Origin of the sequence: Streptomyces sp. CS113 (assembly GCF_002188365.1) — a bacterium.
GTDB classification, from domain to species: Bacteria; Actinomycetota; Actinomycetes; order Streptomycetales; family Streptomycetaceae; genus Streptomyces; species Streptomyces tendae.
The window spans coordinates 8,429,554-8,543,925 of record NZ_KZ195574.1 but is presented as its reverse complement, the minus strand read 5'-3'; the positions used below and the strand labels follow the sequence as shown (position 1 = coordinate 8,543,925).

Sequence of the window (114,372 nt, the reverse complement as noted above, 5' to 3'; positions counted from 1 at the left end):
CGGCATCGGCAGGTGCGGCGTGGGTGTTCACGCACCGGCCCAGCGTGTGCTCGACTCCGCGGCGGCGGCGACGAAGGAGGCGACCAAAGGGCGGCGGTCGTCCTGGGACCAGGCGAGGACGAGTTCGCTGTCGGGGGCGTCGGTCACGGGCCGGTAGGTGAGGTCGGGGTGCATGGGCTGGGCGAGTGAGCGGGGCAGGAGCGCGACGGTGCGGCCCAGTCTGATCATGTGCAGGACCTCGGCCGCGTCCGTGACCTCGGGCCCCTGCCCGGCCTCGGGCGCTCCGGTCCAGCGCACACCTTTCCAGCGGGGCAGCGTCTCCTGGGCGAGGTCGGCGAGAGTGACCTCCGAGCGGGAGGCGAGCCGGTGGTCCGGCGGCAGGATCGCGACCCGTCCCTCGACCATCAGGGTTTCGTGGTCCAGGCCGGTCATGTCGTCGAACGGAGCGTAGAGCAGGGCGACATCGGCCCGGCCGTCGCGCACGTGGTCGGCGCGGTCGGTGGCTCCGCCGAACAGGATGTCCACCTGGCGGGCGTCGGGCCGGCCGGCGTACGCGGCCAGGATCCCGGACAGGAGGTTCGCGTCACCTCCGGGTTTGATCACCAGACGCAGATGGGCCTGGCGATCACCGGCCCGGCGCGTCTTCTCGGCAGCCGCGCCGACGGCGTTGAGCGCGTGCCTGCCGTGGTGCAGGAGCGCGTCACCGGCGGGGGTGAGGGCGACGTGCCTGCTGGAGCGCTCCAGCAGCCGCACTCCGAGCCGGGATTCCAGGCGCCGGATCGCCTTGGACAGGGCCGGCTGCGCGACCGCCAGGCCGGCCGCGGCGCGACCGAAGTGCAATTCCTCCGCCACGGCGACGAAGTACTCCAGCTCGCGGGTCTCCAGCTCGGCCATGCACCGAGGCTACCGCCTGATCCATTCCCACGAGGCATGGAGCGAGAACGGATGGATCTTGGACGGGCGGGAAAAGTGCCTGTTCTCTGGAGGCATGATTCACCACACGATGATCGTCGCGTTCGACAGTCCGATTCCCACGAGTGAGCTGGACCGGTACCTCGAGGAGTTCGAGGAGCTCGTGATGGGTTCCGGTCTCGTCGAGTCGGTCGCGACCCGCCACCACATCCGCGTCCCGGGTGACGACCACGCCCCGGTGGCCATCGCCAGCGCCGTCGTGCAACTGCGCCTGGCCGACCTCGACGCCCTGAACGCGACGTTCACCATGCCCGGGGCCCTCGACCTCATCAAGCGCTGGCAGGCCCGCCACCCCTACCAGGCCGTCTGGGTCAACCACGAGCCGTTGACCTGACCCGCACTGCCGACCCGGCGCGGCGGGACACGGGCCGAGGCGCGGGCTAGGAGGCATCCTCGTCGCCGTCGCGCAGGGAACGGATCATGCTCCGCAGGCTGCGGAACGCGTGTGCCTGCTCCGCCTCGGTCATGCCGGCCAGCATCCTGACCTCGACGGACCGGACCGCCACGGTCGCCTGCTCCAGGCTCCGGCGGCCGCTCGGCGTGAGCCGCGCGGGAAGGACCTTCCCGACGGCCGCCTCCGCCGGCCTGGTCACGTAGCCCTCGCGTTCCAGGGTCTGGAGCAGCACGTTCATCGTCTGGCGCGTCACGAACGCGCCACGCGCCAGCTCGGAGTTCGACAGGCCCGGCCGTTGGGCCAGCAGCTCGAGGCAGGAGTAGTGCGTCACGCTCATGCCGAGGGGCCGCAACACCTCCTCCATGGCGGTGCGCAGGGCACTCGAAGCCTCTTTCAGCAGGTAGCCCAGTGATTTGTCCAGGTCGATGCCGGCACCCTTTTGACTCATGTCAGTATTCTGACATACGCTCCATGTCAGAAAGCTGACACGGAGAGAAGGAGCACCACCATGCCCGCCACCGGTCCCGACTTCATCTCGTTCCAGGCCCGCGACCTCGACGCCTCGCAGGCGTTCTACGAGCGGTACCTCGGCCTCGTCCGCTCGCCGGCCGGGCCGCCGCACGCCGTGGTGTTCGAGACGAAGCCGATCGCGTTCGCCCTCCGCGAGGTGGTGCCCGGCACCGATCTCGCGTCCGTCTCCCAGCCCGGCATCGGTGCCGCGATCTGGTTCCACGCCACCGACGTCCAGGCCGTCCACGACGCTCTCGTCGCCGACGGGCACACCATCGTCTCCGCACCGATCGACGGCCCGTTCGGCCGGACGTTCACCTTCGCCGACCCCGACGGCTACCACGTCACGCTCCACGACCGCACCTGACCGGCGGAAGGCCCACGCCTTTCCGGGCGGCAGCCCCCGCAGCCACCACCCCGAGGACCCCCGTCCCCGCTCCGCACTCGGCGATGATCAAAGATGGACGGAGCACGAAGGACGGAAGGCGTCGGCCCGGCCACCGCGCCGGGCCCGGAAGGGAGATGCCATGGCCAAGGCGGTACGGGCCTCGCTGGGCGAGATGTCGATCACGTGTCAGGTCTGCGAGAACGACCTGTTCCGCGAACGGGGAGTGAAGCTCAACAGCACGGGCGGGGAGTTGTTCAATCTCGCCTGGGCCGACGAGAGGGCCACGGGGCTGATCTGTCTGCGGTGCGGTTACGTGCACCTCTTCGTCAATCCGGAGATCAAGCTGCACCGCGCCAAGGACTGACACGCGATCGGCCGCGAGCGGCCACGAGCGGTCCGCGGCGACCGCGCGCCCGGGGCAGCGGGCCGGGGCCGCCCCGGGCCCCGCCGGTCGCGCGGCTTCAGTCCGCGGAGAACCGCAGATACGGAGCGACGCTCCGCAGCTTCTCGCAGGTCTCCTCGATCTCCCGTTCCGGGCTCGACTGGGCGGTGACCCCGGCGCCCGCCCGCAGCCACGCCCGGTTCTCCGCGCCGATCAGCGTGCGCAGGACGAGCGCGGCGTCCAGGGCGCCGCTGGTGCTCCCCCGGAACACCGCGCCGCCGTACAGCCCGCGTGGCCCGTCCTCGTGGCGGGCCAGGGTCTCCAGTGCGGCACGCTTGGAGACCCCCGTGGCGGTGATCGCCGGAAAGAGGGAGGCGAAGGCGTCCCACGGTCCGGTGTCCGGCCGGAGCCGGCCCGTCACCCGCGAGGCGAGGTGCTGCACCGATCCGCGTGGCCGGACCGCCATGTACTCCTCGACCACGACGGAGCCGGGGCTGCACACGGCCGCCATCTCGTCCCAGGCCAGACGTACCGACACGGCGTGCTCGTGTATCTCCTTGGGATCGCTGAGCAGTTCCGCGCGCCGGCGCTCGTTCTCCGCCGGGTCCGCACCGAGGGCGCGAGTGCCCGCGAGCGGCTGGGTGCTGACGCGGCCGTCGTCCCCGACCTCGAGGACGGTCTCGGGACTGAATCCGGCAGCCCGGTAACCGCCGAGGTCCAGCAAGTACGAACGTGCCGGTGTGTTGGCCCGGCGGCCCGCGAGATAGGTGGCGGGAAAGTCCGGGTGGGGCTCGGCGGGCAGCGGAACCTTCCGGGAGACCACGGCCTTCTCCAGCAGCCCGGCGCGGATGTCCCCGACCGTACGGGCGACCGCCTGGCCGTAGGCGGCACCGCCGGTGGCGATGATGCCCTCGGTCCCCTCCCGCATGTCCCGCGTGTCCCGCATGGGTTCGTCGCGGGCGGAGGGCTGCCCGGACGCGGGCTCCGCGAGCAGGTCGGCGACCTTGCGGGCCCATGCCTCGTCCACCGCGCGGATCACCGTCGAGTCGCCGCCGAGGGTCACCTCGACGGACGGGATCAGCGCGTGCAGCAGGGGCCGGTCTCCGGCCGACGCGGGGTCCGCGTGGAGGAGGTGGGCGAGTTCGAAGGCCGCCCAGCCGTAGAAGTGGCGCCCGCCGGCCATCTCCTCCCGCGCGCCGATCCCCTCGCCCTTGCCGACCTCCCCGCCCTGGCCTCCCTCGTCGTCCTCGTCGCGCAGGGCGGACAGGGCGTCGGCGAACGCCGCCAGCGGCCTCCCGTCGGTGCGCGAGGTCCAGGTGCGTCCGGCGGCGCACGCGGTGATGCCGCCGGGGTCCGCGGTGACACTCACGTCGGAGCCCGCCGCGAAGTGCCACACTCCGCCTTCCGCCTCGTACACCACGTACTGGCCCGCGAGTCCGGCCCGGGCGAGGCGGGTGGCGGTGGCCATCGGGTCGGGGCAGGGCTCCCGGGTGCTCACGCACGTGAGGGGCGGGACGGACCTCGCCCATGCCTCCCAGGTGTTCCGGGATCCGGTGCTCATCGTGTCGTGCCTTCCTTCTGCCGTACGGTCGGAGGTGGTCGCGGGTGTCCGGTGGGCGGTCATGACGGTGCCGCCTCCAGCCGCCACCCGTGGGCCCGCGCGCGCCGCTCCCAGAAGCAGGCGTACGTGCCGCCCGCCGTCACCAGGTCGTCGTGCGTGCCCCGTTCGGTGATCTCGCCGTCCTCCAGGACCAGGATCTGGTCGGCGCGTACCACGGTGCTCAGCCGGTGCGCGATGACCAGGAGGGTCTTGCGGTCCGCCAGGGCCCGGACGGCCTGTGCGAACAACGCCTCGTTCTCCTGGTCGAGGGCCGCGGTGGCCTCGTCGAGGACAAGGATCGGGGCGTCCTTGAGCAGCGCGCGGGCGATGGACACGCGCTGCCGCTGACCGCCGGAGAGACGTGCGCCGCCCTCGCCCACCTTCGTGGCCCAGCCGTCGGGCAACTCCTCGATCACGCGGTCGAGGCCGGAGAGCGCCGCGGCCTCGGCCAGTGCTGCGGCGTCCGCGTCGGGAGCGGCGATGCGGACGTTCTCCTCGATCGAGCCGTCGAAGAGGTAGACGTCCTGGAAGACGAGGGAGACGTGGGCGGTCAGATCGTCGGCGGCGATCTCGCGGACGTCGACGCCGCCGATGCGGACGGTGCCCTCGGTGGCGTCCCGGAAGCGGGCGAGCAGCCCGGCGACCGTGGTCTTGCCCGCGCCCGACGGGCCGACCAGCGCCGTCATGCTGCGCTCGGGCAGGCGGAAGGTCACGTCGCTGAGGACCGGGCGTGCGGCCGGGGCGTCCACCGGATCGCCACCGCCGTCGGCGTAGCGGAAGCCGACCCCGGTGAACTCCACGCTCGCGTCGCGCGGCGTCTTCGGCTCGGCGGGCTGGGGGAACGGCGGTTCGTCGAGGACCGCGCCGAGGCGTTCCAGGGTGTTGCGGGCGATGCGCATCCCGGCACCGGCCTCGGCGGCGGACGACACACTGTCGATCAGGCGGACCAGCAGCACGAGGAGCGCCAGCAGGGTGGGCACGGTGAGCGAGCCGTCGAGCTGCCAGGACACCCCGAGGGCGAGCAGCAGGGCGAACACGAGCCGGGTGGCGAAGGAGAACGAGACCAGCCCGGGCAGCCCCCGCGCGATGAGCCGCCGGTCCGCGCGCGCCTCGGCCACCAGGGCGTCGTCCAGCGCCCCATGGCCTTCGGCGGTCCGGCCGAAGGCCCTCAGGACCGGCTGGTTGCGCGTGTACTCGAGGACCCGGTCGGCGGACTCGCCGATCGCGGCGTCACGGCCGAGGTCGAGCCGGCGCATCACGGTGGTGCTCGCGGCCTGGACGGCGAACAGCACGGGCGCGCACACCAGCAGCACCAGGGCGGTGCGGACGTCGAAGAAGAAGGTGGCGATCACCAGGGTCGCCGGGGTGAGCAGGGAGCTGATGAAGGGGCGCAGCAGGTGGGCCGGTGTGCTCATCACCTGGATGACGTTCTGCCCGGCCAGCCTGCTGAACTCGGCCGTGCGGCCGGTGGTGAACCAGCCCAGGGGCAGGCGCAGGGCCTGGTCCGCCATACGGCGGTGCAGGACCCGGGAGAGCCGGGACCCCACCGTGAACCCGCCGGCGATGGCCGCGCCCTGGAGCAGGGCGAGTGCCAGGGCGCAGGCGGCGAACGCCGTCAGCCAGGGCCACACGTCGTCGGGTTCGGGGCCGAGCAGGGCCCGCAGGACGGGTACCAGGAGGGCGAAGGCCACGCCTTGCAGGACGGCCGCGCCGCTCTGGAGGACGAGCAGCCGGTTGAGCGGGCGGGAGCCCTCCGGCCCGAGGACACGGTAGAGCTGACGGATCATCGTGCACTTCCTTCTCGGAGGTCGTCCGCGCTCCGCTGGGCGTTCCACAGCGTGGTGTAGCGGCCGCCGGCGGCCAGCAGGTCGTCGTGGCGGCCCTGTTCGGTGACGCGCCCGTCCTCCAGCACCACGATCCGGTCGGCGGAGCGGACGGTCGACAGCCGGTGGGCGACGACGAGCAGGGTGCGACCCGCCGCGAGCGCGGACAGCGCGTCCTGGATCAGTGCCTCGGAGTGCGGATCGGCGTACGCGGTCGCCTCGTCGAGCACGAGCACCGGTGCGTCGGCCAGCAGGGCCCTGGCGATGGAGAGGCGCTGGGCCTCACCGCCGGACAGGGTGACGGCCGTGCCGAGTTCGGTCGCGTAGCCGTCGGGCAGGGTGGTGATCCGGTCGTGGACGCGGGCGGCGCGGGCGCACCGCTCGACGTCCTCGTCGGTGGCCTCGGGGCGGCCCAGGCGGATGTTGTCGCTGACGCTCGCCCGCAGCAGCCGTACGTCCTGGAGGACGAAGCCGACCCGGCGGTACAGCTCGGTCGCGGGGATGTCGCGGAGGTCGACGCCGCCGAGGGTCACCGTGCCGGCGGTGACGTCGTGGAAGCGGGGCAGCAGCGACGCCAGGGTGGACTTGCCCGAGCCGGAGGGTCCGACCAGCGCGGTGACCGTGCCGGGCGCGAGGTCGAGGTCGACGTCGTGCAGGACGTCGGTCTGCCCGTCGTAGGAGAAGGACACCCCGCGCAGTCGGACGTGGTGGCCGTCGGGCAGGGCGGGGGTGGCGGGCTCGGGGAGGGTCGGGGCGCGCAGCAGCTCCGTGATGCGGACGGCGGCGGCCTGACCGGCCCGGATCTGCTGGATGCGCGGGCCCACCACGCCCATGGGCGCGGCGACGGCGGGGCCCAGCAGGAGGAAGGGGACGAGTTCGGCGCCGGTCAGCAGGTCCTGGGTGACGAGCACGGTGCCCGGCACGGTCAGCAGCAGCAGGACCACGGCCGGGGCGACCACCAGCACGGCGGCGGTGGAACTGACCAGGGTGGTGCGGACCCAGCGGGCGAAGAAGTCGGCGAAGCCCTCGGTGGCGTCGACGAAACGCTCGTGGGCCTTGCGGCCGCGCCCGAAGCTCTTGAAGACGGCGATGCCGGAGGCGAACTCCACGGCGGCGGCGGAGATCCGCCCCACCGCGGCGCCGAACGCGGCCATCTGCGCCGCCGCGCCCGCCATCGCCCGACTGAACAGGTACACGCCGAGCAGCAACGGCACGACGCTGAGCAGGGCGAGGCGCCAGTCGACGGTGAACAGGTAGGCCAGGGCCAGGACCGGTGCGGTGACCACGGCGACGATGTCGAGCAGGGTGTGGGCGAACAGCGTGTGCAGCGCGCTCACGTCGTCCTGCACCGCCTGTTTGACCTCGCCGGTGCCCCGCTCGGTGAGCCGGCCGAGCGGCAGCCGCCCGATGTGCCGGGCGAGCCGGCGGCGCAGGGCGAGCTGGAGGTCGTTGTCGGCGAGGTGGGCCAGGGCGCCGGCCGCCGTGCCGCATGCCAGGGCGAGGAGCCCCGCCGCGCAGGCCAGCGCGACCAGCGGCCACAGGGTGTCGCCGTCGGCGGGCGCGTCCGCGGTGAGTCGGCCGGCGATCTCGGAGACGGCGATGAACGGCACCACCCCGGCGAGGGCCGCGACGGTCTGGAGGCCGACGGCGACGGCCAGCCGGCTCCGGACGGGCCCGGTCAGCTCGCGCAGGGGGCGTGGACGTGCCCCGGTGCCCGCCCCGGGGGCTGCCGGGTTCCGGGGCACCGGGTCCGGGCCGGTCCCGGACGGTTGTGACTTCACTTGACGAGTACTCCGATTTCGGGGATGGGCCGCCCGCCCGCCTCGGTGATCCGGCGGCTGGTCATGCCCGCCTCGCGGGCCAGGCGGGCGACGTCGAAGGTGTGCCAGTCGTAGCTGTCGGCGACCTCGCGCACGGTGCGGCCGTCGCGCAGCACCTTCCAGGTCGTGGTGAACCGCATGGCGTCGCCCTCGGTGGGTTCGCCGCCGATCCACCACTCGTACGTCTGGCGGCCGATGGTCTCCCTCAGGGACATCACCGGCGGGATGACGCGGGGTGAGGAGACGCCCATCAGTTCCACGACGATGGGCGCTCCCTCCGGCAGCCGGGCCGCGAGCCGCTTCCACAGCGCCACGCGCTCGGGGGCGGTCAGATGACCGGCCACGCCGAAGATGACGACGGCACTGAGCCGTTCGGGCAGCACGAGGTCCTGGGCGGCGCCGTCGGCCACCGTCACCCGGCGCCGCAGGTCCGGGTCGCGGGCGACCCGGGAGGTGAGCATGGCCCGCATGGTGGCCGACGGTTCGGCGGCGAGGATCTCCGCCTCGGGGAGCGCGGCGGCGATCACCTCGGTCACGCGTCCGGTGCCCGCACCGATCTCCAGGACCGGGCCGTGGGAGACGTCCAGACCCGTGAGGACGCGGGTGAGCGGGGGGCCGCTGCTGGCGGTGTGCCGGGTGGCGACCAGTTCGTAGAACTCGGCCGAGGTCGAGTAGTAGTCGATCACGACGGTCTCCTGGCGGGGGCTGCCGAAGGGGTGCGGGTGAGGGGGAAGGACCGCTCGGGGACGGCCGGACGGCGGGCGGTCACGGGGTGCTCGGCCAGGTGCGCCGGCCGTCCGTGGCCAGTGAGGGGTCCAGTCGGCGCAGCACGGTGGCGACCACCTCGCGGCGTCGCGGGGTGAGGTAGAAGTGGTCGCCGGGGAAGACCCGGACCTCGGTGCGAGCGGTGGTCAGGCCCGCCCAGCCGCCCGCCCGGTCGCGGCTGCGTTCCTCGCCGAGTTCCGGGTCGGTGTCGCCGGTCAGCACGTGGATCGGGCAGGACAGCGGCGGCCGCTCCGCGGGCCGGTGGGTCTCGATGATCCGGTAGTCGTGGCGGACTGCGGTGAGGACGAGGGCCCGCAGCCCCGGGTCGTCGAGGACCTCGCGGCTGGTGCCGCCGAGCCGGGCCAGCTCCGCGCACAGGACGTCGTCGTCCTGGCGGTGGAGCTGCCCGGTCACCGCCGTGCCGGGTGCGGCCCGGCCCGACGCGAAGAGCCGGCGCGGGCCGGGGACGCCCCGGCGGCCCAGTTCGTGGGCCAGTTCCCAGGCCACGGCCGAGCCCATGCTGTGCCCGAAGAGGGCGTACGGCCGGTCGAGCAGCGGCAGGACGGCGTCCGCCAGCGCGGTCGCCAGCTCGCCCATGTCGGCGCTCGCCGGGTCGTCGAAGCGGTCCTCGCGGCCCGGGTACTGGATGCCGACGAGTTCGACCTCGGGGGGCAGCAGGGCCGCCCAGGGCCGGTAGAAGCCCGCGCTGCCGCCGGCGTGCGGCAGGCAGACCAGCGTGCGCCGGGAGGCGGAACCCCCGTTCCAGCGTCTGATCCACGGGCTGTCGGCCCGTGCGGCGCGGGCCGAGGAGTTCGGCGAGAAGGCGGCGGTCACCAGGTCACCATCAGTTCTTCGAGGCCGAAGGTGGCCGAGTCGTGTTTGACGACGACCTGGTCCCGCTCCCCCGCGAGGCGCAGCGTGGGGACGCGGCGGACGAGGGTTTCCAGGGCGACCTCCAGCTCCAGCCGCGCCAGGTGCTGACCGACGCACTGGTGCACTCCGTAGCCGAAGGCCACGTGGTGGTTGTCCGTGCGGTGGAAGTCGACCCGCTCGGGATCGTCGAACTGCTCGGGGTCGTGGTTGGCACCGGCGAGGAGTGCGATGACACCGTCGTCGGCGGGGACGGTGCGGCCGGACAGCTCGATGTCCTCGGCGGCGACGCGCAGCGGAATGGAGTCGGCGACGGACAGGACGCGCAGGAGTTCGTCGACGGCCGCGGGCATCAGCGAGGGGTTCTCGCGCAGTTCCGCCAGCAGCTCCGGCCGGTCCAGGAGGAGCAGGGTGCTCAGGGCGATCATGCTGGTGGTGGTCTCGCGGCCGGCGTTGATGGTGATGCCGAGCGTGGACAGCAGCTGGTCCGTCGTCACGGTGCCGGGGACCAGGTGGTCGGTGACGAGCTTCGAGATCAGGTCGTCGCGGGGCTCCTGGCGGCGCTCGGCGACCAGCCCGGCGAGCAGGCCGAAGAGGCCGCCGAGGGCTTCGGAGACCTGCTCGGCGGTGCTGTTGCGGGAGCCGGAGATCCGGGTGACGTCCCGGAAGAACTCCAGGTCGTGCCGCGGGATGCCGAGCAGTTCGCAGATCACCGACGTGGAGACGGCGTTGGCGTAGGCGGTGACGAAGTCCACCGGACCGCCGGCGTCCAGCATGCCGTCCAGGATCTCGTCCACCCGTGCCTGTACGGCGGGCCGCATCGCGCGGACCCGGCGCACGGTGAACGCCGGCAGCAGCATGCGCCGGTAGCGGGTGTGCTCGGGGGCGTCGGTGCGGATGAAGGGGCGGAACCTGGCCCCGGCCTCCTGCTCGCCCTCCCCGAGGGCGGGGAACCCCGGGCGGCGGATGTCGGCGCTGGCGCGCGGGTCGGAGAGCAGTTCCCGTACGTCGTCGTAGCGGGTCACCACCCAGGCCTCCCGCCGGGTGGGCAGGGTGACGCGGGCGACCGGGTCGTCGGTGCGCAGTGCGGCGTACTCGGCGGGCGCGGCGAAGGGGCAGCCGCGCCGGATCGGGAAGTCGCGGGGCGGGACGGTGCCGGGGGTGTCGGACGCCGTCGGGGATTCGGGGGATGTCATCGGTGGTCCTCAGCCGTGGGTGGAGGTGGAGACGGGGACAGGGGTGTTCGCCGCGTCCGGTGCGCGGGTGAGTACGGCCAGCGGGGGTGCTCCGGGGCGGGTGGGCAGGGTGCGCGCGGTCATTCCGGACTCGGCGACCACGTCCTTCAGTCCGAACGGCTCCCACCGGTAGGAGTCGTGCACCTCGCGCTCCGCCTCGGTGGCGTCCTCGCGGTAGACGCGCCAGGTGGAGTGCAGCCGCAGCACGCCGTCCTCCGTCTCGTCGGGCGCTCCGCCGAACGACCACTCGTAGCGGTGGCGTCCGGCGGTGGCGGTGGCGAGCCTGGTCTCGGGGAGAGTCAACGGCTCCTCGAACTGCATGAGTTCGACGACCACGAGCCCGCCGGGGGCCAGCCGCCGGTTCAGCCGCCGCCACAGCAGGGCCCGCCCGGCGGCGTCGAGGTGGCCGAGGACACCGCACAGCAGGACGGCGCTGACCCGTTCCGGGAGGTCCAGGCCGGGCGCGGCGTCGGCGGTGACGGTGACGCGGGAGCGCAGGTCCGGGTCGCTGAACACCCTGCTGGTGAGTACGGCGCGCATGCCGACCGCCGGTTCGCAGGCGAGGATCTCGGCGTCCGGCCGGGCACGGGCGACGGCCTCGGTCACCAGGCCGGTACCGGCGCCGATGTCGACGACCGGTCCGGTGCTCAGGTCGGCGTCGGCGAGCAGCGCGGCGACGGCGGGCGCGCTCGCGGTCGCGGTGTGCTCGGCGGCGACGAGGTCGAAGAACTCGGCCGACGGGGTGTAGGGCGAGGCACGCGCCGCGCCGCGGGTGCGGGCCGGGTCGTCGGCGCGGTGCGCGTCGGTGCGGGCCGGGTCGGCGCGAGTGTGCTGTGGGGCGGGGAAGACGTCGCTGAGCGCGAGGGGCCGCGGGGTGGCCGGACGGACGATCTCTGGCGGTCCGAGCCGTGCGGCGAGGTCGGACCAGATGCGGCACACGGCCAGGTCGTACTGGCCGGTGCGCAGGGCGTCGCCGCCCTGCTCGACGGCTTCGCGGAGCCCGTCGAGAGCGCTGCCGACCGCTTCGGGCCACAGGTCGGTGAAGACGGTCCGGAAGGTGCCCGTGGCGCCGACCACGGCGGTGGTGCCCAGGCCCAGCCGGCCGGTGCCGGGTCCGTCGAGGACGAGGCGCCGGTCGGCGTCGCGTCCGACGTGCAGCCGGGGGCTCCACAGCACGGGGCCGTGGGTGTCGGCCAGGGTGAGCACTCCGCCCTCCGTGCCGAGGGAGATCCGGTGCCAGTGCAGGGCGTGGTTGTCCCGGTCGGACGGGTCGAGCTGGTGGTGCACGCGCAGGGTGAGGGGTACGCCCGCCAGCATGCCGTGCAGGGAGCGGAACGGCTGCGGTCCGACGGCGGCGGGCAGCGGCGCGGGGTCCGCGAAGCGCCAGGGGCGCAGGGTGCCCAGCGCGCGGCCGAGGATGTCCACCAGGGGGTGCATCAGGTGGACCGGGGTGGCGGCGTCCACGAAGAGCGGCCGCTGTTGTGCGACGAGTCTGCGGGCCGCGTCGACGAAGCCGCGGACCGGCGAGACGTGCGGGTAGTGGGTGTTGAGGCGGTACTGCACGCCCCGGCGGCGTGCGTGGGTGAGGCTGTTCGTCAACTCGGTGAGGTGGACGGGGTGTTCCTGGAGGACGTGGATGCCCCGGTCCATGAGCGCCCTGGCCAGCTCGGTGCCGGCGCCGCCCGAGATGGCGGAACCGACCGCCACGCAGGCGGCGTCGATGTCGGCCGGGAGGTCGTCGGTGTCGGTGTAGTGGGGGACGCCGAGGCGCTCCGCGTACGCCCGGGAGGCGGCCGAGCCCCGGCTCAGGATGCCGGCCAGCGCGTATCCGGGGCGGCGGTGTGCGGCCTCGGCGTAGAAGCGGCCGAAGTTGGTGCCGCAGACCAGCACCCGGAAGGGGGTGGAGGTGTCGTTCACAGCACGCCCTCTTCCACCTGGTCGGCGTCGGCCGCCGCGCCGGTGAGCCGCAGGTCCGCGACGCCGCGGCCGCGCAGGTGGCGCACCACGGTGTCCGGGTCCAGCACGTCGCGGGCGAAGTGCACTCCCGCGGGCACCCGGGCCCGCAGCACGGCGTCCACCGCGAGCGCGCCGACGGCCGCGGTGAGCCGGTAGCTGCTGGCCGCGCGCAGGGTCAGTCCGGCGGTGGCCGGGCGCCCGGACGCGGTGCCCGACAGCTCGAAGTCCATGACGTAGTAGGGCGTCCGTCCGGCCAGGTCGAGGTCGGCGGCGAGGAACAGCCGGTCCGCCAGCTCCGCCGGGTCGTCCCCGGCGGCGAGGCGGCCCGGCAGCACGTTGAGCAGGGCGCGTACCGCGGGGCCGGGGTGGACGTTGTACCAGTCGAGCCGGTCCAGGCCGAGGACGGTGGCGAGGCGTTCGCTCTCCCCGCTGAGGTAGGGCTGGAGCGCCACCCGGCCGGGGAAGGCGTGGTGTTCGGTGTCCTCAGTGATGCGCAGGGCGCGCGGGACGCGCCGGCCGTCGCGGACGGCGGCGAGGGCCTCGCCGTAAGCCGCGCCGTCCGCGCCCCCCAAGGTGAGGGAGAGCATGAGGTCGTGCGCCACCGTCGGCGAGCAGGTCTCCAGGCCGCCGCAGTGCGCGGTCAGCGCGGCGACACGGTCCAGGCCCTGCCCGGCCAGCCAGCGGGGCAGGAGGCCGGACAGGCCCGGCAGGGCCCCGGCCGACAGGACGACCGTACGGCCGTCGCGGGCCGGGTCGCCCGCGTCCAGGAGGTCCTCGGCGGCCGGGTCGTCCCCGGCCACGTCGACGCAGTCCGCCCCGGCGGCGAGTGCGGCGGAGGCGACCGTGGCGCGCAGCCGGTAGGTGGGGCCCGCGCAGTTGAGGACGATGCCGCAGCCCTCGGTGAAGGCGCGCAGGCCGTCCGGTGCGCCGGCGTCCGCCCACACGGTCTCGTCGCGGCCGGTCGGGTCCTCCTCGGCGACCGCGCTCAGGGCCGACGCGGTCCGGCCGCCCAGGCGCAGTCCGGTGTGCCCGAGTGCGCGCAGTTCCCGTACGGCGGCCCGGCCGACCGCTCCGGATGCGCCGAGGACTCCGATCAGGGGCTCGGTCATCGGGTGATCGCCCCCTGGGTGAGTTCGCCGAGGGTCTTGAGGATCTCGGGCGCGTGTTCGACGGACAGGCAGCTGTAGTGGTCGCCGCCGATGTCGACGATGTCCAGGTCGCCCAGGGTCAGTTCCTCCCAGTAGGCGGTGACGGCGTCCTTGCTGCCGGGGAAGGGGTAGGCGCCGTCGTGGCGCAGGAAGGTGATGTCGCCCGCGTAGGGCTCGGCGTCGTAGCGGGTGATGGCGAAGACGCTCTGCCGGAAGGCGAGGAAGAGCCGTGTCATGTGGTCGGGTTCGTAGCTGCCGGCCGATGCCGGTACGGCCTCGCACATGCGGGCGATACGGGTGGCGCGGGGGACGTCGGCGAGTCGCCGGAAGCGGCTCGCGACATCGTCGAACTCCCGGGGCAGGGCCGCGAGTCCGCCGTCCGGCAGGACACCCGGGCTGGCGGCCAGGACGGCGTCGGCCGCAGCGGCCACCCGGTACTGGTCGTCCGGGAAGCCGAGGTCGGCCGGGTCGATGCCCATCATGACGGCGAAGGAGTACTCGGCGAGGAGTTCGTCGTCGAGGCGGAAGCGGGGGCTGTGGCTGCTGATGACGGTGAGGCTCTCCACCTCCGCCCCGGACTCGGCGAGGTTGCGGGCCACCTCCGTGGCGATCAGGCCGCCCAGGCAGTAGCCGACGACGTGGAAGCGTTGGCGGCCGTCCGCCGTCAGGGCCCGTGCGTAGTCGGCCGCCATCTGCTCGATCAGTCCGTCGGGGGGCGCGGCGAGGAAGGCGCTCAGGTCGGGCACCTCCACGCCGACGACCTCGGCGAGGCCCGGCGAGCGGCGCCTGATCTCGGTGATCAGCGCCCGGTACGGCATGATCGTCGCGGTTCCGGCGTGCACCAGCACGGTCGTCGGCTCGTCCGGCGAGCGGGAGCCATGCAGGTGGATCACCGGGTCCGTGCGTACGGTCCCGGGCGCGGGCGCGTCCTGGGCGCCGGCGAGGCCGCGCAGGAACCCCGCGAGGCCCGCGACCGTGGGGCGGCGCAGCATGTGGCGCAGGACGACCTCCCACTCCAGGTCCGCCGCCTGCGGGACGCGTTCGCGCAGCCGGCCCACCATGCGGGCGACCAGGAGGGAGTCGCCGCCGAGGTCGAAGAAGTCGTCGTTGCGGGTGACGGGGCCGGTCGCGAGGAGCTCCGTCCACAGGTCGGCCAGGGCGCTCTCCAGCTCGTCCTTCGGCTGCTCGTCCACGACGACCGGTGCGCTCTCCCGGGGCAGCCAGGACTCCAGGCGGGCGCGGTCGGTCTTGCCGTTGGCCGTGCGGGGCAGGGCGTCGACCACCTGCCACACCGCGGGGAGCATGTACTCCGGGAGCCGGGTGGCCGCCGTTCGGGCCAGCTCACCCACCGGAACGTGGTGGCGGTCGTCCTTCATCGTGGCGAGGAACACCTCCTGTCCGGTGGCGGCCAGGGCGTCCTGGGGGCCGGGGAGCGAGACGACCTCGGACGCGGCGTGCCCGTCGAGGAGTTCGCGCCACTGGGTGTGGGTGAGGAAGGACTGTCCGGTGTGCTCGCGCACGTCGGTCCAGGCGCGTCCGGCGACCTCCAGGAACTCCATGGAGACGAGCAGCGGGAGGTTCTCGTCGCGGGTGTTCTCCACGAACACGAGCTGCCCGCCCGGTACGAGCAGTTCCCGGAGCCTGCCCACGGCGGCGTCCGCGTCGGCGGCGGCGTGCAGTGTGTTGGCGCAGACCACGACGTCGAAGGTGTTGGGCGCCAGGTGCTGGGCGCGCGGGTCCTGGTCGACGTCGAAGCGCTGGTGGCGGACCCATGTGTGGTCGGCGAAGCGCTCGCGGGCTTCGTTCAGGAAGAACGCCGAGGGGTCCGTGAACAGGTAGTCGACGCCGTATTCGGCGAGGACGGGCACCAGTTCGCCGGTGGTGCCGCCGACGCCGCCGCCGACCTCCAGCACGCGCAGCCGCTCCTCACCGGTGTGGTTCGCGGCGATCTCGCGCAGTGCGGCGACCACCGCCCGGTTGAGGTGCCGGATGGCGAGGTTGTCCCGGTAGGCGGCGTCCGCGGCGTCCGTCGCGGCGCCCGGGAAGAGCAGGTCGCGGATGCCCACCTCCCCGGAGACCAGCTCGGGCAGCCGTTCGGCGCAGGTGCGCATGACGGTGAGCAGTTCGGTGCTCCACCCGATCTCGTGCTCCAGGTCGGCGGCCAGCCGCCAGCGGCGCTCCGTCTCGGGCGCAGAGACCGGGACGAGACCGGTGTAGGCGTCGTCGGCGTCGCGGTGGGTGAGCCGGTCCCGGGCGGCGAGGGCCCGCAGCCAGCGGCGCACGATGTGCCGGTGCCGGGGCGTGGCCCGCAAGGCCGTGCCGATCTCCTCCGCCGTGCGGGCCGCTCCCCCGTCGAACACGCCGGTGGCGGTCAGGACCCGGGTCATCTCGGCGACGGCCACGTCGTCGAGGGCGGCCAGGAAGTCCGTGAGCCGGGCGGAGTCGACGGCCGCGGAGGCCTCGCGCACGGCGTCGGCCGCCGCGGCGCGTGCCCGGTCCCTGCCGGTCACCGGGGACGTGTCGTCCTGGTGCGCCGGCCCGCCGTCCTTGCGCGCCGTCTCCACGAAGGCGGCCAGGCGTCGTCCTCCTGCCGCCGAGTCGTCGACGACGACGGCGCCGGCCGCGACGGCCGGGTGGGCCTGTACGGCGGCCTCCACCTCGGCGAGTTCGACCCGGTAGCCGCGGATCTTGATCTGGGCGTCCTCCCGGCCCAGGAACTCGATGGTCCCGTCGGGGAGGTACCGGCCGAGGTCGCCCGTGCGGTAGAGCCGTTCACCGGTGGCGGGGTGGGTGAGGAACCGCTCCGCCGTGCGTTGCGCGTCGCCGAAGTAGCCGAGGGCCACGCCGGCGCCGCCGATGTACAGCTCGCCGGGCACCCATTCGGGGCGTGGCCTTAGGTGCCGGTCGAGCACGGCGAAGGTCTGGTTGGTCAGGGGGGTGCCGTAGGGGATGCTCGGGCGGGCGGTGTCCACCTCGCCGACCGGGTGGGCGATGGACCAGATGGAGCCCTCGGTGGCTCCGCCGAGCGAGATGACCTCCAGGCCGGGCAGGAGGGCACGGGCCTGGTCGGGCAGCGCGACCGGTATCCAGTCGCCGGATATCAGCGCGAGTCGCAGGGTGCCGTCGTCGGCGGGGGGCTCGGAGCGGAGCCAGTCGCACAGCATGTGGAGCTGGCCCGGCACGGAGTTCCACACGGTGACGCCGAAGTCGCGGACCAGTTCGGCCCAGTGGGAGGGGTCGCCGCGCCGGTCGGCCCGGGGCAGGACGAGGGTGGCGCCGACGGCGAGCGGTCCGAACAGGTCGTAGACGGACAGGTCGAAGCCGAGCCCGGCGATGCCGAGGACGCGGTCGTCCGCCGTCACCGAGTAGCGGCGGTTGATGTCCTCGACGGTGTTGAGGGCGGCCCGGTGGCTGATCATCACGCCCTTGGGCGTGCCGGTGGAGCCGGAGGTGTAGATGACGTAGGCGAGGTCGTCCGGATCCCGGCGGGCGGTGGCCGCCGTACCGTCCGGGGCGGATTCCGCGACGCGGTCCACGGCGACGGCGGACACCGTGGCCGGGAGGTCTTCGAGCTCGGCCAGCCAGGACTGGGTGAGGACGGTGCGGACGCCCGCGTCCGCGATGATCGTGTCCCGGCGGGCGGGCGGCTGGGCCGTGTCGACGGGCAGGTAGGCGCCGCCCGCCATGAGGGTGCCGAGGACGGCGACGACCTGCTCCCAGCCCTTGTCCGTCCAGATCGCCACCGGTTCCCCGGCGCGCAGTCCCGACGCCGTCAGCGTCTGTGCGACACCGGTCGCGCGGGCCACGAGCTGCCGGTAGGTGAGGGACAGTCCGGGGGTGCGGACCGCGATGGCGTCCGGTGTGGTCCGTGCCCGGGCGAGCAGGGGTTCGTGCAGCAGGGCGTCCGGCAGCGGGCCCTCGGTGGCGTTGACCGCGTCGCGGCGCGCCGCCTGCACCGCGGGCAGGGTGATGCGGGCCGGTGCGTCCCAGGCGTCCTCACCGGCCGGGCCCGCGGCCGACAGCGACCGTACGAGTGCGGTGTACGCCTCGAACATGGCGTCGGCCACCCCGTGGGCGAGCGCGCCGTCCCGGACGTCCCAGGACAGGCTCAGCGCGTCGCCGCGGTGCATGACCTGGCAGTCGAGCCACACTTGGGGCGTCCGGGTCACGGCGTACGTCACCTCGGGGGGCACGCCCTCGGCGGTGGCGCCGGAGCCCAGGGCGCTGGTGAAGACGACCGGCATGAGCACCGGGGCGCCGGCTCTGCGGGAGAGTTCGGCGAGCACCTCCGAGCCGGTGAACAGCGGGTGGGCCAGGTCTTCGAGGAGCTGTTCCGCCACGGCCCCGGTCCGCTCGGCGAAACCGGCCGGGGCGCCGAGGTCGACGGCGAGGAGTTCGAGCGAGGTGAAGTCGCCGACGAGGCGGTCGATGTCGTCGTGCAGGGCGGGCCGGTCGACGGTGGGCGCGTTGAGGGTGAAGCGGCTGGTCCGCGACCAGGCGCCGACCGTTTCGGCGTAGGCGGTGAGCAGCGCCGCCGACACGGTCAGGCCGCGCCGTGCGGCCCGTTCGGTGAGCCGGTCCCGGTCGGCCGCGGGCAACAGGACCTCGAGCCGTCGGAAGGTCACCGGGTCGTCGGGGGCATGGGTGCGACCGCCTTCGTCCGGGGCCGTCACGGCGGCCTCCCAGGCTTCGGCGAGCGGCAGTTCGGGGGCGGGCGGCAGGGTGTCGAGGCGTTCGGTCCAGTAGCCGCGATCGCGGGCGTGGCCGTCGGTGCCGGTCAGGGCGCGGCGGGCCAGGACGCAGTCGCGGAAGGTGACGCGCGGGGCGTCGGAGAGTGCGGTGCCGCCGTAGCCGCGCTGGAACTCGGCGAGCAGGAGGCGCAGGCTCGCGTGGTCGACGACGAGCATGTCGAAGGCGAGGTGGAGCACGGCCCGTTCGGTGGTCCGGGACACGTGTACGTCGAAGAGGGGCCACTGGTCGGTGGGTGTCTCGCGGGCCGACAGCCGGGCCCGGGTGCGCGCGACCCGGGCGTCGGCGGCGGCGGCCTCCAGCGTGGTCAGGTCGTCGGTACCGACGGTCAGCGCGGGCACCTCGGGCAGGACCCGCTGGTGGCCGTCGTGGTGGATGACGGCGCGGAGCATGTCGTGCCGCTGGACCAGCTCCCGCCATACGGCGGTGACGCGGTCCACGTCCAGATCGGGGTATTCCAGCTCCACGTAGGCGTGGCAGCCGACGCCTCCGTAGGCGTAGGCGTCGGTGCGGCCGATGAGGTAGGCGGCCTGGATGTCCGTGAGCGGGAACGGTTCGTGGCGGTTGTCGGGGTCGGCCCGCAGCGTGGGCTCCGCCGCCTCCAGGTGGCGCAGGATGGCTTCCTTGTGCGTGCGCAGTTCGGCTCGGTGGGTGTCCGTGAGCCTGCCCTGCGGGGCCCGGAAGCGCAGGTGTCCGTCCTGGGCCCAGAGCGTCACGCCGTCGTCGGCGTATCGGGCCAGCAGTTCAGCGATGTTCACAGCTCTCCGGTCTCGTAGGCGGTCCCGTGGGCCGCGAGGGTTCGGGTGATGTCCGCGGCGAGCGCGGCGATGGTCGGTGCGGCGAAGAAGCGGCGGGCGGGCACGGTGGCCGCGAAGCGGCGTTCGATCGCGGTGAGCAGGCGCAGCGCGGTGAGGCTGTCGCCGCCGGCGGTGAAGAAGTTGGCGTCGCGGTCCGGCGCGGTGGTGGGCAGGTACCCGTGCCAGAGCGCGGCCAGGGCCGTCTCGGTCTCGCCCCGCGGTGGCTCGGCCGCGGCCGGCAGCGGCTCCGGTCCCGCGAGGCCGGCCAGGGCGGCCCGGTCGACCTTGCCGTTGCCGGTCAGGGGCAGGGCGGGCAGGAGCAGGATGCGGGACGGTACGGCGTAGACCGGTACCCGCTCGGCCAGCAGGCCGAAGAGGCTCTCGGTGAGTCCGGGGTCCTCGGCCGGCCCGGTGCCCCCGGCGGGCGGCGGCTCGTGCGGTACGGCGAACGCGACCAGGCGCCGGGCGGTGCGCTCTCCCACGGCGACGACGGCGGCCCGGGCGACGGCCGGATGCGCCTCCAGGGCGGCTTCGACCTCGCCCGCCTCGATGCGGTGGCCGGCGATCTTCAGCTGGCTGTCGAGCCGGCCGAGGAACTCCAGCAGTCCGTCGCCGCGGTACCGGCCCAGGTCGCCGGTCCGGTACCAGCGCCGGCCGTCCCGCTCGACGAACTTCTCGGCGGTCCGTTCCGGGTCGGCCAGGTAGCCGCGGGCCAGTCCCGCGCCGCCGATCCACAGTTCGCCGGGTACCCAGTCGGGGCAGTCCCGGCCGTCCCGGCCGACCACGCGGTACCGCTGCCCGGTCAGGGGGCGCCCGTAGGGAATGGAGACCCACCGGGGGTCGGGCTCGTCGACGGTCAGGGTGTTGGACCAGATGGCGGCCTCGGTGGCGCCGCCCATCGCGACGAAGGCGCAGGGCCGCGCGGTCCGGGCGCGCAGCCGGGCGGGCAGATCGAGGCCGATCCAGTCGCCGGAGACCAGCGCGGTCCGCAGCCCCGCGAGCCGGCCCTGCTCTCTTCCGTCGCTGCCTTCCCGCCCGGCGCCGCCTTCGCGGGCGTCCTGTTCGTCGGCGTCGAGCAGCAGGTCGAGCAGGGCCGGGACGGTGTTCCAGAGGGTCACGCCGTACCGTTCCAGCAGGCGCGGCCAGCGGGCCGGTTCGCGGCGCTGCTCCTCGGTGGGCAGCAGGAGGGAGCCGCCCGCGGCGAGCAGGCCGAAGACGTCGTACACGGAGAGGTCGAAGTCCAGTGCCGACAGGGCGAAGACGCGGTCGTCGGCGGACACCCGGTGCCGGGCGTTGATGTCCGCGATCGTGTTCCAGGCGGCGGCGTGGGTGATCTCGACGCCCTTGGGCTCGCCCGTGGAGCCCGAGGTGAAGATCACGTAGGCGAGCGACTCGGGAGCCGTCCCGACCGGTGCGGCCGGCGGCTCGCCGCCCTGTGTGTCCGCGAAGGACAGGGTGCGGGGACCGGTGCCCTCCGGAGCGGGCCAGCCGCCCAGGACGACGTCGAAACGGGCCGTGGCGTGCACGCGCTCCAGCCGGGCCGCGGGCTGTTCGAGGCTCAGGGGGACGTAGGCGGCGCCGGCCGCGAGGACGCCGAGGACGGCCGCGATCTGCTCCGGGCCCTTGGGGAGGGTGACCGCGACCAGGTCGCCCGGCCGTGTGCCCGCGTCGGCGAGCGCGGCGGCGGTGCGCAGCGCCTGCGCGGCGAGGGTGCCGTAGGTCACCTCCTCCCCCGCCGTGGTGACGAGGGCGGTGCGGTCGGGGGTGGCCGTCGCGTGGGAGAGGAACAGCTGGTGCAGCGGTCGCGGCGCCACCGGCTCCAGGACCGCCTCGCGGGCCGCGGCGGCCCGCCGTTCGTAGTGGGAGGCGGGCACCAGGTCGGGCAGGGGTGTCTCCCAGTCACCGTCCACGAGGTGCCGCAGCAGCCGCTCGTACGCGCGGAACATGGCGTCCAGCACGCCCTCGGCGAAGAGTTCCTCGACGGCGTCCCAGGTGACGACCAGGTTCCCGGACTCCTCGGTGACCTGGTTGTCCAGGCAGACCTGCGGGGACTGGGAGATGCCGTGGACCTTCGCGGGCAACCCGGCGTCTCCTCCCGCCAGGGTCGCGTCACCGACGCCGACGGCGCTGGTGAACACCACGGGCGCGGCGGCGTCCACCGTGCCCGTGCGCCGGCCGAACTCCCGCAGCAGCCAGTCGATCGGCACGTCGGCGTGGTCGAGGTCCTCGGCCTGCCGCCGTTGCAGCGCGGCTGCCGCCGCAAGCCAGTCGGCGCCCTCGCGCAGGTAGCCGGCGAGGGACAGGGAGGTGAAGTCGCCCAGCACCCGGTGGATGTGCGGGTGAACGTCACGCCGGTTGAAGAGGGTGAGGGTGACGGTCACGGCGTCGGACCCGCTCCAGGCCGCCAGTACCTCTCCATACAGGGCGAGCAGGACGGTGGACGGGGTCAGACCGTGCCGGGCCGCGTCCCGCTTGACGGCCTGCCAGTCCTCGGCCGGCAGGCTCAGCCGGCGCCGGGTGAAGACGGGCGCGTCGAGGGTCGCCGGGTCCCGGTCGAAAGGCAGGGCAGGCGGTGGCGACAGTTCCGGCAGCCGGGACTGCCAGTGGGCGCGGCCCCTTTCGGTGGACTCCGGGTCCGCCGGGAGACGGGTCAGGTAGTCGCGGAACGACACGTCCACGGGCGGCAGCGGGTGTTCGGGGTCGGCGTAGAGCGCGTTCAGTTCGGCGTAGAGCGTGGTGATGGAGAGCGCGTCGAGGACGAGGTAGTCCAGGCCGACGCCGATCCGGGTGCGTTCCTCGGCGCCCTTCCCGTCGGTGTCCTCGTCCGCGTGGTAGCGCACCGCCTCGACGGCGAAGAGCGGCCATCGGGCGGGGTCGCGGACCTGCTGGGACAGACGGGCCCGCAGACCGGTCAGGGCCTCGGCCGCTCCACCGGCGCGGGCGTCCTCCACCGGCAGGCGTACCGGCGGCACGTCGGGCAGCACGCGCTGGTGTCCGTCCTCGACGACCGCGCGGAGCATGCCGTGCCGTCGCACGAGGGTGTTCCAGGCGCGCTCCAGCCGGTCCAGGTCGACGTCGGTGCCGTCGAACTCGGTGTAGTGCCAGGTGCCTACGCCGCCGAGGGTGAACCGGGGGTCGCGGCCGGTGTGGTAGGCGGCCTGGACGTCGGTTAGCGGGAACGGCTCGTGCGCGCGGTCCGGATCGGGCACGAGGAGGGGCGCGGTGGCCAGTGACGGCGCGTCGGCGGCGGTCGTCGCGGGCCGCAGTGTCTCGCAGAAGTGCCCAAGGACGGGGCGGGCGAAGAGGTCGGCCACGCGGGCGCCGGGGAAGCCCGCGGCGCGCAGCCGTCCGATCATGCGGGTCGCGACGAGCGAGTCGCCGCCGAGCAGGAAGAAGCTGCTCTCGCGGCCCACTTCGGCCACGCCGAGCAGGTCGGCCCACTCGGCCGCCACGGCCGTCTCCACCGGCCCGGTCGGTGCCGACGTACGCGCGCCCTCCTGGCCCGCGGCCTCGGTCAGCGCCCGGTGGACGGCCGCCCGGTCGAGCTTGCCGTTGGCGGTCAACGGCAGGTCGGGCAGGACGAGGACGCGCTCGGGGACCATGTGGGCGGGGAGGCGCTCCGCCGCCCGCAGCCGGACCCGCTCCGGGTCGGGAGCGGCGCCGGGCGCGGACACGGCCGCGGCGAGGCGGCGGACCGGTGTGTCGAGCACGCAGGCGACGGCGTGCAGGACGGCGGGGTCGTCCTCCAGCGCGGACTCGACCTCGCCCAGTTCGATGCGGTGGCCGCCGATCTTCACCTGGTGGTCGGCGCGGCCGAGGAACTCCAGCAGGCCGTCGGGCCGGTAGCGGGCCAGGTCGCCGCTGCGGTACCAGCGTTCACCGTCGTGGTCGACGAAGCGGTCCGCGGTGCGTTCGGCATCCCCGCGGTAACCGTTGGCCACGCCGGGGCCGCCGATCCACAGCTCGCCGGGCACGAGATCGGGGCAGTCGCGTCCCCGGCCGTCCACGACTCGGGCCCGCATGTTGCGCAGCGGGACACCGTACGGGACGGACCTCCAGGCGGGATCGGTCCGCTCCACCTCGAACACCGTGGAGTGGACGGCGGCCTCCGTCATGCCGCCGAGCGCCACGAAACGGCAGCCGGGGACGAGGGCCCGGAGCCGGCGGGGCTGGTCGAGCCCGACCCAGTCGCCGCCGAGCAGCACCATGCGCGGGGAGTCCCCGAGGCCCTCGTCCTCCCCGGCGGCCATCAGCAGGTCCAGCAGGGCGGGCACGCACTGCACCAGGGTCACCCCGTGCGTGCGCACCAGCCGTGCCCAGTGGTGGGCGTCGCGGCGGTGTTCCTGGCCCACGGCGACCACCTGGCCGCCGAGGGACAGCGGGGTGAAGATGTCCCAGGTGGCGAGGTCGAAGTCCAGCGCGGAGATCGCGAGCGTGCGGTCCGCCGGGCCGAGCCCCAGCTGCTCCGCCATCGCCTCGACGGTGTTGACGACCGCCCGGTGGGAGACCTCGACGCCCTTGGGCAGCCCCGTCGAGCCGGACGTGAACAGCACGTAGGCGGGCAGGGCGGGGTCCGGCCGGACGACCGGCGCGGGCCGGCTGCCCGACGCGTCCTCCAGAAGCAGCACGGGGGCCGCGGAGGCCTCCGCGCACAGGTGGGCGTGGTCGCGGTCGGTGAGTACGGCGGCCGCCCCGGCCACGGAGTGGATGCGGCGCCGGCGCACGGCGGGCTGTTCCACGCCGACCGGGGCGTAGGCCGCGCCCGCGGCGAGGATGCCGAGGACGGCGGTGATCTGGCCGGCGCCCTTGGGCAGGGTCACGGCGACGGTGTCGCCCTCCCGTACGCCGTGCTCGCCCAGCAGCGCGGCGATCTGCCGTGCCCTGCGGGCGAGTTCGCCGTAGGTGAGTGTGCCGCCCGTGGCGCCGGCGACCGCGGTGCGGTCGGGTGCGGTCTCGGCGAGCCGGAAGAAGCGGGTGTGCAGGGCGCGGTCCGGAACGGGCGTCGGGGGCAGCGCCGCCACCGCGCGCCGGGGCAGGACGTCGGGGGCGAGCAGGCCGTCCACCGGCCGGTCCCAGGCGCCGGGATCCGTGACCAGGCGGGTGACGAGGCGGCGGTAGGCGTCGAACGCCGCGTCGGGGACGCCGGCCTCGAACACGCCGTCCCGCACGTCCCAGTTGAGCAGGAGTCCGCCGTCGAGTTCGGTGACCTGCGCGTCCAGGTAGACCTGCGGGCCCTGGGAGATGATCCAGGAAGGCCGGCCGAAGGACTTCTGGACGTCCTGTTCGAAGATCTCTCCCAGCCCGATGGCGCTGGTGTACACGACCGGAGCCAGCACCGGGGCTCCCTCGGCGCGGGCGAGGTCGCGCAGTACCTCGACACCGCCGTACGCACCGTGGGAGATGCCCTCCCGCAGCCGTTCCTGGAGGCCGCGGGCCTGCCGGGAGAAGGGAAGCGGTGCGCTCATGTCCGCGTCGAGCAGGACCGAGCTGCTGAAGTCGCCCACCAGTGCGGCGGCGTCGGGCACGGACAGGTCCCGGTCGAACAGCGGCAGGTTGAGAAGGAAGCGCCGGCTGTCGCTCCAGGCGGCGATCACCTCGGCGAAGGCGGTGGCGAGAGCGGCGGCGGGAGTGAGTCCGTGCCGGCGGGCGGCGCCGACGAGCGCGGCCTTGTCGGCGGGGCCGAGCCAGTGGTGCAGACGGCGGGAGTGGGTCAGTGCCCTGTCGTCCGCGCCGACCGGGGTCAGGGGGTCGACGGTCGTCGGCAGCCGTGGGGCCCGCGGCAGTTCCGGCAGGCGCTCGCGCCACCAGGCGGCGGCCTGCTCGCGCTCCGCCCGTCGGCGGACGTCGTGCTCGGCGAGGTAGCGCCGGTAGTCCAGGGCGAGTTCGCGCGGCGGGTCGTCGGGACACTCGTAGAAGCGGCGCAGGTCGGCCAGGAGGACCCGCAGGCTCAGCGCGTCACCGGCCATCATGTCCAGGTCGATGTGCAGGCGGGTCCTGCCTTCGGGCAGCAGGCACAGCCCCGCGCGGAAGACGTCACCGGCGCTGACGTCCGGGTGGGCGTGGGTGTTGCGCTCACGCAGCCGTGTCAGCTCCGACTCGGCCTCGGCGGGGGCGAGTTCGCGCAGGTCGTGGACGGTGAGCGGCTCGCCTGCGGTACCGAAGCGCTGACCTCCGTCCTCGTCGAAGACGGCTCTGAGCATGCCGTGCCGCAGCACGAGCGACCGCAGGGCGGCGTCCAGGCGGTCCGGATCGACGTCGTGGCCGTCGAGTTCGACGTAGAAGTGCGCGGCGACGCCGCCGAGGGGCTGTCCGTCCTGGCGTCCGATCCAGTAGGCGTGCTGCATCGTGGCCAGCGGGAAGACGTCCGGCTCCGCCCCGGTCGCGGCGTGCGGCACGGACGGCGCGGGCGGCGTCCGCGGGGCGGCGGGGGCGGCCGCGCCGTCCCGCGCCTGTGTGAGCAGGGTCGTCCAGTCCACCAGGGTCGGGCTGTTCGTGAGGTCCTGGAAGGTGACCTCGATGCCCTGCCGCCGCCAGGCGCCGACCAGTGACATCAGCACCAGTGAGTCGAGGCCGAGTTCGAAGAGGTCGCGGTCGTCGGCCAACTCCTCCGGTGCGATCTCCAGCGCGCGTGCCACGGCTTCCCGCACCGCGGCGGACGCCTGGCGGTCGGGGCTGCCGGCGCCTCCCTCCGCTGTCCGCGCCTGGACGACTGCTTCATCGCTCACTGGTGCTGCCTTCCGGTCGGATGGAGTGGGGGCCGCGTCGGAGTACGCCAACGCCGGCACGTCGTCGACGCGTGGGCCGCCGGCGCCGGGAACCGCCACGGCGCAGGGCCGAACCCCCCGCTAGATAGAAATGATTATCATTTCTATACTTCACATCGTAATCACACGACGGGACTCGGCGCCAGAGCCGGAGGCCCGGCAATGAGAGGCGAAGTCCCATGACCGAGACTCAACGGACCTGGTCCGAAGCCGAAGCGGCGCGCTACCGAGCCGCCGGACACTGGCAGGGAGTGAACTTCGGCGCCCGGCTGCGCGCCTCCGCGGCCGCCCACGGAGGGCGCGTCGCCCTGGTCGACGGCGAACGGCGGTGGACCTACGCGGAGCTGGACGCCGAGGCGGACCGTGTGGCCCACGGCCTCGGCGGACTCGGGATCGGGCGGGGCGACCGCGTGGTCGTCCAACTCCCCAACCGCGCGGAGTTCCTGCTCGTGTGGTTCGGGTTGCAGCGCCTCGGTGCCGTACCGGTGCACGCGATGCCGGGCCACCGGCGCCGGGAGATCGGCCATCTGGTGCGCGTCGCGGGCGCCGTGGCCTGCGTGGTGCCCGACCGGCACGCCAGGTTCGACCACCGGGAGCTGATGCGCGAGGTACGGGCGGAGCAGGGGCCGGGCGGCTCGCTGCGGCATGTCGTGGTGGTCGGCGATCCGGGGCCCGACCAGGGCTTCGTCCCCTTCGAGGCGCTGCGCGCGCAGGCACCGGCCGAGTCCGCTCCCGCCGCCGACGGCGACGGCGACGGCGGTGCGGATGCCGCCGATGTGGCTCTCCTGCTGCTGTCCGGCGGCACCACGGGACTGCCGAAACTCATCCCGCGCACGCACGACGACTACTCCTACAACGCGCGCGCCTGCGCGGATGTTTGCGCACTCGACGCGCGGTCCGTGTACCTGGCGGTGCTTCCCCTCGGGTTCAACTTCGCCTTCGCCTGCCCCGGCGTGCTGGGCACCCTCATGGCCGGGGGAACCGTGGTCGTCGCGCCCGACCCCAGCCCGCAGACGGCGTACGCCCTCGTCGAGCGGGAGGGCGTGACCCTGACCTCGCTGACCCCGCCGCTCGTCTCCCATTGGATCGACGAGGCCGCGTCGGGTTCCTGGGACCTCGGGAGCCTCTCGGTGGTGCAGGTCGGCGGAGCGCGGCTGCCCGAGGAGCACGCACGCAAGCTGGGACCGGCGCTCGGGGTGACCGTGCAGCAGGTCTTCGGCATGGCGGAGGGCCTGATCAACCTCACCCGCCTCGACGACCCCGAGGACCTGGTCTGCGCGACCCAGGGCCGGCCCGTCTCGCCCGACGACGAGGTACTCGTGGTGGACGGCGACGGCAGGCCCGTGCCGGACGGTACGGCGGGAGAGCTGCTCACCCGGGGCCCGTACACGCTGCGCGGCTACTACCGCGCCGAGGAGCACGACCGCACGGCGTTCACCCCGGACGGCCACTACCGCTCGGGGGACGTGGTGCGGCGCCTGCCGTCCGGTCACCTCGTGGTGGTGGGACGGATCAAGGACCAGATCAACCGCGGCGGCGAAAAGGTCGCCGCGGTCGAGGTGGAGGAACAGCTGCTGACGCATCCCGCGATCACGGCGGCGGCGCTGGTCGGTGTGCCCGACGAGCGGTGGGGGGAACGGTCCGTCGCCTTCGTCGTCTGCACGGGCACCGCGCCCGGCGCACGCGAGGTGGCCGCCCATCTGAAGGAGCGCGGGCTGGCCGGTTACAAGACTCCGGACGAGGTGGTGCGGGTCCCCGCGCTGCCGCTCACCGCGGTCGGGAAGGTCGACAAGGCCGCGCTGGCACAGGGGTTGCCCCGACCGTAACGCCTCGCGCGGAGGAGCGCCCGGGGACCCGGGCGCTCCTCCCGTCGGCGGTGACGGGCCGGTCACCGCCGCTCGTCCGGTACGGCGCGGACGGCGTGGGCGGCGGATCCGGAAGGGGCGGCGTGGGCGGTGGATGCGGCGTGGGCGGCGTGCGCGAGCAGTTCCCTGGTGACCGGATGTTCCGGGGTCCTCAGCACCCGGTCCACGGCACCGGCCTCCACCACGCGTCCCGCGTCCAGGACGACGACCCGCTGCGCGTGACCGGTGGCGGCCGTCAGGTCGTGCGTCACCATCACGACCGTCATTCCCAGCGTGTGCCGCAGCGAGTCCAGCAGGTCGAGGACGCCGCCGGCCGTCTCCGGGTCCAGCGCGGAGGTGATCTCGTCGCAGACCAGGACGCGTGGCTCGGCCGCCAGCGTGCGGGCCAGCGCGACGCGTTGACGCTGCCCCCCCGACAACTCCCCCGGCCGGCGGGCCAGCACGTCCGCGTCCAGGCCGACCAGACCGAGCAGCCGTACGGCTTCGCGGGAGGCGTCACCGGCGGACCGGCGCCCCACCCCCCTGAGGGGGCGCAGGAGCGCGGCGCTCACGGACTCCCGGGGATTGAGGGCGCCGCGGGCGTCCTGCGCGACGAGTTGCGCGGGGGCCGCACGCCCTCGTTCCGCGCCGTCCTCCTGCCACTCGACGCTTCCCCGCACCGGCCGGTGCAGCCCCGCGAGACACCGGGCGAGGGTGGTCTTGCCCGAGCCCGAGGGGCCGACCACGGCGGTGCAGGAGCCTGCCGGGACGGTGAGCGAGATGCCGTGCAGCACGGGGACACGCCCATGGGCCGCGTCCAGGCCGCGTACGGACAGGGCTCCACCGGGACCGGCGCTCACGGCACTTCCCGGGACGGAACCCCTCGGGCCGAGGTCCGCCGGGCCAGAACCCGCTGGAACAGGACCCGCTGGAACAGGGCCCGCTGGAACAGGGCCCGCTGGAACAGGGCCCGCAACCGGGGCGCCCGCGAACGAGCGCGGCGCGGGTAGCGGCGACCGGGGCGGCTCCGCGCCGACGATCCGGCCCGCGTCCAGACGGATGACCTGGTCCGCCACGGACGCGATCCACGCGGGGTCGTGGCTGACCAGCAACGCGGCGCGGTCCCCGTCGGACAGGACCTCGGCCAGCAGGTCCCGCATCCCGTCGGCCAGGACCGTGTCCAGACCGCTGGTGGGCTCGTCGAGGACCAGGAGGCGGGGCCTGCCGGCCAACGCGATGGCGAGGGCCACCCGTTGGGCCTGCCCGCCCGACACCTGCCGCGGCAGCCGTCGCCGGAATCCCGGGTCGGCCGGCAGCCGCACCGACCGGAGCAGTTCGTCGACGCACCGGTGGACCTGGGACCCGCGCGTCGCGGAGGAGCGCAGGCGCACCGCCTCGGCCAGCTGCGTGCCGATCCTAAGCGCGGGGTTGAGCGAGGCGGCGGGGTCCTGCCCCAGGTACGACACCACGCGCCCCCGCAGGGTGCGGGCGTCCCGGCGGACGAACGGGTCGAGGCCCGCCACCCGGACGGTCCCGGCACGCACCTCCAGGCCCGGGCGGACATGTCCGAGCAGGCTGTACGCCAGGCTGCTCTTGCCGGACCCCGACCTGCCCACCACCCCCAGCACTCCCCCGCGCGGCACCGACAGGTGGGCGTCGTGCAGGACGGGCGGACCGCCGGCCGCAGGTCCGAGGGACAGCCCGCGGAGCTCGGCGAGCGGGTCCTCCCCCGACGGCCGGACGGTCGCGTCGCGGGTCATGCGGCACCCCTTCCCACGGTGTCCGCCAGCCGTCCGGCCAGCAGGCCGACGCAGACGGAGAGCACGACCAGCAACAGGGCCGGAGCGAGGAACGGCGCGGCGGCCAGGGTCGCTCCGGGGACGTTCTCGCTCACCATGCGTCCCCAGTCGGGCGCCGCTCCTCCCGCACCGAGGCCGAGGAAGCCCGCGGTGGCGGTGAGGTGCAGGGCGGCGACCAGGCGCAGCGCCGTGTCCGTGAGGGCCGGTCCGGCGATGTTGGGCAGCACGTCGTGGCGCAGCACGGCCCGCCGGGTGTCGCCCCGGGCCAGCGCGGCCTCGACGTACCCGCTGTCCAGGACCGTGTCGGCGGCCGCCCGCAGTACCCGGGTGGAGAAGGGGGCGGTGGCCAGGGCGACGGCTGTCACGAGGGCGGCGTGGCTGCCGGGGAAACCGGCGGCCAGGACGAGGACGACCAGGAGGGCGGGCAGCACGGCGAGGGCGTCCACGCAGCGGACCAGCAGGTCGCCCAGCCGGCGGGAGACCATGGCCGCCAGGACACCGGCGGTCAGCCCGACGGCGCCTGCCGCCGCCGTTCCCGCCAGCGCGGTGAGGACGAGGGTGCGGCCGCCGCCGAGTACCCGGCTCGCCACGTCCCTGCCCAGTACGTCGGTGCCGAGGAGGAACTGTGCGTCCGGCGGCTGGAAGGGCGCGGCGAGCTGCGCGGTGGGGCTGTGCGGCGCGACCGCCGGACCCAGCAGGGCGACGAGCAGGACGAGCAGCGTGGCCGCTCCGGTGAACAGCGGCGCCCGCCGGCGCGCGGGCGTGCCGGGACAGCTCGGACGTGTCCGTTCCGGTGGTGGTGTCAGGACCGTCGTCATCGGCCGTGCCCCTCCCGTGCGCCCAGCAGACGCGCGCAGATGTCGCCCAGCAGCAGCACCACGAGCATTACCGCGACCAGGGCGGTGGCGATGCCCTGCACCATCGGTACGTCCCGCGCCGCGACGGCCAGGTGCAGTTCCCGGCCGATACCCGGGTAGTCGAAGACGTTCTCCACCACCACGGCGGAGCCGACCAGGGCCCCCGTGGTGAGGGTGAGCGCCTGCACGGCCGGTCCTGCGGCGTTGGGGAGGATGTGGCGCACCGCGAGCCGGACGCCGCGCACGCCGTTGAGCCGCGCGGCTTCGCAGTACGGTGTGGCCGCGGTGTCCGCCACGGAGGCCCGCAGCAGCCTGGTGGCCACCGCGAGACCGACCGCGCTGAGCGTCAGTACGGGCAGCACCAGCGCGTGCGGGACGTCGAGCGGTGTGCCTCCCAGCGGGATGACGGAGACCCGCGGCAGGACCTCCAGCCACACCGCCAGTACGGCGACGAGCAGTGCGGCGACGACGAACTCCGGTACGGCGGCCAGGATCTGGGCGGTCGTCGAGACGACGCGGTCGGCGCCGCCGCCGCGCATCCCCGTCCACAGGCCGAGCAGCGCGGCGAGCGGCGCGGTGACGGCGAGTGTCAGTCCGGCGAGGAGCAGGCTGTTGGGCAGGCGGGTGGCGAGGACCTCGGTGACCGGTCGTTCGCCCACGAAGCCGTGGCCCAGATCGCCCCGGACCGCGTCCGCCGCCCAGTGGGCGTACCGCTCGGCCGCGGGCCGGTCCAGCCCCAGTCCGGCCCGTACTTCGGCGCGTTGGGCCTCCGAGGCGTCCACACCGGCGACCGCGCTGACGGCGTCTCCGGGGAGGACCGCCGTGGCCGCGAAGACCGCGGCCGACAGCAGGACGAGCAGGACGGCGGCCCCCGCCAGGCGACGGGCGGCGAAGGCGAGCAGCTTCACGCCAGCGACGCCCGGGAGAAGCCGGGGAACTGCTCGAAGAGGTCGTCGGATATCCCGTCGACGCCCTTGGCCCGGGCGTTCAGGTTCGGTTTGAAGACCGGCAGCACCTGGTTGCCCTCTTCCCAACGGGTGCGCTGGGCCTGCGTGCCCAGCTTCTTCGCGCGGTCCCGGTCGCTCTCGGCGCGTGCCCGTGCCACGAGGGCGTCGGTCTCGGACTTCTTCCAGCCGAAGGCGGACGGCGATCCGCCCGCCGTGTTCATCTGGTAGGTCGACAGCGCGGGGATGGGCATCTGGTACGAACCGGCCAGGGGCAGGGCCGAGTACGCGGGGAAGTCGGCGTAGAGCTGCCCCGCGGGCAGCTCGCGGACGGACGCCCGCACACCGATCTTCTTCAGGTCCTCGACGAAGAGTGCCGCCATCTCCACCATGCCCGGCGTCTCGGGTCCGGTGGTCAGTCGGACCTCCACTCCGTCGGCACCGGCCTCCGCGAGGAGTTCGCGGGCCCGCTCCGGGTCGTGGGCGCGCTGGGGGATGCCGTCGGCGTAGTCGGGGAAACCGATGGAGGGCAGGTCGTTGCCGATCTCGGCGTTGCCGTAGAACACGGTCTTCACCATGGCCTCGCGGTCGACGGCGAGTTTGAACGCCTCCCGCACCCGCGGGTCGTCGAAGGGCTTGGCGCTCATGTTCATCTGGAAGGAGAGGCCGACCAGGTAAGGGCTCTTCGTGGGGGCCAGTTCGACCTTCGCGTCGTCGGCGAGGGTGCGTGCGGTGACCGGCGAGAGGTCGTGGGCGAAGTCGATCTCGCCGCCGGTGAGCGCCCCCGCGCGGGCCGTCGAGTCCGCGATCGACCGCAGTTCCAGGCCGTCGAGGTGGGGCACGTGGCCGTAGTGGTCGTCGTAGCGTTCGAAGGCCGAGCCCTGGCCCGCGGTGAACTCGGTCAGTCGGAAGGGGCCGCAACTGGGCATGCCCTTGCGGAACCGTGCGGTGCCGTCCTTGACGACGAGGAAGTTGCCCTGGCAGAGGATCAGCCGGCCGTCGGCGATGGGCCGAAGGGTGGGCAGTACGACCTTCAGGTCCCCGTCGGCCCGGGCGCGCGCGAGGTCGAAGTTGGCGGCGGCGAGCCGGTACACGGGCAGTTTGCTCTTGCCCGCGAGCGCGCTGAGGGAGTGCAGGATGTCGGCGGAGGTCAGCCGGGAGCCGTCGGTGAAGCGGACGCCGGGCCGCACGTGCAGCGTGTAGGTCGACAGGTCGTCGGAGATGTCGATCGCCTTGAGCACGCCGTAGCGCACTCCGTCGGGACCGCTGGGATCGAGGTTGCCCAGGGTGCCGTGCCAGGCCCGGGCCCGCACGAGGTCCAGTGCGGAGGGGCCGTTGAAGAAGTCGAGCGTCTCCGAGGCGCCGCCTCCGACGAACGCGGCCCGCAGCGTGCCGCCCGAGCGGGCCGGGGAACCCGAGCCGGACGTCCCGGCTGAGCCGGGCTCGTCGGTGGAGCAAGCCGCCAGCAGGCCGGGTCCCACCGCCAGAGCGGCGGCCCCCGCCGCGCCGCGACGGAGGAAGGCGCGGCGGTCGATCTGTCTGGACATGCTTCTCCTTGACGTTCAACTGGGCTGATCGGGTCGCCGCGGTACGCGCCGCGGCGTGCGCTAGCGGCGCAGGGTGAGGGCGCCGGACGGGCAGGCCCACACGGCCTCGCGCACCGCGTCCGACTGGGTGGCGGGAGGCTCCTCGTCCAGGACGAGCACGAGCCCTTCCTGCTCGTCCTGGTCGAAGACGGCCGGTGCGGCGAGCACACACTGCCCGGCCCCCGCACACCGGTCCCGCGCGGCACTGACCTTCACGGCCTCGGACGCCTGACCTGCCAAGGACATGGGAACCCCCCTGCTACCGCCCACGCGGGCGCCTGTTCGGCACTCAGACAGTAGTCGGTAATGACATCCATATTCAACAAGTCGGCGCAGGCAGACACCGGACAGGCGACCGACGTCAGTCCCGGGTGCGTCGCTCGGCGGCGTCGAAGGCGGGCGCGAGCGGGGCCAGGGCGGCACGGAGCCGGCCGGACAGCGGGCCGGAGGGTACGACCAGCCCTCCGGCACCCGGACTCCCGGCACCCTCTCCGCCCCCGGCCGGCCGCAGCCAGCCCTCCAGGGCGATGCGCACCGCCGCGGCGACGCTTGCCGCGAGAACGCGGGGAGTCGTCTGCGCTCCCGCGTCGTCCAGCCGTTCGGCGATCACCGCCGACAGAGGGGCCTCGATGCCGGCGGTGCTGCCGAGGAAGGCGTCGCGCAGCGCGGCCCGGGTGGTGATCAGCAGGAGGACTCCGCGTTCGCGCTCACCCTCGTTCGCGTACTGCTCGACCACCGCCTCGGTGACGGCGTCGGCCAGGCGCACGCCGGCCGGCCGGGCCGCCACCGCCGCCGCGATCCGCGCCTCCCGGTCCGCGGTCACCGCGGAGACGATCGCCTGCTCACGGCTGGCGAAGTAGTTGTTGTAGGTGCGCGGCGAGACCCCGGCCGCCTCGGCGATGTCCTCGACCCGCACCTGGTCCGGTCCACGCTCCACGGCCAGCCGCAGGGCCGCCTCGCGCAGCGCCTCGCGCGTGGCCTGCTTCTTCCGCTCCCGCAGCCCCGGTGGTGGTGTCGTCACGGCCTGAGCCTGCCACACGGAACTGCGCGCACGCAAACTTGCGTGCACGCACTTTTCCTGTCAGCCTCGACCCGCCCGAGACCGACAGAGAGGACGTCACCGTGCGAGCAAGAGGAATGACCTACGACACCGGACTCGTCGCAGACGGCCGGCTGTCCCGCGAGCACTTCGACCCCGCCGTGGTCCGGCGCGAGCTCGCCATCATCCGCGACGACCTGCACTGCAACGCGGTCCAGATCATCGGCGGCGACCCGGACCGGCTCGCGGTGGCCGCCGGCGCCGCCGCCGAACTCGGCCTGGAGATCTGGTTCTCGCCGTATCCGCTGGAACTGCGCCCGGAGCAGATCCTCACGCTCTTCCGCGACTGCGCCGTGCGAGCGGAACGGCTCCGGCAGCAGGGCGCCTCGGTCGTGTTCGTCACCGGGGTCGAGCTGAGCGTGATGAACCACGGGTTCCTGCCCGGGGAAAGCCCCGAGGAACGGGTCGGGCACCTGATGAGCCGACCCGAGCACCGGGCCGAAGCCATGCGCGCACTCGGCGTGCGCGTCAACGCGTTCCTCCGCGACGCCGTGACCACGGTCCGCGAGCACTTCCAGGGCCGGCTCACCTACGCGGCCATCCAGTTCGAACAGGTCGACTGGACCCCCTTCGACGTGGTGACGTACGAACTGCTCCGCTCCGCCGAGGTCGCCGACCGGTTCCGGGAGGCGGTGCGCACCCTGGCGCAGGGCCCGAAGCCGCTCGCCGTCACCGGGTTCGGCACCGCGGCCTACCGCGGCGCGGGAGACCGCGGCGGGCGGGTGCTGGAAGTGGTCGAGCACGATCCGCGGACCAAGGCCCCCGTGCGGCTGAAGGGCGTGTACGAGCGCGACGAGGCGGGCCAGGCCGCGTATCTGAGCGAGCTGTTGGAGATCTTCGAGAGCGAAGGCGTGGACAGCGCGTTCGTGTTCCTGTTCGCCCTGGCCGGCTACCCGCACCGCCCCAACGGCGACCCCAGACAGGACCTGGACCGAGCCGGCCTGGGCATCGTCAAACTCCTCGAAGGACACCGGGGACGGACCTACCCGGACATGGAGTGGGAGCCCAAGGCCGCCTTCGCGGCCGTGGCGGAGCGGTACCGGCCGTAACGGTCACCACGGGGCGGCCTCCCCCTTCCGGCCGGGATGCCCTCAGACGACGTCGAACTCGTTGCCCTCGGGGTCCTGCATGGCGGCGGCGTAGAACCCCGTCTCCGGATCGTCTCTGATCCGCAGCACGGTGGCACCGGCCTCGACCAACTGGTCCACCGCGGCCCCGACCCGTCGCGCGCGGACGTCGAGCGGGACGTCACGGCCGCCGCCGACCTTCAGGTCGAAGTGCCACCGGTTCTTGGCGGACTTGGGCTCCGGAACCTGCTGGAACCACACGCGCGGTCCGTGCCCGGCCGGATCGACGATCGACTCCGGAACATCGCCGGCCCCGGCCGGAAGCTCGTCCGCGGGCACTCCCATCGCCTCCCAGTAGGCGCGCCATGTGGTGTGCCCGTCCGGCGCGGGCTCGGGCACGTAGCCCAGGGCCCGTGACCAGAAGGCCACCATTGTCTGCGGATCGGAACAGTCGATCGTCAGCTGCACTGTCATCTCCATGCCCGCAGCCTCGCAGACAGGTCTGACATCCGGTCCGCTCCACGACAGGCCCGACGACGCCCAGGATCTCGGCGCGCAGCGCCCTCAGCACCGAGACGGAGCCGACCGCGGTTCCGGCGAGGATCGCGCGGTGCCGGCGGATCACCGGACGCCGGTCATTCCGCCGCCTCCCCCGGCTGCTGCCCGGCGTTGCCGGAGCGCAGCGTCACCAGGGCGTCCGCCTGGGAGAGTCCGCTCTCCTCGACCACGCCGCGCACGCTCTGGGCCTCGCGCACCAGCGCGAAGGCCACCCGGCCGCCGGGACCCGTCCGATAGCCGTACACGGCGGGCCGCGGCAGGGAGTTGTACGAGAAGTGCGACGAGAAGTAGTACGCCCCGGTGTCGTACAGCGCCACCACGTCACCCGGCTCGACGGCCGGCAACTCCCGCCCGGTCGCCGTCAGATCGCCCGCGAAGCAGCACGGGCCCGCGATGTCGACGACCTCGGTCGGGCCCCCCTTGGGCCGGCCCGCGGCGTCGAACACCCCGACGCGCAGGGGCCAGGCGTCCGGCATGAAGACCGTGCGGGTGGCCACTTGGGCCCCCGCGTGCGTGACCGCGATCCGGCGGCCGCCGGCCGACTTGGTGTACTCGACGACCGAGCCGATGGTGCCGCTCTTGGCGAGCAGGGAACGGCCGAATTCGGTGATCAGGGCGTAGCGGCCGTCGAAGAGGCCGGGCACGGCGGCGCGCAGCGCGGCGACGTGGTCCGCGTACGTGGGGCGGTCGTCCTCGCTGTCGAAGTTGACGGGCAGGCCGCCGCCGATGTCGAGTCCGGTGATCTGGGCGCGGCCCAGTTCCCCGTTGATCCGCTCGGCCAGTTCGTACGCCGCCCGTACCCCCTCGGCGATGAGCGGCAGCGGGCAGCCCTGGGAGCCGACGTGGGCGTGCAGCCGGTTGAGCCAGGGCCGGTGGGCGAAGGCCTCGATCACCGCGTCGACGGCTCCCTCGTCGCGCAGCGCGACGCCGAACTTGGAGGTGGCGGTCGCCGTGCTCATCGCACCGATCGCGCCGGATCCGACCTGTGGGTTCACCCGCAGTCCGATGGGCCCGGCGGGCTCGCGGCCGGCCAGCAGGCCGTCGACGCGGGTCATCTCCTGGAAGTTGTCCAGGTTGATCGCGATTCCGTGGGCCAGGGCGAACTCGAGCTCCTCGACCGTCTTGGCGGGGCTGTCGAAGACCAGCCGGTCGTAGGTGAACCCGGCTGCCAGGGCCTGCTCCAGCTCCCCGGGCGAGGCCACTTCGCACCCCATGCCGGCCTCCGCGAGCAGCCGCAGGACCGGCACCAGCCCGCACGCCTTCGCCGCGAACGTGTGCTGCACGGCGGCCGGCCCCTCGAACGCCTCGTTCAGCGCCTCGACGGCGGCGAGCACGCCGTCCACGTCGAGGAGACCGACCAGGGGCGCTCGCGGGCCCAGCAGGCCGTCCTCGACGGCCCGTGCGAGCGCGGCCTCACGGGCCCTGCCGCGCTGGTGGGGGGAAGCGGAAGTCACTGTCAACACACTCCAGACGCATCGGTGGTGCGCGGCGCTCTACGGCCGGCCGGCCGTTTCGCCCGCCCAGCTTCGTTCCGCGAAGCCCGTCGTGTCTTCGTCCCGCTCGACCACGGTACGGTCGGTGTCCTGTCCGCCGCGACAGCTCGACGATCAAGGTCTCTTCGGTGTGCCCGCGACGCCCCGGGGCCGGGGCCGTCACCCCGTGCGCCGTGCCAGCCGCAGTCCGATGTCCGCCAGGAGCCGCAGGGTGGGGTCCGCCAGGTCGACGCCGAACAGTTCCCGAGCCCGCCGCAGCCGGTACCGCAGGGTGTTCGGATGCACGTTCAGGCGCCCCGCGGCCGTGGCCGTGTCACCGAAGGCGTCGATGTAGGCGGCGGCCGACGCGCCGTACTCCGAGCCGTGGGCCCGGTCGTGCTCCACCATCGCGTGCACGGGCCCCGACAGGCTCTCCCACAACGGCGCGATCCGGTCGAGCACCCGCAGCGCGGACACCTCGGGAACCAGTTCGCCGAACGTCGCCGCCGCGGACTCCAGGTCCGCGGCCGGCCGTCGCGCGGCCCGCTCCGCCAGCACCCGCACCACCAGCTCCGCGGCCTCGCGCGACGCCGGCAGCGCGGAGAGGTCCGCCGTCACCGGGCCGACGCCCGCGAACACCACGCCGCGGGGCACCGAGCGAGCGGCCGCCAGCAGGTCACGCGCCGGGTCCGTCTCGCCCTCGCCCGCCGGAAGCAGCACATACAGCCGTCGCCCCGACCGCGCCGTCACACTGCCCGGCCGGTACGCCGCGGCCTGGAGCGCGAGCACGTCCAGTACCCGCTGCTCGGCGGCGATCCCCGCTGCCGGAGCGGGTTCGCCCCGCAGGTCCCGGCTGTCGTACGCCTCCGCGACCATCACGGTGTACGGCCGCCCGGGCGCGACCCCGGCCTCGTGCGCGACGCGTGCCGCCTGCCCGCTCCCGTCGAGCAGGGCGTGCACCGAGCTCTCCCGTGCCCTGGCCGCGGCCCGGCCCCAGGTCTGGTGGTGGGACAGATGCGGCACGGCGGCCCGCGCCGCGGTGTGCAGCGCGGCCGCCGCGTCCTCGGCCAGCGGCCGGCCGTCGGCGGCCGCCCAGAGCGACCCGAGGACCTCCGGTCCATGGCGTACCGCGACGGCCAGCCGCTCCGCGTACCGGTCGTCGGCGGGCAGACGCACGACGCCGTCGGTGCTCCACAGGGTCTGGAAGAAGCCGCTCTCCCGCAGTTCGTCCACCCGCCAGCGGGGGACCTCCTGCCCGAGGATCGTCAGCCTGCGCATCGGATCGGGCTCATGGTCCATCCGCGAGTAGGCGAGCACCCGTGACTGGGGATCCTCGATCGTGATCGCGCCGCCGACCAGGGCCGCCACCGTGTTGGCGAGCCCCGGCAGGTCGCCGAGCCGCAGGCCCTCCACCCCGCTCGTGCCGGTGGGGGCGCTGTGCGCCAGCGCGGTGCGCAACTGCCCCAGCACCTCCGTCCACCCCTGCCCCGGCCGACGGGTGAGCAGCGCCGTACGCCCCGAAGCGGCCGCCTCCAGCAGCGCGGCCCCGGGCCCGCGAGCACCCCGCCGCAGCACCACGGCCGCGGCTCCGGCCCGGTCGGCACCGCGCAGCACGTCGATCGCCTCCGGCGAGGCGGCGTCCACACCGACCGCGAGCAGGATCAGTCCGGACGCCGCCCAGCTGCCGTCGTCCCGCTCCTCCCCCGGGTCGTGCAGCACCACGTCGGCCACCGGCACCCGGGAGCCGCGCGGCGCGGCGACGACGTCCAGCATCCCGGGGGCGACCAGAGCGAGAATCTGCTCCAGCGACGGCCCGCTGTCGGACCGGTTCGGTTCCTGTGTTGCCATACGTCCATCATGGTCGGCCACCGCGACGGCCTCGCGGGCGGCGCCGGAACCGGAAGTGCCTGCGCCCACGTCCCGGGCGAAGACGACCGCCGTCATTCGGCCCGGCTGTCGTCCTCCTGCACCCGGCCCGACTCCGAGGCCCCGGTGAGACGGCTGGCGAGGTGGTACTCCACGGTCACCTCGCGGTAGTCCTGCCCGGGGGCCACCCGCAGGGGGAGGTTGGTCCGCGCGGTACGGGACACCGACTCGCGCGTCCCTGTGCCGGGGAAGGAGACCCGGGTCCGTGGCGCCCGCGCGAAGTGCAGCCGGTCGCCGCTGACGACCGCGTCGAAGGAGACGGCGGGGCCGGGACCCGCCGGGTGCCCGGCGGTGGCCTCGGCGGCCGGGCCCGACGGCGTGACCGTTCACGGCGGCTCCCCGCGCTTCCTGACACCCCGGCGTCCGACGGACCGCGTGGCCGCGGACGCGTCGTCGCGGGTGCGGGGGCGCCCGGCGGACCGCTCGCTTCCGGTGTCGTGGCCGGACCGTGCGGCCGGCCGGCGTGCCGTCACGGCGTCGGCGCCGTCCGCGCCGCGCGCGACCGCTCCGGCGGCCTCACCGGCGCTGCCGCCGATGTCCTCGGCCGCGGACCCGGCGCCCTCCGCGACATCCCGGACGGCTGACCCGGCGCCCCCGCCCACGTCGTGCACGGCCGACCCGACGCCGCGGGCCAGGTCCTCGAGGATCTGCGGATTGCGGTCGAGCGTGGTGAGGACCCGGTTGATGATCAGCGCGACGTTGTCCAGGCGGACCTTGAGCTGGGCCTGTGCCTCGACTCCCGAGATGCCGAGGTGGACCTGGTCGAGCGCGACGTCGGCGCCCACGTTCAGTTTGAGCAGGTCGAGCACCTCGGCCCGGAGGGACACCCGGGCCCGCAGGTTCTCCACGTCGAGGTTGAGCTCGTCGACCTTGAGCTGCGGGACGTCCAGGAAGACGTCGGGGCCGCGCTCCTCCGAGGGCGGCCCCGCGTCGTACGCCTCGTCGTACACCTCGTCGTCGTACGGCTCCGGCTCCTCCGCGGCGTCCGTCGTGTGGTCGCCGCCGTTCTCGGCGTGCTGCTGCATCGCTGCGCCTCCGCGAACTCGCCGTTTAGAGGTTTCACCCCATTTGCACCAGTATGGCGCGTCTGAGGCCGGCGGGACCGGGATCGGGCCGAACGGGTGGCCGGACCGCGGGCGGGCGGGGGCGCGGCACCTCAGCAGTGCCGCGCCCCCGCACGGGCGTCAGGCGTCGGTGACCGTCGTGGTCACCGGTGTGCCGACCTCGACGGTCCTGCTCACGGTGCAGAGCCGGTCGTGGGAGGCCTTGACCGCGCGGGGCAGGATCGCGCGGGCCCGCTCCGCTCCCTCGTCGTCCGGGAAGGTCACCGTGAACGCGACCTCGAGGTTGGTCAAGCGGTTGCCCAGGTCGTCGCTGACCTTGTCTCCCCTGACCGCCACGGTGAACCGGGTGGGTTCCGCGTGACGGCCGGTGGCGGCATCGACGTCCACGGCGGTGCAGCCGCCGATCGCGGCCAGGAACAGCTCGACGGGGGTGAACCCGGTGTCCGGGCCGCTGTCCGGGGGCGTACCGAATGCGATCGATCCGCCGCGGGTGTTGGTCGCCACGAACTGGCCGCTGCTGGTGCGTTCGACGACGACGGAACGCTCCGATTGTTCGCTCATGCCGTTCACACTAGTCACCCCGACGCACCGTCGCGCAGCAGGGCGAGCTGGTGCGCGACGGCCGCGGTGAGCCGCTCCTCGTCGTCCGTGGCGAGCAGGTCGAGCAGCGCGCCGCGCAGCACCGCCAGGGCCAGGGTGCGGCGAACGGCACCGGCCTCGGTGTCCCGTTCGGACGGCTCCTGGAACCCGGCCAGGACGTCGAGCCAGTCGTCCACCGTCGCGCGGGCGAATCCGGCCCAGGCGCCGTCGGGGTGGGTGAGTGAGCGCGCGTAGGCCTCGGCCCACAACCGCAGCAGCGGCCGGTGCTCCTTCGCGGCGAGCCACGTCCAGACCCGCTCGACGGCCGGCGCCAGTCCCGCGGGACGATCGGGCCGCCCGACCCGGTCCAGGAGCGCCAGCTCGTCGGCGCGTGCCCGGGCGAGCAGCGCGCGCAGCAGGCCGTCCTTGCTCTCGAAGAGGAAAAGCAGGACCCGCGGGCTGGAGCCGACGGCCTCGGCGAGCGGGCGCAGCGACAGGTCGGCCAGTCCGTGGGTGAGGGCGTACCGGTAGGCGGCCTCCAGCAGTTCGTTCCGCCGGGCCGAGGGGGTTGGCGCTTCCTGGGGCATGGGGCTAGCCTAACTGAAACGACTGTTTCAGTGATGTCGGTGGGACGACCACGGGGCCGGGAGAGCGCCACATGCCGCAGCAGGATCAGGGGAAGGCCGTCGTACGCCGCGCCGACCGGCCCGGCGACCTCGGATGGGTGGTGATGGCCCACGGCGAGACCTACGACGCGCAGTTCGGCTGGAATACCGACTTCGAGGCACTGGTCGCCAAGATCGTCGCCGACTACGCCACCCGGCACGATCCGGCCCGCGAGGCGGGCTGGATCGCCGAGGTCGACGGCCGCCGCGTGGGCTGCGTCTTCCTCGTCGCGGGCGACCGGCCGGAGACGGCCAGGCTGCGGATCCTGCTCGTCACCCCGGAAGGCAGGGGCCTCGGCCTCGGAACGCGGCTGGTCGGGGAGTGCCTCTCCTTCGCCCGCGCGGCGGGCTACGAACGGGTGACGCTGTGGACCAACGACGTGCTCGTGGCGGCGCGGCGGATCTACCAGGGCTTCGGCTTCACCCTCGCCGACGAGGAGCGCCACCACAGCTACGGCCAGGACCTCGTCGGCCAGAACTGGACCCTCGACCTGCGCCCCGACGGCGTGGCTCGGATCAGTTGCCGACGTCCTCGTTGAAGTCGTCGGCGCAGGCGTCCCGCTCGCTCCGGGTGTCGGCGTGCCGCACGCAGTCGTCGAAGTCCTTGAACTCGTCCGAGTTCAGGATCGATGCGCCGATCGCGATGATCACTACGGAACCGATGACCCCGAGTGCGCCCAGTACGGCCGCGACGACGGACATCGTGCGGCGCGGCGCGCGGCCGCCGCGGGCTCGGCGCGCGCCGATGATGCCGAAGACCAGCGCGAGGATGCCGAGCACCACGCCGCCGATCACGGTCCAGAAGAGCACCACGGCCAGGATGCCGAGCACGAGCCCGGCGACGGCAAGTCCGTTGCCGCCGCGCCCGGTTCCGGCTCCGTCGGGTGTCTGCGCCGGGTCGGCGGGCGTCGCGGGATGTTCGGGGAAGGACACGTCATCACGCTCATCTCTGGGTGCGTAGCGGCGAGTTGCCGTGAACTCCGACTGCCCCGCCGAGCCTGGCGGATGCCTGCCGTGCGGCCGGGGAAGCCCGGCGCACCCGGCCGGCAATCCGGTGCCACCGCACGCCGCCGTCCGGCGGAGCAGGTGTGCGACGGCACCGCCGACCCGCGACGCCGGTGCCGTGTCGGCGCCGCGTAGGAGCGCTGTCGGCGGCTGTCGGTCGGATATCGGTGGCTCGTCGGTGGTGGCTGGCACCTTTCGAGTGGTGGCCGACCGGAACCGACCGGACGGTCCGACAGCGAAGGAGTCACCATGCACACTCCCGTCACGATCATCGGCGCCGGTCTCGGCGGACTGACGCTGGCCCGCGTCCTGCACGTCCACGCGATCGCGGTCACGGTCTACGAGGCCGACTCCTCCCCTTCGGCGCGCACACAGGGAGGGCTGCTCGACATCCACGACTACAACGGACAACTCGCGCTTGCGGAAGCCGGGTTGATGGACGAGTTCCGGGCCGTCGTGCTGGAGGGCCGCCAGGCGCTGCGGGTACTCGACAAGGACGGGACCGTCCTGCTCGACCAGCCCGACGACGGGACCGGCGGGCGTCCGGAGGTCCAGCGCGGCGACCTGCGCCAGGTCCTGCTCGACTCGCTGCCGGCGGGCACCGTGCGGTGGGGGCACAAGGTCAGCCGGGTCCGTTCCCTGGGCGACGGACGCCACGAGGTGACGTTCGCCGACGGCGGCTCCGCCGTCACCGGCCTGCTGGTCGGTGCGGACGGCGCGTGGTCGCGCGTCCGGCCACTGCTGTCCTCCGCCACACCCGAGTACATCGGCAAGTCGGTCGTCGAGACCTACCTGTTCGACTCCGGCTCACGACACCCGGCCGCGGCGAAGGCCGTGGGCAGCGGCATGCTGATCGCCCCCTCGCCGGGCAAGGAGATCTTCGCCCACCGGGAGAAGGACGACACGCTGCACGCCTACGTGGGGCTGGCGCGGCCGCGGGACTGGTTCGCCGCCGTCGACTTCTCCGATCCCGTCGCGGCCACCGCGCGGATCGCCCGCGAGTTCGAGGGCTGGGCCCCGGAACTCACCGCACTGATCACCGACACCGACGTCGCACCGGTCCTGCGCTCCCTCCACGCCCTGCCGGCCGGACACCGGTGGGACCGGGTGCCGGGGGTGACCCTGCTGGGCGACGCGGCCCACCTCTCCGCTCCCAACGGCGAGGGCGCCAACCTGGCGATGCTCGACGGAGCGGAACTGGGCAAGGCTCTCGCGGCGCACCCCGGCGACGTGGAGAGGGCGCTGACCGAGTACGAACGGGCCATGTTCCCCCGCAGCGCCGAGTGGACCACCGACGAGATGCCCGGACTCGACTCCGCCGACAACACGGCCCAGGGCCTGATCGACCTGTTCACCGAGCACGGCATGTGAGGCCGCACGGCCGCTTGATAGGCAAGTCCACACTTGCCTATAGTGGCGTGGTGGCCGACGAACTCTTCAAAGCCCTGGGCGACCGCACGCGCCGCATCATCCTCGACGAGCTCGTGCAGAAGTCCGGACAGACGCTCTTCGAGATCTGCTCGCGGCTGACCATGAAGCACCGGCTGGCCATCTCCCGCCAGGGGGTCTCGCAGCACCTCGCGGTGCTCGAGGCCGCCGGGCTCGTGGAGTCCCGGCGCGTGGGCCGCTACAAGTACCACGACCTCAACACCGCGCCACTGAGGCACATCACCGAGCGATGGCCCGCCCCCTCAGCGCCCGAACCGAAGGAGAAGTCCTCATGAGGATCCACCTGACCAGCCTCTTCGTCGACGACCAGGCCAAGGCGCTGAGGTTCTACACCGAGGTGCTGGGCTTCGTGAAGAAGCACGACGTCCCGGTGGGGGGCGAGGACCGGTGGCTGACCGTCGTCTCCGCCGAGGAGCCCGGCGGCACCGAACTCCTGCTGGAGCCGGCCGGGCACCCGGCCGTCAAGCCCTACCGCGACGCCCTCGTCGAGGACGGCATCCCCCTGGCCCAGTTCACCGTCGACGACGTCCACGCCGAGTACGAGCGCATGAGCGCCCTCGGTGTCCGCTTCACCCAGGAGCCCCTGGAGATGGGCCCCGTCACCACCGCCGTCCTCGACGACACCTGCGGCAACCTGATCCAGATCTCCACCCAGCCGCGGTGACGGCCCGCTGAACCGCGGACCGGGTCCGGTCGCCGACGCGGCCGCCCTCGCGACGGGAAGCGCGGGGCGGGTACGGACACTCAGGCCGTACGCCCCGCGCCGGCCCGGCGGGAGGAGTACGGCCGCCAGTCCGGAGCCAGCACCGCCCAGACCTGCTTGTCGTAACGCACACCCTCGTACGGCCATGCCTCGCGTCGCACGCCCTCCAGGGTCATGCCGAGCCGTTCGGCCACCGCGGCGCTGCGGTCGTTGTCCGCGCGGCAGTGCCATTCGGCCCGGTGCAGCCCCCGGGTCCGGAAGGCCCAGTCCAGCAGCAGGTCGCAGGCCCGGGTGATCAGGCCGTGGCCCTCGGCCGACGGCTCCAGCCAGCAGCCGATCTCGCAGGTGCCGAAGGCGGCGTCGAAGTCGGTGAACATCACCCCGCCGACCAGTACTTCCTCGTGCCAGATGCCGTACAGGCGGGCGCCGTCGCCGGCCTGGCGTGCGGCGTACCGCTCCAGGGTGGCCCGTGCTCCCGCCGTGCCGTCGGTGACGAAGGCGGGCCCGACCCAGGGACGAATGTGCTCACGGGCCCGGTCCAGGTGACCGGCGAACTCCTCCGCCTGCCACACCTCCAGCGGACCGAGACGAGCGGTGTCACCCAGCGACATCGAGAACATGGGGCCTCCCCGTTTACACAACGCTTGTTGTGTCAATGTACCGTGGCCGCATGCCACGCTCCAAGGGAGATCACGAGGCCCGGCGGCGGGACGTCTCCGCGGCGGTCTGGCAGGTCATGGCCACGCGCGGTTTCGCCGGCCTGACCCTGCGCGCCGTCGCCGCCGAACTCGGTGCGACCACGGGTCTGCTCACGCACTACTTCCCGACCAAGCGTGCCCTGGTCGAGTACGCCCTCGACCTGCTGGAACAGCGCACCCTCTCCCGCCCCCGCCGCGAGGCCGGCCGGGGCCTGGCCGCGCTCAGGGACGCCCTGCTGGACATCCTGCCGCTGACCTCCGAGGCCGTCGACGGCAACCGCGTCTGGGTCTCGTCCTGGGACGCCGCGCTCTCCGATCCCGGCCTGTCCGCCGACTACGCCCGCAAGTACGCCCGGGGTCGCGAGAGGCTGCGCACCCGGGTGGCGGCGGCGCAGGATCTCGGGGAACTGCCCCAGGGCGACCCCGCACAGTTCGCGGCGGGCGCGCAGTCCTTTGTCCTCGGGCTGGTGGTCCAGGCCCTCTTCGATCCGGTGACGTTCACGCCGGAGCGGCAGGTCGAGCTTCTGGACGGCTATCTGGCCGCTCTGGCGGCGGGGCACTCCGACGGGAGGTGACGCCGGCCGCGCCCGCCCCGGGGCGCCGTCACGGGGACGAACCTCCGCGGTCGTCCCCGAGTAGCCGCTCCAACCGGTCGAAACGCTCGTGCAGCGCTCGGTCCGCCTGCGTGTACACCTCCTCGGCGGCCTGCTCGGTGCGGCGCACGAAGTGCCCCCGGCGTTCTTGTTCCCGTCCGACGAACCAGGTGGCCAGCGCGGCGGTGACCAGACCGAAGGCGGTGATCCCGGCGACCATCACCACCACGGCCACGAGCCGTCCCCACAGCGTGACGGGATACAGGTCTCCGTAGCCGACGGTCGTCGCGGTCTCCACGGACCACCACAGGGCCCGCGGGTAGGTGGTCAGCTGCGCCCCGGGCGCGCCGCGCTCGGCGAGGACGGCGCAGTAGGAACCCACGAGGATCACGATCACCAGGAGGACCGTCGCGGCACACGAAGCTCTCAGGTGCAGCGAACCGCCTTGGCGTCCGAGCAGCAGTTTGACCAATCTGGTCAGGAGACCGGACAGCATGCGTGGCATGCTCCGCCACCGGCGCGGACGACGCCGCGAGTACGCGCCGGTGGGCGTCCGGCCCACCCGAACGGCCGACCCGTCCTCGACGAGTCGCCAGCGCGGCTGTGCGTCGCGCGGTGCGGACTCGGCCCGTCCGGCACCGCCTCCGGGTCACGGGGTGAAGTGGCGTCGCATGCCGCCCAGTTCCACGACGTCCAGGGCCAGCTCGGCGTACATGGCGTCGGCCCAGGAGAACCACGGGCGGGTGAACCGGTGCGGATCGTCCTTGTGGAAGGACTCGTGCATGGCTCCCGTGCCGGCGTCGGTGTCGTTCAGCGTGCGCAGCGAGCGGAGGCGCTGGGCAGGGTCGTTGCTGGTCAGGCCCGCCACAGCGAGGGCGATGGGCCAGATGTGGCCGTCCGGCGTGTGCGGACTGCCCACACCCTCGGCGGCCGTTCCGCTGTGCCAGTTCGGGTTGTCCGGGGAGAGCACGAACGCCCGGGTCGCCAGGTACAGCGGATCCGTGGGTGAGACGTCCGCGATCAGTGGCAGGGACAGCAGGCTGGGCATGTTGGCGTCGTCCGCCAGCAGTGCGTTGCCGTGTCCGTCGACTTCGTAGGCGTAGATCGGACCGTGGTCGGGGTGGTGCACCGTGCCGTGCCGGGCGACCGCCTCGCGCAGTTCGGCCGCCAGTCGCGCGGCTTCGGCGGCGAGGGCGGTCTGACGGATGTGCCGCGCCATCTCCGCCGCGCCGTCGAGGGCCGCGGCCGCGCACAGGTTCGCGGGGACGTTGTACCCGTAGACGCACGCGTCGTCGCTGGGCCTGAAGCCGCTCCAGGTCATCCCGGTGCGGGCGACGGGTGTTCCTCGCCCGCCGTGGAGCAGGGTGTCGCCCGGTGGTCCGCCCGGGCGCAGGAAGCGGTAGTCCGAGAGGCGTTCGTGGTCCTGCTCCGTACGCCACACCGAGACGACGGTGCGGGCGGTGCGGACCGCCGGGGGCAGGTGGTCGGTGCGTCCCGTCGCCTTCCAGAAGCGATGGGCCAGCAGGAGCGGGAAGGCGAGGGAGTCGACCTCGTACTTCTCCTCCCACACCCAGGGATCGTCGCAGAGGTCGTCCGGGTCGTGGGCCTTCCCGGACGGTTCGGCGTTGAAGGCGTTGGCGTACGGGTTGTGCGCGATCTGCTGGAACTGCCGCTTCAGCACGGCCAGCAGGAGGTCTTGCAGAGCAGCGTCGTCCCGCAGGAGTGCCAGGTAGGGCATCATCTGCGTGGACGAGTCGCGCAGCCACATGGCGGGGATGTCGCCGGTCACCACGAACGCGGTGCCGTCGGGCATCGGACGGATGGTGCGCGCCAAGGTGTCGTCCAGGCAGTGCACCAGCGTCTTCCCGAAGCGCGGGTCGCCGAGGGCGTCGAGGCGGCGGACCGCCTCCTGGACGACCGGATTGTTCTTGACACTCGTGGGGAACCGCATCGTCGGCCTTTCGGTCGCGGGCCGGCCGGTCGGGACGGCTCGGTTCATTCGGTGAGGCGGGGGCTGCCCGGGGCCCGGCCGGAGGAGGGGCCGGGGCGGGACACGCCGTGGCGGACGACGTGGGTCGGGATCGTGACGCGGCGCGGGGCGGGTGGTTCGGCGTCACGCTGTTCGAGCCGGTCGATCAGCAGTCGGGCGGCTTGGCGGCCGATCTCGTCCGCGTCGTAGGAGACGAGCGTCAGGGGGATGCCCAGGACGTCGGACAGGTCGAAGTCGTCGAAACCCGCGACGGGAAGGGTGGTCTCCGCCTTGTACAGGGCCCGGATCGCGCCTTGGCTGATGCGGTTGTTGGTGCAGAACAGCGCGGTGGGACGGTCGGCCCGCCCGAGCAGTTCGTTGGTCGCCCGCTCCGCCGTCGCGGAGTCGACCAGGCCCTGGCGGATGAGGTCGTTGTCGGGCTCGATGCCGGACTCCTCGTGTGCCGCCCAGAATCCGCGCAGGCGCTCGGCGCCGGTGTACAGCGCCGGTGGATTGCCGAGGAAGGCGATGCGGGTGTGCCCGTCGGCCAGGAGGCAGGCGGTGGCTTCGCGGGCCCCGTGGAAGTCCTCGACCAGCACGCAGTCGGTGTCGAGTCCGGCGGGCGGCCGTGCCGCCAGGACGACCGGGACGTGCCGCATGGCAGTGGCAAGGTGCTGCTGCCGGCTGCCCGTCGGAACGACGATCAGCCCCTCGACCTGGTGATCGATGAGGTCGTCGATGAGTTCGGGCTCGCGGGCGGCCTCCTCGGCGGAGTTGCTGAGCAGCATGCGCAATCCGTGTTCCGTGGCGACTTCCTGGACGCCGAGGGCGAGGCGTGAGTAGAACGGGTTGGCGAGATTGGTGACGACGAGACCGATCATGCCGCTGCCGCCGAGGCGCAGGCTGCGCGCGGTCTGGTTGCGCCGGTAGCCCAGCCGGTCGACCGCTGCGAAGACCCGCTCGCGGGTCGCCTCGGACACGCCGGGATCGTTCTTGAGCACTCGGGAGACGGTCATGGCGCTGACCTGCGCCAGTTTGCCGACGTCGTGCATGGTCGGCCCACCGGATCGGCGAGCGGTCATGCCCACGCCCCTTCCTCTGCTTGCCCGGACGGGCGCCCCGGTCGTCACGGGGCCCCCAGTGTGTGCCGCACCCAGTGGGCGGCTCCGATCAGGGGTGCGTCCGCGGACTGCCGAGCCGGCAGCACCGGCACGTCCGCACCACCGGCCGAAGCCAGTCCGGAGACCAGCGGGGGACGGACCACGTCCCACGACCGCGCGATGGAGCCACCGACGACCACCGCCGTGGCACCGAAACGCCGGACCCATGGGGCCAACGCCCGGCCGAGTGCGTCGAAAGCGTATCGGAGGGCTTCCGCGGCGGCGGCGTTGCCCTGCCCGGCACGCGCGGCGATCTCCCGGACGTCGGGGAGGTCGCCGCCCTCACCCGGAGCGCGGAGACGGGCGTAGTGGGCGCGGATCCCGCGGCGCGAGACCGTCTCCTCCAGGGGGCGGCCCGCCACGGTCAAGCGGTGCACGCGCCCGCCCGGCGGTACGTGGGCCCCGTCGTGGACGGGCCGTCCGGCGGACAGGAAGGCCGAGCCCACACCGGTGCCCAGGGTCAGGCAGAGCGCACGGTCGTGGCCGGCCGCCGCTCCGGCCCGGTACTCGCCGATGGCGAAGGCGTCCGCGTCGTTGAGGAAGCACAGCCGTTCGGCCCGGCCCGCCAGGCGTTGCCGCAGGCCCGCGCCGACGTCGACCCCGGTCAGCGACTCGAACTTGCCGATGCCGGTGAAACGGCCGATGCCGGTGTCGTAGTCGAAGGGGCCCGGCACGGCCACGCCCCAGTGCGGTCGGTGCCCGGCCGGCAGCTCCCGGGCGGCGTGGGCTATGGCGTCGAGGATGCCGTCGGCGGGGTCGTGGGCCCGCAGGGGTCTGCGTATCACCGAGGAGACGACGGGCCTGCCGGCCGTGGGGTCGACGAGCGCGACGGTGACGTGCGTACCGCCGATGTCGAGGACGGGGACGGGCGCGCCCCGCCGGGAGGTCGTGGTCACGGCTCGACCACCAGGGCCTTGACGATCTGTACGTCGTCCGGCCCGACGGCGCGGATGCGGTAGGAGCCGACCGCGGCCGGCACCGTGATGGTCTCCGCGAAGGCGAGGAAGTGGCTGCGTCCGCCGCGGGTCTCGATGACGGCACCCGCACCCGCGGCGACGTTGAGCAGGTGGAAACGGTCGCCCGTCTCGTTGGGAACGTCCACGTCCGGCGCCACCACCAGGCGGTGCACCGCGTAGAACATCTCAGGCAGAGCCCCGAGCACCTCTTCCCGCCACCCCTCCCCCGCGCGCAGCGTGCGCGGCTGCTGGATCAGCTCCTTGGTCACGTCGTCCCCGCGCCGACTCGTGTCCAGGTTGGCGAAGCCGTGTTCGTAGGGCAAGGGCCGCGACCGCCCGGCGGCGTCCTTGCGCAGCCAGTCGTAGAAGCGCAGGGAGTACAGGTACGGCGTCGCGCTCACCTCCAGCACCAGGTTGCCCGCGCCGGAGGCGTGCGGGGTGCCCGCGGGGATCAGGAAGAGCTGACCCACCGTGGCCGGATGGCTCTGGACGTGGTCCTCGACCGGCATCGGGGTGCCGTGGGCGATGGCGTCCTCCACCTGGCGCCGCATGGTGGCCGTGTCCGCCTCCTCGGTGAGCCCGAGCAGTACCTGCGCGCCCTCCTCGCTGGCCGTGACGTAGTACGTCTCGTGCTGGGTGTAGGGCCAGCCGAACACCTCCCGCATGTACTGCTCCCGCGGGTGCAGGTGCAGGGACAGGTTCCCGCCCTCCACGGTGTCCAGGTAGTCGAACCGGATCGGGAACGAGGTGCCGAACCTGCGGTGCACCGGCTCGCCGAGCATGTCCTCGGGGTGCCACACGCACAGCAGCTGGAAGGGGACCTCGACCTCCGCTCCCCCGCGCTCACCGACGAGGACCCCCGCCTCGGGGGCGATCAGCTCGTAGCCCAGGGCGGTGTTGCCGGCGCGCGGGGTGAAACCCAGTTCGCGCTTCGCCCATTGCCCGCCCCAGGGCGTGGAGTTGAAGTACGGGCGGGTGCGCACCGGGCCCTTGGCCAGGTGCGCGAAGGTGGCGCGCAGCACGTCGCCGGGCACGGAGGCGGGCGAGCGGGGGTCCTGCACGTCGATCCATCGCTGGACGCCGGCCGCGATCGCGTCGCGGTGCCGGTCCAGGACGGGCCAGTCGGTGTAGAACAGGCGCACCGGCTCGCCGGGCTCCCCGGGGCGCCCCAGATTCGCACCGATCGGCAGCTCCCCCGCGGCCACCGCGGCCTCGGCGTACCGCTTCGGCAGGTCCGCGTACCACAGCACGTCCGGTCCGCACAGGGAGGCGCCCGGCCCGAAGACCACCACGACCGTGTTCCCCACCGGCGGCTCGATCCGCGGTACGGCATCGAACAGGTCCGCCACCCGCGCCTCGGACAGCGGGGTGAAGAACCGGTCGTCGGCGGGAACGGGCGACGCGGCGATCCGTTCGTGGGCGGCCGGCGCGTAGTGGCGGCGGACGTCCGAGCCGGTCGCCTCGCGGCCGGCCGCACGCAGGGCCGTCACGAGGCCGTCGGCCAGCGCGGCCCAGTCCAGAGCCGCGGGCCCGTCGACCGCCAGGACGAGCGGGCCGGGCGGCAGATCGGCGACAGCGGCGGCCCAGCCGGCCACCACCTGCCCGCCGACCGGCTCGTAGCTGGGGTGAAGGTCATACGAACGAGGCGTGGGCACATCTGCTCCCTGGTCGGCTGCACAACGATGTTAACGATACCAGCCGCTGGCAGAACAGCCACAGACCCGGATCCTCAGCAGTCAGAAATCACTACACCTCTCCCACCTGGGATTTTATCGATTTCCGTCTCGAATCGACATCGCATCACGGCCGATCCCTTGCCGATCTCGGAATGGTGTCGTTAACCTTCGGGCCATATCCAGCCATCAGTTGGCCCGATTCCTTGAAGGTGATCAATGTCAGCATCGGGCAGGACCAGTCCGGCCCCGCCGCTCACCCGGCGTGGCCTGCTCGCCGGGATGGCCGTGGGCGCCGCCCTGACGGCCGGAGGCTGCGCCCGCGGGGCCAGTACGTCCGCGCAGCCGGGCACCACGAGCATCTCCAACGACAACGCCACCTGGGACGACGGCTACCGGTCCGCCGGCCGCGAGCTGAAGAAGATCACCGGTTATACGCTCAGGCCGCTGTCGAATCCGTCGGTCACGTCGTACCAGCAGGTCGTGCAGATGACCCTGCAAACCTCGAAGGCGACCGACCTCGTCAAGTGGGCCTCCGGCTACCAGCTCAAACGTCTGGCACGGGCCGGCGGGCTCACCGACCTGACCCGCGTCTGGGAGCGGTACGCGGACCGGGGGTGGCTGCGCCGGACCTCCAAGGAAGCCGTCTTCTACCGCGGCAAGGCCTACGGCATCCCGCTGTACGAGTCGTACTACGTCCTCTTCTACAGCAAGCCGGTGTTCCGGCGGCTGGGGCTGTCGGCCCCGGTCAGCTGGCCCGCGCTGCTGCACTGCGCCGAGGTCCTCAAGCGCAACGGGATCACTCCGTTCCTCGCCAGCCAGACGGGCGGCTGGCCCGCGACGGAGTGGTTCCAGGAACTCGTCAGCAAGGTCGACCCGCGCTTCTACCGTCGGCTGGTCGCCGGTGAGGCCTCGTACACCGACGACGCGGCGCGCCGGGCGATGGACATCTGGCACGACTTCATCCGCAGGGGCTGGATGACGCCGCCCGACTTCGACCAGGCCCGCGGTCCCGGCGCCCTCAAGGAAGGGACGGTGGGGATGTTCCTGCACGGCACCTGGCAGGCGGCCGGGATGTCGGCGGCGGGCCTCGAACCGGGCGCCGACTACGGTGCCTTCATCCTGCCCACGGTGCGCCCGTCCACGCCGAAGAGCGTGATCGCCGAATCGGGTGTCTTCACCGTGCCGAGCCGGGCTTCGTCGCACGAGGCGGCCATGCGGAACGTCGGCGCCTGGCTCACCCCGTCCGTGCAGCGGGTGTGGAGCGACTTCCTCCAGGACAGCTCGGCGAACCCGACCGTGCGCTCCAGCAATCCCGTGGTGGCCGCGCTGCAACGGGACATCGCTCGGGAGCGCCGGCTGGCGCTGGTCCGGTACTGGGAGTCCAGTCCGCCGAGCCTCATCCAGGGCAACACCGACGACTTGGGCGGGTTCATGGCCGGGCAGAGCTCGCCGAGCACCACGCTGCGCCGGATGCAGGAGCGTGCACAAGACGAATGGGCGGCCTGGAGGCGCGACGAAGCATGAGTACTTCCACCACGGACCGACGTGTCCCGGCCGAGGCCGCCGCGCGCGGGGAGCGCCGCGGCACCGGGCCCGCACCGCTCCCGCAGACGTGGCGCAAGCAGCGTGAGCGCCTGACGGCCGGGGGCTTCCTGGCCCCCGCCGTCCTCCTCGTCGCGCTGTTCCTGCTGGCCCCCTTCGCGTGGACGGTCTACCGGAGCTTCTTCAGCGACACCCGGACCGCACCGTTCACCTGGTTCGACAACTACACCCTCTTCGCCTCCGACCCGGCCCTGACCCGCTCCGTCCAGAACACCCTGATGTGGGTGGTGGGCACGGTCGCGCTGCCGTTCGTGCTCGGGCTCGCCATCGCCGTCATGACGAACGCCGGCCGCTTCTCCCGCCTGGCCCGGCTGAGTGTCGTCCTCCCCTACGCGCTGTCGGGCTCGGCGGTGGCGGTCGTCTGGAACTTCATGCTCACCAGCGACGGCGCCGTCAACCAGGTCCTCACCGGTCTGGGCCTCGACTCGGTCGCGCAGGGGTGGCTGCTGACCTGGCCGGGCAACACCATCGTCATGATCTTCGCCAACGCCTGGCAGGCCACCGGGGTGGCCGTGATCCTCTTCCTCGTGGGGTTGCAGTCCATACCTCCGGAGACCCTGGAGGCCGGTGCCCTGGACGGGGCGGGGAGCTGGCAGCAGTTCCGGCACATCGTCCTGCCCCAGCTCCGGCCGGTGTCGATCATCGTGATCGGCATGAGCCTGGTCAACGGCCTCAAGTCGTTCGACCTGATCTGGGTGCTCACGCAGGGCGGTCCCGGGCGCGCCACGGAGACCCTCGCGGTGTCCATGTACAACGAGACCTTCCTGGAACTGCGGCCGAGCGCGGGGGCGGCGATCGCGGTCGTCCTCACGGTGATTGTGCTGGCGGCGTCCTGGCTCTACCTGCGTCGTCAGCTCGACGTGAAAGGCGGATGACCATGTCCCTCGGTCGAGTTCTGCGCAACGGCACCATCGCGGTGCTCTCCCTGCTCTGGCTGGTCCCGACGTGGCTGCTCGTGGTCAACGCGCTGGTCCCCGCCGACAGTTACTCCGGCAGTCCGCAATGGCTGCCCCGGGACTTCGGGCTGTTCGACAACATGTCCCAGGCCTGGAGCAGGGCCAACCTCGGTCCGGCGCTCGGCAACAGCGCCCTGTACGCCGTGGTGAGTGCGGTCGCCGCCGCGGTGCTCGCCGCTCTGGCCGCCTTCGCGACGGTCGTCATGCCCGTCAGGCGGCGGGTGCTGTGGTTCTGGGTGATCTACGCCGGCACGCTGCTGCCCCTTCAGGTCTTCATCCGTCCGCTGTTCCTCTCGTACGCCCAGACGTCGCTGTACGACACCCAGATCGGCCTCGTCCTGATCTACACGGCCATCGCCGTCCCCTTCGCGTTCTTCGTGATGCGCAACTACTCGCTCACCCTGCCGCGCGAGGTGATCGAGGCCGCTCGGATGGACGGCGCGTCCTGGTGGCGGGTGTTCTGGCAGATCCACATGCCGCTGACCCGGTCGGCCATGATCGCCGTGTTCGTGTTCCAGTTCGTGGCCGTCTGGAACGACCTGATGTTCGGCATCACCCTCGTCACGAGCCGCAACATCCGGCCCGTCATGGCCGCGCTCGCCGATCTCCAGGGCAACTACTCCAACGTCGGGCCGCCCGTGGTGCTGGCCGGGGCACTTCTGGTGTCGCTGCCGACGCTGGTCCTGTTCTTCTCCGCTCAACGCTTCTTCATCAGCAGCCTCAGAATGCACCGCTGATCTCCCGCACGCTCCCTCCTCACCCCCGCGAAGGGAAACCCATGCTGCGACCGCTGCTCCGCCGTGCCACCGTGACCGCTGTCTGCGCCGGGCTGCTGTGGGCCGCCGCCCCGGCCCAGGCGCAGACCTCCCACGCCCGTCACCGCCCCGTCTCCTCCGGGGAATGGGCCGACCGCGCCGTCGACGCCTACCGAGCCTTGCAGGACCACCTGTACGAGGGGGCCGACCAGCACGGTCTGTACCTGGAGCACACGCCCCGGCAGGACGGCGACCGGGAACACTCCTACCTGTGGCCCTTCCGCGAGGCCGCCGCGGCCGCCGTCGACATGCAGCAACTCCCCGCCACCGGCGGCGCCTACCGGCGCGACGCCGCCGAGCGGTTCGCCACGGCCGAGCTGTACTTCGCCTCCGGTGAACGCCCGGGCTACGCGTCCTACCTGCCCGCCCCTCTGGGCCCCGGCGGCGACGTGTACTACGACGACAACGCCGTGGTCGCCCTGAGCCAGCTCGACCAGTACGAGGCCACCGGGGACCGGAAGCTGCTGCTGCGCGCCGAGCACGTCGTACCGGTCGTGTCCCGGGCCTGGGACGGCGACACCGCGAAGGCCTGCCCCGGCGGCATGGACTGGTACGACGCGCCCGGCAACACCATCCGGGCCACCAACGTGACCGCGCTGTCGGCGCAGCTGGCCGCGCGGCTCTACGAGCACACCGGCAACCGCGCCTACCTCGACAAGGCCGAGAAGTGGTACGGCTGGGTGTACGCGTGCATGCGCAGGTCGCCCGGTCTGTACGCCAACGACCGCGGCGACGACGGCAGCACCAACGAGACCCTGTGGACCTACAACTCGGGCTCGATGATCGGGACCGCCACCGCTCTGTACCGCTCCACCGGAGACCCCGCGTACTTGCGCAAGGCCGTCGAGGACGCCCGGGGCTCGCTGGCGTACTGGACCGAGGGCAGCCGCCTGCACGATCAGCCGGCCGTGTTCAACGCCTTCTACTTCAAGGACCTGCTCGCACTGGACGAGGTCCGCCCCGACTCCGCGTACCTGCGTGCCATGCGCGACTACGCGGACAGCACGTACGCGAGCAACCGGGACGCCGGCACCGGGCTCTTCCGCTTCGAGCCGTCCGGCGGCGGCGACTACGACCCCGCGGCGCCGGCCGCGACCCTCGGGCAGTCGGCCATGGTCCAGATCTTCGCCACACTCGCCGAGGCCACCCGGCACGGCCGGCAGCCCTCCTGACCGGGCAGACCGCGCCTTCGCCCGCCGGGCATCGCCGCACCGCCGCACCGCCGCTCCCTCCGACACTAAGGAAACGCACGCACCATGCCCAAGGCACCGCTGACCCGGCCTTCCTGGTGGGACTCCGACATCGCCCGCGACATCCTGCGGGAGCGCGTGGCCACCACCGCCGGCCTCGGCGCACTGCAAGTCCGGCTGACGGGCGAACCGCTGCTGCGCCGCAGCGGTACCGGCGGACTGCTCCAGTCCATCCGGCTGGGAGTGCGCGGACCGCGTTCCGCGCACCCGCGCATCACCCGGGCCCGGGTCACGACCGCCGGGGGCACGCCCGTCCCCTGCGAGATCCTGCCCGGGCCCGGGGGCGACGTCCGCCTGCTGGTGCCCGAGGTGGACATACCCACGCCGTTGCTGATCGAGCTGCCCGACCTCGACACGGACTCCCGACTCGCCTTCGAGGCGCGGCCCCAGCGGCACTGGACGCTGCACCTCGTGCAGCACTCCCACCTCGACATCGGCTACACCGACCCGCAGGGCCGGGTCATGGCGGAGAGCCGCGCCTACTTCGACTCGATGCTGGAGCTGTGCGAGGACACCGACGACTGGCCGGAGCCCGCGCGTTTCCGGTGGGCGGTCGAGGGCTTCCACTCGTTCGAGGACTGGCGGGCCAACCGTCCGCGCCGCCGGGTCGAGCGCCTGCTTGACCGGGTGCGCGAAGGCCGGATCGAGCTGACGGCCATGCCGTTCAACCTGCACACGGAGACGTGCTCCACCGACGAGCTGCACGAACTGCTGCGCCCCGTGACCGGTCTGCGCGACCGGCACGGCATCGACATCCGTACCGCCATGCAGACCGATGTGCCGGGTCAGGTCGTGGGCCTGCCCGACGTCCTGGCCGCCAACGGCATCCGCTACCTGTCCGTCGCGCACAACTGGGCCGGGCGTGCCGCACCGCACCACGTCGGCGGCCAGCACCTGCCGCGGTTGTTCCGCTGGCAGAGCCCCGGCGGCAGCGAGGTCCTGGTCTGGCGCACGGACACCCCGCACGGGCTGGCCTACATGGAAGGCTCCATCCTCGGCTTCGACGAGTCCTACGACCGCGTCGACGACCTGCTGCCCGCCTATCTCGGCGCCCTGGCCCGGTTCCCCTATCCCCACGAGGGCCGCGGCATCCCCGGCTTCCCCGCCCTCGACCTGCCGGGCACGGCCGACCCCTACCCGTGGGACGTGCTGCACCTGCGGGTCCTGGGCAAGTTCGCCGACAACGGGCCGCCCCGCCGCATCATCTCCGACACGGTGCGCCGCTGGAACGACGAGTGGGCCTTTCCCCACCTGCGCGCCTCGCGCAACCAGGACTTTTTCGAGGACGCCGAGAAGCGCGTCGGCGACCGTCTGGAGACGTTCCGGGGTGACTGGAGCGACTGGTGGGTCGACGGCATCGGGGCCGGCGCCGTGCCCCTGGCCGCCACCCGCCGCGGCCAGGCCGCGCTCGCCGAGGCCCAGACCGTCTCCGCCTACGCCGAACTCCTGGGCGTACCCGGCAGCTCCGGCGTCACCACGGCCGCGCCGGCCGTCTACCGTGCCGCCTCACTGTTCAACGAGCACACCTGGGGTGCGGGCGATCCCTGGACCCACGGCGACCACGGACACGGCTCGGGCGAGAAGCAGTGGCACTGGAAGTACTCCCAGGCCATGCGCGCCCACGACGAGGCGGAGACCCTGCTGGACTCCGCCACCGCCCTGCTCGGCGAGGCCCTCGCCCCGCGGGCGGGTGCGCTCGCCTCCTTCTACGTGGCGAACACGTGCAGTTGGGAGCGCACCGAGTCGGCGCGGATCTTCCTGCCGGAAGCCACCGTCGGCCTCGACCGGCCCGTCGAGGTGCTGGACGGGCGCACCGGCGCGCCCCTGCCCTGCACGGAGGAAGCACAGACCAACGACCGTCACCGGGCGGCCGGCCGGTTCCTCCTCGTGCCCCTGCGCGACGTCCCCGCCTGCGGTGCCGTACGCCTGGACGTCGTCCCCGGCACCGCGACCGGTACCGGGACCGGGTCCGCGAGCGGCGGCGCCGCGGTGACCGCGGAGCCGACGGTCCTGGAGAACGAGCACCTCCGGGTCACCGTCGACCTGCGGCACGCCTGCATCGGCTCCGTGGTCGACAAGCACACCGGGCGCGAACTGGTCCGGCAGGACGCCGCCCTCGGCTTCAACGGCTACGTGTACGACGAGTACGCCACGGCGGGCGCGTTCAACCACCAGTCCAGCAAGACCGTCGCCGACGACTCGATGCACCTGCTGGCCTCGCGCAGCACCGCGCCCCCGGCCGCGCTCGTGGACCGGACCACGAACGCCACCGGCCACACGCTGGTCTACGAATGTGCCCCGGCCGGCACCCGTCGCCTGCGCGTGACCGTGCACCTTCCGCACGACGCGGCCCGCATCGACGTGGAGAACCGCATCGACAAGCCCGCGACCCTGACCAAGGAGAGCGCCTACTTCGCGTTCCCCTTCGCCCTGGACGACCCGAGGGTGCGGATGGAGGCCACGGGAGGTGTGACCGGTACCGGACTGGAGACCGTGCCCGGCTCCGCCACCCACATGCGTGCCGTCCGGCGCTGGATCAGCCTCGGCGACGCCACCCACCACGTGGCGCTGGCCACGACCGACGCGCCGCTCGTCCAGCTCGGCGGGATCGCCATCCCCTACGTCCCCTACCCGCAGTCGCTGCCGCGGCACGAACCGGCCACCGTCTACTCCTGGGTGCACAACAACATCTGGGACACGAACTTCCCGGCACAGCAGGCGTTCGACCAGGTGTTCCGGTACACGGTCGGCTTCGACCACGTCTCCGACGCGTCCGGCGGCCCCGGACACGGGGAGCGACTGGCCGCGCGGACGGCCGCCGTCACCGGCCACCCCCTGGTGCCGGTCCGGGCGCGCGCCGCGGCGGAGCGGGAACCGGCGGCGCGGTTGCGGTTCCTGACGGTGGACGACCCGCGGGTGCGTCTGGTGGGCCTCACCGCACCGGGCGAGGGAATCCTCACGGTCCGGCTCCAGTCCTTCGCCGACACTCCGGTCACCTGCCGCCTCACCACGCCGTTCGCCCTCGATCGGGCCTGCCGCACGAACTATCTCGGGCTCGGCCCGAGCGCACTCGCGGTGGAGCCGGACGGAGGGGTCGCGGTGGACGTACCGGCGCTGGGGACGGCGGCCGTCACGCTCCGCCTTCGTGCGGGCCGCGCGGAGGAGCAGGCGGGGAGTCAGCCCGCCGTGCCGTCGAGCAGCCGGTTGTAGCGCAGCCGCAGGGCGCGTTCCGTGGCGGCCGACAAGGTGACCAGGGTCAGCACCACGTTGCCCCCGAACGACGGGTCCACCGGCAGGGCGAGCGCGAGGGTTCCGACGCGCTCGGCCACCGCGGGGATCTCGCTGACGTGTTCGACGATCTGCGCGACCAGGACGCCCAGGCCGACGACCAGCACGGTCAGCGAAAGCGCGCCGATGGCGCGGCTCAGCGCGGGGTGCGCACGGTCGAGGTGGGCCCGGCGTCCCTCGGCGGAGTCGCGGTCCGGGACCAGCAGGTGCTCGCTGCCCCTGGTGGTGACGTAGTGGCAGCGGCGCAACCCGAACTTGCTCAGCCGCACCTCGACGGTGCCACCGGGGACCGGGAAGGCGGCGGGGAGCCTCGACCGGGCGTGGTGCCTGCCGTCGAGATACAGGTCGGCCTTGGCCTGGGCGGAGGTCTGGTCCTGACCGCGTCGGACGTCCACGGCCCAGACCGCCTGCCCGCGCCCGCCGTCCGGCAGCCGGAGGTAGAACAGGGAGCGGTAGGGCAGCTGCCACCAGCGGAAGGGCCGGAGCGGCCGCCCGTCCCCCGGGGTGATCCGCCGGGCGGCACGACGGTTTCGGATCCCTTCGCAACGGTTCCGTGCCTTGGTCACTCGCTCACTCACCTGCCCGGCCGCGCCGCGCACGCGAGGTCCCGCGCGGGGCGTTCGCCCGTGGTCAGGAACCTCGTCGCCGCATCGTTGGCGCAGGTGTTGCGGCCGTACGGGTAGACACCGTGGCCGCCCTGGTCGGCCGTCACCAGGGTGGCCCGATGGCCGAAGGCCCGTCGCAGCTCCCGGGCGCCGACGAGCGGTGTGCCCGGGTCGCGCTCGTTCTGGAGCATCAGCACGTTGGACGGGCCGCGGTCGGTGATGCGTACCGGCGGTTCGGTGCGCTCCCGCGGCCAGAAGGCGCAGGGGTTGATGCCGGCCGTGGAGCCGCCCAGCATCGGGTACCTGATCCGGTCCACGGCGACGTTGCGCTGGTACTCACGGACCGTCCCCGGCCAGCGCGTGTCCTGGCAGACCACCGCGAACCGCGCGGCCATGAGGTTCTCCAGGTCCGCGGGCGGCTCGGGGAGGGGCAGTGGTCCGCCCGTGTCGACGGCCTGCCAGAACTCGGCGAGCCGGGGCATGGAGCCGTCGGTGTAGAGGCTGTCGAAGGTGTGGCCGCGGAACGCGGTCCCGTCGACGCCCTGTTGCGGCTTCGCGTCCAGTCGCCCGGCGAGCTCGAAGAACGTGGCGGTGACCTGCTTCGGCGTGGAGCCCAGGCCGTATTCGGGGTGCGCGACGGCGAACGCGGCGAAGTCGGGGAAGCGGTCTTCGAGCCCGCGGGCGAACAGCCGCATGGCGGTGATGTCGTAGCCGCGGGGCCCCAAGTTGCTGTCGAGCACGATCCGGTCGCCGCGCCGCGGGAACAGCGTCGTGTAGACCGCGCCGAGGTAGCTGCCGTAGGAGGCTCCGAGGTAGGACAGCTTCGGCTCGCCCAGCGCCGTCCGGATGCGGTCCATGTCGCGCGCCGTGTTGGCGGTGGTCGTGTGCGGCAACATCCACGCCGTCCGCGAGCTGTTGCACTGCTCGGCGATCTTCCGCGCGGGGCCGACCTCCCGCCGGACGTCGGCGGCGGTGTGCGCGTACGGCGGGAAGTTGCCGCGCCACTGCTGCTCCTGCGTCAGGTCGCAGGTCACCGGTGTGCTGCGGCCGACACCCCGCGGGTCGAAGCCGATGATGTCGTAGGAGTCGAGCACGTCCCGCGGCAGTCCCGAGGCGGCGAGGACGGCCGGGTACAGCAGACCGGAGCCGCCCGGGCCGCCCGGGTTGGTCAGCAGGACACCGCGCCGCTGTGCCGGCTTCCTGCTTTCCAGCCGGGAGACGGCTATTTCGATCCGGCGGCCGTCCGGGTCCCGGTAGTCCAGCGGAACCCGGAGCGTGGAGCACTCCAGTCCGGGAGCATCGGCGCCCTCGGGGCACGGGCCCCACCGCAGCGTGCTCGGCGGTGGGGCCGTGGCCGCCGCCGACGGCGTCGGCAACGCGGTCGCGGCCAACGCGACGGCGGCGAGGGCGAGGCAGAGACTTCTGCGCATGGGGTGTCCTCCTGTGGGGTTGTCCGGCACAGGGACGAGTCTGTTGATCGGGAGCGGTCGGCACATCGGCCCGGCGGACCGGCTCCGGGTCCGCCCGAGGGAGAGGCGCCGGTTGGACCTGGGTCGAAGGCCCATCCGTCTCCGGTCTGATCCGCCGGTCGCGCGGTGCGGCGACAATGGCCTGGTGAACAAGGACGTTGTGCCGCGGCTCGGGGCCTGGCAGCACGCATGGCGGCTACTGGTGGCCGCGGTGGTGAGTGTGCCGGTCTGGCTCTCGGCCCTCGCGCTGCTGCGGGACCGCTCCGGCGACCCGGGCTCCTGGATCCTCGTCGGCGACCCCCTGGTGGCCCTGGGCTGCCTGACGGTGCTCCTGTGGCGGCGGCGGTGGCCCCGCACGGTCGCTCTGGCCGTCACGGTCGCCTCGACCGTGTCGGCACTCGCCACCGGTGCCGCGCTGCTGGCGCTGTGCTCGGTCGCCACCCGCCGCCGCCCGGTGGAGATCGGGACGGTCGTCGTGGCCTACGTGGGCGCGTCCCGGCTGGCCGGCGTCGTCTACCCGACGCAGGACGCGGCCGCGGCGCTGTGGTGGGTCCAGGTCGTGGTGCCGGCGCTGACCGCGGGTATCGCCGTGGCGGCGGGCATGGCCGTCGGGGCACGGCGGGTGGAGGTGCGGTCCCTGCGCGAACGGGCGGAGAGCGCGGAACGCGAGCAGAGCGCACGGGCGGCGCAGGCACGGGCCCTCGAACGCAACCGGATCGCCCGGGAGATGCACGACGTCCTCGCGCACCGCATCTCCCTGGTCGCCATGCAGGCCGGGGTCCTCGACCACCGGGGCGGCGACCTCTCGGCCGACGAGAACCGCGTCCTGGTCCGCGGTATCGCGGAGGGCTCCCACCAGGCGCTGGAGGAGCTGCGGGAGGTCCTCGGCGTGCTCCGTGCCGACCCCGGGCGCCCGGAACCCCCGCAGCCCTCCCTCGACCGCGTTCCCGACCTGGTGGCCGACACCCGCGCCTCGGGTCTCGACGTCAGGCTCACCAGCGCCGTGACGGCGACCCCGCCGGACGGTGTCGGACGGACCTGCTACCGGATCGTTCAGGAAGGGCTGACCAACGCCGCCAAGCACGCCCCCGGCGCGGTCGTCTGGGTCACCCTCGACGGGGCCGAGGGCGGCACCCTCGACGTCGGCGTCCGCAACGGCCCGGCCCCGCTGCGTCCCGCACGGCCGCCGGCCTCCGGCTTCGGCCTGCTGGGCCTCGGCGAGCGGGTCGCCGTCGCCGGCGGCGAACTCGGCCACCGCCCCACGACCGACGGCGGGTACGTTCTCACCGCACGGCTTCCCTGGCCGGACGGCCCCGCCCACCGCCACGAAAGGGGCGTTTGAGTGGACACCCGACGCGATCCCGTACGGGTCGTCATCGTCGACGACGAACAACTGGTGCGCATGGCCCTCCGGCTCGTCATCGACGGGGAGCCGGACCTGACCGTCGTGGCGGAGGCCGCCGACGGCAACGCCGCTCTCGCCGCGGTGGCCGAGCAGCGGCCCGACGTGGTGCTGATGGACGTACGGATGCCGGGCCGGGACGGGCTGGACACGACCCGGGAGCTGCTCACCCGGCCGCATCCGCCGCGGGTGCTGATGCTGACCACCTTCGACTCCGACGACCTGGTGCTCGGGGCGCTGCGCGCCGGGGCGCTCGGCTTCGTCCTCAAGGACACCCCGCCCGCGGGCATCCTGGACGCGGTGCGGACCGTCGCGAACGGCGACCCCGTCCTGTCCCCGGCGGCCGCGGCACGAGTGATCGCCGCGGCCACGGGTCCGGACTCCCCGCACGTCCGCGGCCGCTCCCGCGAGGACGCGCGCGAGCGGCTGTCCGTGTTGACCGAACGGGAACGGGAGACCGCCCGGGCCATCGCGGACGGACTGGACAACGCGCGGATCGCCGAGCGGCTGCGCATCACCGTCGCCACGGTGAAGGCCCACACGGGCAGCCTGTTCGCCAAGCTGGCGGTCGAGAACCGGGTCCAGATCGCGCTCCTGGTGCGCGACGCGGGAGACTCGACGCAGGCGTGACCCGGCGGCATTCCGCTACGCGTCACCCCGGAGGTATCGGGTGATCATGGCGACCAGCTCCGCCTTCCAGCCGTTCGACCTGGATGGGACGCGGGTCCGCCATGAGCTTGTGGGTGTTCATCTCGACGGTTCCCACGACGAGTTCGGCGGCCGTGTCGAGATCGCGCACGCGCACGTCCGGGTGGCGGGCGAACACCTCGCGCACCTGACTCACCCGCGCCCTGCCGTGCCGGTCGATCGCTTCGATCAGTTCGCTGGAGGCCGGCGCCTCCTCGAACATGATCCGCAGCAGCTGCGGGTCGTCGCGGTGGTGGTCGATCGCGTCGCGGACCAGCGCCCGGACCGCCTCCGCCAGGCTGCCGGGTGACATGTCCAGCTCTTCGACGCCCGTCCACGCGCCGCGGTCGATGTGCCGGACCAGCAGCTCGGCGAGGATGGCGTCCTTGTTCGGGAAGTACTGGTACAGCGAGCCGATGGACATGCGGGCGCGTTCGGCGATCCGGTTGGTGGTGCCGGCGGCGTAGCCGTAGTCGGCGAAAACGTGAGCAGCGGCGGTGATGATGCGCTCACGAGTCAGTTCGGCGCGGACCTGTCGGGGCTTGCGACGTGGGGCGAGACGGCGGTCGGCGGACGTCATCCACGGGTCCTTCCGGGCAGCGAAAAGCGAGTAGCCAAGAGCTGAGCTATTACTCAGAATAGTGCCATGAGCTGCGGAAACAAGATGTTCCAAGGACAGTTCCAAGGGCAGTTCCAAGGGCCGGGAGCACGGGCGTGATCCCCGCGGTGAGCACTCCCCGAGAGCGCAAGATGATCACTGTGGAGGTGCTCCGGTGCGAGCCGCTGACACCGGGCTTCGCCCGCGTCACCCTGGGCGGCCCCGGCGTGCGCGACCTCGTGCCGGGCGGCGCCGACCAGGCCGTCCGGCTCTTCTTCACCAGGGACGGGCAGCGGGAGTTGCGGATGCCGACCGCCTCGACCGAGCGGTGGATGGTGCAGGTGATGCTCATGGCCAAGGCGGTCCGCCCGTGGGTGCGCAATCTGACCGTCCGGCGGCTGCGGCCCGCGGAGCGGGAGATCGACATCGAGTTCGCCCTGCACGGCGACTCGCCCCTGTCCTCGTGGGTGCGCCGCGTCCGGCCGGGCGACCCCGCCGGGATCTTCGACCTGGGGACCATGTACCGGCTGCCCGAGCACGCCCGGGGGCGGCTGCTGGTGGGCGACGAGACGGCACTGCCGGCCATCCTGTCGATCCTGGAGGACGATCCGCACCCGCCGCCCACCGAGGTCTTCGTGGAAGTGGCGACGTCGGCCGACGTCCGGGACGTCCCCGCGCCGGCCGGGGTGCGCGTCCACTGGCTCAACCGCGACGACGAGACCCTGCGGCCCGGCACCCTCGCGCTGGCGGCGGTCCGTGACGCCGAACTGCCCGACGGGCCCCTCTACGCGTGGACGGCGGTGGAGTCCCGCCTGGCCACCGGCGTCCGGCGGCACCTGGTCGACCACCGGGGCGTGGCCAGGCGCGACATCTCCTTCTACGGCTACTGGCGCCTGGGCCGGTCGACCCCCGGCTGAAAGGGACCGACATGCAGCGGCACACCTTCCGGCCGGACTCCCTGCGCCGGCTCTCCTCCGTGGACGAGATCGAGGCGGTAGTCGGCCGCCCGGCCGCGGTGATCACGCGCAAGCAGATCGGTTCCCTCGACGCGGGCTGCCGCGCCGTCCTGGCCCACAGCCCGATCGCGGCCTTCGGTCACCTCGACGCGGACGGCACCGCTCGGACCACCTTCGTCGGCGGCGCCCCCGGGTTCGCGCGCGTCCACTCGCCCCGGCGGTTCTCCTTCCCCGCTCCCGGGCCGGCCGTCGTACCCGGCCCGGTCTCGCTGTTCTTCCTGCTGCCCGACGTCGGCGAGGTACTGCGCGTCAACGGCACCGTCTCCGCCCTCAGGGGCGGCCTCCGGGGCGGGGAAACCGCCGTGGACGTGGCCGAGGCGTACGTGCACTGCGCGCAGGCCGTCATCCGCTCCGGCCTGTGGGAACCGCCCGTGCCCTCCCGGGCGGCCGGACCGGGCCCGGGCGAGGGGCCGTTGTCCGGCCCCGGGGTGAGTGGCTTCCTGGCCGCGTCGCCGACGCCGCGCTGCTGAAGACGATGGCGCTGCGCGGCGTGCCCCCGCATCGCCGGCCCGAGCGCCGCCGAGCGACGTCGAGGGACGCCGACGGCCCGAATGACACCGCGCGGCGGGCGGAAGCGGCTCGGCCGATCCCGTCGGGGGCCTCACGCGGACCGTCCTCCTCACCGGCGTCCGCTCCTCGTCCTCACCGGTCGGCCAGTCCCCGCAGCAGGGCACCGAGGACGCGGTCCAGCCGCGACTCGACGTCCACGACCGCGTGCGCGAGCCGGGGATCGCTGCGGTAGAGGGCCCGGATGTGCGGACCGGGCGTCGCCATCTGCCACAGGGCACCCGCCAGGCTGGTGGCCGTCGCGATGACGTCCACGGCCTGGATCTCCTCGAGGCCGAGCAGTCGTCCCAGCTCGGCACCGATGCGGTCGACCTCGTCGAGGGTCACGATCTTGAAAGAGCGCACCGACTCGAGGGACACGTTCCGTTCGAGGTTGAGGGGCGCCTGGGCCAGCAGGTCGCAGAACAGGGGCCGCGCCGCCAGGGTGGCCGCGATGACCTGGCCGACGGCCTCCGGTGCCGCGCTCGGCAGCGCGCGCAGCCGGGAGCACAGCTCCGCGGACCAGTCCCGCCACCCCTCGGCGGTGATCTTGAGGAAGATCTGTTCGCGCGTCTCGAAATAGCGCAGCAGCGCCGACTTGTGCATGCCCACGGCGGCGGCGATGTCGGTCAGCGTGATCTCGCGGATGCCCCGCTCGGCGCCGAGCCCGCGGGCCGCTTCGAGGATCGCCGCTTCACGCTGCTGCTTGGCCTGCGCGCTGCGGGCGCGCTGGAATCCGGACCCGGTCATCGCATCAGCATAGAGCAACCGCGTTGCATTATTAACGCAACGGTGTTTCACTATGAGCATGGAACAACGCAAGCACAAGCAGCAGGTCTGGTTCGTCACCGGCTCCTCGCGCGGCCTCGGCCGCGCCCTGGTCACCGCCGCCCTCGACGCGGGCGACCTGGTGGTCGCCACCGCCCGCCGGCCGGAACAGCTCGACGACCTCGTAGCGCGGTACGGCGACGACCGCGTCCACCCGGTCGCACTCGACGTCACGGACGCGGCCGACGCCCGGGCCGCGGTCGACGCGGCGATCAGCCGCTTCGGACGCATCGACGTCGTGGTGAACAACGCCGGATACGCGAACGTGTCACCGATCGAGACGACGGACGACGCCGACTTCCGCGCACAGTTCGAGACCAATTTCTGGGGCGTCCACAACGTCACCAGGGCCGTCCTGCCCACGCTGCGCCGGCAGGGCGCGGGCACGATCGTCCAGGTCTCGTCGGTCGGTGGACGCGTGGGCGGATCACCCGGCATCGCCTCCTACCAGGCGGCCAAGTTCGCGGTGGACGGGTTCAGCCGGGTACTGGCCGTGGAGACGGCGCCGTTCGGCGTGCGCGTCATGGTGGTCGAACCGAGCGGATTCGCCACCGACTGGGCCGGGTCCTCCATGACGGTGCAGCCGGTGCCCGCGGAGTACGAGGAGACCGTCGGCCTCATGAACCGGCGCATGCGCCAGAGCGACGCCGGGTCGGCCGGTGACCCGCGGCGCGCCGCCGCCATCATCGTCGGCGCGGCCCGACGCGACAACCCGCCCTCGCACCTCCTGCTCGGCACCAACGCCGTCGAGATGGCGATGGACTACTCCCGTCGCCAGCTGGCCCAAGCCTCCGCGTGGGAAGACGTCAGCCGCTCGGCGGACTTCGCCGAGCCCTACCCTGCCCGGATGCCGGCCGACCAGGCAGGGCACGCGCCACGCGGCTGACGGGGAAGGCTCGGGACGCCTGCTCAGTTCGGCAACTCGCACTGTGCGGCGACCGGATCGACCGGGCACTCACCGTGTCGCCTCGCCATCCGAACGACAGCGCGCGCGAAGCCTTTCGTCGTACGGCTCATTCCCCGGTTGACGGGGCCTCGCCGCTCCCCGTGCGACGGAGCCGGTCGGTGCGGCGGGTGAGGGTGTCGATGCGGTCGGCCAGCTCCGGATGGTGGGCGCCGAGGTGCTCCCGGGCACCGGACAACGGCCCGATCAGGCCGGCGGCGTCGTCGTGGCCCAGTGCCTGGACCAGCGGATTCCGGGCCTGGTCCGGGAGGCCCGCGAGTGCGGTGATCTGACCGGCGAGCTGCCGCAGATCCGCGGCGTTGCCACGCGCCCAGGTGGTGACGGCACGGTCGGCGGCGCGGCGGTCGCGGGTGGCCTGGACGCGCTGTTCGCCGGTGCTGCCGGGGGCACCGGGGCGCAGGCGCAGGTATCGGCGTTCGGCGGCCTGCCGGCTGGCGACGCCGAGGGGGCGGGCCAGGTCGGCCCAGCTCGCACCCGCCCCCCGGGCTGCCTCGATCAGGCCCGTCTCCCAACCGGCGAGCTGGTCACGCATCCGGCGCAGGAGCAGCAGTGCGGCGAGCACCTGGTCGGAGCCGACCTCACCACCGGGCTGCATGCCGTGCGGTGGTGCCTGGGCGCTGTGCACCGCCTCCTCGATCGCCGCCAGCGCTGCCTCGGCGGCGAGGAAAGACACGGGCTGCGCTACGGATTCCTGCGGGTCCACGGCCATGGTCACCTCCCGACCTCGACGTCATCCGTTTGACGACGCCTCCACTTGTCATCGTTCCGATGACATGCTACAAGAAAAGCAAGAACCAGCGCATGAGCGGATCCGCTCGAACTGGAGGTGTTTCACGATGCTGATGCGCACCGACCCCTTCCGTGAGCTCGACCGGCTCACCCAGCAGTTGCTCCCCAGTACGTCCGGCACCTGGTCGCGGCCGTCCGCGATGCCCATGGACGCCTACCGCGAGGGGGACGTCTACGTGATCGCGCTCGATCTCCCCGGTGTCGACCGGGACGCGATCGACATCGACGTCGAGCGCAACATGCTCACCGTCCGGGCCGAACGCCGTCCCGCCGCCAGGGGCGACGACGTCCAGATGGAGCTCTCCGAACGCCCCTTCGGCGTCTTCTCCCGTCAGGTGGTGCTCGCGGACACCCTCGACACCGAGCACATCAGTGCCGAGTACGACGCGGGCGTACTCACCCTGCGCGTGCCGATCGCCGAGCGGGCCAAGCCGCGCAAGATCTCGATCGGCGCCGGCGCGGACCACAAGGAGATCTCCGGCTGAGGCGGAGGCCACGCCCCCGCCGTCGAGCGCGGCTCGCACGTCGGGAGACCGACACTCCCCCACCGCACCCACTGTCGGCCAGTGCCCACGACCCACGGGTCGCCGGGCGCTGGCCATCCAGCACCGGCCGGCCAGGGCCCACCACCCCACAACTCAGAAAGGCAATCTTCACCGATGCAGTCCCAGACGGCGCCGATGACCGCGGCTCCCGAGTCGGCCGTGTCGTTCGTCCAGATGCTGGAGCAGGTCCGCTACCACGGCGCCTATCCCACCCGGGAGCGGGCCGAAGAGGTCGTGACCGCCGTCCTGGCCGCTCTCGGCCGCCGCATCACCGGCGAGGAACGCGTCGAGCTGGCGGCCCGTCTCCCCCGCGAGGCGGCGCGGATCTTCGCCGCGCAGATCCCCGCCACCGACTCGATGACCGGCTGGGCCTTCGTCAGGGACCTCGCCACCCGGACCGGCGGCACCTTGGCCACCGCGCGCTGGGACGTCGGCTCGGTCCTGGGCGTCGTCGCCCGCCTGGCCGGCCCGGCCCTGCTCGACCGCGTACTCGCCCAACTGCCCTCCGGCTACGCGATCCTCTTCGGGCGCGCGGAACTCACCCAGGCCGCCTGAGCCTCGCCGGGGCAGGCCCTCTCCCGACCGGGCCGCCCGGCAGGCCCCGGCGGCTCGGGACGCTCCCGGCACCCCTGCCGAGCGGCGTGGCCGTCGCGGGTCTCAGCCGGTGGAGTCGAGCGGGTTCGGGGCCATTCTTTCCGCCAGTCCCGACCGCACCGCCACGGCCGCCGAGCTGTCGGGTTTGCGCTTCGCCTGGTCCCGGAAACACGCCAGGAACGACGCGGCGAGGTCCAGCCTCGGATGGCGGTCCAGCACCTCGTCGCGGAAGCGGGACGGGTAGGCGTCGGCCTCCGTGCCGACGATCTCGGTCGCGGTGGCGCGGGCCAGCAGGTGGCCCTCGGGGTCCGTGGCGACGTCCACCCGCGGCCACATGTGGCGGACGATCACGTCCGACAGGCGTGCGCGGCGCTCGGCCGGCCAGCCGGCCCCGGCGGCGAAGACACGGGCGACGTGTCCGCCCGCCTCCTCGAAGGCGACGGTGTGACTGTCGAAGACCGGCACCAGCCCGATGTCGTGGAACAGCGCGGCGACGTAGAGGAGTTCCGGGTCGAAGCGGACGCCGTCCGCCGTGCCGCGGGCCGCCGCCCAAAAGTAGGCCCGCAGAGAGTGGTTGAGCAGTGCCGGGGAAAGGTGGGCGGTCGCCACGTCCAGGGCGGCGGCCGCCGCGGCCATGCCGGGCACCGGAACGGCGTCCAGCGAGACGTCGTTCACCGAGTGCCCGCAGCCGCGGAGGTGTCGGACCCGACGCGGATGATCGTCCTGCCGTGCCGGCCGCGGCCGGGCGCGAAGGCGGCGGGGGCTTCGGCCAGCGGACGCACCTCCCCGACGGCCGGCCGGAGCCGCCCGTCCCGCACCCGCCGCACGAGGTCGGTGAGCCGGCCCCGGTCGGGTTCGACGACGAAGAACACGGCCCGGCCGTTCTCCGGACCGGCCTCGGGCGGCTCTGCGACGGTGACGAGGGTGCCGCCTGCGCGTACGAGCGCGACCGAGCGGCGCAGGATCTCGCCGCCGATGACGTCGAACACGACATCGGCCTCCCCCGCGTCCTCCAGCCGCTCGGACTCGAGGTCGAGGAAGACGTCGGCGCCGAGGGCGAGAGCGGTCTCCCGGTCGGCGGAACGACCGGTGCCGATCACCCGGGCGCCCGCCTCGCGGGCGAGTTGCACCGCGACCGATCCGACGCTTCCCGCGGCGCCGTGGATCACGACGGTCTGCCCCGCGGTGAGCCGTCCGTGGTCGAACAGGCCCTGCCACGCGGTCAGACCCGAGACGGGCAGCGCGGCGGCCACGGTGTGGTCGACGTCCGCGGGAAGGGGCGCCAGGTTGCGGGCCTCGACGGCGGTGTACTCGGCCAGCGAACCGTCGCGCGTCCAGTCGGCCAGGCCGAAAACCCGCTGGCCGACGGTGAGGCCGGTGGTGCCGTATCCCAGTTCCGCCACCACCCCCGACAGTTCGTGTCCGGGAACGCTCGGCGTGCGGTCGCGGCCGGCCCGGTCGGTCCAGGTACCGGGCCAGTCGAGCTCTCCGCGCGTGAACCCGGCGGCGTGCACCCGCACGACGACGTCGTTCTCGGCGGCGTGCGGATACGGCAGTTCCGTCAGGGCGAGCCCGTCGGCACCCGCCTCGCGGTCGTGGACGGTGATGGCTTGCATGAGAGTCCTCGCAGGAGCGGCGGTCATCGGGCACACGATGCCCCTGCGCGCTCACACCGGCACACCGTGCGTCGTCTTCTCGACCGTATGCCCCTGCCGCTCCCCCGTGTGGGCCACTTCGACAGCGACTCGATGCGCCACTTCCGAACGGTGACAGGGCACAACGGGCCGCTGTCCGGGCTCATGCCGGAAGCGTGCGGCGGCGCTCACGTCACGGCGGTCCTGGCCGCCTCGACGGCCGCTCGTCCGCCCCACCCGGCCGGGACGGCCGTGCACGCCCCGGCCCGAGCCGTGCCGCGGCCAGTTCGGCCGCGATGCCGTCCAGCAGGCTGTCCAGGACCACCGGGTAGGCGCTGTGCGGCATCCGGGCCGCGAGGCGGCCGGCGGTCGCGGCGATGTTCGGGTGCGACGCGGCGGGCAGCCGGGCGTAGGTGGACGCCCACATGTCCTCGTCGGCTCTGCGGGCTTCCTCCGGAAGGGCCAGCGCACCGGCGTCGAGCGCGGCGAAGGCCAGGGTCAGGTCGATGAAGGCGTGGTAGAAGCGGACGGCGGCCGGATCGGTCAGCCCGGCGCCCCGCAGGAGACCGAGGATCGCCTCGTCCACGGCGATCTCGCGCGGCCGTCCACTCACCCGGCTGGCGGTGAGCACGGCGGCCTGGGGGTGGGCCAGGTAGGAGGAGTGCAGGGCGAGGCCGAGGGAGCGCAGGTCCGCACGCCAGCCCTGGCCGCCCGCCCAGCCGTCCAGGGCCCGCCCCATCAGCTCGTTGCCGACGGCCCGTGCCAGATCGTCCATGCCCGTGAAGTAGCGGTACAGGGTGCTCGGGTCCGCCCCCAGCGCCGCGCCCAGCCGGCGGGCGGTCAGTCCGGCGGTGCCGTGCTCGCGCAGGACCCGCAGCGCGGTCTGCACGATGAGGGTCTCCGAGAGCACCGCGCCCTGCCGGGTCGGCCTGCGTCTGCGTCGCGCCTCCTCGGGCACCACCTTCTTCGGCATCCGCCACCTCCGTCCGCGGCCGCGCCGGATCCGCCCGCGCCCCTTATGCCAACAGGGTTGACCTTATAGCAGGGGGGCCGGTTGCATCGGGTCCCTCCGGAGGCAGCGGCCTCCCGTTCGAAAGGTTCCCGTCATGCGCGTGCTCCTCGTCGGCGCGGGCGGTGTCGGCACCGCCGTCACCCGGATCGTGGCCCGCCGGAAGTTCCTGACCCACATGGTCGTGGCCGACTACGACCATGCCCGCGCGCGGGCGGCGGTCGACGCGCTGCCGGGAGCGGGTGACCGGTTCAGTGCCCTGCGCCTCGACGCCTCCGACGAGGACGCGGTACGGCGGGCGCTCTCGGAGCACCGGTGCGACCTCCTGCTGAACGCCACGGACCCGCGGTTCGTGATGCCGCTGTTCCGGGCGGCCCTCGCCGCCGGGACCCACTACATGGACATGGCCATGTCGCTGTCCGCTCCGCACGCCTCCCGGCCGTACGAGGAGTGCGGGGTCAAGCTCGGCGACGCGCAGTTCGAACTGGCCGAACGGTGGGCCGAGTCGGGACGCACGGCTCTGGTGGGTATGGGGGTGGAGCCGGGGCTGTCCGACGTGTTCGCCCGGTACGCCGCGGACGAGCTCTTCGACGAGATCGACGAGATCGGGGTCCGCGACGGCGCCGACCTGCGGGTGGAGGGCTACGAGTTCGCTCCCTCCTTCAGTATCTGGACCACCATCGAGGAGTGCCTCAACCCTCCGGTGGTCTACGAGAGGGACCGTGGCTGGTTCACCACCGCGCCCTTCAGCGAGCCGGAGGTGTTCGACTTCCCCGAGGGGATCGGGCCGGTGGAGTGCGTCAACGTGGAGCACGAGGAGGTGCTGCTGATCCCCCGCTGGGTGGACGCCCGGCGTGTCACGTTCAAGTACGGCCTCGGAGACGACTTCATCGCCCGGCTCAAGACCCTCCACGAGCTGGGCCTGGACTCCACCACCGCGGTCACCGTGCCGGGCGAGGACGGACCGGTGCGGGTGTCCCCGCGTGACGTGGTCGCCGCGTGCCTTCCGGACCCCGCGAGCCTGGGCGACAGGATGACCGGCAAGACCTGCGCCGGCACCTGGGTCACGGGCACCAGGGACGGCAGGCCGCGCGAGGTCTACCTGTACCACGTGGTCGACAACCAGTGGTCCATGCGCGAGTACGGCTCGCAGGCGGTGGTCTGGCAGACGGCGATCAACCCGGTCGTCGCCCTCGAACTGCTCGCCACCGGTGCCTGGTCCGGCGCCGGTGTCCTCGGCGCCGAGGCCCTGCCGCCCCGCCCGTTCCTCGACCTGCTCACCGAGTACGGCTCGCCCTGGGGCCTGCGCGAACAGGTGTGAGGGGGGATCGACTCGTGGACGGCGGACTCCCCCGGTCCCAGGACACACGCGCGTCCGAGCCGTGCGACGGATCGGGACCGCGGCGGCCCGCGCCGCCGCCCGCGGTCCGTGCGACACGGCAACGGTTCCTTCACCGGCTGCCGCGACCCCGGTTTCCGGCAGCCCCGGAGCCTGCCGAGGCCGGCAGGTGCAGATGATCGCCCCGGAACCGGGTCCGCAGTGCGCGGTCGTGCGTGACCAGCACGACCGCGCCGGCGAAGCCGGTCAGCGCCTCCTCCAGTTCCTCGACCAGTGCCGGTGACAGGTGGTTCGTCGGCTCGTCGAGCAGCAGGAGGTCGGCGGGCTCCGAGACCAGTCGGGCCAGATCCACCCGGCGGCGCTGGCCGTACGACAACTCGCCCGTGCGCAGGCGCAGTTCCGCCGGACGGAAGAGGCCGAGAGCGAGCAGGGCATCGGTGTGCTCGGCGGCGGCGCCCACGCGGCCCAGCCCGAACGCCTCGGCCACCCTCAGGTCCGGCGGCCACGGCGTCCCGTCCTGGCGCAGGTGGCCCACCCGGCCCGGCACCCGCACCGAGCCCTCGTCCGGCCGCAGTTCACCGGCGAGCAGCTTCAGCAGCGTCGTCTTGCCGGCACCGTTGGGACCGGTGACGAGAAGCCGGCCGCCGCGGCCGAGGGTCAGGGAGTCCAGGCGCAGGCGGTCACCCAGGCGCACGTCCGACAGGTGCACGGCGAGCGGTTCCGCTGGAGCGGACCCGGTACCTGCCGCCGCGTCCCCGGGGACGCCCATGCGTGCCGTGAAGACCAGCGGGTCGGGCGGCGGTGTCACCGGGTTCCCGGTCAGCCGCTCGACCCGCTCGCGGGCGTTGCGGATGCGGGACATCGCGCCGTGCGCCCGACCGCGGGCCCGGAAGCCGCCGTGGCCGAAGGTGGCCAGCGGCGCCTTGCGCGGAATGGCGTCGAGACGGGCGGCGTGACCGGCGGCCAGCCGGTCGTTGCGGGCCAGCTCGGACCGCCACTCCTCGTACTCCTGGAGCCGGCGTCGGCGCTCCGCCGCCTTCGCCGACCGGTAGCCGGTGTAGCCGTCGCCGTAGCGGGTGACCTTCCCGGCGTCCGCCTCCAGGACCGTTGTGGTGAGGCGTTCGAGGAAGACGCGGTCGTGGGTGACGGCGAGCACCGTGCCGCGGTGCTCCCGCAGTTGCGCCTCCAGCCATTCCACGGCCTGATCGTCCAGGTCGTTCGTCGGCTCGTCCAGCAGCAGCACTTCCGGTCGGCCGGCGAGGACACCGGCCAGGGCCAGACGGGAACGCTCGCCTCCGGACAGGGTGCCGAGCCGGCGCTCACGGCGAAGTGCCGGGAGGCCGAGGTGGTGCAGTGCGACGTCCACCCGGTGGTCGGCGCCGTAGCCGCCGCGGGCCTCGTAGCGCCCGAGGAGCCCGGCGTACGCGGCGAGCGCCGCCGGGTCCGCGCCGTCGCCGAGCGCGTGCTCGGCCCGGTGCAGCTCCGCCTCCAGGGCCCGCAGGTCCGCGAGGGCCAGGTCGACGGCGTCCTGGACGGTGGCGGTCGGGGGCAGCGGGATGCTCTGCGGCAGATGGCCGATACCGCCGGTGGCGGTCACGGTCACCTCTCCGCTGTCCGGGCGCTCCTGTCCCGCGAGGAGCCTGAGGAGGGTGGACTTGCCGGCGCCGTTGTCACCGATGAGTCCGGCCTTCTCCCCCGGCTTCAGGGTGAAGGAGACCCGGTCCAGCACGGTGCGGCCCGGGTAGCGCTTGGTGACCTGGCAAAGGGTGAGTTGTGCGGTGTGCACGATGGGGTCCCTCCTGGCCGCGCGGTTTTCGGCGCGGACCGGATCGGGGTGGACGGCGGCACGGCGAGGAACGGCGACGGCGGAGCGGTGCTCTACGCCGTCGGCGCCGGTGATCTCACAGGGAACCCATGCGCAGGACGATACGCCGTCTCCCGGCAAATGACAAGACGATACGTCTCGCCTCGCTCAACACGCTGCCGGCTCCGGCATGCTCCGGACAACACCCCCTAGGCTGCTGCCCCACACGGGTGTCAGCCGGAGGGGGACGATGTGCCACGGTCCGACGCAGCTGTCAGGACGCGTACACGCCTGCTGTTGATGTACCACCTCACGCCGCAGGTGCACGTGCCCGACGACATGCTCCGCCCGCTGTCCGAGGCGCTGGGTCTCGGCCGGTTCACCGCCCACGTCGAGGCCGCCGAACTGCTGCTGCCCCAACTGGTGCTGCACGAGCGTGTCTCGGAGGTCACGCTGCCGCCGCACGCGGCCCGGGTCGACGGTGCGGCCATCACCCTGGCCGTCACCCCGCGCCGGGACCCGCTGCTCTTCGTGGACGTCGAACTCGCGGACGACGCCGACGGCGCGGACGCCATCGCCGAAACGCTCTACGCCACCTGGCAGAACCGCTCCGCCACCCGCGTCGACGGCGTGCCGCTGACCGAGTGGCTCGACGCGCGGCTGCGGGCGTACGGCATACCGGACGGGCCCACCGGCCGGCCGCCGCTCGGGTTCGGGCGCAACGTCCACCAGAGCGTGTTCCCCGGAGCGGCCCTCGCCCGGGGGCTGTTGACCGAGCATGTGCCCGGCGACGCGGTCGGCCAGGACGTGGTGACCATCGTGCTGCGCGGCACGCTGGACAGCGACACCGGCGCCACCCTGGGCATCCGGCGGCCCGAGACGCTGAACAACGCGGGGCAGACCATGGTCGCGCACGGCAGGGGCGTGTCGCTGATCGTCGGCTACGCACCGCCGGTGGAGAACGCGTTCGCCCTGGCCGCCGCCGGCATCCTGACCGCGGTCGCGGCCGTGCACCGCATCAGGCGACAGGCGTTCGAGGCGCTGGAACTCGACCGGGCCGCGGCAGTCGAGACGACGGACGACGCCCGTGCCCTGGTCGGGCAGCTCTCGCGCCGGCTCAACGACCTCCAGCTCGACCTGAGCTTCAGCGTCGAGGCCTACGCCGACACGATCCTGATACCGGAGCTGCTGGTCGAGAGCTTCCACTCGTCACTGCGCGACGTCTCGTCGCTGGCGGACGCGCTGGCCAACACCTCCCGCATCGTCGAGCGCGTGAACGCCGTGCTCGCGACGCGCCGCGTCGACCTCGAGACGGCGTCCCAGCAGTACGCCGAGGACCGGGACCGGGTACTGGCCGCGGTGATCGCCGTGGGCTCGCTCATCGCGCTCCCGCCCGCGCTGCTGCTGGCGTACTTCGGCGTCAACAGCAGCGACGTCGACTCCAAGCGGTCGATCCTGGACATCCAGCACTACGGCGTCGCGTACGCGATCGCGTGGGTGCCGTTCCTGCTGCTGATCGCGGTCGGCCTGGTCGCACGCCGCCGCATATCGCTGCGCCTGTCCGGCCGGACGCCACCGCTCCCGACCGGCGCTCCCGCCGCCCGCGGCCGCGGCGGTCACGGCGCCGCGGCCGGTGACGCCGTCCGGTGAACCGGCGGAGATCAACTGATCGGCTCAGCAGTGAATCGATTCCCCGGGTGAACGGGGCCACCGGTTGCTCCAAACGGCTTCCGGGAGCTGCGAATGTGGGCGTCGCATCGGCAACGGATCGGCAGACACCGGCAGTTCGGCCGGCGATCCCCACTGAACGGAGCTCACCTTGTCACTTCGTCGTATCGTGACCAGCGTCCTCGCCTCCCTCGCTCTGGCGCTCGCCTCCGGCGGCGCCGTCACCCTGAGCGCCGGTCCGGCCGCGGCCAATCCCTGCGGCTTCTACGAGACCGCCTCCGACGCCTACTACAACCACTGCACCTCGGACGGCTCGCACATCGTCATCGAGATCGACGACTGGGGGCCCAACAGCGAGCGGTGCGTGGTGCCCGGCGTGACCTGGATCGGTTCCAGCTCCGACATCGACGGCGCCTGGTACACCGGCCGCACCTGCTGAGCCCCCGGCCGTTTTGGGCCACTAGGCTGTGCGGGATGACGTTGGAACTCGTACAGGTGAACCTCAAGGCCCGGAACGACTCGACGCTCGGCCGGTTCTGGGCGCAGGCGCTCGGCTGGAGCCTGTCGAGCGAGGGGCCGGGCGTCACCAACCTGGAACCCGCGGGCTTCGACTGGCCGGACCCGTCCGCCGTCTGCGTCGACCTGGTCCGCGTCCCGGACCCGGAGACGGTGAGGTACCGGGTGCACCTCGAGCTGGCCACCAACACCGACGCCCATCATGCGGAGTTGGTCGGCCGCCTGGAGGAACTCGGGGCCACGCGCGCCGACGTGGGCGGGGTCGGGGTCGGCGCGCCGTCGACGGTGATGGCCGACCCGGAGGGGAACATGTTCAGCGTCCTGGAGCCCCGCGACCTCTACCGGGACACGGGGCCGATCGCGGCGGTGGTCGTCGACTGCGCGGACCCTCGGGAGGCGGCCCGGTTCTGGGGCGGGGCGATCGGCTGGACCGTCCACGGGCTGACCGACGACCGTGCTCTGCTGCGCTCCGCCAAGGGCGTGGGGCCCTACCTCGAGTTCCGCCGCACCTCGGACGACGACGTCGTGTGGAACCGCATCCATCTCGACGTGATGCCGGACCCGGTCGAGGACCAGGCCAGGGAGGTCGCCCGGCTCGAAGGTCTCGGCGCGACACGGGCCGACGTGGGGCAGGGTGACGTCTCCTGGGTCGTCATGGCCGACCCCGCGGGCCACCAGTTCTGCGTCCTCGGTCGGGGCTGACGCCGCGCGGGCACCCGGCTCACGACTGCCGGAGAGGGGAGGGCCGGCCGCGTTGCCGGGCCCTCCCCCGTACCGGCGTCAGTGACGGCGGCCGAAGACCCGTCGGTCCGTGCCCAGGTCCAGGAAGACGGTCTCCCCGGTCGCGTCGTCCAGGCCGTCGTTGTCGGTGACGGCGTAGACATGGCCGTCACCGCCCACCGTCAGCCCTTCGAGCTTCTCCTGCGTCCAGCCGTTCGTGGCCCGCAGGTCGGGCAGCACGTCGTGCGCGAGCCTCTTCGGCAGGACCCGCAGGGTGCCCGTGGGCGCCGCCGACGTCGGCAGGTCGACGGTGTAGATCCGCTTGACCTCGGCGGCCGGGCCGTTGAGCTTGTCGCGCTCGATGACCGCGAGCCGGTCCTGGACCACGGTGATCTCGGAGAGCCCCATCCAGTCGCCGGGCGTGCCGGTGGCTTCGAGCCGGTAGCCGTACCAGCTCCAGGTGCCGGCGGTCACGTCGTAGCGTCCCAGCCGTACGACGCCCGCCGGGTCGCCCGCGACCTCGCGCTGGAGGGCGGCCCAGACGATCTCGTGGCCGCGCCGGTCCGTGGTGGCGGTGACCCCTTCGAAGCCCTGCTTGCCCAGGCCCGCGGCGACGTCCGCCGGCAGCGGCACGACCTGCCGGGTCACGCCCCGCGCGTCGAGCCGGACGAGCTTGTTCTCCGCGCCCGTCCCGCCCTCGACGGCGAGCCAGAAACCGCCCTGCGGCCGGGCATGGATGCCCTCGGCGTCATAGCCGACGGGCCGGCCGGCGGCGTCCTTGACGGTCAGCTCCCGGGTGATGACCGCGGGGCGGCGGGCCGTGTCGACGGTGAGGACGCGGGTGGTGGCGTACGCGGCGTCGGTGACCGTGTAGAGCTGGTGCGGCTTTCCCGGCACCGCGGACAGGGCGCCGAGCGCTCCCCAGCCGATGGGGGCGCCGTGCGCGTCGTCGGCCGAGACGATGCCGGGGAACGAGGGGGTGCGGTCGCTGCCGCGGCCCAGGCGGAACAGGCTCACGGACGCGCGCACGCCCGCCTCGGCGTCGTCCTCCTCGCTGGAGACGGCGAGCAGTCCGCGCGACGGGATCGGCAGCAGGCCCTCGGGGCCGTTGGTGGCGGGCAGTATCTGGCGGAAGACCGGCCGGGTGGGACGGCTGACGTCGTAGACCGCCACGAAGTTGTCGCGCTCCGAGCCGACGAAGGCGTAGGGCACGCCGTCGTACTCGGCGATCGCGATGCCCTCCGGCTCGGCGCCCTTCTTCCCGGCCCGGTCCTCGTTGTGCAGGCCGTGGCGGACGGCGAGCCGCTCGAAGCTGTTGCCCGCGTCCCAGGCGGGCCTGCCGGTGCGGCTGTCGAACACGGACCAGCCGCGGGTTCCGCCGCGCCAGTCGCCCTCGTTGGCGGTGGCGAGGTAGCGGTCGTCGATCCAGCCGACGGCGTCGGGTTCGCGCGGCACGTCCTCGAGGGAGCCGGTCTGGTCGATGGTGCCGTCGTCGACGGTGTCGATGCCGCGCACCGAGGCCGTACCGGCGCTGAACGCCTTGGTGATCCGGCCGGTCGGCAGGTCGACGAGGACGACGCCGTTGTTCTCCTGGAGGGTCACGGCGAGTTGGTTGCGGCCGTTGACGGAGACGTACTCCGGCTCCGGGTCCGTCGGTTCGGTGATGCCGGCCTCGGCCAGCACCGGCAGCGCCCGGCCGTCGGCGCGGGTCAGCGGGACCGTCCGGGTCCGCCAGTGCGCGGGCGTGGCACCCCGGCCCAGGTCGAGGATCTGCACGAAGCCGGCCGGTGCCTGCGGCAGGTCGCCCTTGTCACGGCCCGGCGGTGTCGCGTCCTCGTCCCGTTCGTTCTCGATCGCGACGGCGGCGTACCGCTTGTCCTTGCTGAGGGCGATGGAGTCGGGCTGCCCGCCGAGGTCGAAGCTCGCCACCCGCTCGCGGTCGCGCAGGGAGACGACGTCGAGCCGTCCGGAGGGCCGGGCGTGGCTCGCGCTGGTGTTGACGACCACCAGGACGTACGCGCCGACGACGGTCACCGAGGTCGGCTCGTCCTCGGCGTCGCCGAGCCGGGCCAGCGACAGGGTGCCGAGGCCGCGCGGCCGGCCGGGGTCGGTGATGTCCAGGAAGCCGAGCCGCCGGGCCACCGCGTCGGTGTGGACGAGGGTGCGGCCGTCCTCGCTGACCGAGGAGATCTCCGCGACGGTCCCGGCGGCCGCGTCGTCACCGGCCGGACGGTTCCGGAAGACCGGGTAGGTGGCGGTGCGCTCGAACAGGCCCGGCCGCCGGTGCTGTTGCTGCTGCCCGGGGTGCGTCCGCTCCGCCTGCACGGCGCCCGTGGTCGCCAGGGTGCCGGCGGCCACGGCCAGGGCGGTCAGCGCGGCGCGGGTTCTCTTGCTCTTGGGGGACATCTTTCCTCCGGTCCGGTCCACTCCGTCGCCGCACGTTTTCAGCCGGGGGCGAGTGCTCCGGGGACGGCGGGTGAACGGCGGGCGAAGTCCAGGAGGACGCGGTCCGGCGCCGCCCGCTTCGGCGGTTCGGCCGGGATGCCGCTCGTGCCGGTACGCCGTGCGCTCGCCGCACTCGATCTCGGTCCGGGGGTCCGTGCCGGGGTGGAGCAGGACGGCGGCCGGGTCGGGGGCGTCCGCCTGGTGGAGGTCACGGAGGGCAACCACGTCGGTCCCCAGGACGGTCCGCTCGGCCGCGTCGTGGCCGGCACCGCCGCCGCGCTGACCGGCAACCGGTGGCACGGTCGTCCGGATCCGGTGGCCCGCGGCATGGCACCGGCTCCGCGCGCATGACACCGCACCGCACTCCACGCACAATGAGTCCCGCCGCCGGCAGAGCCGCCGCCGGCGGAAGGGAGAAGCGTGGGCGTGGTTCCCCCGCAAGACGTCGCTTCCCGGATGCGGGAGGCGGCACGTGCCCTGCTCGCCGTCCTGGAGCCGGAGCAGGTGCGTCTGCTGCGCGCCGTGCCCGGCCCGCTGGACGCGCCCGAGCAGCGCGAGTGGACCTATCTGCCCGGGCCGCGCCCCGGGCTCTCCACCGAAGGGCTCGACGACCGGCAGCGCGAGGTGGTCGACGTGCTCCTCGCCACGGCGCACAGCGCGGCGGGAGCGGAGCTGGTGCGCGGTGCGATCGAGGTGGAACGGCACCGGCGCGGCCTGCCGGGCTCCCGGGGCGCGGACCGGTACTGGGTGCGGCTGCTCGGCGACCCGGAGGGTGCCGAACCCTGGGGCTGGCGGATGAACGGCCACCATCTCGCCGTACACGTCCTGGTCACGTCGGCCGCGATCCGGGTGACCCCGCACTTCGTCGGCTCGGAACCGGCTCGCATCGGCAGTGGCCCGCGAGCGGGCCACCGGCTCCTCGGTCCGGAGGAGGACCTGGCCAGGCGGCTCGTCACGAGCCTGCACGGCGCCGCGCGGGCGTCGGCGGTCTTCGCCGCCACGCCGCCGGACGACATCCTGACCCGGGCCGATCCGTTCGCCGATCCGGGTCTCCTGCCGGAGGGTCTGCCGTACGACCGCATGGCACCCGGGGACCGCCAGCTGCTCGAGCGTCTGGTGCGCCGCTATCTCGACCGCGCGCCCGCGGCGTACGCGCGGGAGTGCTGGTCCGACGCCGTGGCCCGCGGGCTGAGCACCGTCTCCTTCGCCTGGGCCGGCGGCCTCGCACCCGGTGACCGGCACTACTACTGCGTGCGCGCTCCGGATTTCCTGATCGAGTACGACAACACCCAGGACGACGGCAACCACGCCCACTCGGTCTGGCGGCACGTCCGCCACGACTGGGGAACGGATCTGCTCCGCGGCCACTACACGGACCGGCACGCCTGACGCGCCACGCCGCTACTGCTGCTTCGCGCGTGGGGCGTCCACGCGCTCCAGCAGGCGGACCGTCACGGTGTCCCCCTGCTCCTTGCCGATCGCCTTGCGCACCTCCGCCTTCACGGCCAGCTTGTGCGTGCCGTCGCCCAGAGCCATGAAGGAACCCCGGAAGGGATGACCGTCGATCGTGCCCCGGACCTTCACCAGGCCCCGGGTGCCGAAGTACGCGACCGACTCGGGCCACACGACGTAGGTCCAGCCGCCCGCGTTCGGACTCTTCAGCAAGGTCGCGGTGAACTGCTCGTCCATCTCGGATACCGCCTGTTCGGTAGTTCTTCCGGTGTCGTCAGGTAGGACCGGACCCGGCAGGAAAACTCATCGCTCCGGCGGCGGCCTCCGCCCCTTTTTATACGGCAGCATTGACAAAGTTTCACTGCACCTCATCAATATGTAGCCACGGTGCCCCACTGGCAAGCGGTGCGGCGCAGATACCTTCGGAGGGGAACCATGGGTGCCCACACCGCAGTTGCGCGACCGCCGGGACCCGCCCGCCCGGATCCCGGCGCGGCACCCGGTTCCGGCGGGCCGCGCAAGCGCCGCGACGACCGGCGGGTGGCCTGGCTGTTCCTGGCACCGGCGCTGGCGGGCTTCGCGCTCTTCTACGCCTATCCGACGGTGCGCGGCGTCTACTACTCGCTCACCGACTACAACCTCCTCGCCGCGCCGGACTTCACCGGCGCGGAGAACTACCGCGATCTGGTGAGCGACGAGCAGTTCTGGAACGCGCTCAAGGTCACCGGCTACTACGTCGTGGTCAACATCGGTGCGCAGACCGTGCTGGGGCTGCTGCTGGCGACGCTGATGCACCGGCTGACCCGCTCGGTGGCCCTGCGTGCGATGCTGCTGCTGCCCTGGCTCGTCCCGAACGTGACGGTCGGCCTGCTGTGGCTGTGGCTGCTGGACACCAACCTCGGCTTCGTCAACCACGTCCTGAACGCCCTCGGCATGGGCACCACCGGCTTCTTCTCCTCGCCCGACTGGGCGATGCCGTCCATCGCCGCCGTCAACACCTGGGCGTACACCGGCTACACGGCGCTGCTGCTCTACGCCGGGATGCTTCAGATCCCCCAGCACCTGTACGAGAGCGCGTCCTTGGACGGGGCGGGCGAGTTCCGGATGTTCACCAGGATCACGCTGCCGCTGCTGCGGCCGGTGCTCGCCCTGGTGCTGGTGGTGTCGATGATCGGCTCGTTCCAGATCTTCGACACGATCGCGGTGACCACCCGCGGCGGGCCGGTGGGCGCGACCCGGGTCATCTACTACTACATCTACGAGCAGGCCTTCACCTACTTCCACATGGGCTATGCCTCCGCCGTGGCCGTGATGCTCGCCCTGATCCTCGGCGTGCTGACGGCGGTGCAGATGCGCCTGCTGCGCGCTTCCCGCTCGGACCTGGCCTGAGGAGGCGTACGTGACACGGACACAGACACAGACCCGGGTCCCGACCGGGGCGCGGGGCGTCGCCCGTACCCGGAGCCGCAGGGCCGTGACGCCGGGACGCGTCGCCGCCTGGGTGGTCCTCGTGGTCGCGCTGGTGGCGACCGTCTTCCCGTTCTACTGGATGGTCCGCACCGCCCTGACCCCGGCGGCCGACCTCTACTCCGACTCCACCGCGCTCGTCCCTCAGCACCCGACGACCATCAACTTCCTGCGGGTCCTGGGCCTGACCAGCCAGGAGGAGGCCATGGCCGCCGGCGGGTCCGGCGCGCAGGTGGACTTCCTGCGCTACCTGCTCAACTCCGTGGTCTACAGCGGTCTGATCGCCGTGCTCCAGACGCTGTGCTGCGCCATGGCGGGCTACGCCTTCGCGAGGCTGCGCTTTCCCGGGCGCGACGCGGTGTTCGGCGTGCTGATCGCCGCGCTCATGGTGCCGCCGATCTTCACCGTCATGCCGAACTTCGTGCTGGTGAAGAACCTCGACTGGCTGAACACCTTCGCCGGCATGGTCGCGCCGAGTGTGCTGATGACGCCGTTCGCCATCTTCTTCCTGCGCCAGTTCTTCCTGTCGATCCCCCGCGAGGTGGAGGAGGCCGCGGTCCTCGACGGGGTGGGCGCCTGGGGCCTGTTCTGGCGGGTGGTGCTGCCCATGAGCCGCGGCCCGCTGCTCACCATCGGGCTCACCACCACCGTATGGGCCTGGAAGGACTACCTGTGGCCGCTGCTGACCGGCCGGGACGAGGAGACCCGGGTCCTCACCGTCGCGCTCGGCATCTTCCAGCAGCAGTCGCCCAACACGTCGCCCGACTGGACGGGGCTGATGGCCGGCTCGACGCTGTCCGTGCTGCCCGTCCTCGTCCTGCTGATCCTGCTCGGCCGGCGTCTGGTCGAGTCGCTCAACTTCACCGGCGTCAAGTGAGCCCCGCACGCGGCACGAGCCAGAGAGGCCCCTTCTCATGACATTCCTGCGCCAGCGCGTCGGCGCGGCCCTGCTGTGCCTGGCCGCCTCGACCACCCTCGTCTCCTGCGGCGGCGACGACGCGGCCGACGGCACCGTCTCCCTCGACTACTGGCTGTGGGACGACCGGCAGTTGCCCGCCTACCAGGACTGCGCCGCGGCCTTCCACCGCGCCAACCCCGGCATCACCGTCGAGTTCACCCAGACGGCCTGGACCCAGTACTGGCAGAACCTCACCACCGAACTGGTCTCCGGCGACGCCCCGGACGTGTGGACGAACCAGTCCACCTACTCCGCTACCTACGTCTCCGGCGGCCAGGTCCTGGATCTCCAGCCCTATGTGGAGCGGGACCGCGTGGACCTCTCCGGCTACCAGGCCGGCCTCACCGAACCCTGGGTCAAGGACGGCAAGCGCTACGGCCTGCCGAAGGACTGGGACACCGTGGCGCTGGTCTACAACACGGCGATGCTCGGTGAACAGGGCATGGACGCCGACCGGTTGGCGAAGCTGACCTGGAACCCCTCCGACGGCGGCACCCTGGAGGAGGTCATCGCCAGGGCCACGCTCGACGACGAGGGCCGCAACGGGCTCGACCCCGGCTTCGACAAGGACCACGTCGAGGTCTACGGCTTCCTGCCCGAGTGGGCCGACGGCTCCCAGGGGCAGAACGGCTGGGGCGAGTTCGCCGCCGCCAACGGCTTCCACTACCTGGACAAGAACCCGTGGGGCACGCACTACCGCTACGACGACCCGAAACTGGTCGAGACCATCTCCTGGTTCAAGCACCTGATCGACAAGGGGTACGCGCCGCGCCTGGACCAGCAGTCGAAGATGGCCAACTCCGAGCTGCTCGCGGCCGGCAAGGGGGCCATGACGGTCGCGGGTTCCTACGCCATCTCCAGCTACACCGGCCCGAAGCTGCGGCGGCAGTTCGCCTTCGCTCCGATGCCGGTCGGACCCGCCGGTCGCAAGAGCGCCGTCAACGGTCTCTCGGACGCCGTCTGGGCGGGCAGCGAGCACAAGGAGGAGGCCTGGAAGTGGGTGAAGTTCCTGGCCTCGGCCGACTGCCAGAACCTGGTCGCGAAGCGGGCCGTGGTCTTCCCCGCGCTCAGGTCCGCCACCGAGAAGGCGCTCGCCGCCCACCGGGCGAAGGGCGAGGACGTCCACGTCTTCACGGACGCCGTGGCGGCGAAGGACGGCACGTTCCTGCTGCCCATCACCGAGCACGGCACCGAGATCGATCCCCTCGTCCAGGACGCCATCCAGTCGGCGATCCTCGGCCAGACGTCGCCAAAGGACGCCCTCGAAGCGGCGAACGACAAGGTCAACGCCCTCTTCCGCTAGCCGTCCGAAGCCGGCCCGACGCGGGCGTTCACCCCGCCGCACCGCCACTCACCGCACCGCACCGCAAGGAGACACATGGCCCAGCTCGTTGACCTCGGCGACCACCGCATCGCCGTCGAGGTCGAAGGCGACGCCCCACCGGAGCCCGTCGAGGGCGGCCTGCTGCTGCCGCCCGGCAGGGTGGCCCTGCTGCACGGTCTCGGCGACGCGCTCTTCTACCGTCACGGTCACAACTCCTGGAGCCCGTGCGGCTGGCGCCGGCTCTCCGCCGCACCCCTGCGCATCGAGAACCCGGAGCGCCGGCTGACGGCGGACGACCCGGTGTGGGACGATCCCGCGCGCCACCACTCCTCCGCCGTCGCCGCGTTGCAGGGTGCGGACGGCCGGGTACTGCTGCTCGGCGCCCTGGGCCTCGACGTACCCCGGCTGTCGGCGGACCGGGACACGCTCTGCGGGTGGTACGAACGCGCGGGAGCCCCTTGGTTCCTCGCCCACGGCGACGAGGAGCGCGTCTTCGCGGACTACGCCCGGCACCTGGGCGCACGCATGGGACGCGGCAACGGACGGGCCGGCAACGTGTGGTGCAGCTGGTACGCGTACTACGAGGACATCACCGAGGCGCGGCTCGCCGAGGACGTCGCCGCCCTGCGCGGTCTGCCCTTCGACGTCGTCCAGGTCGACGACGGCTGGGAGCGGGCCGTCGGCGACTGGGAGGCCAACGCCAAGTTCCCCGCCGGAATGGGGGCACTGGCCGGGCGGATCACCGAGGCGGGTATGCGGCCCGGACTGTGGCTGGCGCCGTTCATCGTCCATCCCGGCTCGCGCACCGCCCGGGAGCGGCCGGAGCTGCTGCTGCGCGACGACGACGGTGCTCCGGTGGTCGCCGGGCACAACTGGGGCACCGGGTACTGGGCGCTCGACCTCACCTCACCCGCGGCGCAGGAGCACCTGCGGGAGATGGTTCACCGGGTCGTCGGGGAGTGGGGGTTCACCTATCTCAAGCTCGACTTCCTCCAGGCCGGGGCGGTGCCCGGCGTCCGCTTCGCGGACGTCGGCCGCGAGGAGGCGTACCGGACCGGACTGCGGATCATCCGGGAGGCGGCGGGTCCCGAGGCGTATCTGCTCGCCAGCGGGGCGCCGTTGCTGCCGTCGCTGGGCCTGGCCGACGGGGTGCGCAGCGGCCCGGACGTCGCCCCGATGTGGGAGCACTACGCCACCCGGGATCCGTCCGACGCGCTGGCCCGCAACGCCGTCGTCAACACGGTGCACCGGCTGTGGCAGCAGCCGCTCCTCGAGGTGGACCCGGACGTGGTGTACTTCCGCAGCCGCCTCAACCTGCTCACCGAGCAGCAGCAGCGGTGGCTGCGCGATCTCGCCGACGTCTGCGGTTTCCGTGCGGTCTCGGACCCGCCGGGGTGGCTGCGCCCGGAGGAACTGCGGACGATGACGGCGTATCTCCGGGCGCGGCCGGAGGTGCGCAGGCTCGGCCGCTACCGCTTCGCGCTCGACGGGCGGGAGGTCGATTTCGCCCCGGCCGTCGCTCCGGAGGCGGAGCAGCGGTATCCGATCGCCTGACCTCCGGCACGAACGCGTCCGCCGAACCGAGTTAGTAAACTCCTCAGCATTATCCAGCGGCGCGCACGGCAACCCTCGCAGGGAGTGACCAAGCATGGCGACGACCGGAACAGACCTGTCCCGGATGCGCGAGATGAACCAGCTGTCCATCGTGTGGGCGCTGCGCGGCAACCCCCCGTCGACGGTCACCGAACTCGCGGGCCGGGCCGGTCTGTCGCGTCCCGCCGTGGACGTACTGGTGCAGGCACTGGTCGCCGAGGGCTGGGCGGAGGTGCAGGAGCCCGGGGCCGGCAGCGTGGTGGGGCGCCCGGCCCGCCGGTACCGGTTCCGGGCCGACGCCGGCCATGTGCTCGGCATCGACGTCGGAGTGCACAAGGTGCTGGCGGTACTCAGCGACCTGGAGGGCAACCTCGTGCGGACGCTGCGCCGGCCGGTCGACCCCGAGGCGCCGCCCGCGGAGCGGCTGGCGGAGGTCGACGGAGTGATCGACGACGTCCTCCGGGCCACCGGGATGACGCCGGACGACGTCTGGGCGGTGACGGTCGGGGTGACCGGCCCGGTCGACGCGGCGGGCCGGACCAGCCTGTCCACGCCACTGCCCGGCTGGACCGAGGCCGATCCGGTCGCCCACCTCGCGGCCCGCTTCTCCTGCCCGGTCCGGGTGGAGAACGACTGCAAGCTCTCCGCCGTGGCCGAGCGGTGGAAGGGGGTCGCGCAGGACGCCGACGACATCGTCTTCCTGCTCGCCGGACTGCGCACCGGCGCCGGGCTCATCCTGGACGGCACCCTGCGCCGCGGCCACGGCGGCGCCGCGGGCGAGATCGGCGCCCTGAAGGCGGTGCGCTGGCTCACCGCCCCGGACCACCTTCAGACCTGCCCCGGAATCCCGGACACGGCCGCACCCGGCGAGGCCGCCGCCTGGGTCTTCCAGGCGGCCCGGGACGGCGACCGGGAGGCGCGGGCCGCGGTCCGCCGCTACACCCGCGACCTCGCGGTGGGGGTCGCCGCCCTGGTGCTGACCCTGGACCCCCAGGTCGTCGTCTACGGCGGCGGCTTCTCCCGCTCCGCCGACGTGGTCCTCGAACCGCTGCGCCGCGAACTGACCAAGCACTGCCTGCGCCTGCCGGAGCTGCGCGCCTCCACGCTCGGCGACGAGAGCGTGGCCCTGGGCGCGGTGCGCCTCGCGCTGGACGAGGTCGACGACCGGCTGCTGGGCGACGGGCTCGCCGCACCGAGCGCACCGCGCCGGTAGGCGCCCGGCACGCCCCGCACACCACCAACCCACCTCTCCCCCGTCGGGAACGAAGGGACAGCACGTGAGCCACCGTGACCAGCCATCGAAGTCGGAACTGCGCGTCGGCGTGATCGGCGTCGGCCAGCGAGCGCCCGTGGCCGCGTTGGCGAACCGTCCCGGCGTCGCCCGGGTCGTCTCCTGCGCCGATCCGGATCCGCGGGGCCGGGACGACGCCAGGGCCCTGTTCGGTCCGGACGTGGTGCTGCACGAGCGGTACGAGAAGATGGCCGACGACGGCCTGGACGCCGTGTTCGTGCTCACGCCGGACCACGTGCACACGCGGCCCGCGCTGTTCTTCCTGGCCGCCGGGGTCCCGGTGTTCGTGGAGAAGCCGCTGGCGATCGGCGTCGAGGACTGCGACACGCTGCTCCAGGCCGCGTACGACTCCGGCAGCCGCTTGTACGTGGGTCACAACCTGCGCCATCTCCCGGTGCTGCGGCGGATGCGCGAGCTGATCGACGACGGGGCGATAGGGCGGGTGCGCGCCGTGTGGTGCCGTCACTTCGTGGGCCACGGCGGGGACTACTACTTCAAGGACTGGCACGCCGAGCGCGCCAACACCACGGGCCTGCTGCTACAGAAGGGCGCCCACGACCTCGACGTGATCCACTGGCTGGCCGGCGGCTACTCCAGGAACGTCGTCGCCCAGGGCGCCCTGTCGGTGTACGGCGACAACCCGCGGCGCGGGGCCGGCGACCCGGCGCCGGCCGGCGGGCGCATGCCCGACTGGTTCGACCCGGAGATCTGGCCGCCGTCCGCACTGCGGGACCTGAATCCCGTCGTCGACGTCGAGGACATCAGCATGATGCTGACGCGCCTGGACAACGGGGTGCTCGCCAGCTACCAGCAGTGCCACTTCACGCCGGACTACTGGCGCAACTACACCGTCATCGGGGACGAGGGCCGGCTGGAGAACTTCGGCGACGGCATGGAGGGCGACCCCGCGACGATCCAGGTGTGGAACCGGCGCCGCTCCGGCTACCGGCGGGACGCCGACCTCACCGTCCCCGTCCCCACACCGTCCCAGGACGACCACGGCGGCGCGGACCGGGCACTGGTCGACGAGTTCCTCCGCTTCGCCGTTTCCGGAGGTCCCACGGACACCTCCCCGGTGGCGGCGCGCGAGGCGGTCGCCGCCGCGGTCGCCGCGACGACCTCGCTGCGCTCGGGCGGCACTCCGGTCGACGTACGCGCACCGTCGGCGGCGATCGTCGACTACTTCCGGCGGCACCAGCCCGCGCGGCCGGCGCACCGGGAGCCGCGTACCTGACCCGCGCGGCCCGCGCACCGGGAGCCGCGTACGTGACCCGCGTGCCGCGGGGGGGCGCCCGGCCCGACCGCCCCTGCCGGGACTGCGGGGCGGTCGTCCGCGACGGTGCGGGGGGGGCGAGCGGACCGCGGCGGCGCCGGAGCACTCCGCGCCGTAGTACAGCCGCAGAAACTCCTCCATGGCCGAGTCCACGCCGGCCCGGTCACCGGTGGCGAGCAGGTCGAGGAGCAGACCGCGCACGGTGGCGAGTCCCGGCCTGGCGCGGCTCCTGGCCGCGCCGGGCGACGCCCCGGCCGCGGCCTCGGCGGCCGCCAGGGGCTCCAGCCAGTCGCTCACCAGGCCTTCGAGGATCGGGGCGGCCTCGGGTCGGCCGCGCAGCGCCTGTCCGCAGATCTCGAAGAAGAGCCGCCCCTGACCGGCCACGCCGGGATCGGTCAACTGCCGCCACAGCAGCCGCGCGACATCAGCGGGCGGGAGGCAGGGCTGCGAGCGGAGGTGGGAGAACAACTCCCGCTGGCGGCGCTCCGAGGCCCGGACGAACTCGACGAGCAGCTGTTCCTTGGAGCCGAAGTAGTGGATCAGCATGCGGTGACTGGCCCCGATCGCGGCGCCGAGTCGGCGCAGGCTCAGGTCGGCGATGCCGTGTGCCGCGACATGGTCGACGGCCGCCTCGACCAACTGCGCACGCCGGTCTCCCGGCGTCTCCCGTCGGGCATCGGGCGTCGACTGCGAACCATGCACCACCTGGCCGCGGAGCTGACCCGCCATCAGTCCGCCACCGGCACCTCCTGACCCGATCCTGACAGTCGGACCGTCCGACCTCTGTCGCGCACCGGCGCACCGGTGTACGGTCTCGGCCCGAAGGCTTTGGGAGCGCTCCCATAATGCGTTCCCTATTGTCATGCTCGCGACACCTCGGGAGGAAACCCGTGAAACGCCTTTTGGCCCTGCTCGCGACCGTCGCGTCGACCATCGGACTCACCGCGCTGGCCGGACCCCCGGCACAGGCCGCAAACGGCTGCAAGGCCGAATACACCGTCACCAGCCAGTGGGAGGGCGGCTTCCAGGCCGGGGTGAAGATCACGAATCTGGGTGACCCGGTCAGCGGGTGGACGCTCGGGTTCACGATGCCGGACGCCGGACAGAAGGTCGTCCAGGGATGGAACGCGTCCTGGTCGCAGTCCGGCTCCACGGTCACCGCCGGCGGCGTCGACTGGAACCGCACGCTGTCCACCGGCGCGTCGGCCGACCTGGGCTTCGTGGGCTCCTTCACCGGCTCCAACCCGGCACCCACGTCCTTCGCACTCAACGGCGTGACCTGCACCGGTTCCGTCACCGATCCGCCGACGGATCCCCCGACCGACCCGCCCGCGGACGGCACCCCGACCGCCGTCAACGGAAAGCTGCACGTCTGCGGTGTGCACCTGTGCAACCAGTACGACCGCCCCGTACAGCTGCGCGGGATGAGCACGCACGGCATCCAGTGGTTCGGCCCCTGCTACAACGACACGTCCCTGGACGCACTGGCGCAGGACTGGAAGTCGGACCTGCTGCGCGTCGCCATGTACGTGCAGGAGGACGGCTACGAGACCGACCCGGCGGGCTTCACCGGCCGGGTGAACACCCTGGTCGACATGGCCGAGGCACGCGGCATGTACGCGGTCATCGACTTCCACACGCTGACGCCGGGCGACCCGAACTACAACCTCGACCGCGCCAAGACGTTCTTCTCCTCCGTGGCCGCCCGCAACGCGGACAAGGAGAACGTGATCTACGAGATCGCCAACGAGCCCAACGGGGTGAGCTGGACGGCCGTCAAGAGCTACGCCGAGCAGGTCATCCCGGTGATCCGGGCCGCCGACCCGGACGCCGTCGTCATCGTCGGCACCCGCGGTTGGTCCTCACTGGGCGTCTCGGACGGCGCGAACGAGAGCGAGGTGGTGAACAACCCCGTGAACGCGACCAACATCATGTACGCCTTCCACTTCTACGCCGCGAGCCACAAGGACGCCTACCGCGCGACGGTGAGCCGGGCGGCCACGCAACTGCCGCTGTTCGTGTCCGAGTTCGGCACGGTGAGCGCCACCGGCGGCGGTGCGGTGGACCGGGCGAGCAGCGTCGCGTGGCTGGATCTGCTCGACCGGCTGAAGATCAGCTATGCGAACTGGACGTACTCGGACGCCGACGAGGGCAGCGCGGCCTTCAAGCCGGGCACCTGCGCGGGCACCGACTACGGCAGCAGCGGCGTACTGACCGAGTCCGGGGCCCTGCTGAAGAGCCGGATCAGCACCGCCGACGACTTCCCGACGAGCTGACGCCCGGCGGGGCTCCGGAGGCGTCCGGGGCCCCGCGCGCATTTGACTGATTGACAGCGGCGCCCGGTGGGCAGGGAGGCCAGTGATGTCATGAGCACGACTCCTCTCCCCCACAAGGAGGTCGAGCATGCACGTCCGCACACTGACCGGACACCTCGCGGTGGCCGCGCTGTTGTCGTTGCCGCTGCTGAGCGGCGAGGCCGTGGCCGCGGGCTCGCCGCCCCACGCGGCGGACTCCCCGGCCGCGGCCCGGGTCCTCACCTACGACGCGAGCGGTTCCGCGGAGTTCAGGTCCGCCGTCGACCGGGGCGCGGCGATCTGGAACGAGAGCGTCGAGGGCGCGGAGCTGCGTCCGGCCACGGCCGGACAGCGGGCCAACATACGCGTCCTGGCCGACGACGGCTGGCCGCGCGCGCTCACCACGTCCCTGGGCAACGGCACCGTCTGGATCGGCCGTCAGGCGGTGGACGAGGGGTACGACACGGTACGCATCTCGTCCCACGAACTCGGCCACATCCTGGGCCTTCCGGACCGCAAACCCGGGCCGTGCTCCAGCCTGATGTCGGGCTCCAGCGCGGGCACCGCGTGCACGAACCCTTATCCGAACGCGGCCGAGAAGGCGGAGGTCGAGGGCAACTTCGGCGGGGCGGCCGGTTCGCCGTCGGAGGTCGCGCCACTGGTACCCGTGCTCGTCGAGGACTGACCGGGCAGGGCCGCTGGAGTGCGCCGTGCGGGGAAGCCGTGAAGAGTTCGAGCACACTTCCCGGGCTTCGGCCTCGGCAGCGGAAGACTCGAGGCACTCGCTCGGCGCACCGAACAGGCGGGCGCCGGCCATGCGTGGGGAGACCGATCAACCATGTTCACTCTGGCACGGAGAAGAGTGCGGACGGCGGCGCTCGCGCTCTCGGCCGTCGCGGCCCTCGTCCTCAGCGCGACCACCGCGACCGGCGCGACCGCGGCGACCGCCGCTCCAGCGGCCCCCGCCCCCGCGAAGCAGGGGCCGACCTCGGTGGCCTACATCGAGGTGAACAACAACAGCATGCTCAACGTCGGCAAGTACACACTGGCGGACGGGGGCGGCAACGCCTTCGACGTCGCCGTGATCTTCGCGGCGAACATCAACTACGACACCGCCTCGAAGATGGCGTACCTGCACTTCAACGAGAACGTGCAGCGCGTCCTCGACAACGCCGCCACGCAGATCCGGCCGTTGCAGCAGAAGGGCATCAAGGTCCTCCTCTCGGTGCTGGGCAACCACCAGGGCGCCGGGTTCGCCAACTTCCCCTCCCAGCAGGCGGCTTCGGCGTTCGCCACGCAACTCTCGGACACCGTGGCCGAGTACGGCCTCGACGGCGTCGACTTCGACGACGAGTACGCCGAGTACGGCAACAACGGCACCGGCCAGCCCAACGACAGCTCGTTCGTGCACCTGGTGACGGCCCTGCGCGCGAACATGCCGGGCAAGATCATCAGCCTCTACAACATCGGCCCGGCCGCCTCCCGGCTGTCGTACGGCGGCGTCGACGTCTCCGGCGCGTTCGACTACGCCTGGAACCCGTACTACGGCACCTGGCAGGTCCCCGGCATCGCGCTGCCCAAGGCGAAGCTGTCACCGGCGGCCGTCGAGATCGGCCGGACCTCGCAGAGCACGGCCGCCGGCCTCGCCCGGCGCACCGTCGACGAGGGGTACGGCGTCTACCTGACGTACAACCTCGACGGCAGCGACCGCAGCGCCGACGTCTCCGCGTTCACCCGGGAGCTGTACGGCAGCGAGGCCGTCTACACGCCGTAACGCGCCCGCCGCTTCGACAACGATGTCAGAGGAAGACCGACCTCGGCACCGGGAGGGACTCGCACCCATCCCGGTGCCGTCGCGCAGCGCGTCCGACCGGACGCCGACGCGGACGCGGACACAGATACAGACGCAGACGCCGACGGCATGCTCGGCCGACCGGCGCCTGCGCAGCGGTGACCGCGAGCCGGGCCTCACGGGCGCGGCGTGGCGGTTCCGGGGCCGGCGGCCGGCGCCGGACCCCACGGGGACTCGAGCGCGGCGCGCAGTGCGGCGACCGCGTCCCGGCCGATCCGCTCGGCGAGCGTCTCCTCCAGCCGCCGCAGCACGCGGTCGGCCTGCTCATGCGCTCGCCGCCCCTCCGGAGTGCGCCGGATCAGCCGTCGCCGGGCGGAGGCGGGGTCGGGCGCCTGTTCCAGCAGTCCGAGCTGCACCAGGCCGTGGACCGCCTGGTGCACGGTCTGCCGGGTGACGCCCATCCGGCGGGCCAGCTCCGACACCGTCGTGCCGTCTTCGTCCAGCACGCTGAAGAGACCCAGCTGCGTCAGGGAGACATGGGACGCGCCCGAGGCTTCCAGTGCGGCGAGCAGGGCCTCGTCGAACCAGCGCCGGGCGTCGCCCAGCAGTTGCGGGAGGTTGCGGTCGGCGGGATGCATGAGGTCCTCACGGTGGCGGTGGGCGGCGGGCCCGCCCGTCGGCCCACTGGCGGTCGGCAACCCGTTGTGTCAGGCTACCTGACATTGCACGCGACGACACGGGAGAGCCATGACCATCGAGTACGCCACACGCTACCGGCGCGCCTCACGCATACCCGCCGAACCGGGCAAGCCGTACTTCGTCGAGAAGGGCGAGGGAGACCGTGCCCATCTGTTCGGCGACCTGATCACGATCTACGCCGGCGGGGAGCAGACCGAGAACACCTTCAACTTCTTCACCGTCGAGGGTCCCAAGGGCGACATCATCCCGGCCCATCTGCACACCGACACCCACGAGGTCTTCTACGTCACCCAGGGCGCGGTCCGCCTGTTCGTCGAGGACACCGAGGGCGATCAGCAGGAGAAGCTGCTCACCCCGGGCGACTTCGGCTTCGTGCCCAAGAACTGCCGTCACGCCTACCGCATGGAACGCCACCACAGCCAGGTCGTCGGCGTCGCCGCCGGCCCGGGCGGCACCTTCGAGCGCTTCTTCGAGAGTCTCGGTACGCCCGCCGACGCCCTCGGACTGCCGCCCGAGCCCTACGTGCCCGAGCCGGAACGATTCGCCACCGTGCCCCGGCAGTACGACGTGCGGTTCCTCCCCGACCACCAGTGGCACACTCCGTGACGGCGGGACAACGCCCCCTGCGGGACCTGATCGCCGCGCCCCGCCCGGACGTCGCGCCGCTGCCTCCCGCGGCGCGCTGCGCGTCGGGCATCCGGGTGCTGCGGGGTGTCCCCTTCGCCGAACACGCGGGAAGCAGGCCGCTGGAACTGGACCTGTGGCTGCCCGAGAACACCGGCCGGGAGGCGCTTCCCCTGGTGCTGTTCGTGCACGGCGGCGCCTGGCGGCGCGGCCGACGCGACGACATGGGCATGCGGACCCGGGAATGGGACCCCGGACCGTTCGCGCGGATCGCCGCGGCCGGTGTCGCCGTGGCCTGCGCCGACTACCGGCTCAGCGGCGAAGCGCACTTCCCCGCGCCGGTCGACGACCTGCGCACCGCACTGCGCTGGCTCGGCCTGCGCGCCGCCGAACTGGACCTGGACATGGAACGCACGGTGGTGTGGGGCGAGTCGGCGGGCGGACACCTGGCCTCCCTCCTGGCCCTCACGCCGCACAGCGGGCCGGCCCCCGTCGCCGCCGTGATCTGGTACGGGCCGGCCGATCTGACCACCGCACGCGGCCCGTTCGATCCGCAGTCGTCCACCACACCGGAGGCCCTGCTGCTGGGCGGAGCCCCGGCATCCCGCCCGGACCTCGCGCGGGATGCCAGCCCCCTGGCGCACGCGCACCCGGGCGCGCCCGCCTTCCTCCTCGTCCACGGCGAGGAGGACAGCATGGTCGCGTGCTCGCACAGCCGGGATCTCGCCGCGCGGCTGGACGAACTGGGCGCACCGGTGCACCTGCGCACCGTGCCCGGCGCGGACCACGGCTGGCACGGCGCGACTCCTGCCACGGTCGAGGACGTCTTCGACCAGTCACTGCGGTTCACCAGGCGCTGCACCCGGCGCGGCACCGGGGACGCCGGGGACCGGTAGCGTCAGTCCAGGACGAAGGTGCCACCGGCGGTGGTCGCCAGGCCGGGTCCGAAGGCGGCCGCCGGCGTCCAGGCCCCCGGTGCGCCGGCCCCGTCGGCCAGCAGCTCGGTGACCGTGACGGTGACCTCCGTCGTGAAGTCCATGCCCTCCCCCGCGCGCAGCCATCCCTCGCGCCGGGTGCCGTCGGCCCACTCCACGACGGCGTGCCCCCAGGAGTGCTCGCGCGGGCGGGGCGCGGCCTTGGCCGTGACGCGCCCGAGCCGGGCCACGGCACGGCGTCGCAGCGCCGGGACGGACAGCAGACGGCCCACCAGCGGGAGCAGGGCACGCAGGAGCGGAGTCGTCGGCGCGAGGGCGGACGTGGCGGTGACGTACGGTGCTCCGCTGACCGCGTGCGCCGCGACCAGCTCTCCGGACGCGACACCCGCCGACTTGGCCGACGTCCCGTCCGGGAAGGCGAGTCGCCGGGGGTCGGCGCCCAGGCGTGCGGGCACCGGGCGTCCGTTCTCGTACCGCCGCCCGCCCTCGACGAGCGCGTCCACGATGCCGGTCGCGAGGGCGGCGCCGAGCGCTCCCGCCTCGACATCCACCGAGGCCACGGAGTCGACCCGTACCCGGTGCGGCGCGGGGCGCTCCTCGCACAGCTTCGCCACCACCGACTCCGTCGCCAGCACCCCGAATCCGGCGCCGGTGACCAGGACGCTGCCCGCCCGTTCCGCCTCGTCGCGCAGGGCGAGCAGCCCTTCCACGGCGACCACGTCGTTGGCCTGGTCGACGTAGTGGCCGCCGCCGGACATGCAGGCCCGGGCGATCACCGGTGCCGTGGTGGCGTAGTCGCCCATCGTGTTCACCACCACCCGCGGGCGTCCGCGGACGATCTCCTCCGCGATGCGCTCCGCCGAGTCGGCGACGACGACCTTCGCGTCCGGGGGCAGACCGGCCTCGGCACCCGCGGCGGCCATCCGCTCCCGGCTGCGCCCGACCGGTACGACCGTCACCCCCCGTGCGGCCAGCCGCGCGGCCACGCCGCGGCCCACCCGACCGGTCGCCCCGACGATCCACACCTCGTCGCTCCGCCTGTTCCCGCTCGTCGCCCCGCTCGTCGCCCCGCTGGCCGTCGCCCTTGCCCTGCCGGTGTCGGTCATGTCTGCGTCCCTGCCTGCTCCGGATGGCACCGGGGACGGACCCCAGTGATGACACTCTGTGCCATGAGTCCAGGCTAGCACCGACGACACAGCGAGACATCACCTGTTAGAGTCACCCCATGGCCAGATGGGATCCGGGTGCCGAGCAGCGCCTGAAACGGGCGGCTCTGGAGCTGTACCGGGAGCACGGCTACGACAACGTGACGATCACCCACATCGCCGAGCGGGCCGGACTCACCCGGCGCTCCTACTTCCGCTACTTCCCCGACAAGCGCGAGGTCCTGTTCGGCGGCTCGGAGCGTCTGCCCCCGGCCCTGGCCGAAGCCGTCCTGGCGGCGGACCCGGACGCGGCTCCGCTCACCGCCGTACTCGACGCCATGTCCCGCGTCGGCACCGAGCTCCTGGAGCAGGTGCAGGACGTGGCGGAGCGCCGGGCGGTCATCGACGCCAGTCCCGAACTGCAAGAACGCGAACGGACGAAGGCGGCCGCGGTCACCCGGGCGCTCCGCGACGCCCTGGTCCAACGGCGGGTGGAGGCCGACACGGCCGAACTCGTCGCTCAGCTCGCCGCGGTGGCCTTCGGCCACGCCTTCCGGCAGTGGGTCGACGGCGAGGGGCGGACGAGCTTCGGCAGCTGCCTGGACGCGGTGACCGGGCGGCTGCGGGCCGCCCTCGCGGAAACCTGAGCGGCGGCGGGATCCCGCCCGGCGCGTCGGACCGCGCGACGACGCGGGGCCGGGTGCGCCACCACGGCGCACCCGGCCCCCGGCCGCCGGTCGACCCGGCGGGTCAGCGCAGACCGGCGAAGAGGTCCTTCTCCGGCAGGGGCGCACCGGTGGTGTCCCGGACCCGTACGAACGTCTCCATGCCCATCAACTCGCCGAACCTCTCCTTGCCCATCCTGAGGAAGAAGATGTTCTCGCCCTGACTGGCGTGCGCGGCCAGTGCGTCGAACTTCTGGCCGCTGAACGCGGTGGTGTCGACCCAGGTGGTGATCTCGTCGTCGGGGAGCCCGATCTCGGCCATCGCGGCGGCCTCGGCGGGGTCCGGCTCCGGCATGTCCGGCTCGAACTCGCGCATCAGCTCACCGAAGCGCGCCATCATCGAGCGGGGCGCCGTCGTCCAGTACACCTTCGGCGTCAGCTCGGTCATCTCCAGGGCCGCCATCGTGATGCGGTGGGCCTGAATGTGGTCGGGATGCCCGTAGAAGCCGTTCTCGTCATAGGTGACGACCACATCGGGCCGGTAGTGCCGCATGAGTTCCGCGAGCCTCGCGGCGCCTTCCTCCACCGGGGTCCGCCAGAAGGACCCGGGGGCGTCGTTGCTCGGCCAGCCGGCCATCCCGGAGTCGGCGTAGTCCAGCATCTCCAGATCACTGATCTTCAGGACCTCGCAGCTGCCCTCGAGTTCCTGACGCCGCATCAGGGCGACGGCCGCCGGATCGTGACCGGGATCGCCCGGCTTGACACCCCCCGGCCCGTCACCGCAACCGCCGTCGGTACAGGTCACGAGTACCGTGCGGACGCCCTCGGCCGCGTACCGGGCCAGGACGCCGCCCGTTCCGGTGGCCTCGTCGTCGGGATGGGCGTGAACGGCCATGAGTGTCAAGGGTCGGTTCGTCATGGGAAGAATCCTCCTGCGGACATACGTCTCGCTCCGGGAACGGCGGGTGGGGCGGGGTGCGGCGGTCCCGGGCACGGGCGCCGGTCCCCGCCCGTGCAACAGCGGGGGCCGGCTCCGCTGTTCCCGACCGCGCCCGTACCCGGCCGTGTCAGACGACGGGCTGCTGGGCGTCGCCCGGGTGGTCGAGGCCCATGACCTGCCGGCCGAGGAACGGGGACCTCCAGGCGCCCGTGCCCCGGTAGAGGTAGTTGCCCGACGGGCCGAAGGCGGCGAGGTCGCTCCTGCCGTCGCGGTCGGCGTCGCCGACCGCGACGAGGTGGGTGTACGGACCCCATCCGCCGCCGATCCGCGAACGGGACGCGAACGTGCCGTCGCCCTTGCCCAGGTAGAGCCAGAGGACGCCGTCCTTGTCCCGGGCGATCAGGTCCCCGGCCGCCGCTCCCCCGATGTTCCCGACCGCCGTCAGGTCGTTGTAGACGCCCCAGCCCCCGCCCACCCTCTTGCGGGCCAAGAAGGGTGCGGTGGCGTTGCCGGTGCCGGGGTAGAGCCACAGGACACCGGAGCGGTCGGTGGCGAGGAGGTCGTTCCTGCCGTCTCCGGTCACGTCGGATCCGCCCGTGATCCTGTCGTAGACCTGCCAGCCGCCGCCGACCCTGGTCCGGGTGGCGAAGCCGCCGCGTCCGTCGCCCCGGTACAGCCACAGGACGCCGGACGTGTCCCGGGCGACCAGGTCGCCCACCGGCGACCCGCCGATGTCGCCGGTGGCCTCGACACGGCCGTAGACGTTCCAGCCGCCGCCGACGAGGGCCTTGTCCTCGCCCTCCGTCAGCTGTCCGTCGTTGAGGCGCGTGCTGAAGTAGGTGTCGCTGCGCCAGAGCCGGCCCGCGGAGTCCCGGGTGAGCACGTCGGGGGTGCCGTTGTCGTTGAAGTCGTGCGGCTGTGCCTTGCGGGCGACGGTGAAGGTGCCCTCGGCGGTGGCGGCCGGGCCGATGCCGTTGAGGGGCCTGGCGACGACTTCCCAGGTGTAGGCGCCGTTGGGGGCGGCCTCGAACCCGTCGCCGATGTGTCCGCCGTCCCAGTCCAGCGTGACGGAGGGGGTGGAGGGGTGCGTCTCGGTGACGACGAGGGCCTTCCCGGTCCGTACGTGGCGCAGCGTGATCCGCGCCTCCACACTGCTCCGGGAGAGGTCCCAGCGCAGGGACGCCGATCCGCCGTTCTCGTCGAGGTCGACGACCGCGGGCACGGAGTTGCCGGTGATCTCGACCTTCGTGGGTGCTCCCGCGCTCGCCACCCGGGTGACGACGGGCGGCGCCCCGTCAGCGCTCGCGGTGATCTTGTACAGGCCCTCGCCTTCGGCGACGCTGCCGCCGCGCACGTAGAGGCCGTCGGGAGCGGCGGCGGACGAGGTCAGGTGGTCGAGCAGCTGCACCGACCGGCCGGTGTCCGGGTCGTGGGCGGTCACCGCGTACAAGGGGTTCTCGTCGCCGCCGGTGAGGCCGCCGGCCTCCCCGAGGACGATCCAGCCGCCGACCAGGCCCACCTGGAGGTCGCTCGCGTACGCGTGCGCGACCGGGATCTGCCTGACCACGTCGGTGGCACGGTCCAGGAGGAACACCTCGGGGGTGGCCGTGCCGTCGTTCTCGGTCCAGACGACCTGCGTGCCGGAGACGGCGACGTCCCCTCCGGTGGAGCCGGGGGTCCGCTCGTGCACCTCGTGGACGGCGCCCGTCGCGAGGTCGAGCAGAGCCCACTTCTGCCGCGCCCCGTCGGTGAAGGTGAGCAGGGCGTCGTCCGGGGTGCCGGGAGCGACTGCGAGCCCCTTCGCACCGGCCGGAAGGCCGGTGACGGTCCGCGCGCCCTCCCGGCCGTGGATGTGCTGGCGCAGCGTCAGGGCGCCGTCCGCCTCGACGGTGGTGAAGACCGCGTCCGCCGCCGAGCCGGCGTAGCGGGGTTCACCGGGCCGGTCCCCGACGAAGATCTCGGACGACGACGACGTCTTGAGGTTGCGCTGCTGGATCCTGACACTGCCCACGAAGACCAGGTAGTCCGCCGTCCGCGTCGAGCGCAGGTGGGTCCGGGGCGAGTAGACGCTCCCGAGACCGTCCGTGTACCGCGTCCAGCGCTTGTCGAGGGAACCGTCGGTCGCGGTCAGGAAGCCGGTCAGTCCGGCGTCGACCAGCCTTGCGTCCTTCAGGAAGGGCATGAGGACGGCGTCTTCGGCCGCCGGGCCGGCACTCACCGCCGCCGGGGCGGCCGAGACGGGCACGGACAGGACACCGCCGGTGACGGTGAGGACGGTGGTGACGGCGACGGCGAGTCTGCGTGGGGTGGATCGGGCCAGCGGCACGTGCGGTTCCTCCTGCTGCGTCAGGCGCACCATGCGCCTCACTGCATAGGACGCGCGGCGGACCGAATGGTTGTACGCCTGCTCGGGACACCGGTGCGCAGGACGATCGCGGCGCCGCCTCTGTCCGTCGTCGGCCGGGCAGGCGGCGTTCAGCTCGGCGCCATCGGGCGGTCGGCGCGGGTGAGCAGCATGCGGGCTGATCCCCTTCCGTCACCCGGTCCGTGGAGCCCCGATGAGCACGCAGGAACAGAGCAGTGGTCGCCGTCACCCCGACAGACGCGGGGTGTTGCGTGCGGCGGTGGCCGTACCGGCGGCCGGTGCCGTGGTCGCCGGTACGGCCACCGGCCCGGCCCGAGCGGCCGAGGCGGCCGGGCGGTCCGGCGGCGCGTTCGACGCGGACAGTCCGCGGTTCGCGCTGGCGGTGCTGCCCGACACCCAGTACCTGTTCGACGCCGACAGCGCGGACCCCGCCCCGCTGCGGGCGACGTTCCGCCACCTCGTCACCGAGCGGGCCGCGGCCAACATCGCGTTCATGACGCACCTCGGCGACGTGACCGAGCACGGCAGCGAGGACGAGATCGCACTCGCGGCCGACACCTTCCGCGTCCTGCACGGCCGGGTCCCGTACAGCGTGCTCGCGGGCAACCACGACATCCCGTCGTCCACCGACGACCAGCGGGGCGACTCCGCCTACCTCTCCGCGTTCGGGCCCGACCGCTACCGGTCCATGCCGACGTTCGGCGGTGCCTCGCCGGACGGCTACAACAGCTACCACGTCCTGCGGGCCGGCGGCCGGCAGTGGCTGATCCTCGCCCTGGACTGGCGGATCTCCGGCCGGGGAATGGCGTGGGCGCAGGGGGTGCTCGACCGGCATCCGACCCTGCCGGCGGTGCTGACCACGCACGACATCGCCTGGTCCGGGGACGACGGCGAGGCCCGGCTGTCCGACCACGGCCAACGCCTGTGGGACGGTCTGATCAAGGGCAACGACCAGATCTTCCTGGCGCTGGGCGGGCACTACTGGCCGCCCGGGCGCACGGTGCTGACCAACGACGCGGGGCACGACGTCCACGTCCACATCACCAACTACCAGGACCGCTACTACGGCGGCGCGGGAATGATCCGCACCTACGGCTTCGACCTGGTGCGCGGGGTCGTCGACGTGGAGACGTTCTCGCCCTGGTTCCTTGCCCGCGACCCCGCGGCGCGTTCTCCGCTGGCCGCCGAGACACTCGAACTCACCGGTCCCGCCGACCGGTTCACCCTCGCCGTCGACTTCGACGAGCGCTTCGCCGGCTTCGCCCCCAGGCCCGTGCCGAAGCCCCGGCCGGCCCGGGCGGTGATGCCCCGCGGCACGCTCGCCTACTGGCGCTTCGACGCGTCGGGAACCGACGCGGCCCAGCGGCCGGGTGCGCCCCTGCCCGACGGCACCGTGGTCAAGGACCTCACCGGCCGCGGAAACGACCTGACGGTGCGTCGGCTGCACGCCAGTGGCGCCGACGCGCTCACCTGGTCGCGGGACCACCACCGCGGTCAGCCCGCGCACGCCAGCCTCCGCTTCGACGGCGGTCAGGGCCCCGACCGCGGCGCCGTCCTCAGCACCGCCGCCGGGGCGGCCCTGAACAGCGAGAAGTTCCCGCGCGGATACACCATCGAGACCTTCGTCCGGCTGCCCGAGCCGTTCGAGGGCAACCACGACTGGATGGGCATCCTCAGCTGGGAGGGCCGCAACGGCGACGCGGGCAAGACGACGGGCTGGTCCCCGCTGGAGCCGACGTGCAGCCTCAACCTCTCCCCCGAGCGGTTCCTCCAGTTCGTGGTCTACCCGCACCGCCAGGACGCCGACCCCACGTCGTGGAGCCATGCGGTGCCGGTCGGGCGCTGGATGCACATCGCCGTCGTCAACGACGGCCGCCGCACCGTGATGTACGTGGACGGATCGAAGATCGCCCGCAATCCCGCCCAGCCGTCGACCGGCATCGCCACGCTCGGCAAGCCCTTCGTCCTGGGCGGCACGCAGTTCGACGAACGCTTCGGGCAGGGCTTCTACGGCTGGATGGGCGACACCCGGATCGTCGGGCGTCCCCTGCCGGTGCGGGAGTTCCTCACTCCCCCGGAGTGAACGGCGTCACGGTGGCTCCCGTGGGATCGTCCGGGCCCGGCGTGACGGGCAGCGGCCCCAGCGACTCGCCCTCCCAGAGCAGCGCCCGCCATCCCTGCTCGGGCGAACCGGTGAGGATGACGATCCCGGTGTTCGCCAGGGGGTGCCGCTTGGCGTAGTCGACGTCCACGTTGTCGGCGCGCGCCGCGACCCACATGCGGATCGCGGCGCCGTGGCTGACCAGCGCCGCGGTCCGCGCACCGCCCTCGTGGGCCTCGGCGACGACGGCGTCGAAACGGGCGAGTGCCTCCACCCCGTTCTCGCCGCCGGGCATGCGGAGCTGCACGTCCCCCGCGGACCAGGCGAAGGCGGTGTGCATGTACGTGTGTGCCGCCTCGTCGTCGCCGCGCATCTCCAGATCGCCGGCGGTCAGCTCCCGGATACCGGCCCGGACCCGCACCTCCAGTCCCCTCGCCGCGGCGAGGGGGGCGGCGGTCAGCTGCGTGCGCACCAGCGTCGACGCGTACAGCGCGTCGATCCGCTCCGACGCCAGTGCGTCGGGCAGCGCCGCCGCCTGTTCCTGGCCGAGGGCGGTCAGGCCCGGGCCCGGCTCGGCGGTGTCCAGGAGGTGCTTGAGGTTGGACGGAGTCTGACCGTGCCTGACGAGCAGGAGACGCATGCGGCGGGGACCTTCCGGGGGACGACGGGGGACGACGGGGCCTCTCCACTGTGCCACGCGCCCCCGGTGTCCTGGGTCTGAGCGCTTCTCCTTCCGGGACGCGGGCCCGGTGGTCAGGCCGGTGCCGGGGTCACGCCGGGTCGACGCGGGAAACCGTGCCCCCGAGGGCGAGGACGTACAGCTCGCCGTCGCCGCCCTGGGCGAAGGACACGACCTCGCCGCCGTTCATCCCGAGGTCGTGCGCGGCGGTCACCTCGCCGTTCTCGATCTCCAGGGAGCGCAGGGTGCCGTCGCAGTAGTCGCTGTAGACGTACTGCCCCGCGAGGTCCGCGATCGCCCCGCCGCGGTACACGTATCCGCCGGTGACCGAGCAGCCGAGGCCGGTGCGGTCGTACTCGTGGATCGGCGGAACGTGGTTGGCGGGTTCGGTGCCGCCGCGGAACGGGTGCGTGCCCTCCATCTGCGACCAGCCGTAGTTCTCGCCGCCCGCGCTGCTCGCGGGCGCCCGGTCGATCTCCTCCCATTCGCTCTGACCGACGTCGCCGATGAACAGGTCGCCCGTCGCGGAGTCGAAGGAGAACCGCCACGGATTGCGCAGGCCGTACGCCCAGATCTCGCCCTTGGCGGCCGGGTCGCCGGCGAAGGGGTTGTCCTCCGGGATCGCGTACGGATCGCCGCCCTGGGGGTCGATGCGCAGCAGTTTGCCGAGCAGGGTGTCGAGCCGCTGGCCGTTGCCCTGGGGGTCGCCGCCGCCTCCTCCGTCGCCGAACGCGATGTAGAGGTGGCCGTCGGGGCCGAACTTGATGTCGCCGCCGTTGTGGTTGGACTCGGACTGCTCCTGGGTGAGGACGGTGCGCCGGGTGTCCTCCCGGACCGTGCCGTCCTGGACGGCGAACTCGTCGATGGTGCTGGTGCCCTGGAGGTCGGTGTAGGAGAGGTAGAGGTGTGCGAAGTCGCGGTCGAAGGCCATGCCGAGCAGGCCGCGCTCACCGTCGGTGGTGGTCTCGTCGGAGATGTCGAGCACGGGTTCGCCCAGCCCGTCGTCGTCGAGGACCCGGACGGTGCCGGCTCGTTCGGCGATCCAGACCGTGTCGTCGGGCCCCGCGGCACCGGCCGTCGGGTTCTGCGCCCGGGCCACCTCGGTGAGCAGGACCCGGGGCGCGTCCTCGGGGGTGGTGCGGGACTCGTCGGCGGATGCCGTGGCCAGGGCCAGGGATCCGACGAGCCCGAGTGTGCCGATGATCGCCGAAATTCTGGTGCGAACGTTCACCATGGCCTCCCGGAGGCGGTGAGTGGGGGGAAGTTCCGTCGCCGGCGCCACCGAGGATACGGGGCCCTGCCTTTCTGGCCTAGACCAATACAGGCTTCTTTTGTTCGCAGCGGGCCCCTCCAGGGACCGTCCTGCCGAGACTGCCGAGGGTGCACAGGGGCCGCGTCCCCTCCCGCGTCCCCTCCCCCTTCGCCTCCCGCACGGCCTCGACGGCGTCGCCCGCTGCGCGTTCCGTGTCTCGGCATCGGTCCGTCCCTCCAGTCGTGCGTGGGCCGGCCACTGCGCACGCGTGCGACCGGCGCCGGGCCCGAACTCGTCGGACCCGGCGCGGGGCAGGCCGGCCCGGCCGGCCGGGTCAGCCGCTCGCCAGGGTGAAGGTCTGCGCGGCGGACTGCGTACACGGCTGCTGGGACAGGCGGGCGCCGTTCGCGGTGGAGGCACCGTCGACGCTCAGGCACTTGGCGCTGTGCCGGGCGACGAAACGGTACCCGCCCGCGGTGCCGGCCGGCTCGGGGCGCCACTGCTGGTTGGTGGCGCCCACGTGGTCCCACAGGTGGACGCGGGTTCCGTCGGCGGTCGCGCCGGGTCCGCCGTCGACGTCCCAGACCTTGCCGTTGTGCCGGTTGACGACCTGGTAGTAGCCGTCACCGGTGGGACGAAACTGCCAGGACTGGTTGGCGCCGCTGCCGCAGGCCCACTGCTGGAGGGCGGTGCCGTTGGCGGTGCCCCAGTCGGCGGCGTCCAGGCACGCGGCGCTGCCGCTGCCCACCACGTGGTACCAGGCGCCCGGGTCGATCGGGCCGGTCGGCTCGCCGCCGGTGCCGCTCCACACGAAGGTGGCGACGGCTCCGGCCGGCAGGGTGTACGCGAGCGACCGGCCGCCGTCGGTGAGCGAGAAGCGCTGGGAGCCGGCGGCGGTGTTGACCACGTAGGCGACACGGGAGCCGTCGGGGTTCTGGAAGGCGACGTTCTGCACGCCCGCGGCCCCCTGGCTGGCGGAGCCGATGCGGGTGGCGCCGGGCTCGACGAACTTGCTGACGTGGCCGAGCACGTAGTACTCGGCGTTGCGGGTCACGTTGCCGCCGGCGATCTCGACCACGCCGTTGCACCGGTCGGCGCAGTGTCCCTGGTGGGGGCCGCCGTTCTGGTCCAGGGCGAGGTTCCAGGTGAGGACCGTCTCGCCGCCGTGGCGGAAGTTCTGGACGACCAGGTTCTCGGCCTGCCAGCGCAGGCTGTCCGCGAAGGTCCGGGTCCTGTCGGAGCTGTCGGTGCCGGAGCACTCGGTGAAGAAGACGCGCTTGCCCGCGTCGACGACCTGCTGCTGCGCGGAGACCTGACCGCCGTAGCAGTGGAAGGCGGCGCCGATGACGCGGCTGATGCCCGCGGTGCGGGAAAAGACGTCGAGGGGGTAGTTCGGGTGGTCCCAGTTGTGGTCGTAGGCCAGGACGTTCGTGGGCAGCCCCGCGGCGGTGAGTTTCATCGAGGACCTTCAGGAAGTCGGCCTGCTGCGCCGCGGTCATCGACATCGACGGGTAACTGGTCGCGAACTCCGGCTCGTTCTGCACCGTGAGGTCGGTGAGCGCGATGCCCTCCTGACCGTAGGCCTTGATCGCCCGGACCAGGTAGTCGGCGTACGCCCCGTAGTGCTCCGGCGCGAGGCTGCCGCCGTTGAGGGAGTTGCCGCTCTTCATCCAGGCCGGTGGGGACCAGGGTGTGCCCATGAAGCGGATCCGCGGGTTCACCGCGGTGGCCTGCTTGAGGACGGGGACGATCTCGGCCTTGTCCCGGTCGATGGAGAACCGGCCGGGGGTGTCCTCGTAGGAGTGGGGGGCGTTCGTCGCGTCGAAGTCGGTGCTGCCCAGCGGTTGCCGCAGGTAGTTCAGCCCGATGCCGTCGCCGGCGGTGGAGAACAGCGACCGCATCAGCTCGCCGCGCCGGTCCGCGGGCAGGCTCTGCACGAGGTGGGCCGAGGCGCCCGTCACGGAGGCGCCCGCGCCGGTGAACCGCTGGCCCCTGGCGCCGGCGTCGATCCGGATGTCGACGGGCTGCGGACTGTCGGTGAAGGGCACGCCGCCCTCGGCCGTGAGCCTCTTGGCGCCGTCCGGCGTGGTGACCCAGACCTGGGCGACGGGATCGGCGGCTCGGGCGTTCCCGGTTCCCGCGAGGCCGAGGCCGGTCAGGCCGGCGAGGACCAGGGCGACGACGGCGGTGGCGGACCGGGCGGTGGGGGGACGGGTTCTCGTACGGATCGACACGGTGCGGAACTCCTTCGCCTCGATGCGGGGTGGACCGGCGCGCCATGAAAGCATACTTACTAAGTACTTAGTAAGTGGTCTGCATCACATCTGCCCGGCCGGGACGAGGCATCCGGCCACGGGGACGCAGGCCGGGCGGGCGGCGGCCCGGAACGTAGGCTGTCGCCCGTGAGCGACCGATCAGTGGGCAGGCCCACGCGCAGACCGAAGGCCGGGCCCCGCACTCCACGCAGCCCCGAGGCCCTGCGGCGTCAGCAGGAGATCCTGAGCATCGCCACGGACACCTTCGCCGCCCGCGGCTACAACAACGCCTCGCTGGCGGAGATCGCCGACCGGGCCGGGCTGACCCAGGCCGGTGTCCTGCACTACTTCCGCTCCAAGTCGCTGCTGCTCACCAGCGTGCTGGAACTCCGCGACGAGCAGGACATCGAGCAGTTGGGCACGGAACGCCCGCACGGACTGGCGTTCCTGCGCCATCTCGTCGACACGGCCCGGCGCAACGCCGAACGGGAGGGCATCGTCCGGCTGTACGCCGTCCTGTCCGCCGAGTCCGTCACCGACGAACATCCCGCGCAGGCCTACTTCCGCGACCGCTACACCGGACTGCGCGCCTTCGTCACCGACGCGCTGACCGAGGCCTGCGGCCTGGCCGAGGCCGACGCGGTCCGGGCGGGGCACGCGGCCAACGCCGTCATCGCGGTCATGGACGGACTCCAGGTCCAGTGGCTGCTCGATCCCGGCGCCGTCGAGATGGCCGCGTCCACGGACCTGGTGATCCGCTCGCTGCTGGGGACGCTGGCACCCGAGCGTTTCTCCGCCGAAAAGGATTGGACGGGGCGGGGGCCGCACTTGTAGCTTGCGGTGGACCGTGACACCGCCCGAGGAGGTGAGACCCATGAACGCAGTATCGACGTGGGTGCTCCCCCTTTCCGTCATGGCCGGCGACTGACACAGGTGTCGCCGGGAGCGCCTCGACCACCAGGCACTCCCGAAGGGCAACACCCATGAATTCTGGGCAGTTCACCGCCGAGCCGTCGTCGACCGACACGGCCGGGCGCGCGTTCGATGTGATCATCGCCGGTTGCGGACCGACCGGCGCGATGCTGGCCGCCGAACTGCGGCTGCACGATGTGCGGGTACTCGTGCTGGAGAAGGAGACCGAGCCCGCGTCGTTCGTCCGCATCGTCGCCCTGCACATGCGCAGCATCGAGCTGATGGCCATGCGCGGACTGCTGAACCGTCTGCTGGAGCACGGCAGACGGCGTCCGGTCGGCGGGCTCTTCGCCGCCATCCCCGCCCCCGCGCCCAAGGACCTGGATTCCGCGTACGCCTGGCTGCTGGGCATTCCGCAGCCGGTGCTCGTCCGGCTCCTCGAAGAGCACGCGGTCGCCCTGGGGGCGCGGGTCCGGCACGGCGGCGCGGTCGCCGGTTTCGAGCAGGACGACGACGGCGTGACCGTGGAGCTGGCCGACGGCGAACGGCTGCGTACGCGCTACCTCGTCGGCTGTGACGGCGCTCGCAGTACGGTGCGCAAGCTGCTGGGCGTCGGCTTCCCCGGCGAGCCCTCGCGGAACGAGACGCTGATGGGCGAGATGGAAGTGGGTGTGCCGCCGGAGGAGATCGCCGCCGGGGCAGCCCGGGTCCGCGAGACCGGGCAGCGGTTCTGGCTGCGCCCCTTCGGCGCGGGGGTCTACAGCATCGTGGTCCCCGCGGCGGGCGTCGGCGATCGCGCGGTCGCTCCCACCCTCGACGACTTCAGGCAGCAGCTGCGTGCCGTGGCCGGCACCGATTTCGGTGTGCACTCCCCGCGTTGGCTGTCCCGCTTCGGGGACGCCACCCGGCTGGCCGAGCACTACCGGGTCGGCCGGGTGCTGCTGGCCGGCGACGCGGCACACATCCATCCGCCCACCGGCGGTCAGGGGCTCAACCTGGGCGTTCAGGACGCGGTCAACCTCGGCTGGAAACTGGCCGCGCGGATCGGCGGCCGGGTGCCGGACGCCCTGCTGGACACCTACCAGGCGGAGCGCCGGCCGGTCGCCGCGGACGTGCTGGACAACACCCGCGCGCAGATGGAACTGCAAGCCGCCGAACCGGGTCCGCGGGCCGTGCGCAGGCTGCTCACCGAACTGATCGACATCGACGAGGTGAACCGCCGCCTGACCGAGAAGATCACCGCGGTCGGCATCCGCTACGACTTCGGCGAGGGCCCCGACCTGCTCGGCCGCCGCATGCCGGACGTCGACGTGGCCGGGGGCAGCCTGTACGGCCTGCTGCACCGCGGACGCGGCCTGCTGCTCGACCGCACCGGACGACTGACCACCGGCGGCTGGTCGGACCGGGTCGATCACCTGGCGGACCCCACAGCGGCGCTGGACGCACCGTGCGTCCTGCTGCGGCCGGACGGCCATGTCGCCTGGGTCGGCGACGACCAGCGGGACCTGGAGGGGCACCTCTCCCGCTGGTTCGGCGAGCCCGCCGGCTGACGCGCTCCCGGCGGCTGACGCGCTCCCGGCGGCGGCCCAAGCGGCCGCCGCTCAGCGGGACGGCTGGACCTGGTCGAAGACGGCGAGGGCCGCGGCGGGGTCCGGACTCACGAGGCGTTCCAGACCTGCCGCCGTGATCCTGGCCCACCGTTCGGCCCGTGCCCACATCCGTTGCTCGAAGGCGCGGACCGCCTCGTCCCGGTCCGCGGGGCCGGAGGCGACGACGGTCTCGGCGAGCTCGGCGCCCTCCAGCAGGGCGAGGTTCGCGCCCGCCCCCAGGGGAGGCATCAGATGGGCGGCGTCGCCCAGGAGCGTCACCCCGGGGACATGGGTCCAGGTGTGGGACACGGGCAGGACGTACAGGGGGCGGTGGACGAAGCCGGTGCCGTGGCGCAGGAGGTCGAGGAGGGGAGCGGTCCAGCCGTCGAACAGCGTCAGCAGACTCGACCGCACGGCGTCGGGGTCCGCCGCATCGAGGTGCCTGTGCCAGTCCGACGGCGCACGGAACTGGGCGTACACCTTGACGTGGCCGCCACTGTTGCGCTGGGCGACGAGCGCCCGGTTCACGCCGTACGCGGCCAGGGAACCGTCGCCGACCAGGCGGCCGAGGTCGGGGTGGCGGGTGTCGATGTCGTCCAGGGAGGTCTCGACCGCGGTGACGCCGGTGTAGTGCGGCGTCACCGGCGAGAGGGCCGGGCGGGTGCGGGACCGGGCGCCGTCCGCGCCGACCACGAGGTCGAACGTCTCCCGCCGCCCGTCCTCGAAGTGGACCCGTACCCCGTCCCGGGCTCCCGGCACCACCTTCGCCACGCCCCGCCCCCACCGGACGTCGAGGGGGCCTAGCAGGAGGTCGCGGAGGTGTCCGCGGTCGATCTCGGGATTGGCCCGTTCGTCCGGACCCGGTCGCCAGTCGCGCAGCACGGTCCCGTCCGGGTCCAGGATGCGCATGGCCTGCCCCTCGGGGCGGGACAGCGCCTGGAACTCCGCGAGCAGCCCCGCCTTGTCCAGGGCCAGCCGGCCCAGCCCTTCGTGCAGGTCGAGGGTGCCGCCCGGCGGGCGGGCGTCGAGGGCGGGATCGCGTTCGAGGACGGTGACGGGGTGGCCGTGGCGGTGCAGCACACGGGCGAAGGCAAGTCCTGCGGGGCCGCCGCCGACCACGGCGATACGCTGTCTCATGTCGATACACTGTATTTTCTCGCTACGGTGTATCGCAACAGTACGCTGGGATCATGACTGTCTGGGACCGGCCGGAGCCGCCGCATCGCCCCGTTCCGCTCGACCGGGAGCGGATCGTCGCCGCCGCGGTCGCGCTGGCCGACGAGGGCGGGCTGGCGGCGGTGTCCGTACGCAAGGTGGCCGCCCGGCTGGAGGCCGGCCCGATGCGGCTGTACGGACACATCTCCACCAAGGACGAGTTGTTCGACCTCATGGTGGACGCGGTGTACGCCGAGATCCTGCCCGAGGAGCGGCCCGGTGACTGGCGGGAGGCACTGTACGGTCTCGCCCACCGCACCAGGCAGGCCGCGCTGCGGCACCCCTGGCTGGCGGACCTGCTCGGCGGCCGGCCGGCCCTGGGCCCGAACGGCCTCGCCGTGACCGAGGCCACGCTGGCCGCCCTCGACGGTCTCGCCGACGTCGACACCGTCATGCGCGCCGTGGAGACGGTCAGCGCCTACTTCACCGGCGCGATCAGGCGCGAGGTCGCGGAACTGCGGGCGGAGCGCGACACGGGCCTGTCCAAGGCCGAGTGGCAGCGCGCCCGCGGCCCGCACGTGACCCGGACCCTGGCCACGGGCCGGTTCCCGGCGCTGGCCAGGGCCGTGCACGAGGGCACGCACGTGGACGCGGAGACGTCCTTCACGACCGGCCTCGACTGGGTGCTCGACGCCGTGGCCGCCCGACTCATCTGACCGGCATGGCCCACGAGACCGCGGGAGAGGACGGCGAAGCCCACGGGACGGCCGTCCGCGCCGGACCGTACGGCACACCCGCCCTCAGCGGAGCGGGGCCGAAGCGGCGGGGACGGGCAGCAGCCGGTAGCCGTCCGCGTGGCGGACGACACGGCCGGCGGTGGGCGGCGCGAAGTGGGTGCCGAGGACGAGGGTGTCCGTGCCCGCGAGCGAGCCGAGCAGTTCCCGGCGGGAGGCCTCGGACCGTCCGGGGTCGATGTCGACGCAGGCGCCGACGGCGGGGTGGGCGAGCTGGACGGGGTGATGGACGCAGTCGCCGGTGATCAGGGCCGTCCGGTCGCGGCTGGACAGCTCGACGGCGACATGGCCGGGCGTGTGCCCGGGGGTGGGAACCAGACGCAGGCCCGGGACGGCCTCCACTCCTTCGGCGGGGACGTCGACGAGGTCGAGCAGCCCCGCCTCCTCCACCGGGTGGACGGAGTCGCGGAACATCTGCCTGCGCGCCTCCTCCATGTCGTACCCGGCCCAGAACTCGCGCTCGGTGCGGGAGGTCAGGTAGCGGGCGTTGGGGAAGGTGGGGACCCATTCCCCGTGCTCCTGCCGGGTGTTCCAGCCGACGTGGTCGGCGTGCAGGTGGGTGAGGACCACCAGGTCGACGGAGTCCGGGGGGAATCCGGCGGCGGTGAGCCGCTGGAGGAAGTCGGTGTGCAGGTCGTGCCAGGCGGGGTTGGCCCGCTCCTTGCCGTTGCCGATGCCGGTGTCCACGAGGACGCGCGACCCGCCGACGGTGAACGCGAAGCTGTGGCTGTCGATGCGCAGGGTGCCCTCGTCGTCGGCGAAGTGGGGGCGCAGCCAGGGCTGCCCGGCGACGAGGTCCTGGGTGGCGCCGGGCAGCAGCCAGGCTCCGGTGGCGGCCGGCAGGGCGACCTCGTCGATGCGGTGGACGGAGACGTCTCCCACCGTCCAGTGGGGAACGGCGGTCTGGTCGGTGGCCGGAGCGGTGCTCATGATCGGTCGCTTCCTTCTGGCTGCGTGTCGGTGGGAACGAGACCTTGGTGCGCTAAACGCTAGGAGTTTGCGTTTAGCCACCGTAGAACCTACAGTCCGTCTAACGCAAACAGTTAGCTTTTACCGAGGCCGGCTCCGAGCGGCGCGGCTGTCACCCCGCGCCCCGAACCCGAACCCGGCCTCGAACCCGAACCCCAACCCGAACCCGAAGAGAGAACCCCGTGCCCTCCTGCGAACCCACCCCGCCGGAGGCGGCCCGCTGGGCCGCCCGCGCCGGACTTCCGTTGCCCGCGGACCGCCACGCCGCCGTCGCGGCCACCGCCCAGCACATCCACTCCGTCGTCGCCGTGCTGCGCGAGCTGGACTTCGCCGACACCCCGCCCGCCACCGCCTACCGCGCGGAACAGGAGACGCACGATGCAGCCGTATGAACTGACGCTCGGCGCGGCCGCCGAGGCCGTGCGGACCGGGCGCCTGTCCCCCGTCGAGCTGGTGGACTCCGTCCTGGAGCGCATCGGGCGGACGGAGCCGCACCTCCAGGCCTACGTCACCGTCACCGCGGAACATGCCCGCCGGGCCGCGCGCGCGGCCCAGGACGACATCGCGGCCGGCCGCCACCGCGGCCCGTTGCACGGCGTTCCGATGGGCCTCAAGGACCTGATCGATGTCGCCGGGATCGCGACGTCGGCCAGTTCGCGGGTCCGTGCCGGCCACCGCGCCGAGGCGAGCAGCACCGTCGCCGCCCGGCTGGAGGCGGCCGGCGCGGTCCTGCTCGGCAAGACCCACACCCACGAGTTCGCCTACGGGCTGACCACCCCGCAGACCAGCAACGCGTGGCACACCGGCCGGGTGGCCGGCGGGTCCAGCGGCGGATCCGCCGTCGCCGTCGCCGCGGGGGCCGCCACCTTCGCCCTGGGCACCGACACCGGCGGTTCGATCCGGGTGCCCGCCGCACTG

The 114,372-nt window shown here is 73.1% G+C and carries 97 protein-coding genes and 3 pseudogenes (1 of these 100 only partly in view); 47 read left to right on the top strand and 53 right to left on the bottom strand.

Annotated features, from left to right (window positions below; genetic code table 11):
• Window positions 1–27: 27 nt before the first annotated feature.
• Window positions 28–894 (bottom strand): LysR family transcriptional regulator, encoded by an 867-nt coding sequence (locus B9W62_RS38620; protein WP_087811548.1) that lies wholly within the window; start codon window positions 892–894, stop codon window positions 28–30.
• A 94-nt stretch (window positions 895–988) separates the two neighbouring features.
• Here B9W62_RS38620 and B9W62_RS38615 point away from each other — a divergent pair, with 94 nt between their 5' ends.
• Entirely contained in the window at window positions 989–1,306 is a 318-nt protein-coding gene (locus tag B9W62_RS38615) for a hypothetical protein (RefSeq protein WP_087811547.1), read from the top strand.
• 46 nt (window positions 1,307–1,352) lie between these two features.
• On the opposite strand, the gene B9W62_RS38610 is transcribed toward B9W62_RS38615, so the two are convergent.
• A complete protein-coding gene (locus tag B9W62_RS38610) occupies window positions 1,353–1,814 on the bottom strand; it encodes a MarR family winged helix-turn-helix transcriptional regulator (protein WP_087811546.1) in 462 nt (153 codons plus the stop codon).
• Between the two features lie 60 nt (window positions 1,815–1,874).
• Between B9W62_RS38610 and B9W62_RS38605 the strand changes: the two genes are divergently transcribed.
• A complete protein-coding gene (locus tag B9W62_RS38605; protein WP_087811545.1) occupies window positions 1,875–2,243 on the top strand; it encodes a VOC family protein in 369 nt (122 codons plus the stop codon).
• Between the two features lie 160 nt (window positions 2,244–2,403).
• Window positions 2,404–2,628, top strand: coding sequence for a hypothetical protein (locus B9W62_RS38600; RefSeq protein WP_087811544.1), 225 nt, complete (start codon window positions 2,404–2,406; stop codon window positions 2,626–2,628).
• Window positions 2,629–2,725: 97 nt separating this feature from the next.
• Here B9W62_RS38600 and B9W62_RS38595 read toward each other — a convergent pair whose 3' ends face one another.
• From B9W62_RS38595 to B9W62_RS38550, 10 genes are all read right to left on the bottom strand, one after another.
• Window positions 2,726–4,207, bottom strand: coding sequence for a salicylate synthase (locus B9W62_RS38595; RefSeq protein WP_087811543.1), 1,482 nt, complete (start codon window positions 4,205–4,207; stop codon window positions 2,726–2,728).
• Window positions 4,208–4,266: 59 nt separating this feature from the next.
• A complete protein-coding gene (locus tag B9W62_RS38590) occupies window positions 4,267–6,033 on the bottom strand; it encodes an ABC transporter ATP-binding protein (RefSeq protein WP_087811542.1) in 1,767 nt (588 codons plus the stop codon).
• Complete coding sequence (locus B9W62_RS38585) at window positions 6,030–7,850, bottom strand: ABC transporter ATP-binding protein (RefSeq protein ID WP_087811541.1); 1,821 nt, start codon at window positions 7,848–7,850, stop codon at window positions 6,030–6,032. Before B9W62_RS38585 ends, B9W62_RS38590 begins: the two co-directional genes overlap by 4 nt.
• Window positions 7,847–8,575: a class I SAM-dependent methyltransferase gene (locus B9W62_RS38580; RefSeq protein WP_087811540.1), complete on the bottom strand. Its 729-nt coding sequence runs from the start codon at window positions 8,573–8,575 to the stop codon at window positions 7,847–7,849. The genes B9W62_RS38585 and B9W62_RS38580 overlap by 4 nt, the downstream gene beginning before the upstream one ends.
• A 79-nt stretch (window positions 8,576–8,654) precedes the next feature.
• The gene (locus B9W62_RS38575; RefSeq protein WP_087811539.1) at window positions 8,655–9,488 is read right to left on the bottom strand and encodes a thioesterase II family protein; all 834 of its coding nucleotides are present in this window, start codon (window positions 9,486–9,488) and stop codon (window positions 8,655–8,657) included.
• A complete protein-coding gene (locus B9W62_RS38570; RefSeq protein ID WP_087811538.1) occupies window positions 9,485–10,720 on the bottom strand; it encodes a cytochrome P450 in 1,236 nt (411 codons plus the stop codon). The genes B9W62_RS38575 and B9W62_RS38570 overlap by 4 nt, the downstream gene beginning before the upstream one ends.
• A gap of 9 nt (window positions 10,721–10,729) precedes the next feature.
• Window positions 10,730–12,676, bottom strand: a complete 1,947-nt coding sequence (locus B9W62_RS38565) for a Gfo/Idh/MocA family oxidoreductase (RefSeq protein WP_087811537.1) — start codon at window positions 12,674–12,676, stop codon at window positions 10,730–10,732.
• Window positions 12,673–13,824 carry a saccharopine dehydrogenase NADP-binding domain-containing protein gene (locus tag B9W62_RS38560; protein ID WP_087811536.1) on the bottom strand — a complete coding sequence of 384 codons (1,152 nt, stop codon included), beginning with the start codon at window positions 13,822–13,824 and terminating at the stop codon, window positions 12,673–12,675. Before B9W62_RS38560 ends, B9W62_RS38565 begins: the two co-directional genes overlap by 4 nt.
• On the bottom strand, window positions 13,821–19,370 hold the full coding sequence (locus B9W62_RS38555) for a non-ribosomal peptide synthetase (protein WP_087811535.1): 5,550 nt from the start codon (window positions 19,368–19,370) through the stop codon (window positions 13,821–13,823). Before B9W62_RS38555 ends, B9W62_RS38560 begins: the two co-directional genes overlap by 4 nt.
• Window positions 19,367–26,134 carry a non-ribosomal peptide synthetase gene (locus tag B9W62_RS38550; protein WP_087811534.1) on the bottom strand — a complete coding sequence of 2,256 codons (6,768 nt, stop codon included), beginning with the start codon at window positions 26,132–26,134 and terminating at the stop codon, window positions 19,367–19,369. The genes B9W62_RS38555 and B9W62_RS38550 overlap by 4 nt, the downstream gene beginning before the upstream one ends.
• A 218-nt stretch (window positions 26,135–26,352) precedes the next feature.
• Here B9W62_RS38550 and B9W62_RS38545 point away from each other — a divergent pair, with 218 nt between their 5' ends.
• Complete coding sequence (locus tag B9W62_RS38545; RefSeq protein ID WP_087811533.1) at window positions 26,353–27,999, top strand: (2,3-dihydroxybenzoyl)adenylate synthase; 1,647 nt, start codon at window positions 26,353–26,355, stop codon at window positions 27,997–27,999.
• A gap of 62 nt (window positions 28,000–28,061) precedes the next feature.
• Here the strand turns inward: B9W62_RS38545 and B9W62_RS38540 are convergent, their stop codons facing one another.
• The 6 genes from B9W62_RS38540 to B9W62_RS38515 form a co-directional block, all read right to left on the bottom strand.
• Window positions 28,062–29,777, bottom strand: coding sequence for an ABC transporter ATP-binding protein (locus tag B9W62_RS38540; RefSeq protein WP_087811532.1), 1,716 nt, complete (start codon window positions 29,775–29,777; stop codon window positions 28,062–28,064).
• Window positions 29,774–30,634 (bottom strand): ABC transporter permease subunit, encoded by an 861-nt coding sequence (locus tag B9W62_RS38535; RefSeq protein WP_087811531.1) that lies wholly within the window; start codon window positions 30,632–30,634, stop codon window positions 29,774–29,776. Before B9W62_RS38535 ends, B9W62_RS38540 begins: the two co-directional genes overlap by 4 nt.
• Complete coding sequence (locus B9W62_RS38530) at window positions 30,631–31,581, bottom strand: ABC transporter permease (protein ID WP_087811530.1); 951 nt, start codon at window positions 31,579–31,581, stop codon at window positions 30,631–30,633. Before B9W62_RS38530 ends, B9W62_RS38535 begins: the two co-directional genes overlap by 4 nt.
• Complete coding sequence (locus tag B9W62_RS38525; RefSeq protein WP_087811529.1) at window positions 31,578–33,164, bottom strand: ABC transporter substrate-binding protein; 1,587 nt, start codon at window positions 33,162–33,164, stop codon at window positions 31,578–31,580. The genes B9W62_RS38530 and B9W62_RS38525 overlap by 4 nt, the downstream gene beginning before the upstream one ends.
• Before the next feature lie 60 nt (window positions 33,165–33,224).
• Window positions 33,225–33,449, bottom strand: a complete 225-nt coding sequence (locus B9W62_RS38520; RefSeq protein WP_087811528.1) for a ferredoxin — start codon at window positions 33,447–33,449, stop codon at window positions 33,225–33,227.
• A 115-nt stretch (window positions 33,450–33,564) separates the two neighbouring features.
• Window positions 33,565–34,224: a TetR/AcrR family transcriptional regulator gene (locus B9W62_RS38515; RefSeq protein WP_087812307.1), complete on the bottom strand. Its 660-nt coding sequence runs from the start codon at window positions 34,222–34,224 to the stop codon at window positions 33,565–33,567.
• 116 nt (window positions 34,225–34,340) lie between these two features.
• Here B9W62_RS38515 and B9W62_RS38510 point away from each other — a divergent pair, with 116 nt between their 5' ends.
• Window positions 34,341–35,351: a hypothetical protein gene (locus B9W62_RS38510; RefSeq protein ID WP_087811527.1), complete on the top strand. Its 1,011-nt coding sequence runs from the start codon at window positions 34,341–34,343 to the stop codon at window positions 35,349–35,351.
• 42 nt (window positions 35,352–35,393) lie between these two features.
• Here the strand turns inward: B9W62_RS38510 and B9W62_RS38505 are convergent, their stop codons facing one another.
• The 7 genes from B9W62_RS38505 to B9W62_RS38475 all read right to left on the bottom strand — a co-directional run bounded on the left by B9W62_RS38505 (window position 35,394) and on the right by B9W62_RS38475 (window position 41,555).
• Window positions 35,394–35,849, bottom strand: a complete 456-nt coding sequence (locus tag B9W62_RS38505) for a VOC family protein (RefSeq protein WP_087811526.1) — start codon at window positions 35,847–35,849, stop codon at window positions 35,394–35,396.
• Window positions 35,850–36,004: 155 nt separating this feature from the next.
• Window positions 36,005–37,381 carry a type III PLP-dependent enzyme domain-containing protein gene (locus B9W62_RS38500; RefSeq protein ID WP_087811525.1) on the bottom strand — a complete coding sequence of 459 codons (1,377 nt, stop codon included), beginning with the start codon at window positions 37,379–37,381 and terminating at the stop codon, window positions 36,005–36,007.
• 198 nt (window positions 37,382–37,579) lie between these two features.
• A complete protein-coding gene (locus tag B9W62_RS38495; RefSeq protein ID WP_087812306.1) occupies window positions 37,580–39,247 on the bottom strand; it encodes a PucR family transcriptional regulator in 1,668 nt (555 codons plus the stop codon).
• A 92-nt stretch (window positions 39,248–39,339) separates the two neighbouring features.
• Window positions 39,340–39,489: a hypothetical protein gene (locus tag B9W62_RS38490; RefSeq protein ID WP_256976730.1), complete on the bottom strand. Its 150-nt coding sequence runs from the start codon at window positions 39,487–39,489 to the stop codon at window positions 39,340–39,342.
• Window positions 39,490–39,651: 162 nt separating this feature from the next.
• Window positions 39,652–40,350 (bottom strand): hypothetical protein, encoded by a 699-nt coding sequence (locus tag B9W62_RS41060; protein ID WP_256976729.1) that lies wholly within the window; start codon window positions 40,348–40,350, stop codon window positions 39,652–39,654.
• 159 nt (window positions 40,351–40,509) lie between these two features.
• The gene (locus tag B9W62_RS38480; RefSeq protein ID WP_087811523.1) at window positions 40,510–40,950 is read right to left on the bottom strand and encodes an OsmC family protein; all 441 of its coding nucleotides are present in this window, start codon (window positions 40,948–40,950) and stop codon (window positions 40,510–40,512) included.
• Between the two features lie 14 nt (window positions 40,951–40,964).
• On the bottom strand, window positions 40,965–41,555 hold the full coding sequence (locus B9W62_RS38475; protein WP_087811522.1) for a TetR family transcriptional regulator: 591 nt from the start codon (window positions 41,553–41,555) through the stop codon (window positions 40,965–40,967).
• 71 nt (window positions 41,556–41,626) lie between these two features.
• Here B9W62_RS38475 and B9W62_RS38470 point away from each other — a divergent pair, with 71 nt between their 5' ends.
• A complete protein-coding gene (locus B9W62_RS38470; RefSeq protein ID WP_087811521.1) occupies window positions 41,627–42,172 on the top strand; it encodes a GNAT family N-acetyltransferase in 546 nt (181 codons plus the stop codon).
• Here the strand turns inward: B9W62_RS38470 and B9W62_RS38465 are convergent.
• Window positions 42,150–42,566: a hypothetical protein gene (locus B9W62_RS38465; protein ID WP_087811520.1), complete on the bottom strand. Its 417-nt coding sequence runs from the start codon at window positions 42,564–42,566 to the stop codon at window positions 42,150–42,152. The genes B9W62_RS38470 and B9W62_RS38465 overlap by 23 nt on opposite strands.
• A 321-nt stretch (window positions 42,567–42,887) precedes the next feature.
• On the opposite strand from B9W62_RS38465, the gene B9W62_RS38460 reads away from it, so the two are divergent.
• From B9W62_RS38460 to B9W62_RS38450, 3 genes are read left to right on the top strand one after another with little or no spacing between them, the layout of a single operon-like run.
• A complete protein-coding gene (locus B9W62_RS38460) occupies window positions 42,888–44,009 on the top strand; it encodes an FAD-dependent oxidoreductase (RefSeq protein ID WP_087811519.1) in 1,122 nt (373 codons plus the stop codon).
• 50 nt (window positions 44,010–44,059) lie between these two features.
• Window positions 44,060–44,362: an ArsR/SmtB family transcription factor gene (locus B9W62_RS38455; protein WP_087812305.1), complete on the top strand. Its 303-nt coding sequence runs from the start codon at window positions 44,060–44,062 to the stop codon at window positions 44,360–44,362.
• Window positions 44,359–44,751 (top strand): VOC family protein, encoded by a 393-nt coding sequence (locus B9W62_RS38450; RefSeq protein WP_087811518.1) that lies wholly within the window; start codon window positions 44,359–44,361, stop codon window positions 44,749–44,751. Before B9W62_RS38455 ends, B9W62_RS38450 begins: the two co-directional genes overlap by 4 nt.
• Window positions 44,752–44,831: 80 nt before the next feature.
• Here the strand turns inward: B9W62_RS38450 and B9W62_RS38445 are convergent, their stop codons facing one another.
• Window positions 44,832–45,410: a GNAT family N-acetyltransferase gene (locus tag B9W62_RS38445; RefSeq protein ID WP_087811517.1), complete on the bottom strand. Its 579-nt coding sequence runs from the start codon at window positions 45,408–45,410 to the stop codon at window positions 44,832–44,834.
• Window positions 45,411–45,460: 50 nt separating this feature from the next.
• Between B9W62_RS38445 and B9W62_RS38440 the strand changes: the two genes are divergently transcribed.
• Complete coding sequence (locus B9W62_RS38440) at window positions 45,461–46,063, top strand: TetR/AcrR family transcriptional regulator (RefSeq protein ID WP_179235885.1); 603 nt, start codon at window positions 45,461–45,463, stop codon at window positions 46,061–46,063.
• Between the two features lie 28 nt (window positions 46,064–46,091).
• On the opposite strand, the gene B9W62_RS38435 is transcribed toward B9W62_RS38440, so the two are convergent.
• The 5 genes from B9W62_RS38435 to B9W62_RS38415 form a co-directional block, all read right to left on the bottom strand.
• Window positions 46,092–46,586, bottom strand: a complete 495-nt coding sequence (locus B9W62_RS38435) for a potassium channel family protein (RefSeq protein WP_087811515.1) — start codon at window positions 46,584–46,586, stop codon at window positions 46,092–46,094.
• 144 nt (window positions 46,587–46,730) lie between these two features.
• On the bottom strand, window positions 46,731–48,032 hold the full coding sequence (locus tag B9W62_RS38430) for a glycoside hydrolase family 125 protein (protein WP_087811514.1): 1,302 nt from the start codon (window positions 48,030–48,032) through the stop codon (window positions 46,731–46,733).
• A 44-nt stretch (window positions 48,033–48,076) separates the two neighbouring features.
• Window positions 48,077–49,132 carry a LacI family DNA-binding transcriptional regulator gene (locus B9W62_RS38425; RefSeq protein WP_179235883.1) on the bottom strand — a complete coding sequence of 352 codons (1,056 nt, stop codon included), beginning with the start codon at window positions 49,130–49,132 and terminating at the stop codon, window positions 48,077–48,079.
• A 44-nt stretch (window positions 49,133–49,176) separates the two neighbouring features.
• Entirely contained in the window at window positions 49,177–50,106 is a 930-nt protein-coding gene (locus B9W62_RS38420) for an ROK family protein (protein ID WP_087811512.1), read from the bottom strand.
• A complete protein-coding gene (locus tag B9W62_RS38415; protein WP_087811511.1) occupies window positions 50,103–51,821 on the bottom strand; it encodes a class I mannose-6-phosphate isomerase in 1,719 nt (572 codons plus the stop codon). Before B9W62_RS38415 ends, B9W62_RS38420 begins: the two co-directional genes overlap by 4 nt.
• 237 nt (window positions 51,822–52,058) lie before the next feature.
• Between B9W62_RS38415 and B9W62_RS38410 the strand changes: the two genes are divergently transcribed.
• From B9W62_RS38410 to B9W62_RS38390, 5 genes are all read left to right on the top strand, one after another.
• Window positions 52,059–53,366, top strand: a complete 1,308-nt coding sequence (locus B9W62_RS38410; RefSeq protein ID WP_087811510.1) for an ABC transporter substrate-binding protein — start codon at window positions 52,059–52,061, stop codon at window positions 53,364–53,366.
• Window positions 53,363–54,319: a carbohydrate ABC transporter permease gene (locus B9W62_RS38405; protein ID WP_087812304.1), complete on the top strand. Its 957-nt coding sequence runs from the start codon at window positions 53,363–53,365 to the stop codon at window positions 54,317–54,319. The genes B9W62_RS38410 and B9W62_RS38405 overlap by 4 nt, the downstream gene beginning before the upstream one ends.
• Window positions 54,316–55,137 (top strand): carbohydrate ABC transporter permease, encoded by an 822-nt coding sequence (locus B9W62_RS38400; RefSeq protein WP_087811509.1) that lies wholly within the window; start codon window positions 54,316–54,318, stop codon window positions 55,135–55,137. The genes B9W62_RS38405 and B9W62_RS38400 overlap by 4 nt, the downstream gene beginning before the upstream one ends.
• Before the next feature lie 41 nt (window positions 55,138–55,178).
• Window positions 55,179–56,387 (top strand): glycoside hydrolase family 76 protein, encoded by a 1,209-nt coding sequence (locus B9W62_RS38395; protein WP_087811508.1) that lies wholly within the window; start codon window positions 55,179–55,181, stop codon window positions 56,385–56,387.
• Window positions 56,388–56,471: 84 nt separating this feature from the next.
• Entirely contained in the window at window positions 56,472–59,675 is a 3,204-nt protein-coding gene (locus tag B9W62_RS38390) for a glycoside hydrolase family 38 N-terminal domain-containing protein (protein ID WP_087811507.1), read from the top strand.
• On the opposite strand, the gene B9W62_RS38385 is transcribed toward B9W62_RS38390, so the two are convergent.
• Both B9W62_RS38385 and B9W62_RS38380 read right to left on the bottom strand, forming a co-directional pair.
• Complete coding sequence (locus tag B9W62_RS38385; RefSeq protein WP_218782002.1) at window positions 59,642–60,319, bottom strand: hypothetical protein; 678 nt, start codon at window positions 60,317–60,319, stop codon at window positions 59,642–59,644. The two genes, B9W62_RS38390 and B9W62_RS38385, sit on opposite strands and share 34 nt — an antisense overlap.
• 8 nt (window positions 60,320–60,327) lie before the next feature.
• Window positions 60,328–61,788 (bottom strand): alpha/beta hydrolase, encoded by a 1,461-nt coding sequence (locus B9W62_RS38380; protein WP_087811506.1) that lies wholly within the window; start codon window positions 61,786–61,788, stop codon window positions 60,328–60,330.
• Between the two features lie 184 nt (window positions 61,789–61,972).
• Here B9W62_RS38380 and B9W62_RS38375 point away from each other — a divergent pair, with 184 nt between their 5' ends.
• Together B9W62_RS38375 and B9W62_RS38370 are read left to right on the top strand one after the other, a co-directional pair.
• Complete coding sequence (locus tag B9W62_RS38375) at window positions 61,973–63,169, top strand: sensor histidine kinase (RefSeq protein WP_373433731.1); 1,197 nt, start codon at window positions 61,973–61,975, stop codon at window positions 63,167–63,169.
• A complete protein-coding gene (locus tag B9W62_RS38370; RefSeq protein WP_087811505.1) occupies window positions 63,170–63,859 on the top strand; it encodes a response regulator transcription factor in 690 nt (229 codons plus the stop codon).
• A 15-nt stretch (window positions 63,860–63,874) separates the two neighbouring features.
• On the opposite strand, the pseudogene B9W62_RS38365 reads toward B9W62_RS38370, so the two are convergent.
• Window positions 63,875–64,496 (bottom strand): annotated as a pseudogene (locus B9W62_RS38365) (TetR/AcrR family transcriptional regulator).
• 170 nt (window positions 64,497–64,666) lie between these two features.
• Between B9W62_RS38365 and B9W62_RS38360 the strand changes: the two are divergent.
• Window positions 64,667–65,431 carry a siderophore-interacting protein gene (locus tag B9W62_RS38360; protein ID WP_087811504.1) on the top strand — a complete coding sequence of 255 codons (765 nt, stop codon included), beginning with the start codon at window positions 64,667–64,669 and terminating at the stop codon, window positions 65,429–65,431.
• 11 nt (window positions 65,432–65,442) lie between these two features.
• Window positions 65,443–66,000 (top strand): PNPOx family protein, encoded by a 558-nt coding sequence (locus B9W62_RS38355; RefSeq protein WP_256976728.1) that lies wholly within the window; start codon window positions 65,443–65,445, stop codon window positions 65,998–66,000.
• A 172-nt stretch (window positions 66,001–66,172) separates the two neighbouring features.
• On the opposite strand, the gene B9W62_RS38350 is transcribed toward B9W62_RS38355, so the two are convergent.
• Window positions 66,173–66,826: a TetR/AcrR family transcriptional regulator gene (locus B9W62_RS38350; RefSeq protein WP_179235882.1), complete on the bottom strand. Its 654-nt coding sequence runs from the start codon at window positions 66,824–66,826 to the stop codon at window positions 66,173–66,175.
• Between the two features lie 58 nt (window positions 66,827–66,884).
• Here B9W62_RS38350 and B9W62_RS38345 point away from each other — a divergent pair, with 58 nt between their 5' ends.
• The gene (locus B9W62_RS38345) at window positions 66,885–67,790 is read left to right on the top strand and encodes an SDR family NAD(P)-dependent oxidoreductase (protein ID WP_087812301.1); all 906 of its coding nucleotides are present in this window, start codon (window positions 66,885–66,887) and stop codon (window positions 67,788–67,790) included.
• 127 nt (window positions 67,791–67,917) lie between these two features.
• Here the strand turns inward: B9W62_RS38345 and B9W62_RS38340 are convergent, their stop codons facing one another.
• On the bottom strand, window positions 67,918–68,577 hold the full coding sequence (locus B9W62_RS38340; protein WP_087811502.1) for a type III effector protein: 660 nt from the start codon (window positions 68,575–68,577) through the stop codon (window positions 67,918–67,920).
• A 127-nt stretch (window positions 68,578–68,704) separates the two neighbouring features.
• On the opposite strand from B9W62_RS38340, the gene B9W62_RS38335 reads away from it, so the two are divergent.
• Window positions 68,705–69,142 (top strand): Hsp20/alpha crystallin family protein, encoded by a 438-nt coding sequence (locus tag B9W62_RS38335; RefSeq protein ID WP_087811501.1) that lies wholly within the window; start codon window positions 68,705–68,707, stop codon window positions 69,140–69,142.
• 174 nt (window positions 69,143–69,316) lie between these two features.
• A complete protein-coding gene (locus tag B9W62_RS38330; RefSeq protein ID WP_087811500.1) occupies window positions 69,317–69,757 on the top strand; it encodes a DUF2267 domain-containing protein in 441 nt (146 codons plus the stop codon).
• Window positions 69,758–69,859: 102 nt separating this feature from the next.
• Here B9W62_RS38330 and B9W62_RS38325 read toward each other — a convergent pair whose 3' ends face one another.
• From B9W62_RS38325 to B9W62_RS38315, 3 genes are all read right to left on the bottom strand, one after another.
• Window positions 69,860–70,471, bottom strand: coding sequence for an HD domain-containing protein (locus tag B9W62_RS38325; protein WP_256976727.1), 612 nt, complete (start codon window positions 70,469–70,471; stop codon window positions 69,860–69,862).
• Window positions 70,468–71,412 carry an NADP-dependent oxidoreductase gene (locus B9W62_RS38320; RefSeq protein WP_087811499.1) on the bottom strand — a complete coding sequence of 315 codons (945 nt, stop codon included), beginning with the start codon at window positions 71,410–71,412 and terminating at the stop codon, window positions 70,468–70,470. Before B9W62_RS38320 ends, B9W62_RS38325 begins: the two co-directional genes overlap by 4 nt.
• Before the next feature lie 211 nt (window positions 71,413–71,623).
• Window positions 71,624–72,403 carry a TetR/AcrR family transcriptional regulator gene (locus B9W62_RS38315; protein WP_256976726.1) on the bottom strand — a complete coding sequence of 260 codons (780 nt, stop codon included), beginning with the start codon at window positions 72,401–72,403 and terminating at the stop codon, window positions 71,624–71,626.
• Between the two features lie 133 nt (window positions 72,404–72,536).
• Between B9W62_RS38315 and B9W62_RS38310 the strand changes: the two genes are divergently transcribed.
• A complete protein-coding gene (locus tag B9W62_RS38310) occupies window positions 72,537–73,760 on the top strand; it encodes a saccharopine dehydrogenase family protein (RefSeq protein WP_087811498.1) in 1,224 nt (407 codons plus the stop codon).
• A gap of 130 nt (window positions 73,761–73,890) precedes the next feature.
• Here B9W62_RS38310 and B9W62_RS38305 read toward each other — a convergent pair whose 3' ends face one another.
• Window positions 73,891–75,564 (bottom strand): TlrC/CarA/OleB/SrmB family ABC-F type ribosomal protection protein, encoded by a 1,674-nt coding sequence (locus tag B9W62_RS38305; protein WP_087811497.1) that lies wholly within the window; start codon window positions 75,562–75,564, stop codon window positions 73,891–73,893.
• A gap of 318 nt (window positions 75,565–75,882) precedes the next feature.
• Here B9W62_RS38305 and B9W62_RS38300 point away from each other — a divergent pair, with 318 nt between their 5' ends.
• From B9W62_RS38300 to B9W62_RS40430, 3 genes are all read left to right on the top strand, one after another.
• Window positions 75,883–77,232: a hypothetical protein gene (locus B9W62_RS38300; protein WP_256976725.1), complete on the top strand. Its 1,350-nt coding sequence runs from the start codon at window positions 75,883–75,885 to the stop codon at window positions 77,230–77,232.
• Between the two features lie 169 nt (window positions 77,233–77,401).
• Window positions 77,402–77,689 carry a DUF6355 family natural product biosynthesis protein gene (locus B9W62_RS40435; RefSeq protein ID WP_160166054.1) on the top strand — a complete coding sequence of 96 codons (288 nt, stop codon included), beginning with the start codon at window positions 77,402–77,404 and terminating at the stop codon, window positions 77,687–77,689.
• Window positions 77,690–77,724: 35 nt separating this feature from the next.
• Window positions 77,725–78,468 (top strand): VOC family protein, encoded by a 744-nt coding sequence (locus tag B9W62_RS40430; protein ID WP_179235881.1) that lies wholly within the window; start codon window positions 77,725–77,727, stop codon window positions 78,466–78,468.
• A gap of 78 nt (window positions 78,469–78,546) precedes the next feature.
• Here the strand turns inward: B9W62_RS40430 and B9W62_RS38285 are convergent, their stop codons facing one another.
• Window positions 78,547–80,892, bottom strand: a complete 2,346-nt coding sequence (locus B9W62_RS38285; protein WP_087811495.1) for an esterase-like activity of phytase family protein — start codon at window positions 80,890–80,892, stop codon at window positions 78,547–78,549.
• A gap of 144 nt (window positions 80,893–81,036) precedes the next feature.
• On the opposite strand from B9W62_RS38285, the gene B9W62_RS38280 reads away from it, so the two are divergent.
• Together B9W62_RS38280 and B9W62_RS38275 are read left to right on the top strand one after the other, a co-directional pair.
• Window positions 81,037–81,282 (top strand): hypothetical protein, encoded by a 246-nt coding sequence (locus B9W62_RS38280; protein WP_143665497.1) that lies wholly within the window; start codon window positions 81,037–81,039, stop codon window positions 81,280–81,282.
• A gap of 75 nt (window positions 81,283–81,357) precedes the next feature.
• Window positions 81,358–82,320 (top strand): DUF3500 domain-containing protein, encoded by a 963-nt coding sequence (locus B9W62_RS38275; RefSeq protein WP_256976722.1) that lies wholly within the window; start codon window positions 81,358–81,360, stop codon window positions 82,318–82,320.
• Between the two features lie 12 nt (window positions 82,321–82,332).
• Here the strand turns inward: B9W62_RS38275 and B9W62_RS38270 are convergent, their stop codons facing one another.
• Window positions 82,333–82,620 (bottom strand): DUF1905 domain-containing protein, encoded by a 288-nt coding sequence (locus B9W62_RS38270; protein WP_087811492.1) that lies wholly within the window; start codon window positions 82,618–82,620, stop codon window positions 82,333–82,335.
• A gap of 198 nt (window positions 82,621–82,818) precedes the next feature.
• On the opposite strand from B9W62_RS38270, the gene B9W62_RS38265 reads away from it, so the two are divergent.
• The 7 genes from B9W62_RS38265 to B9W62_RS41055 all read left to right on the top strand — a co-directional run bounded on the left by B9W62_RS38265 (window position 82,819) and on the right by B9W62_RS41055 (window position 90,665).
• Window positions 82,819–83,772 (top strand): carbohydrate ABC transporter permease, encoded by a 954-nt coding sequence (locus B9W62_RS38265; RefSeq protein WP_087811491.1) that lies wholly within the window; start codon window positions 82,819–82,821, stop codon window positions 83,770–83,772.
• 10 nt (window positions 83,773–83,782) lie between these two features.
• Window positions 83,783–84,727, top strand: a complete 945-nt coding sequence (locus tag B9W62_RS38260) for a carbohydrate ABC transporter permease (protein WP_373433730.1) — start codon at window positions 83,783–83,785, stop codon at window positions 84,725–84,727.
• A gap of 37 nt (window positions 84,728–84,764) precedes the next feature.
• Window positions 84,765–86,111, top strand: a complete 1,347-nt coding sequence (locus B9W62_RS38255; RefSeq protein WP_087811489.1) for an ABC transporter substrate-binding protein — start codon at window positions 84,765–84,767, stop codon at window positions 86,109–86,111.
• Between the two features lie 75 nt (window positions 86,112–86,186).
• Entirely contained in the window at window positions 86,187–87,686 is a 1,500-nt protein-coding gene (locus tag B9W62_RS38250) for a glycoside hydrolase family 36 protein (RefSeq protein ID WP_087811488.1), read from the top strand.
• Between the two features lie 94 nt (window positions 87,687–87,780).
• Complete coding sequence (locus tag B9W62_RS38245) at window positions 87,781–88,938, top strand: ROK family transcriptional regulator (protein WP_087811487.1); 1,158 nt, start codon at window positions 87,781–87,783, stop codon at window positions 88,936–88,938.
• A 64-nt stretch (window positions 88,939–89,002) separates the two neighbouring features.
• A complete protein-coding gene (locus B9W62_RS38240; protein WP_087811486.1) occupies window positions 89,003–90,250 on the top strand; it encodes a Gfo/Idh/MocA family protein in 1,248 nt (415 codons plus the stop codon).
• A 178-nt stretch (window positions 90,251–90,428) separates the two neighbouring features.
• Entirely contained in the window at window positions 90,429–90,665 is a 237-nt protein-coding gene (locus B9W62_RS41055; RefSeq protein WP_256976720.1) for a hypothetical protein, read from the top strand.
• A gap of 185 nt (window positions 90,666–90,850) precedes the next feature.
• Here B9W62_RS41055 and B9W62_RS41050 read toward each other — a convergent pair.
• Window positions 90,851–91,018 (bottom strand): annotated as a pseudogene (locus tag B9W62_RS41050) (hypothetical protein); the annotation flags it as partial.
• 161 nt (window positions 91,019–91,179) lie between these two features.
• Here B9W62_RS41050 and B9W62_RS38230 point away from each other — a divergent pair.
• The 3 genes from B9W62_RS38230 (at window position 91,180) to B9W62_RS38220 (ending at window position 94,357) form a co-directional block, all read left to right on the top strand.
• Complete coding sequence (locus tag B9W62_RS38230) at window positions 91,180–92,565, top strand: cellulase family glycosylhydrolase (RefSeq protein WP_179235880.1); 1,386 nt, start codon at window positions 91,180–91,182, stop codon at window positions 92,563–92,565.
• 127 nt (window positions 92,566–92,692) lie between these two features.
• Complete coding sequence (locus B9W62_RS38225; protein WP_087811484.1) at window positions 92,693–93,268, top strand: snapalysin family zinc-dependent metalloprotease; 576 nt, start codon at window positions 92,693–92,695, stop codon at window positions 93,266–93,268.
• Window positions 93,269–93,421: 153 nt separating this feature from the next.
• Window positions 93,422–94,357, top strand: a complete 936-nt coding sequence (locus B9W62_RS38220) for an endo-beta-N-acetylglucosaminidase H (RefSeq protein ID WP_087811483.1) — start codon at window positions 93,422–93,424, stop codon at window positions 94,355–94,357.
• A gap of 194 nt (window positions 94,358–94,551) precedes the next feature.
• On the opposite strand, the gene B9W62_RS38215 is transcribed toward B9W62_RS38220, so the two are convergent.
• On the bottom strand, window positions 94,552–95,013 hold the full coding sequence (locus B9W62_RS38215; RefSeq protein ID WP_087811482.1) for a MarR family winged helix-turn-helix transcriptional regulator: 462 nt from the start codon (window positions 95,011–95,013) through the stop codon (window positions 94,552–94,554).
• A gap of 109 nt (window positions 95,014–95,122) precedes the next feature.
• On the opposite strand from B9W62_RS38215, the gene B9W62_RS38210 reads away from it, so the two are divergent.
• Entirely contained in the window at window positions 95,123–95,680 is a 558-nt protein-coding gene (locus tag B9W62_RS38210; RefSeq protein ID WP_087811481.1) for a quercetin 2,3-dioxygenase, read from the top strand.
• Window positions 95,677–96,594 carry an alpha/beta hydrolase gene (locus tag B9W62_RS38205; RefSeq protein WP_087811480.1) on the top strand — a complete coding sequence of 306 codons (918 nt, stop codon included), beginning with the start codon at window positions 95,677–95,679 and terminating at the stop codon, window positions 96,592–96,594. The genes B9W62_RS38210 and B9W62_RS38205 overlap by 4 nt, the downstream gene beginning before the upstream one ends.
• Before the next feature lie 2 nt (window positions 96,595–96,596).
• On the opposite strand, the gene B9W62_RS38200 is transcribed toward B9W62_RS38205, so the two are convergent.
• The gene (locus B9W62_RS38200) at window positions 96,597–97,739 is read right to left on the bottom strand and encodes a saccharopine dehydrogenase NADP-binding domain-containing protein (protein ID WP_087811479.1); all 1,143 of its coding nucleotides are present in this window, start codon (window positions 97,737–97,739) and stop codon (window positions 96,597–96,599) included.
• Window positions 97,740–97,858: 119 nt separating this feature from the next.
• Here B9W62_RS38200 and B9W62_RS38195 point away from each other — a divergent pair, with 119 nt between their 5' ends.
• Window positions 97,859–98,425: a TetR/AcrR family transcriptional regulator gene (locus tag B9W62_RS38195; protein ID WP_087811478.1), complete on the top strand. Its 567-nt coding sequence runs from the start codon at window positions 97,859–97,861 to the stop codon at window positions 98,423–98,425.
• Window positions 98,426–98,528: 103 nt separating this feature from the next.
• On the opposite strand, the gene B9W62_RS38190 is transcribed toward B9W62_RS38195, so the two are convergent.
• Window positions 98,529–99,362 carry a PIG-L family deacetylase gene (locus B9W62_RS38190; RefSeq protein WP_087811477.1) on the bottom strand — a complete coding sequence of 278 codons (834 nt, stop codon included), beginning with the start codon at window positions 99,360–99,362 and terminating at the stop codon, window positions 98,529–98,531.
• Window positions 99,363–99,510: 148 nt separating this feature from the next.
• The gene (locus tag B9W62_RS38185) at window positions 99,511–101,742 is read right to left on the bottom strand and encodes a VCBS repeat-containing protein (RefSeq protein ID WP_256976718.1); all 2,232 of its coding nucleotides are present in this window, start codon (window positions 101,740–101,742) and stop codon (window positions 99,511–99,513) included.
• Between the two features lie 199 nt (window positions 101,743–101,941).
• Between B9W62_RS38185 and B9W62_RS38180 the strand changes: the two genes are divergently transcribed.
• A complete protein-coding gene (locus B9W62_RS38180) occupies window positions 101,942–103,831 on the top strand; it encodes a LamG-like jellyroll fold domain-containing protein (protein WP_087811476.1) in 1,890 nt (629 codons plus the stop codon).
• Here the strand turns inward: B9W62_RS38180 and B9W62_RS38175 are convergent.
• The 3 genes and pseudogenes from B9W62_RS38175 to B9W62_RS38165 form a co-directional block, all read right to left on the bottom strand.
• Window positions 103,815–104,489 carry a histidine phosphatase family protein gene (locus tag B9W62_RS38175; RefSeq protein WP_087811475.1) on the bottom strand — a complete coding sequence of 225 codons (675 nt, stop codon included), beginning with the start codon at window positions 104,487–104,489 and terminating at the stop codon, window positions 103,815–103,817. The two genes, B9W62_RS38180 and B9W62_RS38175, sit on opposite strands and share 17 nt — an antisense overlap.
• Window positions 104,490–104,619: 130 nt before the next feature.
• Window positions 104,620–105,759 carry a PQQ-dependent sugar dehydrogenase gene (locus tag B9W62_RS38170; protein ID WP_179236196.1) on the bottom strand — a complete coding sequence of 380 codons (1,140 nt, stop codon included), beginning with the start codon at window positions 105,757–105,759 and terminating at the stop codon, window positions 104,620–104,622.
• Between the two features lie 355 nt (window positions 105,760–106,114).
• Window positions 106,115–107,954 (bottom strand): annotated as a pseudogene (locus tag B9W62_RS38165) (RICIN domain-containing protein).
• Between the two features lie 228 nt (window positions 107,955–108,182).
• On the opposite strand from B9W62_RS38165, the gene B9W62_RS38160 reads away from it, so the two are divergent.
• On the top strand, window positions 108,183–108,869 hold the full coding sequence (locus tag B9W62_RS38160) for a TetR/AcrR family transcriptional regulator (protein ID WP_087811473.1): 687 nt from the start codon (window positions 108,183–108,185) through the stop codon (window positions 108,867–108,869).
• A gap of 149 nt (window positions 108,870–109,018) precedes the next feature.
• A complete protein-coding gene (locus tag B9W62_RS38155) occupies window positions 109,019–110,497 on the top strand; it encodes an FAD-dependent monooxygenase (protein ID WP_087811472.1) in 1,479 nt (492 codons plus the stop codon).
• A gap of 51 nt (window positions 110,498–110,548) precedes the next feature.
• On the opposite strand, the gene B9W62_RS38150 is transcribed toward B9W62_RS38155, so the two are convergent.
• The gene (locus B9W62_RS38150) at window positions 110,549–111,673 is read right to left on the bottom strand and encodes an FAD-dependent oxidoreductase (protein WP_087811471.1); all 1,125 of its coding nucleotides are present in this window, start codon (window positions 111,671–111,673) and stop codon (window positions 110,549–110,551) included.
• 53 nt (window positions 111,674–111,726) lie between these two features.
• Between B9W62_RS38150 and B9W62_RS38145 the strand changes: the two genes are divergently transcribed.
• On the top strand, window positions 111,727–112,407 hold the full coding sequence (locus B9W62_RS38145) for a TetR/AcrR family transcriptional regulator (protein WP_087811470.1): 681 nt from the start codon (window positions 111,727–111,729) through the stop codon (window positions 112,405–112,407).
• 84 nt (window positions 112,408–112,491) lie between these two features.
• Here B9W62_RS38145 and B9W62_RS38140 read toward each other — a convergent pair whose 3' ends face one another.
• Complete coding sequence (locus tag B9W62_RS38140; RefSeq protein WP_087811469.1) at window positions 112,492–113,415, bottom strand: MBL fold metallo-hydrolase; 924 nt, start codon at window positions 113,413–113,415, stop codon at window positions 112,492–112,494.
• A 221-nt stretch (window positions 113,416–113,636) separates the two neighbouring features.
• Here B9W62_RS38140 and B9W62_RS38135 point away from each other — a divergent pair, with 221 nt between their 5' ends.
• Together B9W62_RS38135 and B9W62_RS38130 are read left to right on the top strand one after the other, a co-directional pair.
• On the top strand, window positions 113,637–113,846 hold the full coding sequence (locus tag B9W62_RS38135; RefSeq protein ID WP_087811468.1) for a hypothetical protein: 210 nt from the start codon (window positions 113,637–113,639) through the stop codon (window positions 113,844–113,846).
• Window positions 113,833–114,372, top strand: the 5' portion of a protein-coding gene (locus B9W62_RS38130; protein WP_087811467.1) for an amidase. The gene runs 852 nt beyond the window's last position; the window shows 540 of its 1,392 coding nt (coding positions 1–540); it begins with the start codon at window positions 113,833–113,835; its stop codon lies off the right edge, out of view. Before B9W62_RS38135 ends, B9W62_RS38130 begins: the two co-directional genes overlap by 14 nt.

Coding starts and splice junctions, on each gene's coding strand:
- B9W62_RS38620 (WP_087811548.1), bottom strand. CDS start 894: ATGGCCGAGCTGGAGACCCGCGAGCTGGAGTACTTCGTCGCCGTGGCG.
- B9W62_RS38615 (WP_087811547.1), top strand. CDS start 989: ATGATTCACCACACGATGATCGTCGCGTTCGACAGTCCGATTCCCACG.
- B9W62_RS38610 (WP_087811546.1), bottom strand. CDS start 1,814: ATGAGTCAAAAGGGTGCCGGCATCGACCTGGACAAATCACTGGGCTAC.
- B9W62_RS38605 (WP_087811545.1), top strand. CDS start 1,875: ATGCCCGCCACCGGTCCCGACTTCATCTCGTTCCAGGCCCGCGACCTC.
- B9W62_RS38600 (WP_087811544.1), top strand. CDS start 2,404: ATGGCCAAGGCGGTACGGGCCTCGCTGGGCGAGATGTCGATCACGTGT.
- B9W62_RS38595 (WP_087811543.1), bottom strand. CDS start 4,207: ATGAGCACCGGATCCCGGAACACCTGGGAGGCATGGGCGAGGTCCGTC.
- B9W62_RS38590 (WP_087811542.1), bottom strand. CDS start 6,033: ATGATCCGTCAGCTCTACCGTGTCCTCGGGCCGGAGGGCTCCCGCCCG.
- B9W62_RS38570 (WP_087811538.1), bottom strand. CDS start 10,720: ATGACATCCCCCGAATCCCCGACGGCGTCCGACACCCCCGGCACCGTC.
- B9W62_RS38560 (WP_087811536.1), bottom strand. CDS start 13,824: ATGACCGAGCCCCTGATCGGAGTCCTCGGCGCATCCGGAGCGGTCGGC.
- B9W62_RS38545 (WP_087811533.1), top strand. CDS start 26,353: ATGACCGAGACTCAACGGACCTGGTCCGAAGCCGAAGCGGCGCGCTAC.
- B9W62_RS38540 (WP_087811532.1), bottom strand. CDS start 29,777: ATGACCCGCGACGCGACCGTCCGGCCGTCGGGGGAGGACCCGCTCGCC.
- B9W62_RS38535 (WP_087811531.1), bottom strand. CDS start 30,634: ATGACGACGGTCCTGACACCACCACCGGAACGGACACGTCCGAGCTGT.
- B9W62_RS38525 (WP_087811529.1), bottom strand. CDS start 33,164: ATGTCCAGACAGATCGACCGCCGCGCCTTCCTCCGTCGCGGCGCGGCG.
- B9W62_RS38520 (WP_087811528.1), bottom strand. CDS start 33,449: ATGTCCTTGGCAGGTCAGGCGTCCGAGGCCGTGAAGGTCAGTGCCGCG.
- B9W62_RS38510 (WP_087811527.1), top strand. CDS start 34,341: ATGACCTACGACACCGGACTCGTCGCAGACGGCCGGCTGTCCCGCGAG.
- B9W62_RS38505 (WP_087811526.1), bottom strand. CDS start 35,849: ATGGAGATGACAGTGCAGCTGACGATCGACTGTTCCGATCCGCAGACA.
- B9W62_RS38495 (WP_087812306.1), bottom strand. CDS start 39,247: ATGGCAACACAGGAACCGAACCGGTCCGACAGCGGGCCGTCGCTGGAG.
- B9W62_RS41060 (WP_256976729.1), bottom strand. CDS start 40,350: ATGCAGCAGCACGCCGAGAACGGCGGCGACCACACGACGGACGCCGCG.
- B9W62_RS38480 (WP_087811523.1), bottom strand. CDS start 40,950: ATGAGCGAACAATCGGAGCGTTCCGTCGTCGTCGAACGCACCAGCAGC.
- B9W62_RS38475 (WP_087811522.1), bottom strand. CDS start 41,555: ATGCCCCAGGAAGCGCCAACCCCCTCGGCCCGGCGGAACGAACTGCTG.
- B9W62_RS38470 (WP_087811521.1), top strand. CDS start 41,627: ATGCCGCAGCAGGATCAGGGGAAGGCCGTCGTACGCCGCGCCGACCGG.
- B9W62_RS38460 (WP_087811519.1), top strand. CDS start 42,888: ATGCACACTCCCGTCACGATCATCGGCGCCGGTCTCGGCGGACTGACG.
- B9W62_RS38450 (WP_087811518.1), top strand. CDS start 44,359: ATGAGGATCCACCTGACCAGCCTCTTCGTCGACGACCAGGCCAAGGCG.
- B9W62_RS38445 (WP_087811517.1), bottom strand. CDS start 45,410: ATGTTCTCGATGTCGCTGGGTGACACCGCTCGTCTCGGTCCGCTGGAG.
- B9W62_RS38440 (WP_179235885.1), top strand. CDS start 45,461: ATGCCACGCTCCAAGGGAGATCACGAGGCCCGGCGGCGGGACGTCTCC.
- B9W62_RS38435 (WP_087811515.1), bottom strand. CDS start 46,586: ATGCCACGCATGCTGTCCGGTCTCCTGACCAGATTGGTCAAACTGCTG.
- B9W62_RS38430 (WP_087811514.1), bottom strand. CDS start 48,032: ATGCGGTTCCCCACGAGTGTCAAGAACAATCCGGTCGTCCAGGAGGCG.
- B9W62_RS38425 (WP_179235883.1), bottom strand. CDS start 49,132: ATGACCGCTCGCCGATCCGGTGGGCCGACCATGCACGACGTCGGCAAA.
- B9W62_RS38410 (WP_087811510.1), top strand. CDS start 52,059: ATGTCAGCATCGGGCAGGACCAGTCCGGCCCCGCCGCTCACCCGGCGT.
- B9W62_RS38405 (WP_087812304.1), top strand. CDS start 53,363: ATGAGTACTTCCACCACGGACCGACGTGTCCCGGCCGAGGCCGCCGCG.
- B9W62_RS38400 (WP_087811509.1), top strand. CDS start 54,316: ATGACCATGTCCCTCGGTCGAGTTCTGCGCAACGGCACCATCGCGGTG.
- B9W62_RS38395 (WP_087811508.1), top strand. CDS start 55,179: ATGCTGCGACCGCTGCTCCGCCGTGCCACCGTGACCGCTGTCTGCGCC.
- B9W62_RS38390 (WP_087811507.1), top strand. CDS start 56,472: ATGCCCAAGGCACCGCTGACCCGGCCTTCCTGGTGGGACTCCGACATC.
- B9W62_RS38380 (WP_087811506.1), bottom strand. CDS start 61,788: ATGCGCAGAAGTCTCTGCCTCGCCCTCGCCGCCGTCGCGTTGGCCGCG.
- B9W62_RS38360 (WP_087811504.1), top strand. CDS start 64,667: ATGATCACTGTGGAGGTGCTCCGGTGCGAGCCGCTGACACCGGGCTTC.
- B9W62_RS38355 (WP_256976728.1), top strand. CDS start 65,443: ATGCAGCGGCACACCTTCCGGCCGGACTCCCTGCGCCGGCTCTCCTCC.
- B9W62_RS38350 (WP_179235882.1), bottom strand. CDS start 66,826: ATGACCGGGTCCGGATTCCAGCGCGCCCGCAGCGCGCAGGCCAAGCAG.
- B9W62_RS38345 (WP_087812301.1), top strand. CDS start 66,885: ATGGAACAACGCAAGCACAAGCAGCAGGTCTGGTTCGTCACCGGCTCC.
- B9W62_RS38340 (WP_087811502.1), bottom strand. CDS start 68,577: ATGGCCGTGGACCCGCAGGAATCCGTAGCGCAGCCCGTGTCTTTCCTC.
- B9W62_RS38335 (WP_087811501.1), top strand. CDS start 68,705: ATGCTGATGCGCACCGACCCCTTCCGTGAGCTCGACCGGCTCACCCAG.
- B9W62_RS38330 (WP_087811500.1), top strand. CDS start 69,317: ATGCAGTCCCAGACGGCGCCGATGACCGCGGCTCCCGAGTCGGCCGTG.
- B9W62_RS38320 (WP_087811499.1), bottom strand. CDS start 71,412: ATGCAAGCCATCACCGTCCACGACCGCGAGGCGGGTGCCGACGGGCTC.
- B9W62_RS38315 (WP_256976726.1), bottom strand. CDS start 72,403: ATGCCGAAGAAGGTGGTGCCCGAGGAGGCGCGACGCAGACGCAGGCCG.
- B9W62_RS38310 (WP_087811498.1), top strand. CDS start 72,537: ATGCGCGTGCTCCTCGTCGGCGCGGGCGGTGTCGGCACCGCCGTCACC.
- B9W62_RS38300 (WP_256976725.1), top strand. CDS start 75,883: ATGTACCACCTCACGCCGCAGGTGCACGTGCCCGACGACATGCTCCGC.
- B9W62_RS40430 (WP_179235881.1), top strand. CDS start 77,725: ATGACGTTGGAACTCGTACAGGTGAACCTCAAGGCCCGGAACGACTCG.
- B9W62_RS38285 (WP_087811495.1), bottom strand. CDS start 80,892: ATGTCCCCCAAGAGCAAGAGAACCCGCGCCGCGCTGACCGCCCTGGCC.
- B9W62_RS38270 (WP_087811492.1), bottom strand. CDS start 82,620: ATGGACGAGCAGTTCACCGCGACCTTGCTGAAGAGTCCGAACGCGGGC.
- B9W62_RS38265 (WP_087811491.1), top strand. CDS start 82,819: ATGGGTGCCCACACCGCAGTTGCGCGACCGCCGGGACCCGCCCGCCCG.
- B9W62_RS38255 (WP_087811489.1), top strand. CDS start 84,765: ATGACATTCCTGCGCCAGCGCGTCGGCGCGGCCCTGCTGTGCCTGGCC.
- B9W62_RS38250 (WP_087811488.1), top strand. CDS start 86,187: ATGGCCCAGCTCGTTGACCTCGGCGACCACCGCATCGCCGTCGAGGTC.
- B9W62_RS38245 (WP_087811487.1), top strand. CDS start 87,781: ATGGCGACGACCGGAACAGACCTGTCCCGGATGCGCGAGATGAACCAG.
- B9W62_RS41055 (WP_256976720.1), top strand. CDS start 90,429: ATGGCCGAGTCCACGCCGGCCCGGTCACCGGTGGCGAGCAGGTCGAGG.
- B9W62_RS38225 (WP_087811484.1), top strand. CDS start 92,693: ATGCACGTCCGCACACTGACCGGACACCTCGCGGTGGCCGCGCTGTTG.
- B9W62_RS38220 (WP_087811483.1), top strand. CDS start 93,422: ATGTTCACTCTGGCACGGAGAAGAGTGCGGACGGCGGCGCTCGCGCTC.
- B9W62_RS38215 (WP_087811482.1), bottom strand. CDS start 95,013: ATGCATCCCGCCGACCGCAACCTCCCGCAACTGCTGGGCGACGCCCGG.
- B9W62_RS38210 (WP_087811481.1), top strand. CDS start 95,123: ATGACCATCGAGTACGCCACACGCTACCGGCGCGCCTCACGCATACCC.
- B9W62_RS38200 (WP_087811479.1), bottom strand. CDS start 97,739: ATGACCGACACCGGCAGGGCAAGGGCGACGGCCAGCGGGGCGACGAGC.
- B9W62_RS38195 (WP_087811478.1), top strand. CDS start 97,859: ATGGCCAGATGGGATCCGGGTGCCGAGCAGCGCCTGAAACGGGCGGCT.
- B9W62_RS38190 (WP_087811477.1), bottom strand. CDS start 99,362: ATGACGAACCGACCCTTGACACTCATGGCCGTTCACGCCCATCCCGAC.
- B9W62_RS38185 (WP_256976718.1), bottom strand. CDS start 101,742: ATGGTGCGCCTGACGCAGCAGGAGGAACCGCACGTGCCGCTGGCCCGA.
- B9W62_RS38180 (WP_087811476.1), top strand. CDS start 101,942: ATGAGCACGCAGGAACAGAGCAGTGGTCGCCGTCACCCCGACAGACGC.
- B9W62_RS38175 (WP_087811475.1), bottom strand. CDS start 104,489: ATGCGTCTCCTGCTCGTCAGGCACGGTCAGACTCCGTCCAACCTCAAG.
- B9W62_RS38155 (WP_087811472.1), top strand. CDS start 109,019: ATGAATTCTGGGCAGTTCACCGCCGAGCCGTCGTCGACCGACACGGCC.
- B9W62_RS38150 (WP_087811471.1), bottom strand. CDS start 111,673: ATGAGACAGCGTATCGCCGTGGTCGGCGGCGGCCCCGCAGGACTTGCC.
- B9W62_RS38145 (WP_087811470.1), top strand. CDS start 111,727: ATGACTGTCTGGGACCGGCCGGAGCCGCCGCATCGCCCCGTTCCGCTC.
- B9W62_RS38140 (WP_087811469.1), bottom strand. CDS start 113,415: ATGAGCACCGCTCCGGCCACCGACCAGACCGCCGTTCCCCACTGGACG.